Source organism: Catenovulum agarivorans YM01 (assembly GCF_000281085.1).
Lineage (GTDB): Bacteria > Pseudomonadota > Gammaproteobacteria > Enterobacterales > Alteromonadaceae > Catenovulum > Catenovulum agarivorans.
The window spans coordinates 57672-171289 of record NZ_JH767529.1 but is presented as its reverse complement, the minus strand read 5'-3'; the positions used below and the strand labels follow the sequence as shown (position 1 = coordinate 171289).

Below are 113618 nucleotides of genomic sequence, written 5' to 3'. Positions count from 1 at the left end.
CGCCAACGCCAACGCCAACGCCAACGCCAACGCCAACGCCAACGCCAACACCGGCCGACGAGCTAGCTGTTTTTGTTGATGGGCAGGTGAATGCTTTGTGGGATAAAGGTTTACGAGCTTTTGACGAAGCCATAGGTTGGGGTGAATGTCAAAATGATGATGGTGCCGCTTGCCCTAGCATAGCTTGGCAGATAATTGATGAAGTAGACAGAGGACAAGTTTTACAAATTAGCCACGGCAGCACAGGTGATTTTGCTGGATTTTTTATTGGCACAACACAAGCCTTAGACTTATCAGGTTTTGCCAATGGTTTTTTAGAATTTGATATTAAAGTTGTCTCTGGTGATAGCCAATTTACTGGCAAACTAGACTGTATTTACCCTTGTACTTCCGGTGATATTTCTTTTGGTGATTTAGGTGGGGCAGGTTGGCAAAGTGTTAAATTAGCTATGTCTACATTTACTAATACACTAGATTTACGCCAAGTTGATACGGGTATAGTCATTTGGGCGACGTCAACAACTGACACTGTATTTCAGTTAGATAATATTCGTTTCACAGGCTTAGCCGATGGCGAAGATTTACCAACCCAAGGTACAGATCCAACCGCAGCTAAATTTACTCAATACGGTGCTGGTAATATATCAGATAGAATTAATCCGGATAGTTATCGCTGTGTGGTTGACCATGGCAACTGGATATATAACGCAGGTATAGTTGAACCCGGTATTGCAGCGTGCGACGCCTCTACGCAAATACCAACAGGTACGCCAACTAAGTTATATCCACAATTAGCCGATTCATTTACCGCTCCAACGCCAAGCCATCGCTGGTGGGGATCGGTTGCTTTTATGGGCGAAATGCAAATTGGCGATCCAAACCAAGCGGCGTATATCACGCCAGACCCAATAACCGCACGTATTACCAATAAAGGTTTTCGTATGATGGGTATACCGTCTGGTTTCCAGTCGGCCACTACTCAATATTTGTATCCAATTCCAGATCCATTTAGCGAAGTATTTGACGGCATAGCAATAGCCAACAACCAATTCGATAACCTAAATGCGGTATTAAAAGACTACAGCGATGGTTCGGTAACTGTACTGTGGCAATCGGCAGATACAGATGTGATGCAAGCAACTTTTGTATACGGCTCGCCATATGTGTTTATCGAGGTACTTGCGGGTAATGCTCAAGTTAAAACCTTGCGTGAAGACGGTGGTGAAAAAAGTATTTTCCACCAAGCGGCTAATCAACTAGGTGTTAAAACCTCGGTTGCTGGCAATACCAATCACTTTTTAATTGTTGGTGACGACATCACGAGTTTTAGCAACATCAGTTCAAATGTTATTGGCATCAGTGCTGCGACTAATTCATTTACTGTGGCCTATTTACCAGCAAATGGCGCAGAACCAAATGCAGATATGATCAACGCATTTGCAAGCCTAGCGCGTAACAAAGTTGCGGCGTTGCAAATTGATTACCAAGTAGACCCTAGCGACTATTCAGTTACTGTGCAGCATCAGTATTTAGATGCCACAGGTGCGCAAGTGCAAACACTTGCTGGTTTACAGCCATTGCAGTGGAAAAATAACACAAACGTGAGCAGTAATTATCAAACCCGCAGTGCGCGTGGTGTGATTAAATTTATGCCGAGTGCCAGCTTTGACTATCATCTGCCTTATGTTGGAATTTTACCGTATTTACCAACTATGACTGACACTACGGATATTACCCAATTAACCACCTTAGTTAATGATTTTGTTGCAGCAGGGCAAGACACTTGGAATACAGCAAATGACACTTATTGGGCCGGTAAAAATTATGGCAAAGTGGCAGAGCTTATAGCGATTGCAGAGTCGATTAATATGTCGACTGAAGCCGGTATTATGCGCCAGTGGCTTAAAGATGAATTAGCTGATTGGTTTACCGCAGATAGCAGCGGCAGCTTAGATACCAATAAATATTTTGTTTTTGACGAAAAATGGAGCACGTTATTAGGTATAGAAGAATCGTTTGCATCACATCAACAGCTTAACGATCACCACTTTCACTACGGTTATTTTGTCCGTGCCGCAGCAGAGATATGTCGGGTAGAACGCGATTGGTGTAGTGAGCAACAATACGGTCCTATGATTGAATTACTTATTCGTGATTACGCGGCAATGCGTGACGATGATATGTTCCCGTACACACGTAATTTCGACCCTGCCAATGGCTTTTCGTGGGCATCAGGCAAGGTTAATTTCGCCCGTGGTAACAACAACGAATCTACCTCTGAAGCAGCTAATGCATATGGCGCAATTGTTTTATATGGTTTGATAACTGGTAAAAATGATTTAGCTGAACATGGCATATATTTGCATGCATCTACCACAGCAACTTACTGGGAATATTGGAACAACTTAGACGGCTATTATTCACCAGATACAGATGTTGATAATTTCCCAGCAGGTTACGACCAAATCACCACATCTATTATTTGGGGTGATGGCGCCAGTTTCTCTACTTGGTTTAGTGGTGCACCAGCACATATTTTAGGTATTCAAGGTTTACCAACGAACACGTTAAACTTGCATGTTGGTTTGCATGCAGTCTATATGGCGGATTATGTACAAGTTGGTTTAACTGAAGCAACTAACGGCAAACCATCTGGTTTACCTGAAGATAGATGGCGCGATATTTGGTGGAATTTGTCCGCTATGGTGGACGCAGATGATGCAGTTAGCGATTACCTAAGTTATGGAGACTACAACGCCGAAGCGGGCGAGAGTAAAGCACATACTTACCAATGGATACACGCGTTTAAAGCACTTGGTAATATAGCGCCGGAAGTTCATGCTGATTATCCGCTAGCAGTGGTATTTAGCAAAAACGGCACTAAACAATATGTGATTTACAATATGGATGATACCCAGCGCCAAGTCACCTTCTCTGATGGCGTGACAGTACAAGCACCAGCAGGGCAAATGACAGTAAGTACTGGACAGTAATACTTAGTGGTTAATTAAGTGGCAAACGGATTTGCTGCTTAATGGGTAAGCTAACCTAATAAATCGGCAGTGCTGTGTTGTTAACCGGTGACTTTAAGACAAAAGAAGAATGCACACCTGTAACCCCTTCAATTCTTGTCAGTTTATTCAATAAAAAATCCTGAAAATCATCCATATCCTTAACGATAATTTTCACTAGATAGTCAGCACTTTGGCCGGTAATTAAATGGCACTCTAATACTTGCGGCAAATCTGCAATGGTCTTTTCAAATACTTGAAAACGTTCGGGCGTGTGTTTGTCCATGCTAATTTGAATAAACGACATTAAGGTTAACCCCAATTGGCGCGCATTTACCAGTGCGACATAACCGTCTATTAAGCCAGCATCTTCTAGCGCACGAACACGGCGCAAACAAGGAGAGGGCGATAAATTAATTGCATCAGCCAGTTCTTGGTTTGAAATCCTGCCTTGTTTTTGAATTGTTTGTAAAATCAGTTTGTCGTATTTATCTAGTTGCATAATTTGTTACTGTGAAATTTTATTTCAATAAATACATTATATGTGAAATTTTATTGCGCTGCTTAGGCAAATTAACTTGATCTTAGCAATCATTCACTTATTAAAGCCGTTAACATAATAAGCATAAGTAACAAATGCAGTGTGGAGCCGAATATGATTAACAACCCAGCCAGTAAATATCAAAGATTTGTTGGGGTCAGTTTGCCTGATCGCCAATGGCCAAATAACTTTATCGAAAAGCCGCCGATTTGGATGAGTACAGATTTGCGCGATGGCAACCAAGCTTTGATTGATCCTATGTCAATTGAAACCAAATTACGCTTTTTTAAAGAATTGGTTGCTATGGGCTTTAAAGAAATTGAAATTGGTTTTCCGTCGGCATCACAAATCGATTTTGATTTTACCCGCTTGTTAATTGAAGAAAATCATATTCCGGACGACGTAACCATAGAAGTGCTTGTGCAAGCGCGTTTTGACTTAATTGAGCGCACTGTTGAAAGTTTGCGCGGCGCTAAACAAGCTATCTTACATATGTACAACCCGCTTGCGCCCGCATTTCGCGAGATTGTTTATCGCACCGACAAAGCTGGCGTCAAAAATATTGCGATTCAAGGCACACAATGGGTTAAACAGTTAACTGCCAACGCACCCGAAGTGAACTGGACCTATCAATATTCACCAGAGGTTTTTTCCAGTACCGAAATTGAATTTGCTAAAGAAGTGTGTGATGCAGTGAATGATGTTTGGCAACCAACGGCCGACAACAAAATGATCATCAATTTACCAGCAACGGTCGAAATGAATACACCCAATACCTATGCTGATCAAATTGAATGGATGCATAGAAACTTAAATAACCGTGAAGCGATTATTTTAAGTGTGCATCCGCATAATGATAGAGGTACTGCAGTTGCTGCAGCTGAGCTCGCGGTAATGGCTGGCGCAGACCGAGTGGAAGGTTGTTTGTTTGGCAATGGTGAGCGCACAGGTAATGTTGATTTAGTCACGCTTGCACTTAACTTATATTCACAAGGTGTCCACCCAGGTTTAGATTTTTCTGATATCGACAAAGTGCGTAAGTTGGTGGAGGAGTGCAACCAAATTCCAGTACACCCTCGCCACCCATATGCGGGCGAATTGGTATTTACTGCGTTTTCTGGTTCACATCAGGATGCAATTAAAAAAGGTTTGGCGATTCAGAAGCAAGGTGAATTATGGCAAGTGCCTTATTTACCAATAGATCCGGCCGATTTAAATCGCAGTTACGATGCTGTGGTTCGGGTAAACAGCCAATCGGGCAAAGGTGGCGTTAGCTTTTTACTTGAGCAACAAGCAGGTATTCAATTGCCACGTAAGTTGCAAATCGAGTTTAGTAAAATTGTGCAGCAGGTAAACGACAGTCGCGGCAAAGAAATTACTGCCAATGAAATTGTTGAGTTATTCACACAGGAATACTTAGCAAAATCAGCGCCTATTCACTACCAAACAAGCCATGTTACTGGTTACTCTGATAGTCAGCAACAAGTGGAAATTAGCTTTGAATACCAAGGTATAACAGTTGATGTAATAGGTTTAGGCAATGGGCCGATAGATGCCGCTGCACAAGCATTAAGCCAATATTACGATTTACCAATAGAGGTGATTGACTACCACGAACACTCAATTGGCACTGGCTCGAATGTCAAAGCGATTTGTTATATCGAGCTTAAAATTGCTGGGCGCAATACCCACTTCGGTGTTGCACAACACAGCAATATAACGGTTGCGGCGATCCAAGCTTTGATTAATGGCTTAAATCGCACTTTGGTTCAACAAGCTACATCAGCAACCGCTGCAGTTTAAAAATTACCTGGGGATAACTTGAGTGTTATCCCCTTATTTGACATCTCCCACCGCCTAGCATACCATCTAAACCTGTAATCGCTTACACTGGGCGCGCATTTAGAGCGCCATATATGTTAACTAATCCAACAAATATCCATAAAAACTGGCCTGAGCCTAATTTCTGGTTGCTGCAAATCTCCGGTTGGTTGTTTTATATGTTGTTTGTCTATATGGCTTACCATGTGCAGCGCTACGACTCTTGGGTTGATGTACTGGTTTACTACATTTACGAAGTTGTAGCAGTACCGATAAGTGTACAAGGACGTACACAATCTACAGGTATTCTTTTCCATATTGTTAAATAATTATTGACTTTATGAAAATGGTTGAATACTCTAATTTCTAGAAAGCGCTTTCATATGGTTAGTTTGGTTTCATAAAGTTGCGCAGTATCACAATAACAAATGAAACCGCTTACCTTTGCGCGATTATGTTGTGTAAAACTAACACTAAGGGCAAACACATGGGACACAAAACTTTTAAACTAAGTGCGGTATCAACCGCCATGCTAGCAAGCCTTATGGCAGGCCATGCAAGTTATGCAAATGCAGAAGAAACCGTCGACGAAACCATTACAGTGACAGGTATTCGCGGCTCAATTATGCGCGCTATGGATACTAAGCGTGAGAGCAAAGGGGTTGTGGATGCTATTTCGTCGGAAGATATAGGTAAGATGCCTGATTCAAATTTGGCTGAATCATTGCAACGTATTACTGGCGTATCAATAGATCGTTCAAATGGTGAAGGCAGCAAGGTTACTGTTCGTGGTTTTGGACCAGACTTTAACTTAGTAACCTTAAACGGTCGTCAAATGCCCGTTTCTTCATTAGAAGCAACATCAGCTTCATCATCACGCTCTTTTGACTTTGCAAACTTAGCTTCAGAAGGCGTTGCCGGGGTGCAAGTTTATAAAACTGGTCGAGCGTCAATACCTACCGGTGGTATAGGTTCAACTATCAATATTGAAACCCATAAGCCTTTGACTAATCCTGGTTTTAAAGCAAGTGTTGGGGTTAAAGCAGTACACGATACCTCTACAGAAAAAGGTGCTTCGTTAACGCCTGAGTTTTCTGCTTTGATCAGTGATACTTTCTTTGATGACAAAATAGGTGTTTCATTATCTACAAGTTATCAAAACCGAGAAAGTGGTAATAAACGTGCGACAACCGGTGGTTGGCGGACATTTTCTGGTGTAGCTGACCAAGATTGGGGCGCTGGCACTGCAACTTGGGGGGGCATTCCAGATGGCCCTGATTCAGGGCATGACAATCGACCTGGCGATGAAGATGTGTATTCTGTGCCTCAAAGTTTAGGTTATGCGTTTCATGAAGTTCAGCGTACCCGTACCAACGGCCAGTTGACATTACAATTCCAACCTGTTGAATCGTTAACAACGACTGTTGATTACACCTACTCTAAAAATGAAGTTGAAACCCAGTTTAACGATATGTCAGCTTGGTTTAATTTTGGCCCGTCTACTGGTGTTTGGACTGACGGTCCAAACGCATCAGCTCTAATTTATGCAGAGCAAACACCTGATAATAAAGGTGACTTTACTATGGGCGCTGGTGATTACGCGACTATCAGCGAGAATAAGTCAATTGGCTTTAATGCTGATTGGCAAGTAAGCGACAACTTCAACGTTGTGGTTGATTACCACTCATCAACCGCTGAATCTAAACCAAACAGCCCTTACGGCAGCAACAATGTTATAAGTGCTGCTACCTGGGTTCGTGGTGAGACTATTGGTCATTTTGATCAAGATTTTCCAGTATTGGAGTTATTAGATGATGTTGATGGTAATCCAGTAACAATTAATCCAGCGGATATGCGAATTACAGGTAGTTCATTCCGCGATAGCCGCATGAAGATGGAAATCGATCAATTACAAGTTCATACCGAGTATAAATTTGACGATGGTATTGTTGAAAGTATTCAATTTGGTCTAAGTTCAACTGAAACAAATGTTCGTTCGGCTTATTCAAACGTACAGCGAGATACTTGGGGTGGTGTTGGTGAAGCAGGTGATTTTGCTGATGACTTCTGGCCTCTTCACGATTTCGATGGCGAATTTAATATTCCTGGTGCGGATAATCCAAAATTACAAACTCAATTCTTTAAGTGGGATTTTGCGACAGTACGAGCAAGAGCCGCTGAGTTATATTCAACTGGAGAAGGGGATTGTGGTACTGGCTTCTGTACTAAGTCTGAAATGGATGTAGACAGAACAACTGTTGAAGAAGTTAAAAGCGCTTATGCTCAAGCAAACTTAGTGTTTGATATCGGGACTATGCCAGCTAATTTATCGACAGGTTTAAGAATTGAAACGACAGATGTGTTTTCTACTGCTCGTTTCCCTGACTATGAAGCGCTGGTTTGGACTGCAGATAACGAATTTTTTGCGGTTGATAATGGCACTAAAATAGAAACTAGTTTAGAAGGCGATTATTCTCATTGGTTACCTAGTTTAGACTTTGATATCGAATTGACTGATGACTTAGTGTTAAGAGCTTCTTATAGTAAAACCATTACTCGTCCTAAGTTTAACGATATACAAGGTGGTATTACGATTGATCAGCCAGTCCGCGTAAATGGCGGTACAGGTTTTGAAGGTAATCCAGAATTGGTGCCTTTTGAATCGAGCAACTATGACTTATCGGTAGAATGGTATTACGATGAAGGCAGTTATCTTTCTGTTGGTTACTACATGAAAGACGTAGAAAACTTCATTGGTACTAAATTCGAAAACCGTGAGGCATTTAATATTCCGCACCCAGCAAACGGCCCTCGATATCAAGAGGCGTTTGAGGCTGTGGGTAATGACTCGGCTGCAATTCGTCAGTACATATTCGACAACTATGGTGATACAGAGTATGTAGATGTTGATAAAGGTCAGATTAGTGCCATTCCTGGTGAAGATGGAGTATCTAACTTTTTAATTACCATCCCTGTAAACGAGCGTGCCAATAAGGTGTATGGTTGGGAAGTTGCTTTACAGCACGTGTTCGGTGATTCTGGTTTTGGCGGTATCATCAATTTCACAACTGTAGATGGTGACATTGAATACGACAATTTCAGCTTAGATCAGCAGTTCCCGCTAATTGGTGCGAGTGATTCTGCCAACTTAGTGTTGTTCTATGATAAGCACGGAATTCAGGCTCGTATTGCCTACAACTGGCGTGACGATTTCTTATCTTCGACAGCTCAGGATACAGGGGCAAACCCAACTTATGTTCAAGCCTATGGGCAGGTTGATGCCAATGTAAGCTACAACATTAATGACAACTTATCTGTTTTTGTAGAAGCAATTAACTTAACAGATGAGTATTCACGTTCGTATGGCAGAACAACCTACCACTTATTAAATGCGACTCAAACGGGTCCAAGATACAACATAGGTGCACGTTACACTTTCTAAGCTTTCGCGCTTAATCAAAACCAAGGTGTTAAGCCCAAGCTTAACACCTTCTTTTCTTAAACTTATTCGGAACTTATTTTATTAACAGGCAGTTGTGCACTTGAAACAGCATTATAGTTTTTACAAAAAAGCAGCAGATGACTTGTTGTAAATATGTGACTATGAAAACGTTTTAGGTTAGCATGTTGTTATAAATCTATCGCAGTGGTTTGTAGGTACAAGATTAATGAACCAGCAGGTTAAACATATAGTCATTTTAGGTGGTGGTAGTGCCGGTTGGTTAACCGCTGGCGTGTTAGCAGCTGAGCATATGGCGAATGATGCCAATGGTATTCAAGTTACTTTAGTTGAATCACCTGATATTAAAACTGTTGGGGTTGGTGAGGGCACTTGGCCTTCTATGCGCACCACATTACAAAAAATGGGTGTGAGTGAAACCGACTTTATGCGTTGCTGCGACGCAGCTTTTAAACAAGGCTCTAAGTTTGCAGCTTGGCATACAAATAATGTTGAAGATGCATATTATCACCCGTTTTCTCTACCCGCTGAATTCTCTCAGCACAATTTAGCTATGGCGTGGCAGCAGTATCGCGAGCAAGTTAGATTTGACCATGCGGTTTCTTTTCAAAGCCATATTTGTGATCGCGGTTTAGCCCCAAAACAAATCGCCACTCCTGAATATGCTTTTGTTGCCAATTATGGTTACCACTTAGATGCAGGTAAATTTGCACAATTCTTAACTCAGCATTGCACCGAAAAACTTGGAGTTAAGCATGCTCAAGCAAATGTGTTAGAGGTTAAATCACACACAAATGGTGACATCGCCAGTTTAATCACAGATGTTGCTGGTGAAATTGCCGGTGATTTATTTATCGATTGTAGTGGCAGCCGCTCGCGTTTATTGGGTGAACATCTAGGTATTAATAACATTAATTTGCAGCGCTATTTGTTTAACAATACTGCATTGGCTGTGCATGTGCCCTATGCAAGCCAAGATGAAAATTTTGCCTCGCACACCTTATCAACCGGCCAACAAGCTGGTTGGACTTGGGATATTGCACTGCCTAGCCGCCGTGGTTGTGGTTATGTTTTTAGTGACGCGCACACAAGTATAGACGAGGCCGAGCAGGTTATTCGTGATTATGTCGCACAAGCCAGTAGTGCTGAATATGCCAAACAGGCTGAGCTTAAACAGATTAAATTTAATCCTGGCCATAAACAGAAGTTTTGGCATAACAACTGTGTTGCTGTTGGCATGGCCGCTGGTTTTATCGAACCATTAGAAGCATCAGCTTTAGTATTAGTTGAATTATCGGCACAAATGATCAGCGAACAGCTACCGCAAAATCGTCAAGTTATGGATATAGTGGCAGCGCGTTTTAATGCAAAATTTAGTGAACGTTGGCAACAAATCGTCGACTTTTTAAAAGTGCATTATGTATTGAGCAAAAGAGATGATTCAGCCTATTGGTTAGATAACCGTGACGACTCAAGCATTCCACAAAGTTTACAAGACAACCTCAATTTATGGCGCTATCAATCGCCGTGGCATTTTGATGCAACCCATACTGAAAGTTTGTTTTCGTCGGCCAGTTATCAATATGTTTTGTACGGAATGGGGTTCGAAACGCTGAAACGAACGCATAAAACCCAAAGCCAAGCTAAACTCATGCAAGAAGCTGAAAGGCTATTCGCTGAAACAGCGCGTAAGAGCAACCAAGTGGTTAGTCAGTTACCGACTAATCGCGAGCTTAATTTAAAAATCCATCAATATGGATTTCAAAAAATATAAACAATCTATCAAGATAAAAGCACAGATAAACCAATAGAGGCAATACACATGAGCAACCATGCATTATTAAACAATGTGGATCACAAAGACCTAAAAATTAGCCGTAAACGCAATGCCGATATGGGCGACCAAGTTATGTTTTGCATGACCTTTCCGGTTGAGTTTCGCAGTGTTCAGCATGATTACCCAATTTTTTTCCGCAAAGACGCTCAAACAGGCGAGTTTATGCCAGTGGCTATGTTTGGTTTTGAGCAAAAAGAAAACTTGTTTTTAAAAGATGATAAGTGGGATGCGGGTTATATCCCATTAGTGATGGACAGAGACCCGTTTTTAATTGGTTTTCAGCAAGACAGAGAAACAGGTGAAAAGAAACCTGTTATCCACATTAATATGGATAGCCCACGCGTAAGTAACGAAGAAGGCGAAGCGGTATTTTTAGAACACGGCGGGCAAACGCCATATTTAGAAAAAGTCAGTGCTATGCTACAAGCTATTCATGCAGGGCAAGATCACGGCAAAGCTTTTGTGCAAAAGTTAGTTGAATATGAGCTGTTAGAATCGTTCACCTTAGAAGTTGAATTGAACGATGGTTCACAAAATCAGTTAATTGGCTTTTACACCATTCATGAAGAAAAAGTGAACGCGCTAACTGCAGAGGCGCTAGCTGACTTACACAAAGAAGGTTTTTTGCAAAGTATCTATATGGTATTAGCGTCAATGAGTTCTATTCGCGACTTAATTGAACGCAAAAACAAAACTTTGTTAAATAAGTAGAGTGACAGAGTTGCATGCAAGCATTTGGGCAAGCAGTTAAAACAATCGAGGGATGTACAAGTAATGACATCCCTAAACATTTATTAACCGCAACAGAGCCGTTTATTTTAAAAGGCTTGGCGGCCGATTGGCCTTTGGTTAAAGCTGGATTAAATTCAGCCGCTGAGGCGGATAAATATATTCGGCAGTTTTATCAAGGTGAGCAAGTTGGTGCATTTGTTGGTCAGCCTGAAATAAAAGGCCGTTTTGGTTATAACCAAGATATGACGGGCTTTAACTATCAAAATACTCGCGCCAATTTAACTCAAGTATTAGATAAAATTCAGCAGTATTATCCAATGCCAGAATCACCGTCTGTTTATGTTGGTTCAACTTCGGTAGATATGTGTTTACCGGGTTTTCGTCAAACAAACGATTTGCAGCTAGCTACGCCTAATAAACCTTTAGTGAGTGTTTGGATAAGCAACCGCTCACGCATTTCTGCGCATTTTGATTTGCCTGACAATATAGCTGTGAATGCGGTTGGCAAACGTCGTTTTACTTTGTTTCCACCTGATCAGCTAGAAAACTTATATGTTGGCCCGTTGGAGTTTAACCCTGCAGGTCAGGCAATTAGTTTAGTCGATTTTCACCAACCTGATTTTGCCCGTTTCCCAAAATTTAAAACGGCAATGGAAAATGCTTGGGTGGCAGAATTGGAGCCAGGCGATGCGGTATTTGTACCCTCTATGTGGTGGCACCATGTTGAAAGTTTAACTGGCTTTAACGTACTGGTGAATTATTGGTGGCGGCAATCACCAAACTTTATGGAAACACCTGCAGGTGCATTAACCTATGCACAAATGACCATTCGCGATTTACCTGAAGCACAAAAACAAGCTTGGAAGAATATGTTTGATTATTATGTATTTAGCGATAGAGAACGCGCCGCTGCACATATTCCAGAACATTGCCAAGCATCGGTTGGAAAAATGACAGCGGATATTATTCGGCGCTTACGTGGCATAGTGTTAAATAGATTAAATCGTTAGCAGGTTGAAGGGGAGTTGCGCATATCTGATTGAACAGTTTAAATGTATCAGTTTAGACCTTATCAGATAGACAGCCATGAGCGAGAAGCTGATCTTCACTATGTTTATTTTTTGGCTGTCCATTTACATGTTTCTCGTATAATCAGGAAAACAAGCAATTTGGTCGATTTTATCCTCAAGCAACATTAGCTTTTAAAGCTGAAAGCTTTTTGTAGCAATAAGTTATCCACTATGATAAAAATTCATTAAGTAGAAACTCGAGACGGTTCTCGGCACAAAAACGACCCAATCGCTCGATATTAAAGCCTTAGGTTTACAGGAAGTATCGTGCATAAATGGTTAATCTTAATCTCAAGTTTATCTCTGGTTGGGTATTCTCTTTTTTCATTGTATTTACCATCGATGGTAAAAGATACGACAACCATTCCAGTTAATTATTCCAAATTAGCTGAGGTCGAAGCCAGCTTAGACTCAGCTGATAAGGAAACTCTAATAAGCTTAACCAAAATGATGCTTGAGGATATTAAGTCAGAGCAATATAAAAATACCGATGTTTTAGATTCAACAATTGAGTTTTACAGCTCTTACGATTTTATTTTGTTTGGTTTGTTACTAACTCATCTAGCTCTAGTCTTTGGGTTTGTCTATAAAAGTAAACCTAACAAACGCTTAAACTCCGACAATGTTTAGTTGTCATGGTTTTGGCAAACAACGCAAAAAGCCATGCCAACACATTGCGTGTTAAGCGGGAGTTAGCTGGTCAATTGAGCATTTTTACTATGAAATTAATTGAATTATTGGAAGAGCATTCTGGCGAATTAGGTAAAGGGATTTCATTGAATGCTGTTGACGATTTAGAAACTAAATATTGTATTGCCGATAGAGTTTAAAGAGTTTCTTGTAACGTATAATTATGCTGAAATTTACAGTGATCCTTTATACTGTATAGAGCCACAAATTACAGAAATAGACATTTATACTCAGAATATGCACAAAGAGCATTTCAACAATGGTTTTTTAGAGCTGTTTGCAAATGATATCGATGGAACTATTTATATTCAGCTTAAGACTGGAGCGGTATTCAACTCAACGTTTGAAGTTCCGATTGCACCATCTTTTACAAAATTTGTAGAAGCAATACTAAAGTAAGGCTCAGCTCACAAAGCATTCAAAACGGAACTAAAACAGTGGGTTAAGTTTCGCTTCGCTTCAAAATTATAACCCACTATTTTAGTCCGCTTAGCTTGGCGTTGAGATTGTAGAATTACTCATATTTGGCATTTGGAGTATATAAGGAACGTTTTATATGCCAAAAATGGCGTGTTTACGTGAAATCTAGTTAACTATTCATCTCAAGGTTAGCTAAATTTTACGTAGGAGCGCGCAATTTAATTTTATTTTTACAGACTGGAGTAATTCTACAGTCTCGTTATGGCAATAAGTGCTCAACCGTCACAATGATGCGAAAAATTCCACAATGTAGGTAATAACGAGTTACAATATGAAAAAGTTAAAAAAGAGAATGTTTGCATGAGAATTGATAGTATTTTTCATTATGATTCTGATACTAAGATTAAAATTGATAACGTTAAATTTAATCGATTTAATGTTTTAGTCGGAGTTTCAGGAGCAGGTAAAACTTCTATAATAAATTCATTAATGGCAATTGTTGAAATATTAAAGGGACGTTCGGCTGCGGCTGAAGAATGGTTGATCAAATTTACAGATAATTCAGGTAATAGTATTGAATGGTCGGGTAAATATGCAGATGAGTCAGAAATAGACAAAGATGGTGATGAATCAGCAGAGCTTTTGAATGAACAAATAGTATTAAATGGTGATGTTTTATTAAATAAGTCTGATGGTGAAATCTTTTATGATGGTACTAAATTACCTTCATTGGACAAGTATAAAAGTTTAATATATTTGCTTAGAGATGACTCTAAAATCACTGAGATTCATAAAGCTTTAAATTCAATTATTATCGTAGATAGTAACTCAAGAGGTTATTCAGACCCTCATGCAACACCTGTTTTAAATTCAGCTTTAAATAAAAAAATCAAAAGTGAAATTCATAATAAAGAAGCTTCAATAAATAAGTTATCCACTACACATAATGAAATGAATTGTAGGGAGAGGATTTATTATGCGAAAGCTTATGATAAAAAAAGATTTTCTGATTTTGAATTTTGTTTTTCAAATATTTTTCCTGAAGTAAAACATGTAAAACCTACCGTTGTAAAGGCTATAGTTGATCCAGAAAATGGAATCGAAAAAAGTCTAATTGTAATAGATTTAGAGTTGGAAAATGGCACAAAGGTAAATCAGTTCCATATTTCATCTGGAATGTTTAAGTCTATGATGATTATTTCGGAATTGTTTTTTGGCAGTAGCCATGCCCCAATAATTATAGACGAAGTGGAAAATAGTCTTGGTATTAATTGTTTACCAGACGTTTTAGAAGAACTCCAAATGTCTGAAAATCAAGTGATTTTAACAACACATCACCCTCGTATAATAAACAATGTAGAACCTAATAACTGGAAAATAATAACTCGAAATGGAAGTGACATAGTTGCAAAGGAAGCTGAGCAGATAATTAATTCATCTAGTAACCATGACAAGTTCATTCAGTTAATTAATAGTGCAATCTATAGAGGGAAATAGGTTTGAAGTTGTACTTTTTAGTTGAAGGTGTGTCCTCTGAGATGCAAGTATATCCTGAGTGGATTAAATTTTTCATTCCATCACTTAATTATTTTGATTCATTTGAAGATTTTAAAAGCTGTAGCTCGGGGTTTTTTTTAATTTCAGGGGAAGGATACCCTTCGATTTTGAACCACCTTGAAAATTCTTCAAAGGATATTGTTGATATTGGAGATGTTAATCACTTTTTTATTATTCTTGATTGTGATGAATCTACTGTAGAGCATCGAGAAAGAGAGGTAAAAGAAGGCATAGAAGCTCTCAATTTAGAGCTTAACGCTGAAATTACAGTTATTATCCAAAAACGCTGTTTCGAAACATTCTTGCTGGGAAATAACCAAGCGATTCCAAGACAACCAAATGATTATCCTCTGATTGATTATTTCCGATATTTTAATGTAATAACTGATGATCCAGAGGAGATGGGAGCATTCTCAACGGAGTACACTCATTCACAATTTCACGCAAAATATGCTATTCAAGCACTAAGGGAAAAGCGTATTCGCTATTCTAAATCACGCTGTGATAGTGTAGCTACGTCTGAGTACGTTGAAAAAATAGAACAAAGAGTTAATGACACAGAACATTTGAAGTCTTTTACAAAACTAGCTAACAAATTGAAAGAAATCAATCATGAATTGCCATAACAAGCCGTTTAACAAGGACAAAAAACAGTTCGCTCTTGCTCCTTCGTCGCTATTTTAGCCAACAATTTTTTGCCTGTTAACAGGGCGTTATGTGTCACGGAGGCAGAGTGAGAATCAATATATTCATGTCTGTTTTATATCTAAGTTCGTGCTCTGTTATTGAAGGCCATTGTAGTTTTATGCCAGATTCTAGGATCTGGACAAGGACTCAAGATGTACCGAAATCAATTGAGCAAGACTTTAGCTTATGGTTTAAAAGCCATGATGGAAAATATATTGGCTGCACTTCATCTTCTTTTTCAAACAAATGTTCGGTTGCTCACGCTGTCTATGAAATTAATTCAAATGGGCAATATGTTGCGGATAAACATATAATTTGTGTGCAATGACACATAACAAGAGACTATGGTTTAAATTTCGGTTTAGGCTGTAAAGCGGATCGAACTAATGACTGTTACAAGCTTCCGCTTTTGGCACATATGCGACTATAAGATGTATTTTCGCCCTATTAATAAAAATGACAGAACAAGTGAAATTTATTTAATTAAAGGTGTACAAAGGGCATTGTGCCCTTTGTACAACATGCTACTAAATTTAATCAAAAGTTATAACGAACACCCACTTGGATAGTTTCATCTGGCGTGTTCTCTAACTTAGCACCAACAGATAACCAATCTGTGATAGAAACAAACACTTCAGCAAATTCATAGTTGTCATTTTGTGACCAGCCTTCATGAAAATATCTATTGATACCCAGTTTGTAGTGCACTCGACTGATATTACCGGCTATACCATAATTTAAAATATAGGATTTTCCGTGATACGACTCGTCCCATCTATTATCTTCTGTGTGCCCATATCTAAAGTTGGCTTGAACAAAAGGAATGACATATTGCACAACTTCAAACTTAGTACCTATACCAATGTCAGAAATGTAATAATCAAAATCTTCTTCTGTCCAATATTCAAATGCGCCAGCAAGATACAAATTTTCGAGCATACTGTATTGGCCTGCCACACCATGGCCGTATAAATGGCCAAAGTCATAGTCGCTGACAAAACCAGCGCTTAGCTCGACATAATTAAACTGTTTGTGTTCGTTTGCAAATGCACTACCGGTTAATAATAGGCTGACGAGTGGGAGATAGTTGAATTTCATTTTCGTCCTTAACTTTCGAATGAATGATGTATTTAGATGAGCTGAATCCTAGCGGCGAGAAATATAAAGCATATGCTGATTTTTTCAAGTCAGCTCAATTGTTTGTTGCAGTTTGCAGCCAGCTCAAACAAGACGACTAGGTTGAAAAATTTATTAAAATTTAATCAATTCTTCTTGCAGTTTAAATGATTTACTGGGAAATTATCTGCATGGGCATTTGTTGCCAAAAGAGGAATTGATTATGACCATACGGGTTGGGGTAACCCACCACACGGAATATAACTACGACCGCGCTATTCAATTAGAGCCACATATATTTCGTTTACGTCCTGCACCACACAGCCGCACACCTATTGTTAGTTATTCTTTAAAAATTTATCCTGAAAATCATTTTATCAACTGGCAACAAGACCCTTTTGGTAACTATTTAGCCCGCGTCGTCTTCCCTGAAAAAACCGATAAGTTTTATTTCACTGTAGATGTAGTCGCGGATATGACAGTGATTAACCCGTTCGACTTTTTTGTTGAAACTTATGCGCAGCATTATCCATTTTCCTACCCTGAGCAAACTAAAAAAGATTTAGCCCCTTATCTTGAATGTCTAACGGTCAGTGAACAGTTTGCCGAATTAATTACCGAAGTCAAAAGCAAATATACCAAAGGCGATGAAGTCGCAATTGTCGATTTTGTGGTTAACGCCAATCGCCATATATATGAAATGGTTAAATATGGCATTCGCTTAGAGCCGGGTGTGCAAACAGTTGATGAAACCTTAGAGAAAAAATCAGGCTCGTGCCGCGATTCAGCTTGGTTATTGGTGCAACTGCTGCGTAACTTAGGTTTAGCTACACGCTTTGTGTCTGGTTATCTAATTCAGCTAACGCCTGATGAAAAATCACTTGATGGCCCAAGTGGCCCAGAAGAAGACTTTACTGATTTACACGCATGGGCTGAAGTGTATATTCCAGGCGCGGGTTGGATAGGGTTAGATCCAACTTCTGGTTTATTTGCCGGTGAAGGGCATATCCCACTTGCTTGTACCCCAGAGCCAACTTCAGCGGCACCTGTCTCGGGCGCGCTGGAAATGTGTGAAAGTGAATTTAGTTACTCGAATAAGGTAAAACGTTTGGTGGAAATGCCACGCGTTACTAAACCTTATTCAGAAGCGCAATGGGCAGAGATGAATCAGCTTGGGATTAAAGTTGACCAATTGATGCAACAACAGGGTATTGAATTAACCATGGGCGGTGAACCCACTTTTATTTCTGTTGATGATATGGAAAGCGCCCAATGGAATACCGCAGCCGATGGTGTTGAAAAACGTATTTTAGCGCACAAACTCTTTGTCAAAATGCAGCAAACTTTTACCAAAGGGGCATTTAGCCATTTTGGTCAAGGTAAGTGGTATCCGGGTGAACCTTTACCGCGTTGGCAATATGCCAGTTATTGGCGCAAAGACGGCGAGCCAATTTGGCACAAACCTGAATTATTGGCCGATGTGCATAAAGATTATCAAATAACCGAACAACAAGCGCAGCAGTTTAGTTCAGCACTGGCTGAGCAATTAGGTTTACCAGCACAAGCTATCACCACAGCTTATGAAGATGTGCTTTATCACTTGTGGCAAGAAGGCTGTTTACCGCAAGATCCAAGTCCGAAACAACCTGAATTACTAGATGCCATGAGCCGTAAAGGCTTTTTAGCCAAAATGGAAAAAGGTTTAGATAAACCAGCAGGCTATGTGTTGCCTATTCAGTGGGATTTTGGCCAAAAATGTTGGCAGAGCTGTCGATGGACGTTTAAACGCGAACATTGTTTTTTACTGCCGGGTGATTCACCTATTGGTTATCGTTTACCGCTAAATAGTTTAGGCGCAGCTGCCGAGTTTATTGAACGTGATCCAACTAGCATACCAGCGAGTTTTGACCATGAACTCGGTCAATCTTATACACAAAAACAAGCAGGTTATTTAGGCAGTCAATTACTGAAAACTGCTTTGGCAATTGAAGCGCGAGATGGTCAGTTGTGCATATTTATGCCACCACTCAATCATGTGGAACATTATTTAAAACTAGTTAATGCGATAGAAACAGTTGCAGATAAACTGGCGATCCCTGTGGTGTTAGAAGGTTATACACCACCGCATGACAGCCGTATTGAAAAATTTGCGGTTACGCCAGATCCCGGTGTGATAGAAGTCAATATCCATCCATCTACCAGTTGGTTACAGTTGGTAGAGCGTACACAAACCTTGTACAAATTGGCAAAACAAAGTCGATTAGGCACAGATAAGTTTATGGTAGATGGTCGCCATACAGGCACAGGTGGTGGCAACCACGTGACTATGGGCGCATCAACACCACTCAATAGCCCGTTTTTACGCAGGCCAGATGTGCTACGTAGTTTTATAACCTATTGGCAGCATCATCCTGGATTATCTTATTTATTCTCAGGTTTATTTATTGGCCCAACCAGCCAAGCACCAAGGGTAGATGAAGCACGTGATGAATTATTGTACGAACTAGAAATAGCCTTTGCCCACATGCCACAAGGTGAAGTACCGCAGCCTTGGTTGGTGGACCGTTTGTTACGTCATTTATTAGTGGATTTAACCGGTAATACCCACAGAGCCGAATTTTGTATCGACAAACTGTATTCGCCAGAATCAGCAACTGGTCGTTTAGGCATAGTCGAGTTCCGTGGTTTTGAAATGCCGCCGCATGAGCGTATGAGTTTGATGCAAATGTTGTTGCTGCGCACATTATTAGTTTGGTTCTGGCAAACGCCATATCACAAACCTTTAGTGCGCTGGGGCACAGAGTTGCACGATAAGTTTTTATTGCCCGAATATGTAAAACAAGACATAGCGCAAATTTGTCGTGATTTGCAAACCGCTGGTTTTAATATGCATTTGGCTTGGTTTGAGCCTTTCTTAGAATTCCGTTTCCCGGTTTGTGGTAAACGCGAAATTGACCAAGTGCAGTTGGAATTACGCACCGCAATTGAACCTTGGCATGTATTGGGAGAAGAATCGACCTCAACTGGTACAGCGCGCAGTGTTGATTCATCCCTTGAGCGTGTGCAGTTAAAAGTAAAAGGTTTAGTCGGTGATAGATATATAGTGACTTGTAATGGTCGTCGTTTACCTATGAAACAAACGACAGACAAAGGTGCTATGGTTGCCGGAATTCGCTTTAGGGCTTGGCAGCCACCAAATGCATTGCACCCAACTATTGGTGTGCACGCACCTTTGGTATTTGATGTTTATGACAATTGGACAGGTCGTTCAATTGGTGGTTTTACCTACCATGTATCGCATCCGGGTGGCCGCAGTTTTGCAACTTTCCCGGTGAATGCATTCGAGGCGGAAGGGCGCAGGCTGGCGCGCTTCTGGCAGCATGGACATACACCAAATACTTATGTGGAATGGCAAGAAGATGCACCTGTGTGGCATCCAAGCCAAATGCAATATAGAGTGGAAGCACACGAAGCAATTGCAGATTTTATCGTACCTGCGGAAGAGTCTTTTAATAAAGATTATCCGCATACGCTGGATCTGCGCAGACCTGTGCGCTAGCCATAAATGACTAACGTTTATCTAATTTAGCTCGGTTTGGGCAAACTAGGTATATACTAGAGAGACAGCACTTGTACTACAGCGAATCTCACACAATGTTAGAAATGCCTAGCTGGCTCGCCAGCTATTTAAATGGCTCACATATCCATGATGAAGTGGAGCACCACTGCGGTGGTGACACCACGCATTGGGATGTTCTATTTGCGCGCTTAGCCAATTTAACTGAAAAAGACATTCATCTGCGCAGCAACGAAATTAAACGTTTGTTGCAAGACAGCGGCGTGACCCATACAGGCGCCCAATCTAGTTGGCGGCTTGATCCTATGCCGCTGATGTTGTCTGAATGTGATTGGCAGATTATTCAAGATGGGGTTAAACAGCGCACTCAATTATTGATCCGCACAGCGCAAGATATTTATGGCTCACAACAGTTAATGCTTAACGGTATTTTAGATGCTCGAGCCATTCAATCTTCACCTTTATATATTCGTGAAAAAAACAGCTTCGCGGCAAACGCCAACCCAATCTTTATTGCAGCATTCGATATTTACCGTGATGCAGATGGTTTGTTTAAAGTTAAATCAGACCATCTACAAAGCCCACAAGGTCTAGGTTTATTATTAGAAAACCGCATTATTGCTCGTCGAGTCATGGGCGATGAATTTGCCGAATGTAATGTGCAGCGCATCGCCAACTTTTTCGGTAAATTTCAGCAAAATATTAATGATTTAACCACGGGCTTGCGCGATCCGCGTGTGGTTATATTAAGTAAAGGGCCAGACGACCCTTATTATTCAGAACATGCGTTTTTATCTTCATACATGGGTTACACCCTAGTCAACAGTGCCGACTTAACAGTGCGCAAAGGCAAAGTTTGGTTAAAATCACTGAAGGGGTTACGCAAAGTTGATGTAATTGTGCGCTGGTTAGCCGACAATGTGCTCGACTCACTTGAACAAACTGATTATTCAATTGATGGTATCCCTGGGCTATTTCAAGCTATTCGTGAAGGCAGTGTGCATATAGTCAATCCGGTTGGTTGTGGCATACTCGAAACGCCTCAAGTTAAAAGTAAACTAGAACAAATTTCACAGTATTTTAATCGCCAATCACTGATCTTGCCAGAAGCTCAACCTAGCCCACTGACTGCTGCTGACTTAGATAATTTATTACCTAATTTAGCCGATTACCAAATAGGTCGCTTTTCCCAAGCTGAATTTATGCTGGACGGCGAAAGCCAAGCTGAAAAGATTATGTCTTTGTTTGATGGTTTAACCAGCGAACAAATGGCAGATTATTATTATCTTAAAAAAGCTAAATATAGCAGTGCGCCATTTTGGGATGATCACAATTTAGTCGCTCAACCTATTGTTATGCGCTGTTTTACTTTAGTTTCGGGTAACAATATTGAGGTATTACCATCTGCATTATGTTTTTCAGCAACTGGGATTAAATCAACACCAACAGCTGGTTGGATTAAAGATACTTGGATCCGCAGCAATACCCCACAAACCAGTATTCGCACTTTGCCTAAATTAACCAAAGAGATGTCTGATTTAGCTCTGTTAGATGGGGTAATACCATCGCGCACAGCTGAGAATTTATATTGGTTAGGCCGTTATTTAGAGCGTGGTGAAAACACAGTACGTATGCTTAGGGTGCTTATTGACAGATTCACCGAATTTGCCATTTACCCAGACAGCAACAATAAAGCTATTGTCAGCCGATTAGTTGAAGCTGTGGTTAACCAAGCTGTGGTTTTTCCGTACGCGGAACAAAATATCAGCCAAAGTGAGACTCAGTCGTACATTCCACGTGAAATCGCCAGTCAGCTGTTTGCCGATCAAGAATTCAGCGGCAGTTTAATCAATACATTAAAAGCTTTGAAAAACAGTGCCTTGCAGGTGCGCGAATTATTGTCACTGGATAGTTGGCGCATTATTGATGATATTAATGATGAAATTCGTCGCATCGCAAAATCGCCGGCTTCAGCTTCTACACGTGTGATGCAAGCCACCATTGACCGCATCATAGGCTTTTTAATGGCGTTTAATGGTTCAACCTCTGACAGTATGGCCAATAGCAATGGCTGGTTTATGTTGGATATTGGCCGCAGGGTCGAACGCTCAACACAAATTGCCAGTGTCTGCCAACATTTGTTAGGTCAGTCATTATCGGAAATCGAGCAGCTAAGCATGTTAGAAGCTGTGTTGTCGACCCAAGTGAGTTTAATTACACATAAGCGCCGTTATCGCATGTATCAAAGCACAGAAACAGGCTTGGAGCTGTTGATCTTAGATGGTGATTATCCACGTAGTTTACTTTATCAAGTTGAACAGCTAGCACAGTTGTGCAAATTTTTACCCGACAATAGCGCGCGCGGCATGTTACCAGCGCATGCTAAGTTGCTATTAAAAATGCAAACTCAATGTCACCTAGCCGATAGAGAAACTTTAGCGCTGGCAACAGAAGGGCAACGCATTGAGCTAATTGAATTAATGCAGTCGGTCAAAGTGAGTTTAGAACGATTTGGCGATATGCTGTTATTGCAATATTTCTCACACACTAAAACTGCGACTCCGCTCAACTCTATGTTTGGGAGTATAGATAAATCGTGAAATATACAATCAAACACACAACGACATATAGTTACAGTGAGCCGGTAAATTTATGTCAAAACCATGCGCGCTTAACACCCATAAGCAACCAGTATCAGCAGTGTTTAACCACTGAAATAGTCACATCACCTACTGTGGATTATTTGCAAAGTTTTATCGATTATTTTGGCAATCGAGTGTCTGTGTTTGATATTCCAACCCAACACGAAGTGCTACAAGTTACCGCTATTAGTGAAGTGGAAATTTATAATCGTCAGCAAATTAATATGCTCGGCTGGCAAATGCCTTGGGAGTCTGTAGTACAGGCGTTGGCGAATCCTATTACCCCACAAACGTTAAAAGCTGCCGAATTTACTTTGGTCTCGGCTTTTACTCGCTACCAAGCTGAAATGAAAGATTATGCTTTGCAGTCATTCACGCCAAACCGAGCTATTGTCGAAGCGTGCGAAGATCTAATGGCGCGAATTTTTAGCGACTTTCAGTATGAGTCAGGAGCAACTACAATTAGTACACCACTTGCTGAAGTTTTTGCCTCGAAAAAGGGCGTTTGTCAGGACTTTGCACACTTTGCGCTCGCCTGTTTGCGCAGTATTGGTTTGGCGGGTCGATATGTCAGCGGTTATATAGAAACTTTTCCACCAGAAGGTCAAGAAAAGTTAGAAGGCGCAGATGCAACTCACGCTTGGTTTGCATTGTATGTGCCGGACGTTGGTTGGGTAGATTTTGATCCAACCAATAATGTTTTACCTAATGATCAACATATAACATTAGCAGTTGGTCGGGATTTTGCAGATGTTACCCCACTGAAAGGTATAGTTTTTGGTGGCGGTATGCACCAATTAGCAGTTGCAGTAGATATGAAACGACACGAATAGAGTTTTACTATAAAAGCATAGCGGCATAGAAGGAGTTCGCCATGGCAATTGAGTGGCAAAAATATCAAACCAAACCATTTTATGATGAGTTAATTGGTTCTGATGGTAGAGCAAGAAAACAGTGTGAAATATTAGCGGACTATCTAGCCAAGCTAAAAAAAGATGAGTTAAACACAGCTAAAGCTGCAGCAGACTTTGCTATCAAAGAAATGGGCATAAGTTTTACTGTGTATAGCGAAGGTTCGAATATCGACAGGTCTTGGCCTATGGATATAGTACCTAGGGTGATTTGTAAAAAAGAGTGGCAACAAGTTGAAGCTGGCTTAAAACAACGGGTACATGCGCTCAATTTGTTTATCGACGATTTATATCATAAACAACAAATCATCAAAGATGGCATTTTTCCCGCTGAGTTGTTATCCAAATCAGTCAACTTTCGCAAACAATGTGTTGGCATTAATCCACCAAAAGGCATTTGGGCGCACATTTGTGGCTCTGACTTAGTACGTGATGGCAAAGGGCAAATGTACGTGCTTGAAGACAACTTGCGTGTACCTTCAGGTGTGTCTTATATGATTGAAAACCGCTCAGTGATGAAGCGGGTTTTTCCTGAAATATTTGAGCAATTAGAAATTGCCCCTGTGCATGATTACCCATCCCAGTTGTTTGATATGCTAGCCAATATGTCGCCGCGTAGTGAAGACACGCCAGAAGTGGTGGTGTTAACGCCTGGTATCTATAACTCCGCCTATTTTGAACATTGTTATTTAGCGCAAGAAATGGGCTGCGAGTTAGTTGAAGGCCGCGATTTACTGGTAAAAGATGACGATTGCGTATATATGCGCACCATTTATGGCTTGAAGCGTGTCGATGTTATTTACCGCCGCATTGACGATTTATTCTTAGACCCAGAAGCTTTTAACCCTGATTCAATGTTAGGTGTTGCTGGTTTATTGCGCGCATGGAAAAAAGGCAACGTCGCTTTGGTGAATGCGCCAGGTGCTGGGGTTGCTGACGACAAAGTAGTGTATTCGTTTGTACCAGAAATCATCAAATATTATTTGGATGAAGAAATTAAGTTGCCGAACGTGCCAACTTACAAGTGCATGAATAAAGATGAACTGGCTTATGTGATTGAGCATATTGATGAGCTGGTGGTCAAACCTGCCAATGAGTCTGGTGGTTATGGTTTGATGATAGGGCCAAAAGCGACTAAAAAAGAGCATCAAGAGTGTATTAAACGCATTAAAGCTGATCCGCGCAATTATATCGCGCAGCCAACTTTGAGTTTATCGACAGTGCCAACTTTAGTAGATGACCATGTAGAAGGTCGCCATGTTGATTTACGCCCATTTATATTGTCTAGCGGCGATGATATCCAAGTAACGACAGGTGGCTTAACCCGTGTGGCTTTGGTTAAAGGTTCGCTAGTGGTTAATTCATCACAAGGTGGTGGCAGTAAAGATACTTGGATAGTCGATACGGAGGGTCAATAACATGTTATCAAGAGTGGTTGAAACCCTATATTGGACTGCACGTTATGTTGAACGGGCAGAAAACGTTGCGCGTTTGGTCAATGTAAATAACCTATTGTTGATGGATTTACCTAAAGGTATATCAACCGGCTGGGAACCCATTATCGACATTATTGGCGCAAAAGAAGCTTTTTATCAAAACCATAAAGAGTGTAGTGATAGAAGCGCAATTAAGTTCTTATTGGTTGGTGGGCAAAATCCTTCGTCGATTCTTAATTCAATGTGGTTAGCACGCGAAAATGCTCGCACAGTGCGCGATGTTATTCCACGTGCTGTGTGGGAAGGTATTAACTCGTTATATTTGTATGTAAAAGAAAATCAAAACGAAGGTTTAGGTAAACGTGGTCGTTTTAGTTATTTAAAACATGTTATCGAACAAGCGCACCTAATATTTGGGGCGCTAGATGCAACGATAAACCATGATATTGGTTATCGTTTTATCCGCTTTGGTTCAATTTTAGAACGTGCAGATATGACCACGCGTATTTTAGATGTGCGTTCAGCCAGTCTAATTGAGTCAGATGTTAATCGCCCATTTGAGAATATTCAATGGATCAGCGTATTACGCTCTTTCAGCGCCTACCAAATGTATCGCCAACAAATGGGCATACGCGTCAGGCGCGAAGATGTCCTTGAGTTTATGTTGCACAGTGAAGTATTCCCACGTTCGGTTTTATATTGTTTAAATGAGCTTGAACAGCTGATTAACCCTGTACCTAACTCAGAGCAATTAAACAGTATATTTGAGCAAGCAAAAAAACAGCTGACGCATGCAAATGTACGTAAACTGAAAAATGGAGAGCTACACAAATTTATGGATGATATTCAAATAGAGCTTGCACATGTGCACAGCAAACTGGCTAAGCTGTACTTTTTGAAATAAAGTTTGCTCGCGTGAATATAACAGCCTAATTGACAGCGTAATGTAAGTTTGCAGTTAGGCTATTTTATTGATTAGCAGAATTTAATTTTTATTTTGTGAGCTGGTTATAAAATAAACTGTTTTAGTTCCAAAATGATCTAACAAAAGAAATCAACTCTGGCTACACTGTATAAGCAACAAATGGTTTGTTGTTCATATATTCATTGGTAGCGAAGTGGTCTTCGTTGCTTGTACCAAGAGGATAGTAGTTATGATTTTGTTAGTTGGTGGAGAAAAAGGCGGCAGTGGTAAAAGCTGCTTAGCACAAAACATCGCAGTATATTTAGCCAAAGAAAAAGGCGCTAACGTAATGTTAGTAGATTGTGACCCGCAAAAAACCACATCAGATTGGATCCAAACCCGCCATAGCAGCCCTGAACTTGAATGGATCAGTTGTGTGCAATTGTTTGGTAAAGTTCGTTATGAACTGCAAGGATTTGAACGTAATTACGATTGTGTCATTATTGACTGTGGTGGCCGAGACAGTGCAACTTTGCGTTCAGCACTTTCGGTAGCAACTCACGTATTAATCCCAATGCGTCCAAAACGTCGTGATTTAAAAACTGTCCCGCATGTCGAAGAGCTGATTAATACTTGTAAAATGATCAACCCCAACATGCGCGAAGCTGTGGTTATGACGCAATGTCCGTCATTGCCTAATCAAGCCAATCGAATTCTTGAAGCTAAAGACGTCTGTAAAAGTTATGGTTTAAATGTACTCAATTCAGTGACTTTTAGCCGCAATGTTTATGACGATAGCGAAGAACAAGGCTCTTCAGTGATTGAACAAGATCCGCAAGGAAAAGCCGCTGAAGAAATTCGTTCGATTATTCAAGAAGTGATGAACTTGCCAATTGAGGTAGATGATTATGGGCATGGCCGATCTGAAGAAAACTTGCTCAAAGCCGTATAAGTTAGCTGAATTTGACGTAGATGATTTTATTGATGATGTAGATAACTATACCCACGGACGGCAAAGTTTTATCTTTCCACCACAATTAACTGTGGTAGATGGTAAAAATGACAAAGGGATGAGTGAACTATCTGCGCGTAAAAATGCGACATTTTCGTTGAATATTGATTGCATTGCAGAGCTAAACTTATTAGCTGAAACACATCAGACCAATAAGTCTAAGCTCATTCGCGCCCTGATTAGTCAATTTTCTGAACTGAGTGACAGTGAGCAGCGAGCAATATTGGCCCAGCTATAATTTAGCTCTATTTAATTGTTGTAGTTAACGTGGAAATTTCGATTTAGTGTCGCTTTTTCTATGCCGACTGTGGTTAAATTAGGCATCTTAATTTATGTCTTGAGTAACCAGTGTATGTCAGCAAAGCATCCTATTATTGCGATTACTGGCTCGTCGGGCGCAGGCACGTCAACTACAACTAAGGCGTTTCGCCATATATTTCGTAGTTTCGATATTAAAGCCGCAGAGGTGGAAGGTGACAGCTTCCATCGATTTACCCGTGCTGAAATGGAAGTTGAAATCCGTAAAGCTGAAGAGCAAGGTCGTCATATTAGCTATTTTGGCCCTGAAGCAAATGATTTTGCTTTGCTAGAAGAGCTGTTTAAAACTTACGGCGATAGTGGTAGTGGCCGTTTACGCCGTTATCTACACTCGTTTGATGAAGCAGTGCCGTATAATCAAATGCCGGGTACCTTTACTCCTTGGCAGGAACTACCTGAATCTGACTTGCTGTTCTATGAAGGTTTACACGGTGGTGTGGTTAATGATGAGGTAAATGTCGCTGAGCAAGTTGATTTGCTGATAGGCATGGTGCCTATTGTTAACTTGGAATGGATTCAAAAAATTATTCGCGACACAACTGACAGAGGTCATAGCCATGAAGCTGTGATGGCGTCTATTGTACGCAGTATGGACGACTATATAAATTATATTACCCCGCAATTTAGCCGTACCCATATTAACTTTCAGCGTGTACCTACAGTTGATACCTCTAACCCATTCTCGGCGAAAGATATTCCAAGCTTAGATGAAAGTTTTGTTGTGATCCGTTTTCGAGGTACCAAAGGTGTCGACTTCCCATATTATTTAAATATGATTGATGGCGCTTTTATGTCGAGAGTGAATACTATGGTTGTGCCCGGTGGCAAAATGGGCTTGGCTATGGAGTTGATTATTACCCCGCTAATTGAAGATTTAATGAAACGCAAAGGTAAAAAAATCACCCCTACAGATTGGTTATTGCGCTAGCAAAGGGGATGTAACTGGAAAAATGAGGACAGCTGTTTGCTGTCCTCAGTTATGATTCGCGACAAAGGGGCTTATTCACCTTTATCGGCAGAAGCATGGCGTATGGTATTAAACACATCACCATCAATTAAATCGAAGATCACTTCCGCTAGTTGAGCCAATGCAGGCGATGCAATAAAACGTCCTTCTTCTTTAATGACAATCAGCTCTCTGTCTTTTAACTCTCCAACAAATTGAGTCAAGATAGATTTGTCAGTAAATTCTGGCCCTTTAATATCATGCATTTTTGCTAAATATTTAGCTGCTTCTTGCGCTGTGCGCTCAAGCTCAGAGCGGCTTAATCCATTCGGGTGAGCTTCTAAGGTTTGCAGCACAATAGCGTATCTTTGTAGGGTTTCTTGTGCAATCAAACTAAGCAAATGTAGCTGTAAATATGGTGGTTGAGCATGGTCTACAGCAGACACTTTCTCGCCTTGCAGGTCGATCACTTGGTAATTTTGCATTGTTTGCAAACAATGGTCTATGTGCTTGTTTAATGCTGTTTCATCAACACTAAAGAAGTACTCGTTGCCGAGTATAGGTGCTATCTGCTGAACAACTTGGTAGATTTGTTGTTTGTCAACGCTAGCGTTTTCCAGCAAGATAGCCGCAATGATAGAAGGAATAACGTACAAGTGAATAATGTTATTGCGATAATAACTCATTTCTACAACTTGTTCTGTCGCTATGCCAACCGTAATTTGTTCACCTTTTTCTTCAACAAACTTTTCCATTTTTAATGCGTTGTTGACCAGATCAACAACATTATCTTCTGGCGGCAATGTCATATTGTTAAATGGAGAGTCATTTTTGTGTAAATCTATCAGTAAAGCTAATTGCGACTCTAAATCGTCTCTGAAAAGCGTTTGTTTGTTGGCAAGAGCCAATGTCATTGCGGTTAAGGTCACGCCATTTAAAGCCGCCGCATGGTTGATATTGCGCATTATTTTTTCACTTAAGTCAGTGATGTAACCATTTAACCAAGCTGGTTTAGGTGGGTAATAGGGATCACAATCTTTTTTCCAATCAGCTTGATATTCAGTCATATCTTTATTCAGTTGAATTGGCTGACCGAAATTTACATAACCTCTACCGAAGTGACGTAAATTTTTTAAGATAGAAAATAAATGTAACCATGACTCTTTTTTCTTCTTTTCACCTTTTAATTCACGCAAATAAGTTTTTACTTCCATGACGTGCTCGTAACCTATATATACAGGTACTAAGGTGACTGGTCGTTCAAGATTTCTTAGCATGGTTTGCACTGTCATAGCCAACATGCCGGTTTTAGGTTTTAATAAACGCCCTGTGCGCGAACGGCCTGATTCAGGATAAAACTTGATGGCATAACCTTTACTAATGAGCTGTGCTAAATATTCACGAAATGTCTCTGAATAAAGTTTATTGCCGCGGAATGAGCGGCGGATAAAAAACGCACCGGCACGACGGAATATTGGACCCATAGGCCAAAAGTTTAAATTAACCCCAGCTGCGATATGAGGGGGCACTAAACCTTGATAATAAATTACATAAGTGAGCAGTAGGTAATCCATATGGCTGCGATGACAAGGTACATAGATAAGTTCGTGGCCTTCTTGTGCGAGTTTACGTACAGCATCGCCATTTTTAACTTCAAGACCAGAATAGAGTTTGTTCCAAACCCAAGTCATAATACGATCAAGTAGTCTAATGTGGCTTTCACGATAGTCGGCGGACATTTCGTCTAAATACACTTTTGCTGTTTGCCGGGCTTTTTCGATTGAAATATTTTTACTTTTCGCTTCGTCTTCAATTGCTTTTTTAATCACAGGAGAAGCTAACAACGAAGTTATTAAATTATCGCGTTGCCATAAACGGGGTCCTGCCATAGCAAGACGTTGACGTTGGAAATGAAAACGCGCAACACGTAACAATTTATGGCTGATTTCAGCATCTGAACCATAGTTTTCAACAACATGACGAATGGATAGTGGTTCATTTATTGAAATGAAGTTGTCTCGACCGGAAAATAATACGATAAAGAATTTTTTCAACCAACTAGGTTTTCTTTGGTCGTTGAACAAGGTTTTTATGTTGTTGGTTTCAACACCTGGTGAGCGTCCCCATGCGACAAAACAAGGCACAAGTTTAGCATCTAAATCAGTATTGGTTGTGTGCAAATCCAATACGGTTTGTATTTGGGCTTTTGCGTCGGTTTCACCGGACGATTTTTGTAATACAGGTTGTAATTTATCTAAACACACGTAGCGGCGAAACAGCTGTTCACCAATTTTTACCGGTTTAAATGGGCTAGGTAAACCAGCTTTGCTACAGGCTCGTTTTAACACCAATAAATCGGTTATCGAGTCGTGTTTTAATACATAAAAAATTGGCTGTGTACCACAGTCTTGTGCGAGTTTATCAAATTGGCCTAATACCAATTTTGACTTTGTAAACAAGCGTGTGGGGTATTCAATTAAATAGCTGAATAGCTTTTTGTAGTCAGTCATCTAAGAACAAGTAGAAAAAAATTTGCCGTTATTGTAGCACGGCAACTTCACTCTACACATACTTATCTTTCTACGGATATTTGTTCGGGCTGCTCAACTTGGTGTTGGTTTACTTTACCGCTGATTAATTTTTGATACCAAAATGTAGCGAGCAAAATAAATATGCCGATTCCCATAAACAAAATGACTTTTTGCCATAATAAAGCATTAGCCGCATCAACTATTGCCAGTTTAGCAATGCCTAAAGCAATTAACGCAAAACTAAATCGAACCGTGCTAACTTGTTTATCTTGAGTAAAGAGGATTGCTGCGCCATGAATTGCCAATAAAGGCGCAATTAACAAGTCGAGTTTGTAGTTATTTAATTGTGACAATAGCAGAACATATGTGGTCGCCAAGATAGAGTGTAACAATAACTCTGTTTTTGCTTTTAGCCGACTACCAAAAGGAGACTGCATAAATCGACTAGACTTTTTATATAATGCTATTGCAACAAAGATTGCAGGTATGGCGGCGTAACGAGCTTCAAAGAAAATAAGCAGCCAACTGATGCAAATAATGATTAAGTTAGTTACAGCTATCAGCGAAGCATTGTTATGCGCATATCTGGATATAGTGAGTATATTTAACAGCATAGCCCAATAAACTGCAGCAGTGACAAAACCATAAAAAGCCTCATTGGTAAAATTTACAACGAGTTGTGGTAGGACAAAACCTAAGGTTATTAATCCCCAACTACAAATTAATTCTTGTGTCGGATGTTGGGCTCGTTTATTCAGAAAATAAGCTGTGGTGAAGAAGGCTGTGTAACCCGATATCGCAACCATGCTGTTTAGCGCGTTTAGCTGCAGAGTTGCGACTATTAATATTAAACAACTTAATATGGTTAATACTTTTGTTTGTTGGTGAAGATATTGGTGTTTAACTTTTTGTGCTAGCCAAAATGCAAGTGCAGGTGATAGCCAAAGTAGGGTTAATATATCTAGCTCCCAACGTCTATAAGCTGACGCTAACCAACAAACAGGGATTAACAGATAAAATAGAATTCTGGCGTGTTCCGCGTAGTGACTTATTGCACTTGTCGGGTGATAGCGACGATAAAATTCAGACCATAACCACAGTTGTAAGAATGCTGAAATTGTTGCTAGTTTGGCGTAAATAGGCAATTGCATAAAATGGAAACTATCTACTTGTAACTTTCCTTTGACTATATAAGCGAGCGGCACAATGATCAGAGCGGCAGCAAAAATTTCGATAGCAACTTGTTTGCAATGTTTTGCTCTCAATAAGATTAAACCTTGCAGCACAAGTACTAAAGCACCAGTGTAATCACCCAAATAAATAGCGCCAGCACAAATAAGCAAAATTGTTAGCCAAATAATTTCAATTAGCTGTAAGTTAGGTTTGATGGTGTTTTTGCTGAAATTGTTAAAGACACGCCTGTTAGTAATTAAGCGACACCAAATTGCCATACTCAACAAAATAAACAAAGATATGATCCAACCATCTAGTGTAGCCAAAGCAGGTAATGGGAAATATTGGCTGAGTGCCGCCAGCGAATAAATGATAGCGACAACTGTCAGTATTTGTCCCTGATTTATGCTGGAGCGCATCGAATACTGTCGTCCGATAAACAGTAACATGAGTCCTTCTACCACGCCGGCAATCCCCCAATAAGAATTGCTGAACATACTTATTATTAGCATTGCTATCCAGACAGCAGACATCAGCAAAAATATAGCTGCTACCTGGCGATTAAACCGATAAAAAATCCAGGTTGTTGCTGCGGCTAAACAAGCATTGAAACCTAAGCTGACATTTAATACTAATTGTGAATGGGTCGGGATTTGCCAACTTAACAATATAAAAGCGCCTAAGCCGGTGGCGAGGAAAATAAGCGCGGCTTTAGCAGGTTTTTGTCTACTGTATAGTGATGCAACTATGTAGGCAAAATAGACTAAATAAAGGAGTTCAACAGTCCATTGCGGGATCAGCATATTATCGATATTTATTAGCCACTCGATTGACGCGATAGAAAAGGCCAGCGTCAGGTTTGCCAACCATTGACCTAAGTATTTATAGGCTAACAACAAACTGCTAGTTGTAATAAATGTTAGTGATAACAAATAGTATAAAGGGTCTAAGCTTAAGGTATTAGACAAGATTGGCATGATCGCAATACCTATTATACCTAAAGCACTGACTACTTTTGTATTCAACCACAAGGCGAGCGTATGACATAATGAGGCTATCATTAAATATAACAGGAACACCCAAAGCTCAGGCAACAAGTTATATACGCTGCCTGAAAAATATACTGTGGTATAACTTAGAAGTAAGCCTAAAGCGACGATTGCTGAAGCAAATTCATCAAAACGCGTTTTCAGTTTTAAGCCAATTCCGACTGCCATTACGAATAAAGCAGCTATGCACATCAACAAGGCTTTACTGTCAGCACCGAGCTGATCAATAACCAACTGCATTAAATAGGCAAAGCCAGCGAGCGTTAATCCAATACCTGTTACCGTCAAGAGCAAAGTTGCCAATATGCCGCGCTGTTTATAAGAAAGGTAAATATTGTAAACAGGTGCAAACCATTCAAAGATAATATGCAAGAGTGAAGTGATAAATACACTTAGCTTTGTTGGGCGTTTGGTTTTTGTTTGGGTGTTATCAACACTCGCATCGAAAATTGCCTCGGGAGCCTCGTCTACTTTAGCACTATGGCTGACTTCAATATTTGTGGGGGAGTGGTTAGATTGTTTGACGACAAGAGCATTCAACCTAAGTTCAACATCAGCAATTTTTTGGTTAAATTGGCTTTTAAGTTGGGCTAATTCTTTTTGTAGTTGTGTAATTTCTTCTTCCATGAATTCTGCTAGTTATTTATTTGTAGTCACAACATGAGTGTAGCACATCCCTTATTTGACTCTTACATGTTATTTAATGCTAAAAGTTAGCTTGTGTTTTTATCTGGCCTGTATATACTGACAGTACTTTGTACTGTATGGATAAACATTGTTATGCGCCCACTCACGCCAAGACAAAGCGAAATATTACAGCTGATAAAAGACAATATTCAAGAAACTGGCATGCCACCAACGCGTGCTGAAATAGCGAAAATTTTAGGTTTTAAATCACCCAATGCCGCAGAAGAACACTTAAAAGCGTTAGCGAAAAAAGGTGTGATTGAGATTATGGCAGGTACTTCACGTGGTATTCGTTTAGTCGCCCAAGATGGTGACTTAGTTGAAGAAGAAGGTTTACCGCTCATTGGCCGTGTTGCGGCTGGTAGCCCAATTTTGGCTACTGAACATGTTGAACAACACTATAAAGTTGATCCTGCATTGTTTAGACCAAACGCTGACTTTTTACTGCGTGTACACGGCGACAGTATGGTAGATGTCGGTATTCTAGACGGCGACTTGTTGGCTGTGCATAAAACGCAAACAGCTCAAAATGGTCAAGTGGTGGTTGCTCGTGTTGAAGATGATGTAACTGTTAAGCGTTACCAGCAAAAAGGCCATAAAGTGACCTTGATCGCAGAAAATCCTGACTTTGCGCCAATTGAAGTTGATTTAACTACAACACCTTTTGCCATTGAAGGTTTAGCTGTTGGTGTTGTGAGAAGTACAGGTGGTTTTTAGTTAAAATTTTCCCCTAGTCTTTTTTGTGTAATAAAGTCGAGTGTTTAGTGGTTATTTACCTCGCACTCCGCTTTATTGCTATATTCTTGCCTATTTCTACTTTTCCCTTTCAACAAATATTCAATAAATCCCCTCGCTTAATTGTTAAAAAATAAAAATATTTTTGTTTGTTATTGGATCTAATGCAAAACCTTGTCTATTTTTTATTCATAACCTATGTAAACACATGTTTGCATACGCAGTCATAAAATAAAACTAATGCTGTATTAATTGATGTGGGAATTGTTGCGCTAACAATCTAGTTTATTCACGCCAATTGATCAGCAAAAAAACAAGGAGTTTTAGCTGTGGTCAAAAGAGTTGTTGCATCTATCTTCGCTGTTATGGCGTCCAGTTTATCTTTTGTGAGTTTAGCCTCAAGCGAGCGGAGTGATTTAAACTTGCCGGTTGGCGTGACTGACATAAGCCAAAAAGTTTATGACCTGCATATGACGATATTTTATATCTGTATCGCCATTGGTGTTGCTGTATTTGGTGTAATGCTATGGGCTATGGTGTTTCACCGAAAGTCACGTGGGGTAAAAGCGGCTAATTTTCATGAAAGCCTCAAAGTCGAGGTGGCATGGACTATAGTGCCGTTTTTCATTTTGATTGGTATGGCAGTCCCCGCCACTAAAACCTTGTTTGAAATGGAAGATGCTTCCGAATCTGACATTAGCATAGTGGTGACTGGCTCACAGTGGAAATGGCATTACAAATACCTAGATGATGACATTGAGTTTTATAGTTTGATGTCGACGCCAATGGAGCAAATCCAAAATAAATGGGTAAAAGGGGACACCTATTTACTCGAGGTGGATAAACCGCTAGTCATTCCAACCAACCGCAAAGTCCGTTTTTTAATGACTTCAGATGATGTAATTCATAGTTGGTGGGTGCCTGATTTTGCTGTGAAAAAAGATGCAAACCCTGGTTTTATTAATGAAGCTTGGACTCGCGTAAACGAACCCGGCATTTACCGTGGTCAATGTGCTGAATTATGCGGTAAAGATCATGGTTTTATGCCTGTAGTGGTCAAAGCTTTGCCACCAGAAGAGTTTGATGAGTGGATGGCGCAGCAAAAAGCGCTTAAAGCTGCTGCTGCCGCAGAAGAAGCTAGATTATTGGCAATGAACATGAGCTTTGAAGAGTTGATGAAAGAAGGTGAAGCGGCATACATGGGGTACTGTGCGGCTTGTCATCAAGCCAATGGCGCTGGATTGCCAGGGGTATTTCCATCATTAATTAACAGCCCAATAACCTTGGGTGATGTAAACGGCCATATTGATATTGTGGTTAATGGTAAAAAAGGTACGGCCATGCAAGCTTTTGCTAAACAGATGAGTTTAAAACAAATTGCTGCAGTGGTTACCTACGAGCGCAACGCTTGGGGTATAAACTCCGGCGATTTAGTTCAACCAAAAGATGTCCATCAATTTATCAATCAGGGCGAATAAGGGAGATTAATGTATGAATTCAGTGACTAGCACTCAAGACACTGCTGCGCACGAATCTGACCACGGACATGATTCGCACCATGCACACCACGGTCCTGCTAAAGGGATAAAACGTTGGTTATATACAACTAATCACAAAGATATTGGCACCTTATATTTATGGTTTGCCTTTATTATGTTTTTAACCGGTGGCGCTATGGCTATGGTCATTCGTGCCGAATTGTTCCAACCTGGATTACAAATTGTTGAACCACACTTTTTTAATCAAATGACCACAGTGCATGGTTTGATTATGGTGTTTGGTGCAGTTATGCCTGCGTTTACTGGTTTAGCTAACTGGATGATACCTATGATGATAGGTGCACCAGATATGGCTTTACCTCGGATGAATAACTTAAGTTTTTGGATTTTGCCTTTTGCTTTTTTAATTCTACTCGCGAGTTTATTCGTTGAAGGTGGTGGTCCTGCATTTGGTTGGACTTTTTATGCGCCTTTATCCACTACTTATAGTGGCGATAGTACAGCTTTGTTTGTGTTTTCTGTGCATATTATGGGTATTTCGTCGATTATGGGCGCAATTAACGTAATTGTTACCATTTGGAATATGCGTGCTCCGGGCATGACTTGGTTAAAAATGCCATTGTTCGTCTGGACTTGGCTGATCACTGCATTTTTATTAATTGCGGTTATGCCTGTGTTAGCCGGCGCTGTGACTATGGTGTTAACCGATAAGTTTTTTGGTACCTCGTTTTTTGACGCTGCAGGTGGTGGTGACCCTGTAATGTTCCAGCACATCTTTTGGTTTTTTGGTCACCCTGAAGTCTATATTATGATTTTGCCGGCATTTGGTATTATCTCCACCATAGTGCCGACCTTCAGCCGTAAAAAACTTTTTGGTTATACCTCTATGGTGTATGCCACAGTATCTATAGCGGGTTTAAGTTTTGTCGTGTGGGCACACCATATGTTTACTACAGGCATGCCGGTTTACGCTGAACTGTTTTTTATGTATTGCACCATGCTGATATCCGTGCCGACCGGCGTTAAGGTATTTAACTGGGTCGCGACTATGTGGCGCGGCGCAATTTCTTACGAAGTGCCCATGCTGTTTTCTCTGGCCTTTATTGTGTTATTCACTTTTGGTGGCTTCTCTGGCTTGATGTTGGCGATTACCCCGGTTGATTTCCAATATCACGACACTTATTTTGTTGTCGCTCATTTCCATTATGTGTTGGTCACAGGTGCAATTTTCTCGTTAATTGCTGCTGCTTATTATTGGTTGCCTAAGTGGACAGGCGTTATGTATGACGTTGGTTTAGCCAAATTACATTTTTTGGTGTTCACTTATTTCCGTTAATGTGCTGTTTTTCCCAATGCATTTTGTTGGTTTGGCCGGTATGCCAAGACGTATTCCGGACTATTCAATTCAATTTGCTGATTGGAACCAAATTATTAGTTTGGGTGGCTTTGCCTTTGGTTTATCACAACTTATTTTCTTAGCTGTATTGATAAAAGCCAGTAAAAAACAAGGTGAGCCAGTGGACAATCAAGTATGGGATGGTGCGGAAGGTTTGGAGTGGACGGTTGCATCACCAGCGCCTTACCACACCTTTAGCACACCACCGAAGATTCAAGATTAAGCAGGTGGATTAAATGTCAGAGCCAATGTCATCAACAGAGCAGCAAGTGCAACAAGCAAATAGCCGTTTGGTTAAACGCTTGTTGCTGGCGACTGTATTAATGTTTGGTTTTGGTTTTGCTTTGGTGCCTCTGTACGACGTCTTTTGTGATATCACAGGAATTAATGGCCGCATATATCAAAAAAGCCCAGAAAAAGCTCAAGGTATTGAAGGGCAAAATTTGGTGGCACCATTAACACAGGCAGAGCAAAACAACATAGATTTATCCCGCTCAATAAAATTAGAAATGATGACCATCAGCCAAGCTGGTGGTGCCATTTTATTTGAACCTATTGATAAAGTTTTGCGGGTGCATCCGGGGCAAATGGCTGAAGCTAGGTTTCGTATAACTAATGTGTCGAAACAAGCTAAATATGTACAAGCTATTCCTTCGATATCACCCGGGCAAGCTGGTTTGTATTTACATAAAACTGCGTGTTTTTGTTTTGAACAACAGCTTATTGCAGCGAATCAACAAAGCGAATTTGTTATGCAATTTTATTTGGACACAGATATGCCCAAAGATGTATTGCAAATGACTTTAGCTTATACCTTGTATTAGGAGGCTTAACCATGTCACAAACTGAACACACGGAATATTACGTACCAGCACAAAGCCCTTGGCCAATATTAGGGGCAATTGCGTTGTTTTTAATTGCTGTTGGCGCAGGTACTTTAGTTGCGCAGTTGGGCAAAACGGGTGAAGCAGGCTGGGGTAAATGGGTGCTAATTGTTGGCATAATTGCTGTGTTATTCATGATGATAGGCTGGTTTAGAGACCAAGTGATCGAATCGCGAACGGGTCTACATAGCCAGCAGCTTGGCGTTTCTTACCGCCAAGGCATGAGCTGGTTTATTTTCTCTGAAGTGATGTTTTTTGCCGCGTTTTTCGGTGCTTTGTTTTACGCGCGTATGATTTCAGTTCCATGGCTTGGTGGTGCAGGCAACAACGAAATGACTAATGTGGTGTTATGGCCTAACTTTCAAGCTATGTGGCCATTAACAACAACACCAGATGGCACAACGACCCAAGCTATGGGGCCAATGGGTTTACCTCTAATCAACACTATCATACTGGTTGTATCGTCGGTAACAGTGCATTTTGCCCATGTGGGTTTAGAGCAAAATAAGCGCAAACAGTTATCTAATATGTTGCTGCTCACTATAGTGCTAGGTTGCATATTTTTATTCCTGCAAGTTGAGGAATACATTCATGCGTATCGAGATTTAGGGCTAAAGCTCGACTCTGGCGTGTATGGTAATACCTTTTTCTTATTAACCGGCTTTCACGGTATGCATGTAACCTTGGGCACACTGTTTTTAATTGTGATGTATTTTCGGGTGTTGAAAGGGCACTTTACTCCAGACAACCATTTTGCTTTTCAAGCGGCAAGTTGGTATTGGCATTTTGTTGATGTAGTTTGGTTGTGTTTGTTTGTTTTTGTATATGTGCTGTAGGGTTTAGATTCGCCCATGGCGATTGAAGTTTTGCTCCTAATCATTGTTCCAGCACGCTTAGCATAGTTGAACGTGTTTGAAGTTAGCTCAGAGCAAGTGTTGAAGCGATAATTTAGAGCAAAATTTCTTTTTCATGGATGAAAAAGCGAAGCGTATAGGGATATATTTACAGCGGTTTTGCGAAAATTATGCTTCAAGATTTGCGTTGTTTGATACTTAGCGAGTTGCCTGTAAGCAATGCATAAGTTAATAAGGGCGCTGATTTGGTTCAATCCAGCCCATTGACAGTGCTAAAACAATTAAAACTAAGGTGAGGGCTGAAAACATTACACGGCGGCCTAGATTACGAGTCATCTGTTGGTTTTTATCGTCTCTACTCATAGCCATTAACGCGCGGAATAAACTAAAAATAGAAATGAATAATAAAACAACAATAATCACTTTAAGCATACTTTGTCCCTAACGAGGTTTTAATGAAGATAGCGGCAAATTTACATCTTCATATTCGCCCAACTGCGCTGTTAATTTGGTTAGTCTCAACAGGCATTTTAGTCAGCCTAGGTTTATGGCAATTGTCGCGCGCCAATGAAAAGGAGCTTATTTTACAAAACCTCAACAGTCAACCTAGCCTTGAGCTGGTCGATTCAAACTATCTTAATAATCTCACGACACAATCTTTTTATCCGCATCAAGTTAAACTGCGTGGTCGTTTTGAGCCGCAAAATTTATGGGTGCTCGATAACCAAGTTAATAATCATATATTAGGTGGCAATTTAATTATGCCATTTGTTATGGAAGCGCAAGATTTTACAACAAAGCTATTTATTGATTTTGGCTGGATTAGCTATAACGCTCAGCGCCTACCTAATCAGCAAGATTGGCAGAGTTGGCAAGCTAAATTTGCTCAAGTTCAGAGCCAAGCACAGCAAGTTGAACTGACGGTCTTTATCACACCGTTACAGCATAATGTATTTACATCAATCCTAGTTGAACAGCGCGATGGTTGGCAGTTTGTTGGACAAATTTCATCTCAGTTAATTGAAAAACAGGCAAAAACTCAAGTATTGCCTATACTGGGTATATTGGATGAAAAATCACCGTATGCGCTGTTGGTTGAGCGGCCGCTAATCAATATGCCGCCAGAAAAACATACAGCTTATGCAGCACAGTGGTTTTTACTTGCAATCGCGCTAAACCTAATAATATTAATAAAGGCAGTCTCATGGAAAAAACAGCCGATCTTCAGTTAAATCAAGCGAACAACTCAATCAGTAAATGGTTACTAGTGGTGGTATTTATCGCGCCAGCGATATTTGCTTGGTGGGCACTTAAAGCTAATTGGTTTAATTTAGCGGTCACCAATCAAGGTGTGTTATTACAGCCAGCGATTTCGCTTAATAACCAACAACTGCCAGAGCAACTGCAAAACAAATGGATAATTAGTTATTTTGTTGATGAGAATTGTCGCCAATGCGACAACGCTGTGTATTTGCTTAATCAAGTTAGAGCTGCATTGGGTAAAGAACAAGCTCGCAGCGAAATTGCTTTGATTAGCACTGAGTCATTGTCTAAGCAGACTGAGCTTACGCAGATAAAACTTAATTCAACTGGGCTCGCCCAGTTAGTAGTCGGGCATTTTTATATTATCGACCCACTCGGGCAGATTATTTTGCAATATAGTTTAGAGCAAACGCCTTCGTCAGTAACGACAGAACTTGAGCAAGATAAAATTCTTGGCAAAGCCATACTGGCAGACCTTCGAAAATTACTAAAACTTTCTAAAATCGGATAAGGAGTGCTTATGCTCTGGTTAAGCCGTTTTGCAATTGTATTGGCTTTTGTGGTGGTAGTTTTAGGCGCTTTCACGCGTTTAACTGAAGCTGGGTTGGGGTGTCCTGATTGGCCGGGCTGTTATGGTTTTTTAACTGTACCAACGGCAGAACAAATCGACACTGCACATGCGCGATTTCCTGAGCAACCCGTGGAACATCACAAAGCATGGAACGAAATGATCCACAGATATTTTGCCGGCACTTTAGGTTTAGTCATTCTTGCATTGGCAATAGGTGGGGTTCGCACATCACAACAGCGCGAAGAAAAAATATTCAGCCTAGCGGCTATTTCAACCCATACATCTGCGTTGTTATTGCTGGTGATATTTCAAGCTATTTTAGGCATGTTAACCGTTACTATGGACTTAAAGCCGATAATAGTTATGGGGCATTTATTGGGCGGTTTTAGCATATTTGTTTTATTGGTTTTATTAGAAAGACGATTGGTTAAACAAAAAGCCGATAGTGGCGAGCATAGCTGTGGGGTACAGGCTAACAAGTTGATGCTAGCAACTGCCGCCGCAACTGGCTTGCTAATTATTCAAATTGCTTTGGGCGGTTGGACAGCAGCCAACTATGCTGCATTAACCTGTACTCAATTACCTATTTGTGAAGGTGATTGGCAAAATAAACTCGACTTTGCCCAGGCCTTTTCACCGACACCGCATGCTGAAACCTACCAATATGGTGTTTTAGATTATGCTGCACGTATGACCATTCATGTAACCCACAGAGTGGGCGCTATTATCGTGACCTTAGGTTTATTCTTGTACTGCCTGTTGTTGTGGCGGGCAAAAATATTTACTAAGCAGCTTATCAGTATTAATTTGCTGTTATTTATGCAAATTAGTTTAGGCATCAGTAATGTGGTGATGAGTTTGCCGCTGGCTGTGGCGGTAGCACACAATGCTGTTGCGCTCTTGTTGTTGTCGAGTTTAATTATTACTTGGCACAAAGTCAGTTTGATCAGCAAGGTACAAGTACAACAAAAGCAGTCTCCACAAATATTATTGCCGGTTAAGGAGTTATCATGAGTGACAAAGTAATTGGTGGTTTTGACCAAGCGCGAATTCAAGCTAAATTCTGCATCCACCACTGGCGCGATTTTTTTGAATTAACCAAACCTAAAGTGGTCGCACTGATTTTATTAACCACGGTAGTTGGTATGCTAGTTGCCAGTGAACAACTGCCAAGTGTGTCTGTATTATTGTTATCTTTAATCGGCATTGGTTTATTGTCTGGCTCTGCTGCGGCCATTAATCATGTAGTTGATGCTAAAGTCGATGCCATGATGGCACGCACTCACTGCCGCCCAATCGTTAGAGGGCGTGTTAGTCATATACAAGCCTTGGCCTTTGCCGCGCTAATTGGTGTGATTGGTTTTGTAGTTCTCTACGCGGGTATAAACCCGTTAACCGCCTATCTTACGCTTGCGAGTTTAGTTGGGTATGCAGTTGTTTACACACTGTTTTTAAAGCGTGCTACACCACAAAATATTGTGATTGGTGGACTAGCTGGCGCTATGCCGCCGCTACTAGGCTGGACTTCTGTAACCAATAATATTGCACCAGATGCTTTATTGTTGGTACTTATTATATTCACATGGACGCCACCCCATTTTTGGGCTCTGGCCATTCATAGAAAGAACGACTACGCCAAAGCCAAGATTCCAATGTTACCAGTAACTCATGGCGTAGAATTCACCAAAACTATGGTGTTGTTATATACCCTGTTGTTAACAGCAGTATGTATATTGCCTTGGCTGGCTGGTACTTTTAGTTACTTCTATCTGGCTGTTGTTACAGGACTCAATATTAGGTTTATTCAATACGCATATAAACTTAAATACCATGCAACTGCTGATACTGCGTTCGCCATGTTCAAATTCTCGATATGGCACTTATTATGGTTGTTTGTGGCCATGTTGGTTGATCACTTTATCTTTTAGTTTACTTGTTATGTCGGTATATTGCCTGCATTAACAGATACAGAAGAGTTGGAATATAAGTGCGTTATTTAGCATTAATAATGGTGTGTTTTGCTGTTTTGGCTTGCTCACCACAGCAACAATCGGTACAAGAATTTGACAATGTATTGATATATCCAAAAACAAAGCTGTTACCAGAGTTTAAATTGACCGATCAATTTGGCGATGAATTCGGCAACAGCCAACTGCAGGGCAAGTGGACGATATTTTTTATTGGTTACACATATTGCCCTGATATTTGTCCTACTACCTTGATGGATTTAAATCGGATATATCCGCAATTACAGCAACTCAGTCAGCCTGTGCAAGTGGTGTTGGTTAGTGCGGACCCTGCGCGTGATAGCAGTGAACGCCTTAAACAATATATAGAATTTTTTAATGCTGATTTCAAAGCGGTTCGAGCCGAACATGCACAGCTGTTCCCATTTACGCGTGCACTCAATTTGGTTTACGCTGTGTCCGACTCGACTGAACAAGATTATCTAGTGAATCATTCAGCTTCTTTGTCGTTGGTTAATCCAAATGGTGAATTACAGGCGATTATCAAACCAGACTTTAGTGCAAAACCAGCCCAAATCGACTTTCCGAAAATTATCAAAGTGATTGATACTTTAATAAAAAATTAAAAAAAACTCTCCGCAAATTTGTTTTTTCTAAAAGCCCTTCTAATATAAAAAGTACATAGGAAATGTTAAAGGGCTTTTTATGCACAAGGTTTTTCAATTACCCGAGTTATGTACCGTAGTTGAGGTTGAACCTTATTATCAAGAATTAGCTGCCATTGTTACCCAACAGCAAAATGTTGAAATTGATGCGAGTAAAGTAGAACGCATAGACACGGCATTTATTCAGTTATTGATAGCCTTAGAACAAAACCTTCAAAAATCGGGTACTCAATTTCGATACGGTAAACGTAGTGAGATGTTTAATAACGCGTGTCGAATTTTAGGTTATTCGTTTGATCCTCAAAGTTAATTCAGTCACAACAATAACGGAAGCAGTTAAAGGTAATTCAAGATGAAGAAGATTCTCGCAGTTGACGATTCAGCATCCATGCGCCAAATGGTTAGTTTCACCCTTCAAAGAGCAGGTTATAAAGTTACTGAAGCCAAAGATGGTGTAGAGGCTTTAGGAATTGCTCGGTCTGAAACTTTTGATTTAGTTTTATCTGATGTCAATATGCCTAATATGGATGGTATTTCACTTATTCGCGAGCTCAGGACTTTGCCCGAATATAAATTTGTACCTCTGTTGATGTTGACTACAGAGTCAGGTTTAGAGAAAAAAACAGAAGGTAAACAAGCCGGCGCAACTGGGTGGATAGTCAAGCCGTTTAATCCAGACCAATTAATTGCTACTTTAGGAAAAGTATTGAGATAAATTTATGACAGTGGATCTTAGTCAATTCTATCAAGTTTTTTTTGATGAAAGCTTGGAAGGTTTGGATGCAATGGAAGCTGAACTTCTGCGGTACAGCGAAGGCACCCAAGATGATGAATCAATCAACACTATCTTTCGAGCTGCGCACTCGATAAAAGGAGGCAGTGGCACATTTGGTTTTGACAGTATTGCAGGATTCACGCATGTTTTAGAAACGCTACTTGATCAAATTCGTGATGGCCAAAGAGATATCACCAGTCAGCATATAGATTTATTTTTACAATCAATCGATTGTTTGCGCGAGATGATAAATGCTTTGAGTTCAGGTGATGACAGTGTGCCTGAATCAACCGCTCAATTGAAAGCGGCTTTTGAAGCAATTTTAAATGATGAAGTTGCCGATGAAGGTGAACAGAGTGCTTTGGAAGCTGAGCAAATAACTACTGATAGTGCTACACAAGCTGCTGCAATAGCCTCCGAAGCGCATGAAAATACATCTGGGTGGAAAGTCACTTTTATCCCTAGTGAAGACATATTAATGACGGGCAACGAGCCTTTATACCTAATTCAGGAGCTAACTGAATTGGGTGATCATGAGGTTGAGCTTGTTACTGAAAAAATTCCATCATGGTCTGAGTTAAAACCCGAATTTTGTTATTTGCGTTGGATAGTAAAGTTATATTGCGATTGTACCGAACAACAAATAAACGAAGTTTTTGAGTGGGTTGCCGACGAGAGTGAAATTAAAATTGAAGAACTTGCGGCTACAGAGTCAACGAAAGTTGCTGCGGTTCCTGCTCTAAACCAACAAGATACAGCAAGTTCAGAAGCCGCAGCCAATGAAGTGAAATCATCGGCACCAGCTGTAACTAAAAACGCAGATACAAAAGCCGCAACGGCTAAACCAGCCACAAAAGCTAAACAAGCCGATGCGAATTCCATTCGAGTCGGCATAGATAAAGTTGACTCTTTAATCAATATGGTTGGTGAGTTGGTGATAACCCAAGCCATGCTGAGTCAATTGTTTGAAGGTGAAATGACTGCCCAATCGTTAACGCGGATGAAGGAGGGCTTAGCCCAACTTGAGCATAATACTCGTGACCTACAAGAGAGTGTAATGCGTATCCGTATGTTGCCAATTAGTTTTGTCTTTAGTCGTTTTCCGCGCCTGGTTAGAGACACAGGACAAAAACTGGGTAAAAAAATTGAGTTAATTTTGCAAGGTGAAAGCACTGAACTTGATAAAACCGTCATGGAAAAAATTTCAGATCCCCTTGTGCATCTCGTTAGAAACGCAATGGATCATGGGTTGGAATCTCCAGAACAACGCCTTGCCGCCGGTAAACCTGAAATAGGTAAACTAACGCTGAATGCCTACCATCAAGGTGGCAATGTTGTCATTGAAATAATTGATGATGGCAAAGGACTTGACCCTATAAAAATCAAAAATAAAGCCATATCGAATGGTTTAATTGGCGAAAATGATGAATTATCAGAGGAACAAATAAATCTGCTCATATTTGAAGCGGGTTTCTCAACCGCAGAAGCAGTATCTGATCTGTCTGGTCGAGGTGTTGGCATGGATGTCGTTAAAAGCAACATTCAAGCGTTAAACGGCTCGGTAGACGTTGAGTCTGTGGTTGGCAAAGGAGCGACTTTTAGAATTCGATTACCACTAACGCTCGCCATATTAGATGGTCAACTAATTCGCATTGGCCAGCATGTTTACATTATTCCATTGGTAAACATTATAGAGTCGCTGCAAATAAACCAAAACGATGTTAGCCGTATTGGTGGTGAATACGATGTGTTGCACTTACGTGGAGAATATGTACCGATAATCTGCTTAGCAGATGTATTTTTGCACAAATCCGATGCACAAACTTTGACCGATGGTCTGCTTGTGGTTGTTGAGGTTGATGGCGGCAAAGTTGGGATTTTTGTTGACGACCTTTTAGCCCAGCAGCAGGTGGTCATTAAAAGCTTGGAAGCGAATTACAACAAGGTTGAAGGTATTTCCGGTGCGACCATCTTAGGTGATGGCACGGTTTCATTGATTATTGATATTGTTAGTTTGGTACGTATGGCTGGGGTTAAAAATATTTCTAGTCACAATCTAGTCGCCACTGAGACGCATGCACAAGGTGGAACCGCATGACCGAAGAAATAACCGATGTTGAAAAAATCAACCAGAAACTAGGGCTACTAGATGGGGTTGAAAACGCCAATGTAGAACAGTTTTTATCTTTCTTTCTAGATGATGAAGAATATGCGGTAGATATTTTACGTGTTCAGGAAATTAGATGTTGGGAAGGCGCGACGGTTATACCCAATTCACCGATCAGCGTGAAAGGGGTAATGAACTTACGTGGCACTATAGTTCCTGTAATGGACTTACGTCTGAGGTTAGGGTTAGCCGAACAAGCATACAATTCACTGACAGTCGTGATAGTGCTTAAATTTATTACTCAAGACGGAATAGAAAAAATTAGTGGTGTAGTAGTAGATGCTGTTGCAGACGTACATAGCATATCACCTGAAGATATACAGCAAGCACCAGAGCTTAGCTCCAACGTAAATGCCAATTTTGTCAAAGGCTTGGGTAGCAGCAAAAGTGGTGCGTTAATTTTACTTGACCCAGATACGCTATTAGCAATTTAAGCTAACTAAATTTAGCTAGGAGACAAACATGTTATCGACACTTTTTGGACAAGGCAGTAAACAAGAATTAGCAGAAGTAAAACAACAGTTAGCGGAATACCAAGGAAAATTATCTGCTTTGGAACGGTCGCAAGCTGTAATTGAATTTAGTCCAGATGGCACGATACTTGACGCAAATGATAATTTTTTGGCTGCTATGGGATATGCAAGAAATGAGATTGTTGGTCGTCATCACTCCATGTTTGTTGAACCTGATTATGCTAATGGCAGCGAATACCAAAGGTTTTGGCAACGCTTGGCGAACGGCGAATACTTTTCAGACCAATTTTTACGTTTTGGTAAAGGCGGGCGCGAAATTTGGATCCAAGCAACTTATAACCCCATCTTAGATTCTTCAGGTAAACCTTATAAAGTGGTTAAGTTTGCTTCAGACATTACCCAAATTAAAGAAAATGAGAAAAAAAGTAAAAAGTTAGCTGAATTAGCAAATGCATTAAAAATTTGTCAAGCCAATGTGATGATGGCGGACAACGACTTAAACATAGTTTATGTGAACGACGAAAATTTAAGTATGTTGCGGAAACGCCAAGCGCAAATTCGTCAAATATTACCTAATTTTGATGCGGATAAACTAGTTGGTACTTGTGTTGATATTTTTCATAAGCAACCGAGCCACCAACGAGACTTACTTGCGCGCTTAACCGAACCTTATTTTACTCGCCTAACCGTAGGTGAACTCAAATTTGACTTGATAGCGACTCCATGGAAAAACGAAAAAGGCGAACGTTTAGGGACTGTGGTTGAATGGAAAGATGTGACTGAAGAGGTATTACAACAAGAGCGAGATAAAGCTGCTGCTGAAGAAAACTTGCGTGTTCGTCAAGCGTTAGACAGTGTTTCAACCAATGCCATGATAGCTGATAAAGATAATGTCATTGTCTATATGAATGAAGCGATAGTCGGCATGATGGCAAACGCTGAAGCGGATATTAAAACCGCATTACCTAACTTTAATGCCAACAATTTGATGGGACAAAATATTGATGTCTTTCATAAAAATCCGGCCCATCAACAAAATCTATTAGCACGCCTGACCACAACCTATAAAACCGAGATTAAAGTTGGCGGGCGTACTTTTTCACTGGTTGCGAATCCCATTATTAATGATGACAAAGTACGCATTGGTACTGTAGTTGAGTGGCAAGATAGAACTTTAGAAGTCCAAGTGGAGAAAGAAGTGGCAGATCTTGTTAAACAAGCGTCACACGGCAATTTGTCTCCACGTTTAGAAGTTGCAAGCAAAACTGGCTTCTTTAAAAGTTTAGCTGAGGGGTTAAATTCGTTAATAGACTCATGTGACAGTGTCATTACTAGCACTGTGGACGTATTGGATGCTATGGCCCATGGTAATTTAACCAAACGCATAGATGGCAACTATGAAGGGACTTTTGCTAAGTTGCGTGATGATGCCAATACCACGCTGGATAAACTCACCGAAATTATTACTAAGGTTAATCAATCGGCTTCAACGGTTTCGTCAGGTGCAGATGAGATAGCTCAGGGTAATGCTGATTTAAGTCAACGCACTGAAGAGCAAGCGTCCTCTTTAGAAGAAACTGCTGCTAGTATGGAAGAAATGACCAGTACTGTGAAACAAAATGCAGATAACGCAGCCTTAGCGGATGATTTGGCTGAACAAGCGCGCAAAAAAGCAGTTGAAGGTGGCCAAGTGGTTGAAAACGCTGTGACCAGTATGGCGCAGATTAATGAGGCGAGTAAGAAAATCGCTGACATTATTGGTGTGATTGACGAAATTGCTTTCCAAACCAATTTATTGGCATTGAATGCTGCAGTAGAAGCGGCACGTGCCGGTGAACAAGGCCGAGGTTTCGCTGTTGTTGCAGGTGAAGTAAGAAACTTGGCTCAACGCAGTGCTGAAGCAGCCAAAGAAATTAAAAACTTAATTCGTGATAGTGTTGCTAAAGTGGAAGATGGCTCTGCATTGGTCAATCAATCTGGTGCAACATTAAGTGAAATTGTCGAAGCTGTCGAAAAAGTAAGTCGTATGATTGCGGATATCTCTATTGCGTCCAAAGAACAAAGTTCAGGCATAGAACAGGTGAACAAAGCCATCACACAAATGGATGAAATGACGCAACAAAATGCAGCATTAGTTGAGCAAGCATCAGCTGCCGGAGAGTCAATGGCAGAACAAGCTGCAACCATGAGTCAAATTTTGTCTTTTTTCACCTTAGACCAGCTCGGTATGAGTGTTACCCATAAAGTGCGAATGCCAGCTGCGTCGTTAGAATCACGACAACCGACCAAAGCTCGGATTCAGGCAAAACCAACAAAAAATGGTGTTGCTGGTTTGTCGTTTGATGAAAACGAAGATTGGGAAGAGTTCTAAAAAATACTTTTTCAAACTAGCGGAATTGGCTTAACGGGACTATGCTGCAAAATGTAAAAAAACGCAGCATTTTTTACAGTGAAAATGTACAAATACTGCAAGCATTTTGTTCGGTGGAAAGATAAATAAAAATTTCATCAAGAATGTTTTGACAGAAGTGCATTTTACCGTTAAAAGTCAATCCGCATTCAATTGTTTGAATGCCTGAATACTTTTCTTATTTGAGAGGTCCTACATGGCAAGAAATAAGCAGCAATTGTTATCTCGAATCTACGATGATCCAAAAAACTACCCTTATGGTTTCCGTCGCTCAGGTGACTTTTCTATCGGTGAAGCTGATTCACTCGCTAAATATGGGCATTTATTTAATGCTTTGTATAAAGGTGAAATTGAGCCAAGCGATTTAGAAGACCAACACATTATGAGTGTTATGCGTGGTGACGCGCAGCCTGAAAACGTAAACGAAAGGGCTTGGTTGAAGTATCAATCTAGACTGAATCGTCCAAAGCTTGGTAGCCTGTATGGCAACAAGAAGCAAGTTGTAGCGGATGATGACGACTCAGATAACGATATTGAGCTTAATGATGATTTAGGCGATTCAATCGACACTGACGACGATTAAACTGTCCTTTACAGGTTGGCAAAAAGCTTTAATTGTTTCAAAGTTAAACATTCACTTTTGAACAATAAGCTTTTTGCTATACTCAAATAGACCCAAGTTCATTTAAGTCTATTTGGAGGTTTGTTTATGCTTGCAGTTTCAAGTTTTGCCCAATCTGAATTCGAACAACCTGAAATAGCTCAGCACATTATTCAGCTTGTGCGTGATGCGTTGGATTATGCCTATCAACATAATCATCAACGTTTACCTGAACAGCTAATTAATCCACACCCTGTATTAGCCAAATCCTTAGCTTGTTTTGTTAGTTTAAATGACCATAGTGGTTTACGTGGTTGTGTTGGTACAACAGTCGCAAACGGCCGACTTGATAATAATATTGTTTGGTATGCACACGAGGCTGCATTTCACGACCCAAGGTTTGATCCTATACCCGCCAAAGATTTTGCTGATTTAACTTGTGTTGTATCTATTATGTCTATGCCATTGCCACTGCAAGTCGACAGTGAAGAACAATTGCTACAGCAACTTATTCCACAAAGAGACGGCTTGATTATTCAATATGGACAAGCAACAGCGGTATTTTTGCCTTGTATGTGGGCTCAATACCCAAAAGCAGAAGATTTTTTACAAGCGTTAAAATACAAAGCTGGTTGGCCGGAGCATGGTTGGACGCATGCAATGAAAGCGAGTGTATTTCAGACCTACCGCATTAGTGGCGCATTAAGCTAACTTTATTCGCCGAGAAAAGCGCAAATCTAGCCATAAGCCGGATTTATCGGTATGCTTTAGCCATTAATGCGCTAATTCAAATTCCACAATATGCAACATCAACCAAATAACCCACTGCATGGGGTAAAACTTGAAACCATAGTGACAGAACTTGTTGAATATTATGGCTGGCAAACCTTAGGTGAAACCATTCAAATTAATTGTTTCACCAAAGACCCTTCAATTAAATCAAGCTTAAAGTTTTTACGTAAAACTCAATGGGCACGTGATAAAGTTGAAGCCCTCTACCTCGAAATGCTCGAACGGAAAAAGAATAGCCCTTACGCCAATTCGCTAGATTAAATAATCAACTAGGTAATAACTATGAGCGAGAACAAACCATCTTGGTTTATTCGTGCAATTAAATTGTGTGTAAAACTCGTCTTTGTGCTCTTGGTGGTCATTATTGCTTATGGTGTTTATCTTGATGCGCAAATTAAACAAAAATTTAGTGGCAACAAATGGCAGTTACCAGCGCTGGTATATGGCATGGAGCATGAGTATTTTCAAACTGATGCTTTATACAAAGATGATTTAATTCGCCATCTTAATTTATTGGATTACCGCAAAGTTCGAACTTTGTCTTTGCCTGGCGAATACAAAGTATATGCAGATTCTGTTGAGTTAGTACGGCGCGAATATAGCTTGGCAGAAAATCACTACCCAGCCAAACGTTTAAAAATTAGCTTTCAAGGACGACGAATTAAAAGTATCTGGGACGCAGGTTTACAAAAAACAGCATCCACTTTTACTCTAGAACCTTATTTATTGGCTCGATTACAAGCCAATAATTTAGAAGACAGAATTCTGGTGTCGTTAGCCGATGTTCCAGACATAGTTATTCAAACCTTGTTATTGGTAGAAGACCGAAGTTTTTATGAGCACCATGGTGTTTCTCCGTTGGCGATACTACGTGCCTTGTGGGTTAACATTCAAGCTGGTCGTACAGTACAAGGCGGCAGTACGCTAACCCAGCAATTGGTCAAAAATATGTTTCTGACCAATGAACGCAGTTTAGTGCGCAAATTAAAAGAAGCTTATTTAGCTCTATTGTTGGATGCGCGTTACGACAAACATGAAATATTGCAGGCCTATATCAACGAAGTTTATGTTGGGCAAAATCACCAAAGAGGTGTGCATGGTTTAGGTTTAGCCAGCCAGTTTTATTTTGCTAAACCATTAAACGAATTATCGGCGAATGAAATTGCCTTGTTAGTCGGCATGATCAAAGGGGCTTCGTATTACAATCCGCGCAAACATCCTGAACGAGCGAAAGAAAGGCGTGATTTAATTTTACGTTTGATGACAGAGCATGGCTTATTGACTCCAGACGACTATCAAGTGGAAGTGAGCCGTAAGTTAGTTGTGCAAGATTTATCGGTAATAGCGCGTAAAAAATACCCTGCCTATGTTGACCAAGTTCGCGAAGAACTGAAAAAAGTGGTGACGCGCGATGATCAATTATTTAGCGGCTTAAAAATATATACTCATTTTGACCCACTAGCTCAATACAGAGCTCAAACCAGTTTATCCACCAGTGTTGAGTCAATTGAAGGGCGCCGAGCGATTGAAAATTTGCAAGGAGCTATGGTAGTTGTTGATAGCCAACAAGGTGGTGTTAAGGCGCTGGTGGGTGATAAAAAACCTCATTACGCTGGGTTTAATCGCGCGTTAAATGCACAGCGTAATATTGGCTCTCTGGTTAAACCTTTTGTGTATATTAGTGCGTTTGAACAAGAGCCTAGCTTAAACTTAGCCAGTATGGTTAAAGATGAAGCTATTACTTTAACCAGTTCGCTTGGCAATAAATGGTCGCCCAAAAATTACGACAATGAATATGAAGGCGATATACGTTTATTAGACGCATTAGTGCGCTCACGCAATGTACCTGCGGTTAACTTGGGCATGCAAACAGGCTTACACGAAGTGGTCGAGCGAATGCAGGATTTTGGCATCAAACGTGATATCCCTGTTTATCCGTCACTATTGCTCGGCTCAGTTACTTTGTCGCCGTTTGAAGTGGCACAAATGTATCAGGTATTGGCCAATAAAGGCGCTTTTATAGAGTTACATGCAATTCGTTCTGTCTATTCAAACGACAATCAATTGGTGTGGCAGCCAGCTCAAACTAACCAACAAGTGGTGGAAGCTAGCCATAGTTATTTGGTTAATTATGCCTTGCACAAAGTCACTCGTGAGGGCACAGCTATAGCTATAACAAATAAATTGCCTAAACGTAAATTCGCCGGAAAAACCGGCACAACTAATGATGGGCGTGACAGCTGGTTTGTCGGTTATGATCATAATGAGCTGGCCTTGGTCTGGTTAGGCAGAGATGATAATCAAGCTATCTCATTAACTGGCTCTGCTGGCGCTTTGCAAACTTTTATTCAGTATCAACAAGCACATAATGGCGAAAATTTAATTTTGAATATGCCCAGCGGCATTGAACTGAAATATTTTGATAAACAAACAGGTTTACATAGTTTGCCAGGCTGCCAAGACTTAATTTTGCTACCCGCTATTGTCTCGCAATTGCCGCCAGCGCAAGCGTGCGACGGCTCTAAAGATTGGGTTAAACCAAAATCAACTTGGTTGCAGCGCTTGTTCGACTGGTAAGAGTGTTTGCCGATGGACAAAAAATTCTAGGGTAACGGCTTGTTCAATCTCTTTAGCTTGATGGGTTGGACAAAAAACACTGAAGCTATATTGCACATGGCCTAAATCCGTGGTGGATATTTGTACCTTATTTTTTTCTCCGGGTATATTTATCTCTAATTTTCGTTCAATGACACTGCGGTACCTATCAGCTGTTTCCCGAAATTCAGCACAATTTTCATCTAATTTTTGTTGTAAATGTTCTTTCATTTTTAGCGGGTTTTCACCTTTGTCACTGACCAGGTAAAAACTATGATTCACATAGCGGCGCATATAATTTAAGTTGGTAAATGAGCGGGTGATAAATAAATTATTCGGTATGATTAAGGTTCTACCTGTGTACTGATATTTGCCACACTTGATACTCAGCTCGTACAGTGAAGTTGTGATCCAATCTGTATTGGCTACTTCACCTGCTGTGCCATCTACTTCAACCCAGTCGCCAACTCGATATTGTCGGGCAGTTGTTTGATATAACGAAGCCAAAATGCATTGAATATACTCACGAGTAGCCAACACTATAGCAACAATAAATGCAGCAATCGAAATAGCAAAATTTTGAATTTCATCAAACCAGACGGATGCTAAACCAATAATCATCAACAAGCTTGAGATATTTTTTATACCACTATTCCAGCGGCGTTTGCGCTCACTGTCGTTTTTGAAACGTCTATGTGCGCTAGCTGTTAACGAACGACGTACAATTAACAGCATCACTAATACAGCTGCGGATAAAATCAGTTTTGATTGACTGAGTTGATTTAAATATTCAAGCATACTAAAAAATTGCCTCTTAACTGTCAGCGCTATAATTTGCGGTGAACTCACCGCAGAAATCGCACACTTGTGCTAGGCTCTAGTTATATCCAAGCATCTTGGGTAGAAAAGCAACATTATACTAAGATGTGACTACCCAGCAAATGATCGCTCAATTTTAACTTTGCATGTGAGGGAATATGGAGTTCTTTCGTCAATTAATGAATGGCGACTATATGCCACATGGTCACTGTTTGCTCTGGCAACCTGACTTGCTGATTATGAATGTGGCTTCAGATTTGCTCATAACCTTGTCGTATTTCGCCATCCCTGCCGCTCTAGTGGTGTATGGTCGGCAGAAGCCAATGCCGTATCGCAGCACCTTAATTATGTTCTCCATGTTTATTTTTGCTTGTGGCATCACCCACTTCATGGCTGTTATTAATATTTGGAATGGCTACTACTATTTACATGGCTTAATTAAAGTTGTGACAGCTTTGGTTTCTTTTGCCACCGCGGTATTAATTTGGCGGTTATTACCAGAATGGCTCAATGCACCTAGTTTATTGGAGTTGCATACGCTCAAACGCCGAGTTGAAGCGGATGGGTTTAAATTTAGTGACTATGAATTACTTGAGATAAGAGAATATTTAGAAGAAAAAATAAGTGAAAGAACCAAAGAATTAAATAGTGAAATTGCCCGCCGTGAAGAAGCAGAAGAAAACCTCAACCGGATATTGGACTCTGCCGCATATGGACTGCTATTAGTTGATGAAACAGGCAAAATTGTCCGGTACAACGAAAAAGCGGTAGGAATATTTGAGTTGAAAGATGAACTGCTTACAAAAAATGTTTCGGACTTTGTTGATGGTGAGGTTAAATCGCAGCATCATAATTGGGTGCAGTCATTTTTTGAGGCACCGAATGTAAAAGCTATGGCTAAAGGACGCATGGTTAGATACCGCACGCCAACTAAAATGGCCAAAACACTCAATATTGAGTTACAGCCGTACACGCATAGTGGCAAAAATTATTGCCTAGCAACCATTATGGATGTCACTGTCACCAATGACTTATTAACCAAACTCAATCAATCTGAACTTAAATTTAAAACCATAGCCAATTCGGTTGATGCGGTATTGTGGTTAGCGACGCCCAAACTCAACAAAATTTTGTATGTAAATCCGGCCTACGAAAAACTATGGCAAGCGAGCTGCGAGAGTTTATACGAAAATCCGATTTCATATGTGTCACGTGTTCATCCTGAAGATAGAGGCATTCTAAAACAACGAACAGCGCAACAAGATGGTTGGGATGTTCGTTATCGATTGCGTAAACCGACAGGCGAAATATGTCATATAAGAGAGCAAGGTAAACCTGTGCACAACGAAGTTGGTGAACTTTCGTTTGTGGTTGGTATGGCTGTTGATATAACCGATTCTGTCGCGCTAGAAGAAGTACAGAAAAAATACGAGCTGGCGATCAATGCTATCAATGATGGTGTATATGATTGGGATTTAACCACGGATGTGATTACTGTCAGTGGTAAATTAAAACAAATGCATGGCTTGTCAGAGCAACAAGAATGGCTGTACCAAAGTTGGGCCGACAGAATTGAACCTGAACATTTATCAAAAATAGAAAAAGCATTGCAGCAGCATCTTAATGGAGAAGTTGCGTTTTTTTATGCTGAGTATCCGGTAGACGTAGTTGGAAGCAAACGTTGGATGTTGACTCGCGGACGTGTGGTTGAATGGGATGTTAACGGTAAACCTATTCGCTTAGTTGGTATTGAAACTGACATAACTAACCGTAAAAAAATTGAGGAAGAGCTCTGGCTTGTGGGACAAAAACTCAGTGCGTTACAAGCTTCCGCAGTCGATGCGTTAGTTTATACCGACATAGAGTTGACCATTTTAGAGGCCAATCAAACTTTTGCTAACTTGTTGGGTTATGAATGCGCTCAGTTACTGACAAAAAGTTTGTTTGAGTTAACTCCAGCTCATTTGCATGGCATCGACAAAAAAATTCTCGCGGAACAGATCATTCCTGAAGGGTTTTGCCAAGAGTATGAAAAAGTATTTTTAACTAAACAAGGCGACAAAGTCCCGGTATCTGTATGTGCTTGGGCAGTTAAAGATAATGCCGGAGATGTCACCGGAATTATGTGTTTGATTCGGGATATTTCAGCGAGAAAACATGCAGAACAAACTATACACAATGCTTTAGCCGAGCTAAGACGCAAAAATGAAGAATTAGATCAATTCGTCTACGCGGCCTCACACGATTTAAAAGAACCAAGTCGTGGCATTATGCATATAGCGCAATTTTTATATGAGGACTATGCGGCTAAGCTAGATGAAAACGGACAAAAATATATAGTCCATATTCGTTCCGCGGCTGAGAGAATGTTTGGTTTAATAGAGAGTCTGCTCAAGTTTTCACGAACCGGAAGACGCGAAATTAATCGAGAATATATAGATATGAACCAGCTTGTCGATGAACTTTTACAGCAAATGTCCAGTCACAAAAAATTCCAAGTGACACGAAATTTCACAAGCGCCAAGGTGTATGCTGATCGTTTATCTGTGTTTGAAATATTACAAAACCTATTGTCAAACGCGCTTAAGTACAGCCAAAGAGAATTTATTGAAGTGGAAATTGGTGAACACAAGGGGACGCTTTGGGTAAAAGACAATGGCATTGGTATGTCCAAAGAAAGTTGTGAACTTGCCTTTATTATTTTTAAACGTTTAAACAAAGTAGGTGAAGGCGAGGGGATTGGATTAAATATTGTCAAACGCCTGGTTGAATTACACGATGGTAAAGTTTGGATGGAATCAAGTGAAGGGCAAGGAACACAAGTTTATTTTACGTTAAATACACAAGCTTAGTGGTGTGACCGTGAACAAAATAATATTTGTAGAAGACAATGATATCGACTTTTGGTCTGTGCAACGTATCTACCAAAAAGCAGGGCTGACGCAAAAGTATGAAATACACAGATTTGCTTCGGCAGAAGAGTGTTTGGAATACATGCAAGTTGTGGCAACAACAAAGAATATTGGCAAGTGTTTATTTTTTATCGACATTAATTTACCAAATATGTCGGGTCACAAATTAATTGAATGTATTCGCAAGTTTGCCAATACAAATACAATTTTAGTTGCATTATCCTCGTCTACTCATAATACTGATATAGAGAAGTCATATAATGCAGGAGCAAATGCTTACATAGTTAAGCATGAAAGATATGATGAGTTCGCAGAAACTTTGTTAACAACGACAAAGTTTTGGATGGAGGTAGCTCTTTATGCGTAGTACAGTGCTAGTAGTCGATGATTCTGAAACGGACAGGCTGATTTTTGAGCGTTATCTAACCCAAGCGCATCAAAATTTTGAAGTAATTTCTTATGCCGAGCCGAGTACCTTAGCCAGCATACTTAAGATGGTTCAGGTTGATTGTGTTATTCTAGACTTTAATTTAGCTGGCGAAACAAGTATTCAGCATATTGCCACTATCCATGAGGTATCTCCATATACAGGCGTGGTGATGATCACCGGAGTTGGTGATGAAAAAGTTGCAGCAACTGCATTCAAATCTGGCGTCGACGACTACCTTTCAAAAAATGACGTAAGTCAAAGTCGATTGACTGCGGTCGTTAGCAATGTCATAGCAAAAAAGCACATTGAAAAAGAGCATCACAATGCCAATGCTGAGCTAACCTTGCTCAGAGCCGTTATGGACAATACGCCTAACTTAAATATGGTGTGTGATCCAGAAACTAGCTTATTCATTACTTTCAATTTAGCGTTAAATCGTTTTTTAAAACTACCGACTGAACATATTAAAAGTAAATCATACTTTCATATTTCCAAGCAGTTTGATAGTACGGATGATTGGTATGAATTTGTTGAAACGGTCAAAAAAGCAGGCCATTACAAGTACGAAACCGAACTGATTAATTCAGAAGGCAAAGCGGTACCGTTTGAGTTTGATTGCTGTTATGCGCAAGTGGGTGATAAACATTATTTACTCTTTAGTGGTATGGACATTTCTCGTTTAAAAAATGTTCAACAAGAATTAATAGAGCTTGCGACGAAAGATCCATTAACTCAGTTGCGTAATCGACGTGGTTTGGCTGAAGAATATGCTCGTTTATATAAATCAGCCCGGCGTAATCAACAATATTTGTGTATCAGTATTTTTGATATCGACGATTTTAAGCAAATCAATGATAGGTATGGCCATTATGAGGGGGATATTGTACTGGTGCAATTTGCCGATTTACTTAAAGCGACCTTCCAACGACCGTTAGACTATATTGCGCGTGCTGGTGGTGAAGAGTTTGTAGTGATTTTGTCGGATAACAACCAGCAAAATATTCAAAAGTTAATTGATAAGGTAATTGACTGCTGTGCTGATACTTTAGATCATGGAACCACTGTTAGTGCTGGTGCTATTTGCATTAATGCAAAAAGCGCGAGCTTAGCTTACGAGAAGTGTTTTAAACAAGCAGATAACAATCTTTATTATGCTAAAGGGCATGGCAAAAAACAGGCTAAAATATCTTATGAAGAATATATTTCTTAGGAACTGCTAAAGGATAAATAGCCCTAAGAAAGCAAGTTGTTACCCAGAGCTCAGGTTATTTAGTACAATACTCAGCGAAAGATCACTGAATCAAAATTAGAGTAATGAATGAGACTAGATAAATATTTATGTGAAGCAATGGATGTAACCCGAGCCTGGGCAAAAAAAATCATCAAAAGCGGTGAAGTCAGCATAGATGGCGCACCGTGTAAAAATGCAGCCACGCATGTAGCCGACGATTCAGTGGTGAAATATCAAGAGCAAACCTTGTCGGTAATTGGCATTCGCTACATTATGATGAACAAACCAGAAGATACTTTGTGCAGCAACGCTGATAATGAGTTGTATCCGTCGGTTTTATCGTTATTGGAAGTGGACAAAGTTGATCGCTTGCATATCGCTGGTCGGTTAGATGCAGACACCACAGGGTTAATTTTAATTACCGATGATGGTCAATGGTCGCACCGCATCGCTAGCCCTAAACACGTTTGTGAGAAAACCTATTTAGCTGAACTCGCAGAAGAAATGTCGCCAGAGCAACAGCAACAAGCCATAGAAACTTTTGCTCAAGGCATAATGCTTAATGGTGAAGATAAACCAACAGAGCCTGCCAAACTTAAATTTTTAGCCGATGATTATGCTGAACTAATTATTACTGAAGGTCGCTACCATCAGGTTAAACGTATGTTTGCCGCTATTGGCAATAAAGTAACCTTTCTACATAGATGCCAGATAGGTGCATTAGAACTAGATGAATCACTCGAGCCCGGTGAGTGGCGTTATTTAACTGAAGCCGAAGTTAATTTGTTTTAATCGCGATAGAATTTACCCAAGAGAAGTCCCTAATATGTTGAATATTATTGAGAATATCCGTCAAAATTTAGCTGTTGCTTACCAAAAAGCACAAGAGTGTGACCAGTTTATTGAGCAACTACAGCAAAATGGCCAAGGCAAATTTAGCGCAATTTTTGCCGAAGGTTTTACCACTAAAGCAACCCGTTTTATGCCCTATGTAGAAGAAATTGCTGCTGATTTTTACCCCTTTACTCAACTGTCTGAAGCACAGCAACAGCAAATTAATCCACAAGAGTTGGCCAAGATAGTAGTCAAACTGGAAAAAATATTTGCCACTCAGAGCAAATTTCAACAAACAATCGTGTCTGCAGAAGAATAGTTTTGTTTAAAAAATAAACAGATGTTCTATACTTAGGTTAACGGTTAAAACGCGCCGCAAGGTGAAATATGACAGACGTTGGTTTTATTAATTCTGGGCTGCAAAGCCAGTTGCATCAGCAGGGGCAACTGGTCACCCAGCCGTCTGCCAATAATAACAACACAGCTGCAAATTCTGTTGGCAACCGAACCAGTAATACCAGTGTCACCATTTCACCGCAGGCACAACTTATTCAAAAAAGTGGCGAGTTATCGGTAGCGCGTCAGCAGCAAGCAGAATCTACACAAAATAATGAAGCGGCTAATGATTCTGTGCGAGTAACGAGTAGTTTAGGCAAAGCTGCTAGCTCGGTTGGGTTAACCGAGCAAGAAGCAATCAAACTATATGAAGCGGTCAAAGACTTGCTTTAAAATAGCAGTCGGCTGGCTTATAGCTTCTTAGTACCAGCTACACGACACCAATCTTCTTGCTGGGCAACAGCTTCTAGATCAAACCATTGGCTATATATTTGGCAAATTTCTTCCGCTTGACTGTCTAAAATACCAGATAGCGCAAGTTTACCCCCAGGCTTAACATAGTCGCTAATTACTTGTGCAAGTTCACGTAATGGCCCTGCTAGGATATTCGCAACCACTATATCCGCTTGCAGTTGTGGCTGCGCATCAGGCAAATACAGTTCTAGTTTATCTAATACATGGTTACGTTCTGCATTGGCGGTAGAAGCTTCAATCGCTTGTGGATCAATATCAATACCTATGGCTTTTTTCGCACCGAGTTTTAACCCTGCCACAGCCAAAATGCCAGAACCACAACCAAAATCGACTATGGTATGTTGAGGCTGGATATGTTTATCTAACCATTGTAAACACAAAGACGTTGTTGGATGAGTCCCTGTACCAAAAGCTAAACCCGGATCAAGAATGATATTCACCGCAGCGGGATCTGGAATATCACACCAACTTGGACAAACCCATAATCTGTCACCAAACTGAATTGGCTTAAAACTATCCATCCACTCACGGATCCAATCTTTATCTTCTAACTGCTCAATTTTATATGAACCTTTTTGCCCAAACGGAAACTGATGTAAATGCTCAACAATGGCATCCATATCGGCTTCTGCATCGTACAAACCTATTGCTATGGTTTGTTCCCACAATAAAAAGTCACCCGGTTTAGGTTCGTAGATTGGTGTGTCCTGTGCATCCAAAAAAGTAACGGAAAATGCACCGCATTCCATCATTTCATCAGAAATTAAATCGGCACTTTGTTTATCAGTGGTATATCTAAGCTGGAGCCAAGGCATAAAGGTCTCAATAAATTATTCGAAGTAATTGGAAGGTATTCTACCTAACTATTGGCAGAAATAAAAAAGCCGAATCGAAATTCGGCTTAGTGTATTTAGAAATCACATGGCATAAGTTCATTAGAGGTAATAAAGCAATAATTAGGAGCAAAACTTCAATCGCCATGGGCGAATCAGAACCGAAGCGCAGCTTCGCAGTCTGATGAGGTGGAGCCAAGGAAGGCGACAGGAACGTACCTTCATGGAGGAATTCCACCTCTGAATACGCATATTACTCTGAAGAGTTTTTGCGATAATTATGCTTTATTGCCTGTACTAGCTATTTAGCAATACCCAGTTTCTTTTCTAAATAGTGGATATTAGTCCCACCATTTTGGAAATTCTCATCTTCCATAATGGTTTTTTGCAAACTTACATTGGTTTTAATACCTTCAACCACAAGCTCACTCAAAGCATTTTGCATACGCGCAATTGCAATACCACGATTCTCACCATAAGTAATTAGCTTACCTATCATAGAATCATAGTTAGGTGGCACAGCGTAACCCGCGTAAATATGCGAATCCCAACGAACACCTAAACCACCTGGTGAGTGGAAACGGTTAATTTTGCCAGGGCACGGCATAAAGGTATCTGGATCTTCCGCATTGATACGACATTCAACCGCATGGCCGCGAATTTTGATCTCATCTTGCGTGATAGACAAAGGTTGACCAGCAGCAATTTTTAACTGCTCTTTAATCAAATCAACACCTGTGATCATCTCAGTTACTGGATGTTCTACCTGAATACGTGTATTCATTTCGATAAAGTAGAATTCACCGTTTTCGAATAAAAATTCGAAAGTACCTGCACCGCGATAACCAATTTCGATACAAGCGCGACGACAACGATCACCAATGAACTTACGCATTTCTTCAGTAATGCCCGGAGCTGGTGCTTCTTCTACTACTTTTTGGTGGCGACGTTGCATAGAACAGTCACGCTCACCTAAGTGAATCGCATTGCCTTGGCCGTCTGATAATACTTGAACTTCAACGTGACGAGGGTTTTCAAGGAATTTCTCCATGTAAACAACGTCGTTGTTAAATGCCGCGCCCGCTTCAGATTTAGTTAATTCAATAGATTTAATTAACTCTTTTTCGCTACGGACAACACGCATACCACGACCACCACCGCCACCGGCAGCTTTAATGATCACTGGGTAACCAATGCGTTTAGCGATTTGGATATTCTTTTGTTCGTCGTCGCTTAATGGGCCATCAGAACCTGGTACACAAGGTACACCGGCTTTTTTCATAGCACTGATAGCAGCAACTTTATCACCCATAATGCGAATAGAGTCAGCAGTTGGACCGATAAAAATAAAACCACTTTGTTCTACGCGCTCAGCAAAATCAGCGTTTTCAGACAAGAAGCCGTAACCTGGGTGAATTGCTACTGCGCCTGAAGCTTCTGCTGCTGCGATAATACGCGGCACGTTCAAATAACTTTCAGTTGCAGGTGCTTTACCAATACAAATGGTTTCGTCTGCTAACAATACGTGTTTTAGTTCGCGGTCGGCAGTTGAATGCACAGCGACAGTTTTTATACCGAGTTCTTTACACGCGCGTAAAATACGCAATGCAATTTCGCCCCGGTTTGCAATTAGAACCTTATCAATCACAGTGGGAAACTCCTTAACCTATGATGAATAATGGTTGATCAAATTCAATTACGTCGCCATTTTCTGCTAATACAGATTTAATTGTACCTGCTTTATCAGCAGTAATTTCATTCATCATCTTCATTGCTTCGATAATACATAAAGTATCACCAACGTTTACAGTGTCGCCGACTGAAGCAAATACTGGTGCGCCTGGTTTAGGAGATGAATAGAAAGTACCTACCATAGGTGATTTAACTTCGTGGCCAGCAGGTTTTGCTGCTGCGGCAGGCGCTGCTTCAGCTACTGGCGCGGCAGGAGCTGGGGCTGCAGCTTGAGGTGCTGGAGCATACATAGGTTGAGGAGCTGCATAGTTTACTGCAGGCGCTCCACGGCTGATACGTACTGACTCTTCACCTTCGGTGATTTCTAATTCTGAAATGCCAGACTCTTCAACTAATTCAATTAGTTTTTTAACTTTACGAATATCCATAGCCATGGTTGTTACTCTCTTTATTTGGTTGATTCTGAATTTAAAATGCGGTGTGCCGCATCTAGCGCATAAAAATATCCCTGACTGCCTAAACCGCAGATAACTGCATGGGCAACATCAGAGAAATATGAATGGTGTCGAAACTTTTCACGTTTGTGTACATTGGATAAATGTACTTCGATAAAAGGAATGTTAACCGCCAAAATAGCATCGCGCAGTGCCACGCTTGTATGTGTGAATGCAGCTGGGTTGATAATGATAAAATCAACTTGCTCAAAAGCTTGATGAATTTTATCAATTAACTCAAATTCAGCATTTGACTGTAAATGTGTCAATTCTATAGATAACTTGTCGGCTTCTTCGGTTAACTGCTGAACAATTTGTGCCAAAGTGGTACTACCGTAAATTTCAGGCTCGCGTTTGCCTAACATATTTAGGTTTGGCCCATTTAATAGTAATATTTTAAAAGTCTTTTTTGGCATAAATGCGGTCTTTGTTGGTAATTTAGCCACTAATTTCGGTGAAAAGTTAGCGAAATATAAATTGTGCTTAACTATAGAAGATTATTAGCCAATTTAAAACGGTAATTTTCAAAAAAATGGTCGAACCTCTCAAGTTATCGGTTTTTCGGCGAAATTGGCGTGGTTTTTGAATTAATTTGTTCTAGCAGCCATTGTTCGTATGCTGGCTCAATTTCTTGAATCTCCAGCGCGATAATTTCCGCAACTTGATAACTATGAATGCGTTTTACTTGTTGTGATATTTGCTCAAAACAACTCCTAACACTTTTTATAACTAACATACATTCATTAGCTTGTTCAACTTTGCCTTGCCATTTATATATCGAAAGTAGGTTTTCTGTAATCTGGCAGCAGGCTGCAAGATTTTGTTCCAGCAACACCTTGGCTATCTTTTGTGCTTCATCTTTGTCAGCGCAAGCCACGCTAATTTGTATTGGGGTTAAACATTTCATTTATTTTGAACGTATAAACTGTTTAATAGGTCACAACATTGTAGAATAAAACTGTCCATTGTCTGCATATGCCTTGTTTTTAATTAGGTTGATGCCATTTCAATTGTTCAGCGGGTCACAAGACCTTAATGTAAGAGAGTTAAATCATGTTTTTCAAATTATTGTTTTTGTTTGTTGTTATGCCAATAGCTGAGATAGCTTTGTTATTGCATGTCGGTGATCTCATCGGTGGCTGGACAACTTTTTTTATTGTGATTGTAACTGCGGTTGCGGGGGCGCATTTAGTTAGAGCGCAAGGTATGGCTGCGCTGGCAGAAATTCAACAGAAATCACAACAAGGCATTTTGCCTGCAGAGTCAATTACTGAAGGTCTGATGATTTTAGTTGCCGGTGTATTGTTGGTCACACCTGGGTTTATTACCGATGCGATAGGTTTATGTTTAACCATACCGTTAACACGCAAACCGCTGGCAAAATTAATTAATAAAGAATTTGGTCAGCATATAGTTGCGCGCAGTCAAGTGTATGGTGGTCAAACAAACCATCATCAAAATTATCAACAAAATGATGCTGGTGGAACTGTAATTGAGGGTGAATGGCAGCGTAAAGACGATACACATAACCTCAACAAATAATTTAAGGACGTGTTTATGAAATGGTTGCGAGCTATTGTTATTGGTTCAATTGCAGTTCTGTGTCTATTCGTGACTGCAGACTATTTATTTGACCGGACTAATATAGTTAACCAGCAACTGAATAATGCATTGGCCGCCATGCCAATGCAGGTGCGTATCGATAAAGTTAACCATAGGCTAACTCAACTTGGCGAACTACAATTACAAGGTGTGCATTGGCAAGATAAGTTTGGTGACTCTGTTGCCATAGATAATTTTCAGCTGAAATTTAATTGGCGAGCTTTGTTAAACAATACTCTTGATATTAACCAAATAACAATTGAAGGCGTCAGATTTAACGCATCTACACAAGGTTTGCGGCAACTTCAGCACGAATTGCAGGCAAATGCCAGTGAACAGCCTGAGCAAGACGACGTCGAACAAAGCGATATCAGTGAATATTTACCCAATAAACTTATACTAGATGCGTTTGCTTTAACTCAAGTGGAAGTAGCTTTTGCAACTGAACATCAACAAGTTAATTTACAACAAGCTAATGTGAGTTTGCGTAAGCTAGAATTGACTCAATTACTCGAATTTGATCCTGTTAATTTATCTTTTGAGTTAAATCTAGCGCTGGATAACTTTGCTTTTGCCGATAACCAGCAACAGCAAAATGTAAAATTAGACCAGTTAGATTTTGCGCTTGAATTAGCACCTAAATTGCAGATTAATCACACGGACTTAAGCATTGAAAATATTGCTTTTAACCAGCCTAATCTTGAATCGTCAATTAAGCACATAGCTATAAGTGGTGGTTTTGTTGCACAGTGGTTGAATGACACAGCGCGTCTTGAGTTATTTAACTGGCAAACTGCCACGGCGAAGTTAAAAACCGATGTTGAACGCCTTGAGCTGGTGTTACCACAACAAGCACGTAACAATAGCTATGTCGTGGAAAAGCTAGAACTTGTTAGCCAAATGGCAAAAGAACAGCTGCAACTAGAAAACTTAAGTTTTAATGCATTTGGTGGCCAAACTCAATTGCAGGCTCAATCAAACTTAACTCTACCGTTAGATCTGCGATTAAAACAGCTTAATTTAACTAATTTAAATCTACAGCATTACTTGGCTAAACCAGCTGAACAAACTGAAAATGCAACGGATACTGTTGATGATTCTCAGCCACAAACCGGGTCTGAAGAGCAAACTCAGCAAATTGAACAAGTAGCAAACCTTTATCTAGAGCAAATCAATATATCCAACTTAAATGCGCAGTTAATTGACCCCGAAACCCCGCCGCTACAGAGCGAACAATCAGCATGGTTTGCGCTGAATAAATTTAATTTTGAGTTAACAGACGTAGCAGCTGTGCAACAACATAAAATAGTCGATCTTATTACTCTGAACAACGGCGCCAAAGCCAAATTAGCAGCTAGACAATTAAGCTATCTCGATAGCCAATTTAACCAGCTGAGTTTAAATGTTCAACAACAAGAAGAGGGGTTGGTATTAACCGATAGTGGGCTGAGTACCAAAGATGGCCGCGTGCAAACTCAAGGCACTGTTTTTGATAAACGCCGTATTGGTGAAAATTCAGCTTTGGTAAATTTGCAAACGGATATCTACCGATTCGATCTTGCTGCGTTACAACCTTTTATCGGCGATTCCGCATTCAAACCCACAGGAATGTTAGATGCCAACATTGACGCGGACTTGCAATTTAAACCCGAAGAAAACTGGTTGATGCAACAAGGCAATGTGCAGATTAAATCCGGTCCTTTTGCGGTCGAAGGCATTGCTATGGATAAACTAATTAATGGTTTTAAAGCTAGCCAAGAAACCTCGTTATTGGATGTTGGTTCATTTTTAGTTGCTGGTCCCGTGGGTATGATGGCAATGCAATTTGTGGAACTAACTGCAGGCGCAGCTCAATTTAAAGGTCAAAGCCAGATTAAATCGATTGAAGCAAATGCGCATGTGCAAAACAACTTAATCAGATTAGATAAAGCAAAATTGAAAACTGCTGAAAATAATTTGGGTTTTATTGGTAATGTTAATTTAAACAAACAGGCATTTGAGAAGTTTAGGTTTGCAATATTGGATGATAAAGACTGTCCAACCATTCAGCAAACATTAGACGGTAAATTTAGTGAAGTTAAAAAAGTGCTGTTTAATACCACCAGTGGTGCAGTGACTAGCCCACTATCTAACGTATGGCGCAAAGCAAAAGACGCAGCAGGTGGAGGATGTAAATCATTTTTTGCTATGTAATGTAACAAAATTCGCGCGGTCAAGCTCAATTGTTCTACACTGTAATAGATAAAACAAAATGGGAGCTTGGAGCGCTTTGCAGCGAAATTTTGATAAGACTCGACGCCAACATATAAAGTCTATCTTGACTGCCTCTTTGGGACTGTCTTTGGCGAGTGCAGCACCTTATGTATGGAGCAAAAAGAAACTGTCTTTGCGCATCTTAGGTACTCATGTCACCTTGCAAGAAGCCATTCGCCAGCAAGCAATGCAAGACCTTGGCATTGAACTAGAGTTCGAAGCCAAAGGAAGTGCGGCTGTACTACAAAAAGCTTCAACCCAACCGAGCAGCTTTGATTTATACGAGCAGTGGTCTGATAGCATCAACTTATTGTGGGCCGCCAAAGCAATCCAGCCAATTGATATTAAGCGCATCCAATATTGGGACGAAATTAACGGTTTGACCAAAAATGGTCGTTTAACTCCCCAGAGTAAAATTGGCGCAGGAGATGCGCCCTATAAATTATTGTATGCGCAAAAAAATGGTGCTTTATCACAAACTGATTCGAGCCAGATTAGTTTTCTGCCTTACGTCCACAATGTTGATTCTTTTGGTTATAACACGGAGCAAATACCTAAGGGCGTGCCTTACGTAACGGAAAGTTGGGGCTGGTTGTTTGATAAAAAATATAGAGGAAAAGTCGGGATTGTAAATACCCCAACGATAGGCCTGTTTGATATGGCATTAGCTGCTCAGGCTTCTGGTTTAATGCGCTTTGCAGACATTGGCAGCATGACTAAAACCGAGTTAGATCAGCTCTTTGATATATTGCTTGCTCTTAAATTTGATGGACATTTTAATGGCTTCTGGAACTCAGTACCTGAATCGGTTGAATTTATGGCGAATGGTCGAGTTATTATTGAAAGCATGTTTTCACCGGCTGTATCAGCCTTGAATGGGCGCAATATTCCTGTGGTATTTGCCGCGCCAAAAGAAGGTTATAGAGGTTGGCATGGTGTGATGTGTTTGTCGGCTGCGACCCAAGGGCTTACCAAAGATACGGCTTACGAATATATGAATTGGTGGCTGTCAGGCTGGCCCGGGGCTTTTATTGCTAGGCAAGGTTATTATATTTCTAACCCTCAACGTTCCAAACCCTATCTGACCGAAACTGAATGGAATTATTGGTATATGGGACAAGCAGCTAATGCCGAGTTGCAAGGACCTGATGGCAAAATTAGTGTTCATAGAGGTGATACCCGCACCGGAGGTAGCTACCTTAAACGTATGAGTAACGTAGTTGTCTGGAATACGGTAATGCCAACTTATGAATATAGTTTGCAAAAATGGTATGAGTTTATCAGTGCTTGAGGCTTAAATGGATATCATCAATACAGTGTTGCGATATGCTCGAACTTTAACAGTGCAAATAATCATTGTTGGGGTGGTGTTCGCCATATTATTGGTCGGTGTCGCATCTATTTTATTTCGAACTCAAGATGTGCTCTCCACCAGCTTAAAACAAAATCAACTTTCTATTGAAGAAGTAAACGCTGTTAGGTTTATTGAAAGAGATGTTATTGATCTGCAGCGCAATGTATTGATTTATAAGAGAACTGCTAGTCAATCTGCGATTAAACGTTTCGATATGCTGTACCAAGATATTCAGCAAAATTTAGCCAAGTTGTCAGATGAAAGTCGCAACAACAAATTTAGAGAATATAGCCTGCGCATGCAAACACATTTGCGTGACTACAAAAGTAACTTTAATACAGTGATTGAAAATCGCACTTTGCGTAGCAGTTTAGTGCAAAGCGAGCTGACACAGACCAACAATGCATTACATCAGTTGATCGTACAATTTGGCCAACAAAATATTGTGGTTATGCCGCAGCTGCAAAATATAAAAATAGAACTACAAAATAGTGAGATCGCATTGCTCAAATACATAGAGCAACCCGACTCAACGCATATTCAAGAGTTCAGTCGTGCGCATAATCGCATTCAGGATCTGCTGTTAGATATACCAGCAAATATTGCCAAGCCTTTTGATCTGCCACTAAAGCAATTACATGAACATTTTTTCAATGTGGCCAATGTTACTCGAGGTTATAGTTTTCTTGTAAATGTTGTAATGGCAGGAACTGCTAATGAAATACTGTTTTTATCTAAACAGCTAAGTGCGATCGAAAGGGAACAGGTGGAACAAAAACATCAACAAATTATTGAAATAATTGAGTCGCAGCGCCAACAGGCGTTAGTCATTTCTATTTTTGGGTTAATGTTTTCTGTCATTATTGGTGTCTATTTTGTACAGCGTATTTCGCGTCCGATCATTGATATAACAAATGTTTTTCGCGCTCTGTCACAGGACAAACCTGTAGGTGCAATTACCCACAAACAAAGATTAGATGAAGTGGGTGAGTTAGCCCGTGCAGCAGACGTTTTTCAGCAAAAAATAATTCAAACGAAAGAGTTATTATTACAGGCGCAAAGTTTAAATTTAGCTTTATCCGAATCAAAACGTGAAGCACAAGAAGCAACTATGGCTAAAAGTCGCTTTTTGGCTAATATGAGTCATGAAATTAGGACACCTATTAATGGCATATTAGGATTAGTTAAGCTGGTTTTAGAGACGGATTTAGATAAAAAGCAGCGAGATTATTTAGAAAAAGCGGATTATTCAAGCAAGTTGCTGCTCAACATTATCAGTGATGTCTTGGATTTTTCCAAAATCGAAGCGGGTCGATTAGATGTTGAACACTTGCCGTTTTCAACACATGACTTTATTGATGGTTTATTAGTTAATATACATACAATAGAGCGGACGAAAAAAATTCCAGTAATATTGGATGCTGACCCAAACATACCGGATTGTTTAGTTGGAGATTGCACGCGTTTAACCCAAATAGTGATGAACTTGACCCATAATGCGTTGAAATTCACAGAGCACGGCAAAGTATATATTAGGTTTTGGGGTGAACACTTAGCTGGTAGTAATTATAGACTGTATGCTCAAGTCAAAGATTCAGGTATTGGCCTAGGCGAACAACAAATTGACAGTATTTTTGACTCTTTTACTCAAGCAGATTCTTCATTGCGAAGGAAATATGGAGGGACAGGGTTAGGGCTAGCTATCGTAAAAGAGCTGTGTAATTTAATGGGCGGAGATGTTTCTGCGCGTTCAACGTTGGGAGAAGGGGCTGAATTCAACTTAAATGTGATGCTTGAAAATGACGGCGGTAAGGCACTTATAGAAAGTGATTTATCGACAAAATCTTCGTTAATCTTGTTTGGCGAAGATGCGTCGTTTGAACGATATTTACGAGCAAGCAACGCAATCTATCAAAAACGCAAACTAGACAATACCAGCAAGTTTGTGCCACTAAACGACCCTTGTGTACTTGTTTTGACTTTGCAGCCCTATGCAGACAATTACCTCGAAGCTTTAGATGCATCTAAGCACTCTTTTTTACTAATTGCAGACGTCTCGCATAGAACTTGGTTAGAAACATTAGTCACAATACCCAAGCAGAATATTATCTACCGGCCTTATAGTCCAAGGGAGTGGCTAGATAAAATAACTAAGTTACTTGATGATGAAGATTGCCTAGCAACGCAGCAGACTGTTGTTAAGAAAAGTCTTCAACTTCCGAGTTTTGAAAATGCCAAAGTGTTATTAGTTGAAGATAATGAAATTAATCAATTAGTTGCTAAAGCTATGTTAGAAAAATACCAAATCTCGGTAGACCTCGCCGACAACGGCCAAGTAGCATTAGACAAAATTCACGATGACACCAGCTTCGAATTAGTACTTATGGATGTGCAAATGCCCGTTATGGATGGTTATCAAGCGACAATAGGGATAAGGCAGCGAGGATTAGCTAAGTTACCTATAGTTGGATTATCTGCTAATGCGTTACAGCAAGATTTCGAAACTGCAAAAAAAGTCGGGATGGATGATTACCTCACTAAGCCCATCGATGAAGGAAAGCTCGTTGAAATATTGAAGCTGTATTTAACCAAAACATAGCAGCTTGCTCCAAATTGGCGCAATTTTTTTAAATCCAATGTATACCTGCTTTAGCCTAGTTAATTCATTAAATACATAATAATTATAAATTGTGGTGATTGAATTTGATTGGTTTCGGTTTGTTTATTCATCTCTTATGTATGAATTTTTCTTTTAATGTTGCTAATAGTTTTTAATCTTGTTTTAACATTGTGCTTGCTTAGTATGTGTAACGTATATTTATGCTGGTGTAATTTATCCCCTAAGAGCCTATTTTTAACTTGTCATAATTGCGGCATGTTAATTGATTATTATGTTTGGAAAACTAAACATTAATCGCAAATTTGGGGGCATCAAAGCTGATGATAGATCTCGAACTCGGCATTTTAAACCGAAGCGCCTTTTTTTCTGAATTAAAAACTTCATATTTGCATGGACGAAAAAATGACGAACAAGCACTCTTTATCGCACTGGAGTACGATTGTGTTTGTAAACTCAGAAGTGTCATTAGCACAGAGCATGTAAGCTTTTTGTTGGCGCACTTGGTGGATATTTTTAAAGCGCATTTACCCGAACAAGCAATTTTGGGGCGGAGCCTCAAAGAGATCAATGCGTATATTCCACATGTACAATTAGCTGATTTGAATCAGATAATTCAGCGATTGCAAAATGCTTTTGAGATGCCTATATATTTGCCTAACGGACGCATGGTAGAGGTTAAACCCAAACTATTAAGTGCTTTTTTACCAGGGATCTTAGAAGAGCCGGAAAATCCAGACACTGTCATTAATCAACTTGCGATGTTTTTAGGTTATGTCGACCAACTGGAAGATGGTAAGTCACATTTTCATTTGGACGAGCAAACCCTGTCGTATTTGAACAAGCGTATCAAAATAGATAGGTTGATTTTAGGCGCACAAGCAAATGATGAGCTGTATGTGTTATATCAGCCAAAAGTTGATATAAAAAATAATCGGATTATTGGTGCAGAAGCATTGGTGCGATGGTCGTCACCAGAGCTTGGTTTAGTATCCCCTGAGCTGTTTATCGAGCGGGCTGAGTTTACCGGCATGATCCAGTCTTTGTCTTTGTATGTTTTGCAAGATGCGATTGATTTACTTGATAAAGCGCGTGTCCATGATCAGCACTTTTCGGTGAATATCAATTTGACCGCAACTTGTATTGAATCAGGTTATTTTATCGCTGAGTTGGAACACTATGTCAGAAACTCAGGGCATCCGGCTTCGGCATTTGAGTTTGAGATTACTGAAACTGTCGCGATAAAACATTACGAAACTGCGTTAAAAGGTCTACAAAGACTACACTCTTTGGGTTGCAAAATTGCGCTGGATGATTTTGGTACCGGCTATTCCTGTTTATCTCTTCTATCAAAATTGCCATTGGACACTTTGAAAATAGATAAATCTTTTGTCGGTAATATGTTTGATTCTGTTGTAGACATTCAGATAGTGAAAACTGTTGTCGCATTGGCGCAAGCCTGTAACTTAAATGTCATTGCTGAAGGCATAGAAACCGAAGAACAAGCTGATGTCTTGATTCGAGAGCTAGGATGTCGCTATGGGCAAGGTTATTATTTTAAACGGCCAATTCATCCAGTAAAGTTATTGCCATTAATTCAAGCGCAGAGCCATCAAGATGGCAAACGCAAGGTGGCGGTCGCCAAAACCCTGATGCCAAAAATATTTGGTCGAGTCAATTGAGCTGAGTTTAACTAAAATTGCTAAATTCAGCTTGGCTAAACAAGACTCTTTGTTCTGCTGTTCTGACTTCACTTTGTTTTTCTATTAGCTTAAGTCTAGGTTTTAGTCCACAGCCATTGGCTATTTGGATGGAGAGTCCAGGGCGAGCGTTAAGTTCTAACAATAAGGGGCCCCGTTCAACATCTAATACTATGTCAGCACCAAGGTAACCTAAGCCAGTTTTTTCGTAACATTTAGCTGCTAGAACCAGCATTTCTTGCCAATTTGGTACTTTGAGTTCAGCCAGTTGTTGTTGGGTGTCAGGATGATGGCTAATAGGTTTACCAAATTGCACTGCGTTAAGTGCTCGACCTGTGCTTATGTCTAGCCCGACTCCAACCGCTCCTTGATGTAAATTCGCTTTGCCGTCAGATGCTTCGGTCGACAAGCGCATCATCGCCATCACAGGATATCCCTTAAAAATAATGATGCGAATGTCCGGCACACCTTCAAAACTATAATCACTAAATAGCTGATCAAAATTGATAAGCCGCTCAATAATAGCTGTATCTAGTTTGCCCCCTAGGCTGTATAAACCTGCTAAAATGTTGCTGCAATGATGTTGTAATTGTTCAACTTGTAGCTCAGTACCATTGGGTTTAAAGAATGTCGGCGCATTGTTGTGTTGGACAACCAATATGCCTTTGCCACCACTGCCTTTCGCTGGTTTGATGACAAACCCGCCCGACTTAGGGATTAAACCATGCAAATTATTGATTTGTGATTGGTGTTCAATTGTTGCAAGTAATTCAGGTACATGAATATCTGAATTCTCCAATAACTTTTTGGTTTCAAGTTTATTGTCGACCAAAGGGAACAATTTACGCTGGTTGTAACGGGAAATATAACGAATGTTACGCTCATTCATACCCAATATGCCCATTTGGGCCAGTTTAAATGGATTTACCAGCATATTTTTCTACCAAAGATTTAAAGCGAGCCAATTCAAATAAACGATAACCCGTATAATTGCCTAGAGCTAAAATAGCCGCCAATAGAATAAGCTGCACACCTAAAAAGTTGAATGTGAGATGACGAATAAACTCATTAGTCATAGCCAAATAAGCAATAACAGCAGTTAATAGGCTACCACCACCTTGAATAACCACCTCTTTGGCACCTTCTTCTTCCCATAAAACTGACATGCGCTCTATTGTCCAAGATAGAATAATCATAGGGAAGAAAGTCACTTTTAACCCTTCGCTTAAACCTATTTGATAACTTAATAAGCTAAACAAGGTGATGATGGCGATAACACTAATTATCACCGCAGATATTCGTGCGACCAGCAGTAAATTTAAATGTGAGAGATAACTGCGTAACAATAAGCCAGTAAAGACTATCAAGGTAAAACCAACTAGACCGGTTAACAAGGAGGTTTGGATAAATGCGAGTGCAATCAACACTGGCATAAATGTACCTGAGGTGCGCAATCCTACTAATATTCGTAGGATGCAAACCATTAGTGCCCCAACAGGTAGCAACAGAATGGTTTTAAACAGCGCCTGTTCTTCCAAAGGCAAGCTATGAATAGAAAAATTAACTAAACTTTGTTGCACGTTTTGCTGAGCTTTGATTGCTGAGGCAATACTTTCTTGATGGCGAATAATAGAAAAACTAACATTCGAATCATAGCCGCCCATCACTTCTAACATAGGTTGATCATTTTGTTGCCAAAGCAGCATATCTTGTGGTTTTCCACGTTTCCCGCTACTAGGGTTAAAAATAGCTGAACTGTTTTGTTTATCCCAAACCTTGATCAAGGGGATTAACGCTTGGCGTCTTCTACCGTCTTCTAGTTTTACCGCGTGAATGATGCTTGCAGCAATACCTGCATGGTTGAGCAAAGTGACTGCCAGTTTTGCTTGGTTGGATTCTGCATCGCGCAGTAAGGCTAAATTTTGTTGAGTATTTTCTTCGGCGGTTAGCAGTTTAAACAACTGCTGAGCATAGCTGATTGAGTCGGCTGATATAGCTAATAGTTGTTGGTGTATTTGTTCTGCTGCCGTTAGATAAGGTTCAGCAAGACTTGTTGGTTGAATGTGAGCTGCTTCTGTAACCAAGTCATTTTGCATTTGATCATCTAGAAAATCGACTCGATAAAACAGCGTTTGTTCGCCTTGAGCTTGGCGGATAGTCCATTCTAAAACGTTGTCGTCATCTAAATATGCAACACCATAACCGGAAGAGGCGCTCGACTCAGCCAAACGAGCAAAACCTTGTTGGTTATAAGGACGTGTCAGTTTTACTTTGACCGGCCCATTATCGGCAGTAAATTCGACGCGTGCTTCGATAGACCAAGTCGTTAGGGTTTCACCGGGTAAAAAAGGCACTTGGTAAGTAATATGGCGATAAACTGACATAATTAAGCCAGTTAAAAACAAAATGCCAATTAGGGTATAAAAAGGCCAGCGTGCATACTGCATGGTTATTCCTTTATGATTTAACTTTTGGGTGGATAAAAGATTTGCCAACTTCGATTAAGGTGACATCTTGCAAAAACTCCCGACCTAACAACACAGGAAACTCCATATCGGTTCTATCCGCCAAGGTAAATTCAGCTTCTTGTTGTAAGTCACTGCCCAGCTTAACCACTAATTTAATAACGGTTCTACGTTCAAGCTTGTCGGACGATGCTTGGCGAATTCGAGCTGTACGCACGACCTTAGCTTCCATCTCGTAATCAAGTTTAGCTTCTGTATGAGTCAGGGTGAATTTTACCCAGTTTTCGCCATCACGCTCAAAGCGCATAATATTTTTTGCGCTAATTGACGAAGTTGTTGCCCCTGAGTCAATGCGAGCTTGGATATGACGTTGTACTGACGGTACGTATATCCATTCTAATTCACCTATGATTATTTTGCCGTCAAGCTTATTGGCTTTTTCTTCGCATTGAGGCATTGTTTGCTGCGAAGTTTTACTTATCTGCTGATATATTTTACTGAGTGTTTGTTCGTTTTTTTGATGTTGTTTAGTTAGTTGGCTGAGGCTTTGGTTTTGTTGTGCACAAACTTGTTCAAAGCTGTTCTTAAGCTCGGTAAATTGTTTATTTTCAGTTAAAGCTGCTTGATTGGAAGTTAGTGAGCAAGCTGGTAAAAAGGCGCTAGCCAACAACAAAGTTCCGATTGTTTTGCTGTGGTGAGAAAAGTTGATATTTAACATGCGTCCCAGTTATGCGTTAAATAAAATCTATCTTCTCACCACTTAATTGTTTGCTGCAAGGGTTAGAGACTAAAAAATTGCACTAGTGCTGTTTTTTCTCGTTTTTCTGTTGCTTTAACCCAGATATCTTGCTTTTTTATTGGCTTTTAACTTAGTGATATCAACTAAAACTAAACCATCAATACAGTCGGCAAAATCTGGATCGACACCAAAATCGAGAAATTTTACGCCACCGTCTTCACACAATTCACTATATTGTTTGTATAAAGTTGGCACACTTGTGCCCATATTGGCCAACATGGACTTTAATTTAGCAAAGTCTTGTTTATAGTTATCGCCAGTAAATTCGGTTTTGAGCACAGAAATAACATCATTTGGAATTTGATAAGGTTGTTTGGAGCTGGCAATCACTTCTTGATGGTGAAAATACAGCTTGTAAAAATACACCATCAAGTCTTTTGCCGCTTTAGGCATAGTATTACTCATACTGACAGGACCAAATAGGTATTTGATGTCTGGGTGTTTCTTTAGAAACGCACCTATGCCATACCAAAGATAGTCTAAACTGCGCATGCCCCAATATTTAGGTTGGACAAAACTTCGACCCAGCTCTAACCCGTATTCAAAATACTTTTGCATTTGTTGATCATAGGTAAACAGCGAGTCTGTATACAGACCTTTTTGCCCTTGCTTTTGGATAATTTCAAGCGTGCGGCCTAAGCGGTATGCACCAACAATTTCTTGTTCTTGTTTATCCCAAAGAATTAAGTGTTCGTAATAAGCGTCATATTTATCAATATCCCTCTTTTTACCACAACCTTCGCCAACTGCTCTAAAAGCTAGTTCGCGTAGGCGACCTATTTCACGCATAATCGGTGAACTATCTTCAAATTTGTACAGGTAGATATCCTTGTTGTCTGCTGTTTGCCCGAGCAACTCACAAGCTTGGATTGCTTTGTGGAGTTCTTGGCGATTTTCCGGACGTGCAATGGCAGATTCAGTGACAAAACAGCCTTTTTTCTGTTTGCCAATTCGGTAAAGATGACGTTGGAATAAACGGATTTTTTCTTTGTTGGTTAGCTGGCTCCCTTTAAAACTGTCGTAAGGAATAAGCTCACCAACACGAACTGGCATGTTTTTATCTTGCTGTTTAAACATCTCATTGACTAAAAATAAGGTTGAAAGAGGTTTGTACAACATAGACAACAGATAAAAGGAGTTAGAGTTTTTACCTTGTACATGAATAGGCAATATAGGTGATTGTGTCGCTTGTGCCAGTTTTAGGAAACCACCGTTCCAACGATTGTCTCGAATACCCGCTGGTTTGAGCCTCGACACTTCGCCTGCCGGAAAAATAATCACAGCGCCATTATTATTTAAATAAGCTTGAATGCCCCGGATATTTTCTCGGGCTGTACCAGCGCCCATATTGTTAACTGGCAATAACATTGGTCGCAAAGGGTTGATCGCCATTAATAGTTCATTTGCGACAACTTTAAAGTCTTTACGAACTTCACTAACCAACTTTATTAATGCGAGTCCATCTAATGAACCTATAGGATGGTTGGCGATTATTACGCAGCGTCCTTGACTGGGGATACGCTCTAAATCTCGAGCCGAGATGGTATAACTGAAGTCGAAATATTCTAGTGATTGCTCAACAAAATCTAGGCCGCGTAAATGCGGGTAACGCTCAGCGAATTCAAGAAACTCTTGTTCGTGCAATAACTTCTTCAAAACTTTTTTAGTTAACGAACTTAACACTGGGTGTTTTTGTAGTTGAGGTAGGTTTTTTTCTATGACTTCATCAACGGTAAACATGGTTCAACTCCTAATAGAAAACAGCTGAACTCTATCTAGGTAGTGTGAACAATGAATGCAATTTTTATTGCACTTTTATTGCTGATTATTTGAGCGATAGCATAAATCGGCAACAAAAATTGCTAAGGTGAATATGTTACGCAGCCTGGTTTGCTGGTCTAGCTGAGCGTGCTGAATCAAACTGAGTTAAGCTTTGGACTGTTTCAGTCCAGTAAATCAGTTCTAAACGGCCGTCAGAATGTTCAGCCAGCATAGTACAGTTTTCTATCCAGTCACCATCGTTGCAATACAAAATACCATTTTTGTATTCCATATCTGGTTGGTGAATGTGGCCACAAACTATACCATCGACATTTTTGCTTTTTGCATGGGCAATTGCCGCATCTTTGTAACGCTCTATTGCTTCACCTGCACCTTTAACTTTACTTTTGATATAACCTGCAAGTGACCAATAACCCCAGCCCATGTGTTTGCGGAATCCGTTACAGCAGCGATTTAAAAACAATAAGAAGTCGTAAAGTACATCACCTAGTTTAGATTGCCATTCACCTAAACAAACTTGGCCGTCAAACTCATCACCATGGGTGACAATTAATTGCTGACCTGATTGAGTTGTATGAATTATATCGCGGTGAATTTCGATATCAGCGAAAGTCATACCTATATAATTGCGTACTTTTTCGTCGTGGTTGCCAGGTACGTAAACAACACGTGTACCTTTATGAGCTTTGTCGATAAGCGTGTCTATTACTTGGTTATGGCTAGCTGGCCAATGCACTTTTTTTTCTAGTGCCCAAATATCGATAATGTCACCGACAAGGTATATGGTTTGTGTTTCAACTTGATCAAGTAAATCTAATAGAAAGTGGGCTTTGCAATCTTTGCTACCTAAATGTATATCCGACAGCCAAATCGCTTGGTACTGCATCTTCTTGTGTTTCATATATGCTTCCCTTTTGCTCAAAACCTAATTGGCTTGGGTGTAGATGCAAATATGCAGAGCACAAGTTAAATAAAGTTGACTATTTAATGAACATTAGATTACTGATTTAGGTATTTATTTACAGCAGCAAAGAAACCTTGGGTTTCTACTATGTCATATCTGTTGCAATGGCGCTCACCTTGTAATGTATTACACAGATACAACCAGCGGTTCTGGCTGTCTAATTGCACGTCAGCATTGGTATCTAACAGCATAGCTTTACTGCCAAAGCGGCTGGGAACATAAATACTTTCTGCAACTATGCCAAGTTTTTCGTAGGTAATAACTTTAGGGTAAGGTACCAGTGCAGCAACAATCGCGAGCAAAGCCAAAAAATACCATTTAGCTTTGCTTGGTTTTTTAACTACAGGTGCTGAGTCGGCTGCTTGAGCAGCCTGAATTTGCGCCATTTTTTGTTTAATCAGCGCTTGTTGTTTGTCAATTGCTGCTTTTTGTTGCTTGCGTTTTAGTTGCTTCTGAAAGTCTTCGTTATTCAGTAGCTGTTGTTTTTGAGGACTGTTCATGCTCGTTCACTTGATTGCTGAAAATCAGGCCTTGATTGGCGACACTGAATAAAAAGATACTATAAATTGCGACATTTTGCTGAATAGATTCTAAACTAATTTTGTCGAATGTATCATTCGCAGAATGTAAGTATTTAAAATACTGATCAGTTTTTTGTACCCAGTTAAAAATGGGGATATCTTTTGCGACTAAATGTTGCGTGTTGGTCGCACCTGCCGAAGCGTTATGGCCTCTTTCTATACCTAAATCAGCGACCATAGTATGTATTTTGTCTGCAAGTTTTAAGCTATCTTCACTGATATTTGTATCGAGTCTGAATATAGATTCTCCACCCAAATCAGACTCTGCAGCGACAATTATGTTTTTATGCTGCAGGTGGTTAAGGTAGGTTTTTATGCCATTTTGGTTAAATTGACTGGCAGTAACAAATACAACTTCAATATCGTGTTTAAGCAAAGCTTGATGTGGTGCCAGTTGTTTAATTATACCTAAGCCTATACCAACACCAGCGGCATTATCTAACGCACCCGTGCCTAAATCTGATGAGTCGATATGCGCAATAAATACAACTTTGTTGTTATTAATTTTGCTCTGGTCAGAACTTAGGGTAGCGATTAAGTTGTAGGTATCTACCCAACTATCTTCACTGTTTTGAATATTTAGCGATAACTCTACCGGTAAATTACGCGCGAATAATCTATCTAACAAATCCGCATCTGCTGGTGAAATGGCTGCTGCAGGGATAAACGGACTATTTGGGCTATAGCGTACCGCACCTGTATGAGCCGTTCGGCTTTTATCTGTTGTTTGCGAGCGAAGAATTATCGCTTTAGCACCTTTATTAGCAGCTATGGTGGCACCAAGTTGACGAACGCGTTGCGTTTTTAAATAATCTTCAACTGGCGTTTGTTCATCTAATTTTCGCGAGATATAGACTATTTTCCCAACTAATTTGTCTGCTTCTACTGACTTTAGGTGATCAAAATTATTGATTTTTATCACTTCGGCGGTAATGCCATCAATCTCAGTTGAAACACTACCAGCTAAAGATTCAATCACTAATTCATGGGTGTAAGGGGAAACAACCTGTGCGCTGGCCGATTGTCTTTGCCAATTGCGTACTTTTAACGTCTGTTTGCTCAATTGACTAACAGACAGTTCGGTTAGTTGTTGTTCTAGCCAAAGTAGTGCTTTTTGCTCTTTGTCACTGCCTAAGGGGCGAGCACCAATTTCTGTGGTCAGTGCTTCTATTTGATGATATGCGTAATCATCAGTAAGAGCTTGATTTTTAATTTGTTCAAGCGTTGCTATTGGCTGTGCAGCAAAACAAAATTTTACTAACGCATTAGTAAAGATTAAAGTGGACCAAGTTATCTTGGATTTCAATAATTTTTGCATTGAAATAATACTAATTATTTATAATTCAACTAAGCTCAATATTATCGCATTAAAAAGGCTGCATTAAAAAGGCCAATAATCAGCAGACAGCTGAAAATATTCATAATTGGGGTTTTTGCACTGTTTTGTTTAATTTTATCTAGGCTATTGGCATGGAACTAATACATCAAGCTTACTATTTTTCAGTGGGAGTCAGTACCTTAGTTGCCTTGGTGTTATGTGCCCTTGCTACTGTTAGCCGTTATAAAGGTCGCATGTTATCTCTTTGCGTCATATGTATCATGGTGACGGCTTTCCAGTATTTGTCGGCGCAACTGATTGTAGAGCCTGATGTGCTACAACAAGTCGAGTTGCGCAGGCTGCGTAATTTTTATGTCATGCTTTTTCCTGCCGTACTGTTGTGCTTTTTATACAGTTATAAAAAATCTAAATGGGATGTGCAGACACTTTATGGCTTTTTGTTGATAGGTTGTGTTTTTTCTGTCGCCAATTATTTATTGCCTTATACAACTCGATTTGCAAATTTACCTGCTCTTCAACAAGTTGAATTTGATGGTGTCAATTATTATGTCATGGTTGGGGAAGCGAGTTGGTGGAGCCATGCTTGGTTTTTATATTTTTTTATTGGCATGGCCTTGGCGTTATTTATTGCTAAAAGATTATTTCACGCTGGGCATAAACCGGTAGCTCTTGCACTAGGGGTGTATTTTGTCATCCAAACTATCCTTGCCTTTTTCGTTTATTTAGCTAACTGGGGTTTGTACCAGAGCGTTCCTTTGGTTGGGTTCGGCTTTTTAATTTTTATCGGCTTGATGTGTGCCGCGCTTATTTATGAATTTAAACTATCGGATGTTAAATTGCGCCAACGTACTAAAGCTTTACGTGAAGAAGTGTACAAAAGAGGGCAAATAGAAAAAGAGCGGGATAAACTTATTCAGCTCGTAGCTGAAGACCCAATTGCCACACACGTTGTAAACTTGCAAGGTGAAGTAGAACAGGCCAATGCTGCTAGTAAGCGTTTTTGGCACAGTGACTTAGCGGAAAATCGTTTCAACTTGGTTGAATTTTTGCGCCATAGTTTTGAAAGCCATCAATTTGTCTTAAATTTGCATAAAAATAATAGCAAGTTACCAGAAATTCAATTGAATAAAGTTGATTTAACCCATTGGTCTATTGCTAATAAAATTAATGCAAATGCTTGGCTAAAAATTTACATATTTCCGCTTCATGATCGTAATAACCAAGTGACACACTTTTGCATACGTATCAAAGATGTTACACAAGAAAAGTATGTCGAGCAGGCAATTAATAAAATTGCCCAAGGTGTTGTTGGCCGAGGTGATAATTTTTATCTCTCTATGGTCGAGAACTTAAGCCAAATTTTTCCGGTGGACTATGTGTTTATCGCTCAGTTAGAGCAACAGCAAACGACTGCTAAAACTTTGGCTGTGGCGTATAGAGGTAAAATAGTTGACAACTTTACCTACGCGTTAGAGCACACCCCATGTGAACAGGCAAAAGCAACAGGAGTATGCTGGTATCCAAAAGGTGTACAAGATGAGTACCCTAAAGATACGCTGTTAATAGAGATGGATATTCAAGGTTATCTGGGGATTGCATTAACAGATGCCGAAGGCCACACCATAGGGTTATTAACTTTGTTAAGTGTGGAAGAGTTGGATATAGGCTACCAAGGGCAAGAGATCCTGAATATTTTTGCTGCTAGGGCAAGCTCTGAGTTGCAAATGGAGCGCGCGGAGCAAGAAATAAGAAATCTAGCCTATTATGACTACCTAACCCAATTGCCCAACAGAGCGAGCTTGTTGGCTAAATTATCTAGCTACTTGCAGAGAAACAAAGAAAATTTTGCTCTATTGCTGATTGATTTAGACAATTTTAAGTTTGTCAATGACGCTTTAGGCAATGATGTTGCAGACGAAATTTTACGTACGGTTGGTCACAGACTTGCTTCGCTTAATGAGGCGTTAGTCGCACGTTATGGCGGTGATGAATTTGTGATAATTTGTCAGCCTCAATCAGCAGACAATATAACTCTGTATGCACAGAGGTTAGCCCATTCTATTATTCAGTTGATTAGCCAACCTATTCAAGTTGGTGAACGCATAGTTAACATTGCAGCGAGTGCTGGTATTTGTTTATTTCCGCTGCATAGTTTCGATAAATTAGAGATTTTACGTTTTGCGGAAACAGCCTTGATGCAATCGAAAGAATTAGGCCGTGGCCAGTTTTATGTGTTTGACCCCGCTATTCAGCATAAAGTCGAGCAACGCATTTCATTGGAGCAAGATCTGAAAAGAGCCATTGCCCAGCGTGAGTTTTCGCTTTTGTATCAACCTCAGTACAATGCTGAACAACAAATTTATGGTGCGGAAGTGTTAATTCGCTGGATCAGCGATCAAAATGGTTTTGTTTCACCCGCCGAGTTTATTCCACTTGCCGAAGAAACAGGTTTAATTCACGCCATAGGTGATTGGGTATTAGAGACTGCGTTATTACAAATGTCGGTTCTCAATCAATTTGAGTGTTTTCAACGTTTATCCATTAATGTATCGGCATGGCAATTTGCAGATCATAAATTTGCCAAGAAATTAATTGCCCAAGTTGATAAGTTACAAATAGATCCGAATAAAATTACTTTGGAGCTAACAGAAACAGGTTTATTGCAGAATGTTGATGAAGCCAAAAACAAACTGGCTGAATTGCGCAAAGTGGGTTTTAAAATTGCGTTAGATGACTTTGGCACAGGTTATTCTTCTTTGTCTTATTTACGTGAGTTGCCGCTAGATGAATTAAAAATCGACAAAGCCTTTATCGACGAAGTTGATGGGATTAAAGCTGCACCTTTAGTAGAGTCTATGGTATCTATTGCCAAACATTTAAACTTGTGGGTGGTTGCTGAAGGGGTTGAAACGCAGGAACAATATTTAGCGTTAGACAAAATGGGCTGTGACCATTTTCAGGGATACTATTTTTCCAAGCCAATTACGGCTAAGCAGTTAGTTGAAAAACTGACAGTAACAGCAGTAAGCGAAAATTAGCTATAAAAAAACCAGAATCGGTATTCACCGGATTCTGGTTTTTCTGCAATTTAAAAAATTGCGAATTATAAAGCTTTGATCTGAGCAGCTAAACGGCTCTTATGACGTGCAGCTTTATTTTTGTGGATTAAACCACGTGATGCGAAACGATCCAACAATGGTTGAACAGTTTGGAAAGCAGCAGTTGCGCCTTCTTTGTCACCAGCTGCAATAGCGGCAACAACTTTTTTCAAATATGTACGCATCATAGAACGACGGCTTGCATTATGCTGGCGACTTTTCTCAGCTTGAACCGCGCGTTTTTTAGCAGACTTGATGTTAGCCAAAACTAAACTCCTAAAAATCGAAAACAGGGATACCCTTAATAAAGGCGCGGAAATATGCCTGTAAAAAGGGTAAATGTCAATTAATTTCGGACAAAAAATGCACTTTTGTCCATCTCATTTCCATCGCATTATGTCTAGGTGATCCTGCCTGAATAAATCGCAGTCGATTTATTTGAACAATTACTAACAAACATAGGAATGATAAACGCCGTCTAGTATACTCCAGCGCCAGCAAAATATGAAATTGGAAAACACTTTTGGCGAAAGGTTTATTAAGATCTGGCATTATTTTTAGCGCGATGACATTAGTATCACGTGTGTTGGGTTTAGTTCGTGATGTTATTATCGCAAATTTACTCGGTGCAGGTGCCGCTGCTGACGTATTTATCCTAACTAATAAAATTCCTAATTTTCTTCGCCGTTTATTTGCTGAAGGCGCTTTTGCTCAGGCATTTGTCCCTGTATTAACTGAATATAAAGAAAATAAAAGTTTAGATGAAACTAAGTTACTGATTGCGCGAGTTGCCGGTACGCTCGGCACTATAGTGATGATCACCACCATATTGGGGGTAATAGGCTCCCCCGTAGTCATTGCGTTATTTGGTACAGGCTGGTTTCTAGATTATTTAAATGGTGGGCCGGGCACAGAAAACTATTTACTTGCGAGCTTAATGCTCAAAATTACTTTTCCGTATTTAATGTTTATTGCGATAACTGCGCTGGCTGGCGCTGTGCTTAATACTTGGGGCAAGTTTGGCGCGGCAGCTTTTACCCCAGTGTTGCTCAATATCAGTATGATCACTGCAGCGATATTTTTTGCTGACAATTTTGCTCAACCTGCGTTTGCCTTGGCGTGGGGGGTATTTTTCGGCGGTATTATCCAATTTGTTTTCCAACTGCCTTTTTTGCACAAAGCTGGATTGATTTGTCGCCCACAATGGGGTTGGAGCGACCCTGGGGTTAAAAAAATCCGTTTATTAATGTTACCTGCGCTGTTCGGTGTATCTGTAAGTCAAATTAATTTGTTATTAGACACTGTACTTGCAAGCTTTCTTCAATTTGGTTCAATCAGCTGGTTATATTATTCAGACCGTTTGTTGGAATTTCCACTTGGTTTATTTGGTATAGCCATAGCGACAGTGATTCTACCTCAGCTGTCTAAAGAGCATGTCAATGCGGGCAAACAAGACTTTGCTAATACTATGGACTGGGGCATACGTATGGTATGTATTTTAGGTATACCTTCAAGTTTTGGTTTGATGTTACTCGCTGAACCTATGTTAATGGTGTTATTTATGCGCGGTGAATTTAGCGCATTTGATGCCGCACAAAGCCGCTTGAGCTTGATGGCTTATGCCGCCGGACTGATTTGTTTTATGTGGATTAAAGTTTTAGCCAGTGGTTTTTTCTCGCGCCAAGATACTAAAACGCCAGTCAAAGTGGGTATTTATGCCATGGTGTTAAATATGGTGTTCAACTTGATGCTGATTTATCCGTTTAAACATGTTGGTTTAGCCATGGCAACCAGCTTATCAGCCTTGTTTAATGCTGGCTGTTTATATTATTTTTTACACAAACAAGGTGTTTATCATCTAACTAAACAAAGTGTTTTGACACTGGTTCGAGTTATTGCTGCAAGCATGTTTATGTTACTGGCCATTTATTATCTGATGCCAGAGCGTCAATTGTGGCTTGAAATGGATACTTTAATGCGTTCACTCTGGTTGGCTGGTTTAATTGGAGTTGGTGGTGTGGTGTATTTATTGTCATTATTTGCAATTGGTTTAAGACTTTGTCATTTGAAAGCTGCATAGTTTTGTTAGCTAAGTTATAATCGCGCCGAATTTTATAGTTAGTGGGCTGGCATGGAGTTAATCCGAGGTATACATAACATCAAACCGCAGCATAAAGGCTGTGTTTTGACCATAGGTAATTTTGATGGTGTGCATTTGGGCCATATGTCTGTGTTATCGCAGTTAAAGGCTAGCAGCGAAAAACACCACTTACCTTCAGTTGTGATGACATTTGAACCTCAACCAGTTGAAGTATTTAACCCGGCTGCAGCGCCTGCTAGGCTAATTCGCTGGCGCGATAAATACCAATTATTACAACCACATGTTGACCGACTTTTGTGTGTGCGTTTCAACCAAGCGTTTGCCAATTTACCAGCTGAGGAATTTGTCAGTGATTTATTGGTCAACAAGTTAGGGGTAAAACACCTAGTTATTGGTGATGATTTTAAATTTGGTTGTAAGCGCCAAGGTGATTTTGCGCTGTTGCAAGTTTTAGCCAAAAAATACCATTTCAGCGTCGAAGATACCCAAAGTTGTATATTGCAGTCTGAACGTGTGAGCAGTACAGCCATTCGCGAGCGTGTGGCAAATGATGATTTTGTTGGCGCACAAAGGTTATTAGGTCGGCCTTATAGCGTGTGGGGTACTGTGGTACATGGTGCAAAAAATGGTCGCACCATAGGGTTTCCAACCGCTAACATTCTGATGCATCGCAAAGTTTCACCTGTCTCTGGCGTATTTGCAGTACAGGTTAAATTAGACGGACGTTTATACGATGCTGTGGCGAATGTTGGTTACCGACCAACGTTAAATGGTAAACAGAACCAATTAGAAGTACATATTTTTGATTTTGCAGGTGACTTATATCAACAGCGCTTGCAGGTCATATTTAGGCACAAAATTCGTGCTGAACAGAAATTTGAATCTTTAGCGGCATTGCAGCAGCAAATTGTATTAGACTGTCAAACCGCCAAACAATTTTTTGCGCTTGAAAGAGCAGAATAACTATCAGGAATACGGCAAAAAAATGAGTGAATATAAAAGTACCTTAAATCTACCAGAAACTGGTTTCCCTATGCGTGGCGACTTAGCTAAGCGCGAACCAGGTATGTTAAAAGCATGGCAACAAAAAGGTTTATATCAGGCTATTCGTCAAGCTCGCCAAGGTTGTGAGCAATTCGTATTACACGATGGCCCTCCATACGCAAATGGTGATATTCACTTAGGCCATGCAGTAAATAAGGTACTGAAAGATATTATTATCAAATCTAAAACTTTATCTGGATTTGACGCGCCGTATGTACCAGGTTGGGACTGTCATGGTTTACCAATCGAATTACAAGTTGAGAAGAAAGTTGGCAAACCTGGCCATAAAGTTTCAGCTGCAGAATTCCGTGAAAAATGCCGTGCTTATGCTGCCAAACAGGTTGAAGGGCAAAAAGCAGACTTTGTTCGTTTAGGTGTATTAGGTGAGTGGGACAAGCCATACCTAACCATGGATTTCCAATTTGAAGCCAATATTATTCGCTCACTCGGCAAAATTGTTGAAAACGGCCATTTAGAAAAAGGTTTTAAACCTGTTCATTGGTGTACTGACTGTGGTTCTGCGTTAGCTGAAGCTGAAGTTGAATATAAAGATAAAGAGTCACCCGCAATTGATGTACGTTTCAAATTAATTGATGAGTCGATTGCCGATAAGTTTGATCATCCAGATGGGCATAGTGGTCAAGGTGATATTTCCGTGGTTATTTGGACCACTACACCTTGGACTTTACCGGCTAACCGTGCTGTTGCAATTCACCCTGAACTTGACTACACCTTAGTGCAAGTTGAAGGTGAGAATCCTGAGCGTTTAATCCTAGCTTCTGATCTAGTTAAATCAGCCATGGATCGTTTTGGTTTTGATAAATATCATGCACTTGGTTTTTGCAAAGGTGCTGCGTTAGAAAACGCCCAAGCACAACACCCATTCTACGATTTTACTGTGCCTGTGATTTTAGGCGAACACGTTACCACTGAATCAGGTACAGGTTGTGTGCATACAGCTCCGGGCCATGGTCAAGACGACTTCGTAGTTGGTGCAAAATACAATTTAGAAGTTGCTAACCCTGTTGGTGCAAATGGTGTTTATTTACCGGGCACACCTTTGTTTGAAGGCCAGCACGTTAGCAAAGCAAATACACCAATTGTTGATTTGTTAAGTGAAAATGGTGCTTTGGTCCATCATCATGCGTATCCACATAGTTATCCGCATTGTTGGCGTCATAAAACACCAATTATTTTCCGCGCAACACCACAGTGGTTTATCTCTATGGATAAAGCGGGTTTACGTGAAAAATCATTGGCTGAAATTAAAAAGACTAAATGGATCCCTGCTTGGGGTGAAGGCCGTATTTCTAATATGGTTGAAGGCCGTCCAGATTGGTGTATTTCTCGTCAGCGAACTTGGGGCGTGCCAATTGCTTTATTTGTGCATAGTGAAAGCGGCGAATTACACCCAGACACTCCTGCATTAATTGAAACTGTTGCTAAACAAGTTGAAGAAAAAGGCATTCAAGCTTGGTTTGATATAGAACCAACTGACTTATTGTCAGCTGAAGATGCTAAAGTTTATGTAAAAGTACCTGATACCTTAGATGTTTGGTTCGATTCAGGTGTAACTCACGCTTGTGTGGTAGATGCACGTGATACTTATACTAAAAAACAAGCTGATTTATATTTAGAAGGTTCAGACCAACACCGTGGTTGGTTTATGTCGTCATTAATGACAGGCATAGCCTTGAAAGATGCAGCACCGTATCAGCAAGTATTAACTCATGGTTTTACCGTAGATAAAGACGGTCGCAAGATGTCTAAATCAATCGGTAACACAGTGAGCCCACAACAAATTATTGGCAAGTTTGGTGCAGATATTTTGCGTTTGTGGATAGCTTCTGCCAACTATACAGCAGACATCACGGTTTCTGATGAAATATTTAAACGCTCAGCCGATGCCTATCGTCGTATTCGTAATACAGCACGTTTCTTATTATCTAACTTAAATGGTTTTGAGCCAGCAACTGATATGGTTGCGTTAGATGAAATGGTTGAGTTAGACCGTTGGGCTGTCGCTAAAGCTTATGAGGTACAACAAGAGATCACTAAAGCTTACGACGAGTATCAAATTCTTCAGGTAGTGCAAAAATTAATGCACTTCTGTTCAATTGATATGGGTAGTTTCTACTTAGATGTGATTAAAGACAGACAATATACAGCGAAAGCGGATGGCCATGCGCGTCGTTCTTGCCAAACTGCATTGTATTTAATCGCCGAAGCTATGACTCGTTGGATGGCGCCTGTATTAAGTTTTACCGCACAAGAAATTTGGGCTGCTTTACCAGGTCAGCGCGATGAATTTATCTTCACGCAAACTTGGTACGACAAATTAGCGCCGTTACCAGAAAGTGCCAAATTATCTGATGCTGACTGGCAACAAGTTATGGCAGTGAAAGATGAAGTCAACCGTTTAATCGAAGTGGCGCGTCGTGAAGAAGTGATAGGTGCTTCTTTACAAGCGGAAGTTTCAATTTTTGCTGATGAAAATTTATATGCATTATTAGCTAAATTGGAAGATGAACAGCGTTTTGTATTGATTACTTCAAAAGCAGATATTCAGCCGCTTGAACAAGCTGGTGATGCAGCCGCTACTGAAATAGCTGGATTAAAAATTGCCATTCAGCCGAGCCAAGGCAAAAAGTGCGATCGCTGTTGGCATTACCGTGAAGAAGTTGGTCAAATTGCCGAGCACCCAAGCTTATGTGGCCGTTGTGTAACTAATATCGACGGAGCAGGCGAAAGCCGACAATTTGCCTAATGATTGCTCAATACAAACAAACAGGTTTAGCTTGGATTTGGTTAGCACTTTTAGTGCTAATCGTCGACCAAGCAACCAAAATAGCTGTACTACAAAGTTTTCAGCTATACGATAGCGTTAAAATTACTGAATTTTTTAACCTGACTTATGTACGTAACTATGGTGCAGCATTTAGCTTTTTGGCTGATAGTGGCGGCTGGCAACGTTGGTTTTTTACCATTATTGCGATAGTCGCTGTTGGTTTATTGAGTTTTTGGTTAGCAAAAACACCTAAACAACAAATTTGGTTAGTAATTGGTTTTAACCTGATTTTAGGTGGCGCAGCGGGTAACTTATACGACAGGGTTGCTTACGGATATGTGGTTGATTTTTTAGATTTTACCATTCCTCTGTATGGTCGCTGGCCAGCATTTAATGTAGCCGATATGGGCATAGTGATAGGGGCTGCTTGTGTATTGATTGACGCTTTTGTTAATCAGAAAAAACCAAGCTCTGAAGAAAAGAAAATTTAGTAGTATTGATTATGACAGCAATTATTCAACAAAATAGCCAAGTTACCTTTCACTTTGCCATAGTATTAGAAGATGGCTCTGCGGCTGAAAGTACTAAAGTACACAATAAACCTGCGCAATTAACTATAGGTGATGGTTCGTTAACACCAAGTTTTGAACAATGTTTATTGGGTTTAAAAGCGGGTGATAAAAACAAATTTAAATTAGCGCCAGAAGATGCATTTGGTCAACCAAACCCAGATAATATCTATCATTTAGATCGCAATAAATTTTCTGCTGATTCGCCAGCTGAAGTAGGCAATATTATCGCCTTTACTCAGCCGGATGGAAGCGAACTACCAGGTATTATCCGTGAAGTAGAAGGTCAATCTGTTACGGTAGATTTTAATCACCCTTTGGCTGGTTTAACCGTTGAGTTTGATGTTGAAATTATCGACGTAATTAATCCTGAAGCTTAACAACAGGTAAACAGAATTATGCAAATACAATTAGCAAACCCTAGAGGCTTTTGTGCAGGTGTAGACCGAGCTATTAGCATAGTTGAACGTGCGCTCGAGTTATTTGAAAAACCTATCTATGTACGCCATGAAGTGGTGCACAACAAATACGTGGTTGATGGTTTACGCGAACGTGGTGCTGTGTTTGTAGATGAGTTAGATGAAATTCCTGACGACAGCATAGTGATTTTCAGTGCACATGGCGTGTCACAAGCAGTCAGACAACAAGCAAAAGATCGTGGACTAAAAATCTTTGATGCAACTTGCCCGCTTGTGACTAAAGTACATATGGAAGTTACTCGTGCTAGCCGTAAAGGTATTGAATGTATTTTGATTGGTCACCAAGGACACCCTGAAGTAGAAGGGACTATGGGGCAATACTCAAACCCTGAAGGTGGTATTTATTTGGTAGAGTCGGCAGAAGATGTCGCCAAATTAGAAGTTAAAGACCCAACCAACCTTTATTACTGCTCACAAACCACTTTGTCGGTAGATGATACTGCGGATGTGATTGATGCATTACGCGCTAAATTTCCAGAAATAGGTGGCCCACGTAAAGATGATATTTGTTATGCAACACAAAATCGTCAAGACGCAGTACGCCAGTTAGCAACGGATAACGACGTGGTATTTGTAGTGGGCGCTAAGAATAGTTCTAACTCAAATCGTTTACGTGAACTGGCTGAAAAAGTAGGTAGCCAAGCGTTTTTAATTGATACTGCCGACGACATAAATCCACAAATGCTTGAAAATGTGAACTCGGTCGGGGTGACAGCTGGTGCATCTGCGCCTGAAGTTTTAGTTAAGCAAGTTGTTGAAAAGCTTAACCAATTGGGTGGTGTATCGGTTAACGAAAAGCCAGGCATTGAAGAAAATGTAGTGTTTTCTTTACCCGTTGAGCTTAGATAAAAAATTTTTCTATTCGCAATCTCTCGCTTTTGATCTATAGTTTATTCCGATAGATTAAAATTTGTTCTAGCAAAAGGATGAGAGATTGTGTTGTACTCAAGGTTTTTGCTGCTCCAGCAAGCTGGTCTTAGGCCAGTTACATCCCTGATCACTGTTTTTGCCTGTGCACTCAACTGCATAGCCGCAATACCTGCTAAAAGTGTGAGCTTGTTAAATGTTGCGAGCTTGTCTTTTGTGTTAAATTCTTGCATTCTTCTGCGCCATAAAAATCCATTTTTAGGCAGTTATCGATAGGGACATTATGCGTAACGTTAAAAACCAATCTGGTTTCTCCTTAGTTGAATTAATCGTCGCCATGTCAGTAATGGCAATTGGCATAGTCGGCGCTGTCGCAACTCAAGCAACAGCAAAACGCTCAGGGGTGGATGCAAGCCAAAGATCACTCGCGGTATTTTTTGCCCACGATATGTTAGAGCGCATGCGCTTAAACAAAACTCAAATAGACGCTTACCAAGGTACTGCTTATGGAACAGGTAGTTTTTCGGTCAGTAATCAGGTTGACTGCTCAGCCAACAATTATTGCAATCCTGCGCAGTTGGCTTTATACGATACTTTTCAATGGCACCTAAACTTAGCTGGGCGTACTGTTATTAACAGTGAAGGCTCTCGCGTCGGAGGTCTACTCAAACCTACAGGGTGTGTTGCGAATAACAACGGTTACGTGACTATTGTAGTCAGTTGGTTAGGAAGGCAAGCAACCACTGATGCGGCTGATAACGGTTCTACTTTCGAAAAAAATTGTGGAACCGTCAGTGACAAGCGCCGTCAAGTAACCCTTTCTGCGCATGTTTATTAAGGAAGAATAATGAAAATGACGCAGATAAAATCACGACAAAACGGATTTTCACTTGCAGAGCTTTTAGTCGCTATGGCAGTCGGGTTAATTGTTTTTAGTGGTGTAATTGGTTTGTTGATCGCTTCTGATGAGACAGTATCTGACACAGTGCAACGTGGTGAAATGCAGGAGAATGGCCGTTTAGCTATGTCTTTGTTATCTAAAGATGTAATGATGGCTGGCTACTGGGGGAATTTTACCGGTATGGACATACATGAAGCTGCAGGTGCGGACATTAGGGCCATACGTTTGAACCAAGTTAATGGTAACAAGGTTGCAGTGCAAGGCTCGGATTGCCTAGGGGAAGGCGAAAATAATGGTTCGTTTTTTGTTGAAAATAGTGACTTTTTCTTTCGCTATATTTGGGGAACGCACAGTACTTTTAACGAGATTTTTAACGCTTGTATTACCGATGCCATTATTGGCACAGACGTACTACAAATAAAACGAGTGTTGGGTAGCACCAGTGTCGCAGGCACAGAAAAAGATACCCGTTATTATTTAATATCAACGGATAATCAAGGCGTTATTTACGCAGGCTCCGATGCGACTCCTGATATTGACAGTGCAGCCATTAACGAATACATCCATCATATCTATTACATTGCAGAAGAAACACGTGGTGGTTTGTTAGTTCCAGTGCTCAAACGCAAATATTTATACAAAACTGCCAACAGTACTGGTAACCAAGGGCAACTGAAAACTTACAACTTAGTTGAAGGGGTTGAAAGGTTAGGCTTTCTATACGGGATAGATACGGACGAAGATGGTACGGTCAACTATTATGCAAAAGCAGAGCAGTTAACCCGAGAGGATTGGGAACAAGAGCGCGCGACTATATTATCCGTGCGTATGCATGTGTTAGTGCGAGCGTTAGAGCAAGACCTGTCGGTGAATAATACCAATATTTATGATCTTGGAAGTTACACTTATCAGGTAAATGACAATTATCGCCGCACTTTGTTTACAACCACAATTCGTATTGTTAATGCAGGGAAAGAAGTATGGCGCAATTAACTTATGTTAAATCATATCGTAAACAGCAAGGTGCAGCTTTGGCTGTAGCACTTGTGTTGATGTTGGTATTGACCACACTGTCGGTTACTTTGATGTACAACACTTCATTAGATACCAAAATGACTCATGCGACTGTAGTGAAAAAGTCGTCATTGAATGCTTCGTTGGGGGGCAGTGAAGAGTTTATCCAAAAAGCACATACGCAAGACGCGTTATTTTCTGGTACCAATCCATTGACAGGCAATAGTGATGTGTCGAGTGTCAACTTAACCGGGACTGATTTAACCGGCGAAGCAGAAGCGCTAACCGATTTTCCTACAAATTGTCCTCATTTTAGTCGCTCGGAAGCAAGTGATTCATATATTCGCTGTACACGATTCGAAATTAAAGTACTACATGAGTTTGGGCAAAATAACCAAGGTAATACTGAAGTTGTTACCGCTGTCGCAAGTCAAATACCCGGGGAGAGTTAAGGATGAATATTTCACGTTGTGCCGCGTATTTAGTCGCTAGTATTGCTGTATTTAGCAGCTTTAGCTGTAATGCTGAAGATATCGAATTATACGTACGTAATATCGCTGATAGGGTAGGAACAGCCCCGCAAGTGATGATTATTTTTGATAACTCCGGCAGTATGCGAAATAGTGAGAGTGTGCGTTCTAATTATGACCCAACAGCAACTTACGCTGGCCACTACACGAACGGCGCAAACGACCGAGCAGTCTTTTTTACTGTTGGAGCAGCAGGTGTCGCAGAGTTACCCGATCCGATTGACGACACTCGCCGTTTCAACGAGGCTATCAATGCATGTAATCAGTCGTTAATTCCATTATATGGTCTATGGAGAAACATACATAATGGAACTGAAATCAACGGATATGAGTTAGAGCAACAAGGGTTAAATTACGCGGATTACACATTAATTGATGGTGGTCAGGGTTATTATGTTGACCGAGTCGCTGAATATTATTCTTCTGGGCAAAATAAAAATACTTGGCGCAGCTTGCGTGAAAATAATGGGATGAATGCAACAGATGTGATGGATTGTTTGAAAGATATTTTGGAAATTGATCAAAATAACCCCGGTGAGTTTGGTGCACAGAATGGCAATGGCACACCTATTTCTGCTGGTTTGCCTGTCAATGGTATGGTGACAGGTAATGGTAACAACAAAGTAGTTCATACTCATTATTTTGTATCTGATCCCAACAACATTGAAAATGATTCAACTTATCAAAGTGCCAAAGCGACTTTTGCTGATGTGAATGTTGTGACCCTATATACAGGCAACTATTTAAACTGGAAAACGGCTACTGACGAAGAGGTTGGTACAACTAATAGAAGCCGTTTAGACATTGCCAAAGAAGCTATTACCTCAGTTGTTAATGCGACCTCAACTGTAGATTTTGGTTTAACCTTATTCAACATTAACTATCCATACGAAGGTAATAACGACGGTGGCCGAGTTGTGTCGAAAATTACCACTCGCAGCAGTGCAGAAACCCAAGCTTTGTTAGATACAGTGAACAATATTCGAGCACAGACAAACACTCCGCTTTGTGAAACTATGTATGAGGTTTACCGATATTTTGCGAGCCTATCTGTTAGGTATGGCAACGAAAATGGCAGTTATCGACCATATTGGCTTGATCATTCAGATGTATACATTGAGCCTGGAAAAGATACTTCAGCTGAGAGTGGAGGCTATTATATTTCTCCTTATGGTAACAATTGCCGTAACGAAGCATATGTTGTTTTAATTACAGATGGATACCCAACAGTCGACACCGATGCCAACTCGACTGTTGCTAGTTTACCAGGGGCGATCACGACTTCTAAGGTAGATGGGAACTATTTGCCTGTCCTAACAGAGTGGATGTATAACCATGATGTGAATACAAGTTTGGATGGTGTGCAGAATGTGGTTAGTTACACTATCGGGTTTGGTAGTGATGCTGTCAGTGCAGAACCCATTTTACAAGCTGCAGCGCAAAAAGGTGGTGGTGATTATTACGCTGCGACAGATCCAGACGAACTCGCTTCTGCATTACAGCGCGCTTTAATCAGTATTTTAGAGCAAAGTGCATCTTTTACCTCGCCGTCGGTTGCTTCGAACAACTTTGACCGCACCCGTAGTTTAGATAATGTCTATTATTCAATGTTTTTCCCCGAAGATGGCCCACGTTGGCCTGGTAACTTGAAAAAACTGGTGGTGACGGACAATGTCATTGTTGATTCCAACGGATTACCAGCTATTGACTCGAATGGCAATATTGCAAATACCGCTTTTACTTTTTGGGGCGCCACCAGTGATTGTGAAAGTGGTAGTGTTTGTGCTGATGGCAATGATGTTAACCGAGGAGGAGTTGCGGAGTATTTAGCGAGTAAATCCCCGGCAGATAGAACTATTTATTCAAATATTGGGCCGGGTGGTGCATTACAATATTTTACTGCAGCAAATGCCTCAAGTGGGGTAGGCAATTTAGCCAACGTGCTCGCGGTTAATAATGGAGAAGAAGCGGAGTTAATCAATTGGGCTCGTGGGCAAGATGTGCATGACGAAAACAATAATGGTGATAGCGCAGAAATGCGCGTCGATGTATTTGGTGACCCTCTGCACTCTAAACCTTTAGTGATTAACTACGGTGGCAGCGCCGAAAACCAAGATTTAAGAGTTGTGGTTGGCACAAATGCTGGTTTCTTGCATATGTTTGATGACAATGATTCCAACTTAACCGAGTCTTGGTCATTTATACCAACCAGTTTGTACTCTAATTTAGACCCATTGCGTGACAACACCACGAATGGTGCCAAAGTATATGGGATGGACGGTTCACCAGTCGCTTATGTTAAAGATTCCGATGGGACTATTAATGCGGCTGATGGTGACAAAGTGTGGTTATTTGCTGGAATGCGTCGTGGTGGTAATCAGTATTTTGCATTTGATGTTACTTCACCAGACTCACCATCACTAAAATGGACTATTACAGGAGGTAGTAACGACTTCCCAACGTTAGGGCAAACTTGGTCACAGCCTATAGTTGGTTTTATAAAGTCATCCTTGATTGATGTTGCTACGCCAGTGATCATTTTTGGTGCTGGTTATGTCAATGACTCAGACTCGACGGGGGCTTCCAATGAGGGACGAGGTATATATATCGTCAATGCAAACACTGGAGCACGTATTTGGAGTTTTACCCCTGATGCGAATTTATCTAATAATACTCAAGTCAACATTCAAGACGCAATTCCAGCTAAAGTTGCAGCGCTAGATTCAGATTTTGATGGATATATAGATCGCATTTATGCGGGCGACTTAGGTGGTAATATTTGGCGGATGGATTTATTTGGCAGTGATGCGACGAAATGGACAGCATATCAACTAGCGGATTTATCTGGCATAGATGCGGCTGACAAACGTAAATTCTTCAATGAACCCACTATAGTACGCACTTTTATCAATGTTAAAAAACGCGTAAGTATCCAAGGGAACGAAGAATCAACAGTAGTTGTTTCGAAAGAAGTGCCGTATGAAGGTATAGTGATAGGCAGTGGAGACAGAGCGCATCCAAATTCCTCAACAGTTAATGATAAACTCTATGTCATTCAAGATAGAAATATAATTACTGATTCGTTTACCACAGCGCCATCTTGGTCTGGTATTACTGAAGATGATTTATTCGATATGTCGGGCGATCCCATTCAACAGGCAATTGCTAACAATAGTTTAGAGTCAATGTTGGTCGATGGTTTATCGACCAAAAAAGGCTGGTATATAGATTTACCCAGAACGGGTGAAAAGTCTTTGTCTGCGGCGCGAGTCATAGGTGGTGTAGCTTATTTTACCTCATACACTCCGCCAGATTCTGGCGTCTTAGCCAATAGTTGTACCATTAAAGCAGGTACTGGGCGTTTATATGCAATGGACTTAAGTTATGGCACTCAAATATACGACTGGGGTACGGAAATGGTTGTAGGTAACCGTATTCCAGATACACCAGTAACCTTTGCCGGTGAAAATGATTCAGGCAAAAGTTTATTGTCTTTCATCGGTGTTGGCCAAGGTGAAAACAATACAGGCGTGATTGAAGCAAAAGGCTCTACTGGTGAGCCTGGCCAGTCTTGCGCTGACTCAAATAGTTGTGATGTCGACTTTGGCTTAAAAACTTATAAACTTCATACAAAAGTAGAAGAGAAATGATGATTATCAAGTGTAAAAATTCGGGCATGACTCTTATTGAGCTTATGATATCTATTGCTATTGTCGGTATTTTAGCGGCAGTCGCCTATCCAGCTTATGTAGACTACTATGCTCAAAGTTATCGTAGTGACGTTATGCGTGAACTTGTTAAAGCGGTAAATCGACAAGAGGCATATTATTCCGACCAAATGACGTATACAACAAATATGACCAATTTGGGTTATGCAGCTGACCCTTATGTGGTGGAAAATTCCATGTATACAATAGACGTGGTGGAAACAGAGAATATGGATTTAACCCAAGAATTTGAGTTAAAAGCGACCGCAGTTACCACTCAAAAAAATAATGATCCATCCTGTGCCAGTTTAACAATTAATCATTTAGGCGAAAAATCAGCGCTTGATTCAAATGGCAATGACTCAACTTCAACATGTTGGTACTGAGATTATGAAACTTAAATATTTAATGGTTGTACTGTCGTTCGTTGGTTTTAACTATGCGGTAGCTTCAACACAAGACTACAAATGTTATGTGCAGTTAACTAACCAATCATACCAAGTTGCTTTTGTTGATGGTGCTAATGCTAAAACCACCTCTCAGGCTAGTCAAATATTGCTCGATAATGGTTTTTATGCAGAAGACGGTAAACAGCTATTAAAAGTAAAAAAGGTTGTCGAATGTCAAAAAATGCAGACTTCATTTGTTGATAGCAAGGCAAATTTAGCAGACGAAAGGACTCCTAGATGACCCAGATTCAGCTTAGTTACAATTGATATGACTAGAATTCGTATTTAACTCGTCTTTACCATCATCGTCTATATCTTGTGATATCCGAGGGCGACCACCTAAGCTAATAATTAAAGCGCGTGAATAAAACTCACTATCTGGAATATTCGGACAGTATTTAAAAGTACCAGCTAGCCCTTTCAAATGACCATTTTCGCCAAACCTTAAGTAACGACCGCCGGTAAAAACGAAACTGTCAGCTGTATTGATTGCAGCGCGAATACGCAGTGCTTTATCTATGTTGTCATCGTATTGGGCATTATTGTTTTTGTCTAAAAATATTTGGTAGCCGCTGTGCCATAGGTTGGTACAATTGCCTTGATTATCCGTTGGACACAAAACCACGGGGTAATTGTATTGAATTGCATGATTACGTGATAGCAGTACATCTTGGTTGAGTTGATAGAGGTGATTATCTACCCGAGAGGTAATTAATGTTTCTTTGAGGCTAGGTATACCGAGTAACAAAACGATTGCAGCGATAGATATTGATACTAATAATTCGAGCAGAGTAAATCCACGATAGTCCGTGTGCATAATATTATCCCTAATAAACAGTCCTCATTCCGTCATTTGGGCTGCGTTTAATCCATTAGGTTAAATAGTATGCAATTGTTGAATTAGCTGCAACTAATATGATCGTTCGCGTCGTTAATTTCGTCTTTACCATCACCATCTATATCTGCAGAAGCACGCGGTCGACCACTTAAACCAATAATTACCGCGCGAGAATATAGTTGAGGGTTGTCAACGCTAGGGCAGTATCTAAAAATACCTTGCTCGTTATTGGTAAAGTTAGTGACTGGCGTTCCATCAAATTGAAATTGCAAAGAGTTGCCGTCGGAAAAAATTAAACTATCGCCAGAGCTAATGGATTCACGAACAAATAGCTTTTTATCCGTGTTGACGCTAAATATGCCATTGCCATCGTTATCGACAAAAACTGTGTACCCTAAGTGCCAGTTGTTGTCGCACTCGCTGCTTGAATTTAAATGGCATATGGTTATCGTTGTCTCGTAGTTAACCGCATAACTGCGAGCAGAAACAATATCTTTGTTAAGATTCATAACGACAGTATTGATGCGATTTTCGACAATGATTTCTAATAGGCTTGGCACACCCAAAGTTAACGCGACTCCCGCGATAGCCAAAGTAATCATTAACTCTAATAAGGTAAAGCCATATTGAATAGACTGGCGTATGGTTAAAAAGGACATCCGTACTCCTGCTTATATGCACCGATGATAATTTGTTTATTATGGCAAAGATTGGCAGAAAAGCGACTATCAATTACAGAAGTGTGAAACTGTTGGTGAAATATATAAAGGGATTTTTTAACGCGAAATGGCGTCCCATAGGGGATTCGAACCCCTGTTACCGCCGTGAAAGGGCGGTGTCCTAGGCCTCTAGACGAATGGGACGCTTAGGAACTTGCGTGATTTATAAATTGTAAATGGCGTCCCATAGGGGATTCGAACCCCTGTTACCGCCGTGAAAGGGCGGTGTCCTAGGCCTCTAGACGAATGGGACACTTAGGAACTTACAAATCAAAAATGTTGGCGTCCCATAGGGGATTCGAACCCCTGTTACCGCCGTGAAAGGGCGGTGTCCTAGGCCTCTAGACGAATGGGACGCTGAGTATTTCAGAACAACAAAAAGTTGTTAGGCCATTACATTGAAGTTAAGCAAAAACTTGGTGGAGCTAAGCGGGATCGAACCGCTGACCTCAACACTGCCAGTGTTGCGCTCTCCCAGCTGAGCTATAGCCCCTCTTGCTTAGGTAGTCCTTTGTAAGAAAGGCTTTCCCTTCAACGCGGGGCGCATTCTATGCACCCCGACCTATCATGTCAACAAAAAATTATGCATTTTCTCGATTATTTATAAACTCGAGTGCCAAGTCGATTCGATTGATTATTTTTTGTCTATCTATTAACGCTAAAGTAACATCTAACGAAGGTGAGTTACCACCACCTGTTGCTGCAACACGCAGTGGCATACCTACTTTACCCATACCAACAGATAAGTCTTCTGCTGTTTGGTTAATCGCTGCTTGAATTGATTCAGGTGACCAATCTGCTAAGTCTGCTAGTTTTTGTTTAACTAATTGTAGAGGCTCTTTAGCAACAGGGCGTAAATGTTTTTTCGCAGCATTTGCTTCAAACTCAGCAAAATCTTCAAAGAAGTAGCGAGATATTTCGACAAACTCTTTTAAGGTTTTTACTCTGTCGGCTTGAATTTTAATTACGTCAGCTAAAGCTGGGCCGTTCGACACATCTAACTTTTGTTCTTGTAAATGCCACTGTAAATGTTCAATCACTTCTTCAACCGCTGAGGTTTTAATATAGTGTTGGTTTAACCAAATCAATTTTTCAGTGTTAAAAGCAGAAGCGGCTTTATTAATAGCTTCTAATGAGAACAAATTAATCATTTCTTCTAGGCTGAAAATTTCTTGGTCACCATGAGACCAACCTAAACGCACTAGATAGTTTAATAAAGCTTGAGGTAAATAGCCTTCGTCACGGTATTGCATAACACTAACTGCACCATGGCGTTTAGATAGTTTTTTACCGTCGTCACCCAAAATCATAGAAACATGAGCATAAGTAGGCACAGGTGCACCTAAAGCTTGTAAAATATTAATTTGGCGTGGGGTGTTGTTAATATGGTCTTCACCACGAACAACATGGGTAATGCCCATATCCCAGTCGTCTACCACAACACAGAAGTTATAAGTAGGTGCGCCGTCAGAGCGCAAAATAACTAAGTCGTCTAATTCTTTATTGGCAACTTCAATTTTACCGCGAATTTTATCGTCAAATACCACAGAACCTTCAAGTGGATTTTTGAAACGAATAACATATGGTTGATCTGTTGGGTGATCAGTTCTATCACGCCACAAACCGTTGTATCTAGGTTTTTCACCCGCAGCCATTTGTTTTTCACGCATTTCGTCTAATTCCGCTGGTGTGGTGAAACATTTGTATGCTTTGCCTTCTTCCAATAATTGTTGAATTAAAGCTTTATAACGGTCAAAACGTTTAGTTTGGTAATATGGGCCTTCGTTCCACTCTAAGCCTAACCAGTTCATACCATCCATAATGGCATCAATAGCTTGTTGGGTTGAACGTTCTAAATCTGTATCTTCTATACGTAATACAAATTCGCCTTGGTTAGCTTTGGCAAATAACCAAGAATAAAGGGCGGTACGAGCACCACCAACATGCAAATAACCAGTCGGGCTAGGTGCAAAACGTGTTTTAATCGTCATTTTTGTCTTCCACAAAATTGAAGTTAGCAAATATCAAGGTGGGCATTTTAGCAATGCTAAAGGCAGTTGCCTAATCGGATTTTCGGTCGTTGAGCCTTTATTTGTTGATATTTTGCGTTTTTCGCTGAATTTTTGTTCGTTTGAAACAAAAGCGTATTTTTTTTCAGATTTAGTGTTGACAGTTTTGCGCGCATCCCTATAATGCGCACCACACACAGCGACATGGTGTTAACCATGAAGCAAAAGATGGACGCTTAGCTCAGTTGGGAGAGCATCGCCCTTACAAGGCGAGGGTCACTGGTTCAAGTCCAGTAGCGTCCACCATCCTTCTTGTGTGTTGTCTTTTTAGATGGACGCTTAGCTCAGTTGGGAGAGCATCGCCCTTACAAGGCGAGGGTCACTGGTTCAAGTCCAGTAGCGTCCACCACTTATTCAAGTTTATCCAAAATAAATCAACTGATTATCCACAAACTTTTCCACAGTTTTATTTTATACCTGTTTTATCCAGAAGTTATTCAACCCTTTTGCACCCTTTATGCACAGAGTTATTCAGAATGTGGAAAGGCTACATATAACCTTTCCAGTTAACGTGTTTGTTTTGATCTTTGGAAAGCACAACAACTTCGGTTTTGGATGCAATATCGTGCAGTGCACGTTTACCGCTCCAAGGTAAAATAACCCAAAGATTACTTAAACCACCAAGTGAACAAGCCAAACGAATTAAACATTGTGCATGGCTAAGCTGTTTGCCATTTAAACTGCGTAGCTGCAGACGCCAAGTTTTCATTCCTGCGGTTTGACCGCCACGGCGCCAAAACCAAACGTAAAAACCAACAAAACAAACAGCCAAATAAATTTGATAAATAAGGTTGTTACGTGCGTATTCAGAAATATCACCCTCAACGCCAAGAACAATTATCCCAGCGGACTCAAAACCACTTAAAACAGCTAAACCAAGCGAAGATGCTAATAACATAATGGCAATGATAATGAGCCCGTCGTAAACCCAAGCGCCGATACGGCGAATAAGTCCGGCACGTTGTACTTGTGATTGGGCGTTTGCGGGAGTTTGTTCTGACATAATTTATTTATCGGCTAAGAAATTGCGTGAGCATTGTACCTATTAAGCTTGTTTGATGGCTAGTTACTGCTGATAAATTTGTTGTTTTGTTTGTGTTTGCTTGATATTTAAGCATTTAAATCACTAATTATAAAAAAGTACTTGCTTGCAAATGTTGGCTTTGTATAATGCGCGTCACTCTTTAAGAGTTCTCACCTATGCCTGGGTGGCGAAATTGGTAGACGCAGCGGATTCAAAATCCGCCGGGGTTAAACCCGTGACGGTTCGAGTCCGTCCCTAGGCACCATGTATTCTCTTTCTATTTTAAAACTCATTCAACAAAACTTACGTTATATTTTTCTCAGCTTCATAGACTTCGGCTATTCATATTATTTTCGTGTGTTACACAATATAATTTTAATGTCATATCAGCTTGTATATCTAGTCTATACTATTTGGATTTTAGAGGATAAATATGCGCAAACTTTTTGTGATTATTAGTTGGTTGTTCGCTGTTCTGCCGTTTAATTCGTACGCTGCAAGTTCTGAGGTTGTACCCAGTTTGATCAATCATTGGTTGGGGTATACCGCTATAATGGTATTTGTTTGTGCCTATCTTTTTGTCATTCTTGAAGAAAAACTGCACCTTAGAAAATCTAAACCTGTGATGTTATCTGCTGGCATTATTTGGATTTTGATCGCGATTGTTTATGGCAATCAAGGATTTTCACATGAAGTTGAATCAGCTATCCGGCATAACTTTTTAGAATATGCTGAGTTATTCTTCTTCTTATTAGTTGCAATGACCTACATTAATGCCATGTTAGAACGTGGTGTGTTTGAAGATTTACGCAATAGGCTGGTTGCAGCAGGGTTAAGTTACAAAGCTCTATTTTGGCTAACAGGTTGGTTAGCGTTTTGCATTTCACCTGTGGCGGATAATTTAACCACAGCATTAATTATGTGTGCCGTTGTATTAGCTGTCGGTAAAGATAGACCCAAATTTGTTGGTTTAGCTTGCATAAATATAGTAGTTGCTGCTAACGCTGGTGGGGTGTTTAGCCCGTTTGGTGATATCACTACACTAATGGTTTGGCAAAAGGGCATAGTCGAATTCTCAGAGTTTTTTGCATTATTTGCGCCTGCTGTGGTGAATTTTGTTGTTCCTGCGGCAATTATGCAATTTGCCTTACCTGCGGGCACACCAAAAGGCGCTAAACTTAGAGCAGATGTACTTAAACCAGGTGGTTTAACCATAGTCGCTTTGTTTTTATTAACTATTGTTACAGCTGTTAGTTTTCACAGCTTTTTACATATTCCTCCTGTTTTTGGCATGATGTTAGGATTGGGATATTTGAAGTTGTATGCTTATTGTTTAAGCCAAAAATGTAAAAAATGGGAAATACACACAGATAATCCGCCAGCAGGCAACGCCAATCCCTATCAGTTTGACGTATTTAAGAAAATAGCTGGTTCAGAGTGGGATACCTTATTCTTCTTTTATGGGGTCATTTTGTCGGTTGGTGGTTTAGGTTTTATTGGCTATTTGGCGTCTATATCCAATTTTATGTACGGTGAATTAGGCGCGACACAAGCGAACATTTTAGTTGGTGTTTTATCGGCGCTCGTTGACAACATACCAGTGATGTTTGCTGTGTTAACTATGAATCCGGAAATGTCACACATGCAATGGTTACTCGTCACATTAACAACAGGAGTTGGCGGCAGTATGTTATCTATTGGTTCTGCTGCTGGTGTCGCATTAATGGGACAAGCTCGTGGTTATTATACTTTTTTGGGCCACTTAAAGTGGACACCTGTAATTGCATTAGGATACGGTTTAAGCATATGGGTACATTTATTACTACATAGTTATACTTAACTTCATTGTGTGCTCCGTCATAGCATTTACTTGACTATACTGTTTATGACTAAGATAAAAAGGTGGTGTTGCAGCGTATGTTTGAAATAAATCATGCTATTTTGGAAGATGTAAAAAGTAGTTTCATTATACCGCCTCACCCATCTATTTTATTTGAGTTAGAGCGAGAGTTGAATAAACCTGAGCCCGACGTTGGCTAATTAGCGAATACAATCGCGCAAGATATTGGTATTGCGGCGTCGGTATTAAAAATAATTAATAGCCCGGCATTTGGTTTAGCGCGTAGCGTAACTGATATTAAACAAGCGGTAATGTTTATTGGTGCAGATGGCGTTTTGGCGTTAATTCGTGGGTTAAAACTAAAAGAAGCATTTGAGCAAAAATCTTGCTGCATTAGCTTAGAACGCTTTTGGGATACAAGTGCAGAAGTTGCTAATATTGCTTTGTATATTGGGCAGAGGTACAAAGAGCAGATTCCGGTAGAAAACCTACATACTTTGGGTTTATTTGCTGGGGGCGGTATTCCTGCTATGGCGGTCAAATATGATAATTACGTCAAAGTGCTCGCTGCAGCCAATAAAAATTATGATGTTTGTTTAACTCAGTTAGAAGAAAAAGTTTATCAAACCAACCATGTTGTCGTGGGTTATTATTTAGCGACTGCTTGGCATTTGCCCCAGAACATTTGCAATTTAATTTTGCGTCAACATGAATTGAATTTCTTAGCTGCTGGTAATTTTTACGAAGATAAATTGTCATACGCCATCTTAAAAATTGCCGAGAATATTCAGCACACTGAAAAGCGTTATGTTGCAGCTTACGACTGGGTTTATGTGAAAGAGGCTGTGCTAGAAACCTTAAGTTTGTCGGATGATGATTATCAAGAATTAAAAGAAGATATTAGACAAGACCTATATTTATAGACTTGTCTACTATTGACTTGCCTGCCATTGTTTAACTATCTAGCTTAAATCTTTTTACCAATTCATTTAAATCGTATGCAAGCTTAGCTTGTACATTTGACCCTTGCGTGATCTCGTTAGAGTGTTTAACTACGTCATGGCTTTGGCCGTCTATTTCATTGATATGCACTGTAATATCGTTGACAACAGCTACTTGCTCTTCAGCTGCTGTGGCTATTTGTTCTGTCATTTCTGATATTTTGTTAAAGGCTGCATTTATCTTATGTAAAAATTCATCTACTTGTTTAGCACTAGAGGTCACTGTTGACGCTTTTTCTTGACACTGTTTAATCACATCAAATGATTTTTGTGTACCAGTTTGTAGCTGGAAGATAATGCTTTCAATTTCTGAAGTTGATTCTTGGGTACGCATCGCTAATGTTCTGACTTCGTCAGCAACAACTGAAAAGCCTCGGCCGTGCTCGCCGGCTCGAGCGGCTTCAATTGCCGCGTTGAGTGCTAGTAAATTCGTTTGTTCAGAGACATTTTTAATAATATCTACCATTTTGGCTATATCATGGCTTTTTTCATTTAGCGCAGATATTTCCACATTTAAAGTCGCCACTTCATCAATTAAAGCGTAAATAGCCTTATATGACTGGCTCATGGTTTTCTGGCCACTTAAACCAAGTTGATAAGCGTTCTGAGCTTCGTTAGCGGTAATGACTATGTCTTGTGCGACTTGCTGTACTGCGGTCGACATTTCTTCAATTGCTGCTGCAATTTGATTGGTAGATAACTGTTGATTTTGAATGACTTTATGGCTATCTGTTACTGACACTTTAGATTGATTCGCCGATACAGACAGTTCACTCGCTGCTGTTCTAATTTTTCCCAAAGCATCGGCAAAAGTGCCAAGCATTGAATTGATTGAACCTGCGATATGGCCTAGTTCATCGTTTGACAAAACTTTCGTACGTACAAACAGGGTTTGGTTATCTCTGACTTGGCTCATTGTCTGGTCTATATCGTTTACTTGTGCACCTACAATTCGGGTGATCGACCAGGTCAACCAACTCACAAAACCAACAATTACAATACTCCAAATTATTTTTAAGTAGAGTTGATTTTGCGCTTGGTTAAGCGAGCTATGGCTCTGCTGTAAAAGAGTGTCAGCAATTAAATCGTCAATTTTTTTCAATTCATTGATACGAACTGTCGCTTGTCCAAACCAAGTTGCAGCATCTAACCTTTGCAGCATTTCCACTTCGGCTGTCATTGCTTGTTTGCGCATGCTTGCAACTTGTTTGAATGCGTCATTTCGCTGAGCCAACTGAAGAGCTTGTAACAGGCGTGATGGTGCTAATGCAGAAAACTGGCTAAAAAATGCGTCTTGCTCAGCGACTAAACTGATAAATTTTTGGTAATTGCCATTGGCAAATTGTTGGTTGGCAAAGGTATTCGCTAATACTGCACGCTCTATGCCTGCTCGCTCTTTGGCTTGCAAAAAGCTGTAATAAGCAGAGGATATTTGTGTGATGCTGGCGTTATCACTGAATTGAGCCTGCAACGCTGCCGTTGACAATAACAGCGTATTAATGCCTGTGTAGTAGCTTAAAGCGCTGCTTAATGGAATTGATAGCTCATCTACTTCTTGACGTTTTCGAGTTAATTGAGTCAGTTCTCGAGTGGTTTGAGCTAGTACATCATTAGCAGCTGAACTGAATTGATTTTTATCATCAATGTGTTGATTAAAAGTGTTAATTGCCTGATCTGTCAATTTTCTTTGTTGTAGTAACTCGTGGGAAAATTGCTCACCTTTTGCGCCAAAATATGACGCACTTAAACCTCGCTCTTTTTGTAATTCATGCACTAGTTTCGAATTGATATTCGTTAACTCGGTCGTTGTAATTAGTCGTTTGGCATTAGTCATTGTGTCGATGTCAGTTTGAATACTGCTGGCATCCAAGTACAAAAACGCGACAACAGGAATGAAGACTAAGGTCAAAAGTTTTTGTTTAAAGGTTAAGTTTTTAAACATGATGCATATCCTTTGCTAAAGGCTGACGGAACTTTGCGCTGTGTTAATTAAATATTAGTCAGAGAAATGTTTTTTGGTGGGTTATATGTATAGTTATTTAGACTAATTATATGCGACGAAGTTATATGGAAATGTACTTAAACTAATTCAACTATTTTTGTTGGCTAAACTTTGCTTATAGCTGTTTTATCTACCAAGCTGAATATATATGCGGTGATTGGAGTTGTGCAATTGGCAGTGAATCATAAAATTTTTGATCTTGTGATTATCGGCGGAGGCATTAATGGTGTTGGGATTGCGTATGACGCGGCACTGCGAGGGTTGAGCGTTTTATTATGTGAAAGCGGCGATCTTGCTGGCGCAACTTCGTCTGCCAGTAGCAAACTAATTCACGGAGGTTTGCGCTATTTAGAGCAATATGAGTTTTTGTTGGTCCGAAAGGCGTTAAAGGAGCGAGAGGTGTTAAAAACAATCGCTCCACACATTGTTTGGCCAATGCGTTTTTGTTTACCGCAGCAGAAATATTTGCGCAGCCCTTGGTTAATTCGCTTAGGTTTATATCTTTATGATCACTTAGCCAAGAGTAGTTTCGAAAAATCTAAATCAGTTGTTTTTGCGAATGCTTCACCTTTGCAGGACTGTTTTGCTACTGGCTTTGAATATAGCGATGCTTGGGTGGATGATGCCCGGTTAGTGATTATAAATGCAATGGCTGCACGCGCGTGTGGGGCAACTATCTTAACACGCACCCCTTGTATAAGCGGCAAACCAATTCGACTAGCTAACACTTCAAATACTTGTTGGGAATTGAGCTTGCAGCAGCCAGGTGGAACTTCAAAGGTAATTGGTAAAACTGTGATCAATGCGACCGGGCCATGGGTGAACCAAGTATTGGACAATGTATTTACTGCTAGTTCACCATATAGAGTTAGATATATTAAAGGTAGTCATATTGTGGTGCCGCGCATCCATACGCAGGACAAAGCGTATATTTTACAAAACTCAGATAGACGAATTGTTTTTGTATTACCTTTTCAAGATAACTTTAGTTTGATTGGTACAACCGATGTTGAACAAACACAGCTTGACGATATTAAAATTTCTACCGACGAAATTCGTTACCTGTTGGATGTTGTTAATGATCACTTTAAACAACAATTATCATCAGTCGACATAGTGCACAGTTATAGTGGTGTTCGGCCCTTGTTTGAAATGAACAAGGTGGGGTCAAATAGCCGGGCACAAGATATCAGCCGAGATTATCTGATATATACTAATTCAGCAGTTAATACACCTCCTTTGTTGACTATATATGGAGGTAAGGTCACAACTTATCGCAAATTGGCGCAGCAGGCGGTTGATTGTTTAATCAGCCAATTTGAAAATTTACCACCAAGCCAAACAGATAAAAAGCCTTTGCCCGGTGGGGATATATCTTCGCGACAACAATTATGTGGACATCTGTCGACGACTTACCCGTTTTTGCCGACTGACATTGTCACTCGCTATAGCCGCAGTTATGGCTCGCTGGCTTGTAATTTTTTGCAAAATGCACAAGGTTTGAGTGATTTAGGCGAGGATTTTGGTCACGGATTATTGCAAAAAGAAGTCGATTATTTACTGCAACACGAATGGGCCTGTACAGCTGATGATATTTTGTGGCGCCGAACTAAGTTGGGTTTATATTTTACCCAAGAGCAACAAGATAATTTGCAAACTTATATCAGCAATCAGAAAACACTAGGGTAGCTTGCACCGCTTGTTGCCATTTTTGATAAAGTTTGTTTGCTTCTACTCTGGTAACCTTTGGCGTAAAGTGCGCTGAACTTTGATACAGAGCGCTAATTTGCGCAAAGTCACTATGGATATTTTGCTGCAACATCGCCATAAACGCCGCCCCAACCGCGCTGGTTTCGGTATTTGTTGGTTTGACTAAACTCACTTGTAGTATTTCAGCCAAAAACTGCATCGCCCAATGGTTGTTGGCCATACCACCATCGACTTTTATTGAGTCTAGCTGAATGCCATCTTGCTGCATGGCTTCTACTAAATCTCTGGTTTGATAAGCAATTGATTGCAAACTAGCGGCAATTAAATTTGCATTGGTAGAATCACGGGTTAAACCAAATATTGCACCGCGCGCATTTGCTTGCCAATAGGGTGCACCTAATCCAGTAAATGAAGGCACAATAAATACGCCATGATCATATGCTATCGATTGGGCTATTTTTTCGGTTTCTTTGGCAGATGAAATACATTTAATACCATCTCTTAACCACTGCACAGCGGCACCAGCAATAAATGAGCTGCCTTCTAAAGCATAAGCCGTGTGACCATTGAGTTGATAAGCTATGGTTGATAACAGCTTGCCGCTAGATAGGATAGGTTTGCTGCCGGTGTTTAGCATTAAGAAACAACCCGTACCATAGGTACTTTTGGCTTCACCTGATTCAAAACAATTTTGACCAACTAACGCTGCTTGTTGATCTCCGAGGACACCATTAATTGGTATTGGGTAATCAAATAAGTTGCAGATGCCAAAATCATCCGCGCTTTGTTTGACCTCTGGCAATATCGAAGCAGGGATGTCGAACAAACTCAATAACTCTTGATCCCAGTTTAAGCTGTGAATGTTGAATAGCGAAGTGCGGCTGGCATTGGTAACATCTGTGCAATGGTTTTGCCCTTGAGTTAATTGCCAGATTAAATAACTATCTATAGTGCCAAACGCAAGCTTTCCTTGGTCTGCTAATTGTTTTGCTTGTGGAACATGGCTTAATAGCCAATTGATTTTACTTGCTGAAAAATAGGGATCGAGCAATAAACCTGTTTTGTGTTGTATTTGTGCTTCATAACCTTGGCATTTGAGTTCATCGCAGTAACTGGCGGTTCGTCTATCTTGCCAAACAATTGCATTGTAGACAGGCTCTCCAGTTGTTTTATCCCAAACAACAGTAGTTTCTCGTTGATTACATATAGATATAGCAGAAACTTCAACTGTTGCTTGGGCCAAAGCCTTTTGGCAGCAAGTTAGGGTTGTTTGCCATATATCGGTTGGTACATGTTCTACCCAGCCATTTTGTGGGTAAATCTGTTGGAACTCTTGTTGGGTTGAACTAATGACTTGACCGGAACTGTTTACAACCAAAGCTCGAGAGCTGGTGGTTCCTTGATCTAGCGCCAGTATATATTTTTCCATTAAGTGATCCTTGAACGTCGATTTTCACTAAATCTTAGTTCAAATATGCAAATATTACATATTCTCCAAAGCGTGATTTACTTGTATGATGCAATTGAATTCTTCACTTAAACTTTTTATAGGAATTAAAAACATGGCAACTGTTACATTAAAAGGCAACCCGTTTGAAACTGTTGGTACTTTACCTGCTGTTGGCAGCAAAGCAGCAGAATTTTCTTTAGTTAAAGCAGACTTGTCTGAAGTCACTTTAGCGAGTTTGGCGGGTAAAAAAGTTGTGTTAAATATTTTCCCATCAATTGATACACCAACTTGTGCAACTTCTGTACGTAAATTTAACGAACAAGCTGCAAGTTTTTCTGACACTGTTGTTTTGTGTGTATCTTTGGATTTACCTTTTGCAATGGCGCGTTTTTGTGGCGCTGAAGGCATTGAAAATGTATTAGTAGGTTCGGGTTTCCGTTCTACATTTGGCCAAGATTATGGTTTAACTTTTGCTAACGGTCCGCTAGCTGGTTTGTATTCTCGTTGTGTTGTAGTTGTGGATGCTGATGGTACTGTGTTGCACTCAGAGCAAGTTGCTGAAACAGCAGACGAGCCGGACTACCAAGCTGCCATTGCGGTTTTATAACAGGTAATTGCCAACTAAAATTGGCAGAAGTAGTACTGTATAACAAGGTAAATGGGATATTTCTCACAAAATCGCTTCAAGCACATCCGTGTGTCGCTCGCACAAGATATCCCTATCTTGTGAAGTTTTGTTCGAAACATGCCCATCCACCTTGTTGATATAGTGTCGAGGCCTATTGTGAAAATTATGCTTCAACCTAGCTTGTTAGCACAATTTCCAAAGTTCAATCCAATCTATTCCGTGATTCACCATTAAAAAACGCCTGAATATTCAAGGCTATTTCATCTATTAGTTTTTGCCTTGAATCTATGCTTGCCCAAGCCACATGTGGCGTAACTAATAAATTCGGTAAATCGGCATTTAATAAAATATGATTTGCTGCGGGTGGCTCAATTGTTAAACCGTCTAACAAAGCTGCTTGGATTTGTTGTTGCTCAAGCGCATTTAGCAAAGCTTCTTCATCTATCAAACCACCTCGAGCTGTGTTGATTAAAATCGCTGAAGATTTCATTTGTCCAAGCAAATTTTTATCTATCATCTTTTGATTATCTTCCGTCAATGGGCTATGCAAAGATAAAATATCAGCTTGTTGGATAACTTGCTCAAAAGCGCTGCGCCCATCTCTAGCAGAGGTGTTTGGCCTTTCTGCAATCAGTACATTCATAGAAAAAGCTTTGGCTATATTGGCAACAGCTCGGCCTATATTACCATAACCAATAATGCCGAATGTTTTTCCGGCCAAATCGGCAATTGGATAGTCTAACAAACAAAAATGTTTGCTTTGCGCCCAGCTACCGTTGGTTGAAGCTTGATGATATTGCTGAACTTTGTTTAACCAGGTTAACAGCATAGCGAATGTATGTTGTGCAACTGCCATGGTTGAATAATCTTTTACGTTACATACAGCTATTTGTTTTGCCTGACAGGCGGCTAAATCAACATTGTTATAACCCGTTGCCGCAACACAAACTAGTTTTAAATTTTGTGCTTGTTCAAGCAAATTTTGTCCTATTTGCACTTTGTTTGAAATAATTACGTCAGCATCTTTGATGTAATCTTGTACTTGAGCGTTGAAAGATAGTTTGTCGGCTAATAAGGTTGTTCCTTGTTGTTGCAATGAACTAAAGTCAACGGCGCCAACTGAGTCGGCATCGGCAAAAACAATTTTGGCTGATGGCATATCTAAATTTCCTGTAAACTGCTATACCTAGTAATAGAAGTCATTATAAATGGACATTGTATGTATATTATCACTGTTGAATACGTTATCGACCCCGGCCATATGTTAACTTTTATGGATGCTGTGTTGGAAAATGCCGAAACCTCGCTACATAAAGAAGAAGGTTGCGTGCAATTTGATGTGAGCCAAAGTCACGACAACCCAACGCATTTTTTCTTGTACGAACAGTTTGTTGATGAGATGGCATTTCAGCAGCATGTTGAAAGTGAGCACTATTTAACGTTTAGTAAAAAAACTCAATCATCAGTTATAAGCAAAAGTGTTCGACATTGGTATAGTTGTTAA

93 protein-coding genes, 7 tRNA genes and 2 pseudogenes are annotated in these 113618 nt (G+C 40.2%); 71 read left to right on the top strand and 31 right to left on the bottom strand.

Features of this window, described 5'->3' with window-relative positions; translation table 11 throughout:
• Positions 1 to 2993: glycosyl hydrolase (locus tag WSC_RS22735; protein WP_016956378.1), on the top strand; the 2993-nt coding region annotated here is incomplete at its 5' end.
• 55 nt (positions 2994 to 3048) lie between these two features.
• Here WSC_RS22735 and WSC_RS0113035 read toward each other — a convergent pair.
• Positions 3049 to 3513, bottom strand: coding sequence for an Lrp/AsnC family transcriptional regulator (locus WSC_RS0113035; protein ID WP_016956377.1), 465 nt, complete (start codon positions 3511 to 3513; stop codon positions 3049 to 3051).
• A 153-nt stretch (positions 3514 to 3666) separates the two neighbouring features.
• Between WSC_RS0113035 and leuA the strand changes: the two genes are divergently transcribed.
• The 11 genes from leuA (at position 3667) to WSC_RS0112980 (ending at position 15765) form a co-directional block, all read left to right on the top strand.
• Positions 3667 to 5355 carry a 2-isopropylmalate synthase gene (leuA, locus tag WSC_RS0113030; protein WP_016956376.1) on the top strand — a complete coding sequence of 563 codons (1689 nt, stop codon included), beginning with the start codon at positions 3667 to 3669 and terminating at the stop codon, positions 5353 to 5355.
• Between the two features lie 113 nt (positions 5356 to 5468).
• Positions 5469 to 5702 (top strand): hypothetical protein, encoded by a 234-nt coding sequence (locus tag WSC_RS0113025; RefSeq protein ID WP_016956375.1) that lies wholly within the window; start codon positions 5469 to 5471, stop codon positions 5700 to 5702.
• Between the two features lie 158 nt (positions 5703 to 5860).
• Positions 5861 to 8815, top strand: coding sequence for a TonB-dependent receptor (locus WSC_RS0113020; RefSeq protein WP_016956374.1), 2955 nt, complete (start codon positions 5861 to 5863; stop codon positions 8813 to 8815).
• Positions 8816 to 9041: 226 nt separating this feature from the next.
• Positions 9042 to 10607: a tryptophan halogenase family protein gene (locus WSC_RS0113015; protein WP_016956373.1), complete on the top strand. Its 1566-nt coding sequence runs from the start codon at positions 9042 to 9044 to the stop codon at positions 10605 to 10607.
• A gap of 48 nt (positions 10608 to 10655) precedes the next feature.
• Complete coding sequence (locus WSC_RS0113010) at positions 10656 to 11381, top strand: SapC family protein (protein ID WP_016956372.1); 726 nt, start codon at positions 10656 to 10658, stop codon at positions 11379 to 11381.
• A 14-nt stretch (positions 11382 to 11395) separates the two neighbouring features.
• Positions 11396 to 12412, top strand: coding sequence for a cupin-like domain-containing protein (locus WSC_RS0113005; RefSeq protein WP_016956371.1), 1017 nt, complete (start codon positions 11396 to 11398; stop codon positions 12410 to 12412).
• A 327-nt stretch (positions 12413 to 12739) separates the two neighbouring features.
• Positions 12740 to 13102 carry a hypothetical protein gene (locus tag WSC_RS0113000; RefSeq protein WP_157447283.1) on the top strand — a complete coding sequence of 121 codons (363 nt, stop codon included), beginning with the start codon at positions 12740 to 12742 and terminating at the stop codon, positions 13100 to 13102.
• A gap of 11 nt (positions 13103 to 13113) precedes the next feature.
• Positions 13114 to 13302: a hypothetical protein gene (locus WSC_RS0112995; RefSeq protein WP_157447282.1), complete on the top strand. Its 189-nt coding sequence runs from the start codon at positions 13114 to 13116 to the stop codon at positions 13300 to 13302.
• Positions 13286 to 13561, top strand: a complete 276-nt coding sequence (locus WSC_RS25045; protein ID WP_016956368.1) for a hypothetical protein — start codon at positions 13286 to 13288, stop codon at positions 13559 to 13561. The genes WSC_RS0112995 and WSC_RS25045 overlap by 17 nt, the downstream gene beginning before the upstream one ends.
• 381 nt (positions 13562 to 13942) lie before the next feature.
• Positions 13943 to 15079: an AAA family ATPase gene (locus tag WSC_RS0112985; RefSeq protein WP_016956367.1), complete on the top strand. Its 1137-nt coding sequence runs from the start codon at positions 13943 to 13945 to the stop codon at positions 15077 to 15079.
• A gap of 2 nt (positions 15080 to 15081) precedes the next feature.
• Positions 15082 to 15765 (top strand): hypothetical protein, encoded by a 684-nt coding sequence (locus WSC_RS0112980; RefSeq protein ID WP_026016839.1) that lies wholly within the window; start codon positions 15082 to 15084, stop codon positions 15763 to 15765.
• A 598-nt stretch (positions 15766 to 16363) separates the two neighbouring features.
• Here WSC_RS0112980 and WSC_RS0112970 read toward each other — a convergent pair.
• The gene (locus tag WSC_RS0112970) at positions 16364 to 16924 is read right to left on the bottom strand and encodes a hypothetical protein (protein ID WP_016956364.1); all 561 of its coding nucleotides are present in this window, start codon (positions 16922 to 16924) and stop codon (positions 16364 to 16366) included.
• 241 nt (positions 16925 to 17165) lie between these two features.
• Here WSC_RS0112970 and WSC_RS0112960 point away from each other — a divergent pair, with 241 nt between their 5' ends.
• From WSC_RS0112960 to WSC_RS0112925, 8 genes are all read left to right on the top strand, one after another.
• Positions 17166 to 20501, top strand: coding sequence for a transglutaminase family protein (locus tag WSC_RS0112960; protein WP_016956362.1), 3336 nt, complete (start codon positions 17166 to 17168; stop codon positions 20499 to 20501).
• 104 nt (positions 20502 to 20605) lie between these two features.
• Positions 20606 to 23119: a circularly permuted type 2 ATP-grasp protein gene (locus WSC_RS0112955; protein ID WP_237716309.1), complete on the top strand. Its 2514-nt coding sequence runs from the start codon at positions 20606 to 20608 to the stop codon at positions 23117 to 23119.
• Positions 23116 to 23994 (top strand): transglutaminase family protein, encoded by an 879-nt coding sequence (locus WSC_RS0112950; protein ID WP_016956360.1) that lies wholly within the window; start codon positions 23116 to 23118, stop codon positions 23992 to 23994. The genes WSC_RS0112955 and WSC_RS0112950 overlap by 4 nt, the downstream gene beginning before the upstream one ends.
• Before the next feature lie 41 nt (positions 23995 to 24035).
• Positions 24036 to 25490: a circularly permuted type 2 ATP-grasp protein gene (locus WSC_RS0112945; RefSeq protein ID WP_016956359.1), complete on the top strand. Its 1455-nt coding sequence runs from the start codon at positions 24036 to 24038 to the stop codon at positions 25488 to 25490.
• Between the two features lies 1 nt (position 25491).
• Positions 25492 to 26412: an alpha-E domain-containing protein gene (locus tag WSC_RS0112940; protein WP_016956358.1), complete on the top strand. Its 921-nt coding sequence runs from the start codon at positions 25492 to 25494 to the stop codon at positions 26410 to 26412.
• A 250-nt stretch (positions 26413 to 26662) separates the two neighbouring features.
• On the top strand, positions 26663 to 27364 hold the full coding sequence (locus WSC_RS0112935) for an AAA family ATPase (RefSeq protein WP_016956357.1): 702 nt from the start codon (positions 26663 to 26665) through the stop codon (positions 27362 to 27364).
• Positions 27327 to 27662, top strand: coding sequence for a hypothetical protein (locus WSC_RS0112930; RefSeq protein ID WP_169315476.1), 336 nt, complete (start codon positions 27327 to 27329; stop codon positions 27660 to 27662). The genes WSC_RS0112935 and WSC_RS0112930 overlap by 38 nt, the downstream gene beginning before the upstream one ends.
• 114 nt (positions 27663 to 27776) lie before the next feature.
• A complete protein-coding gene (locus WSC_RS0112925) occupies positions 27777 to 28670 on the top strand; it encodes a phosphoribulokinase (protein ID WP_026016838.1) in 894 nt (297 codons plus the stop codon).
• A 71-nt stretch (positions 28671 to 28741) separates the two neighbouring features.
• Here the strand turns inward: WSC_RS0112925 and plsB are convergent, their stop codons facing one another.
• Positions 28742 to 31198, bottom strand: coding sequence for a glycerol-3-phosphate 1-O-acyltransferase PlsB (gene plsB, locus WSC_RS0112920; RefSeq protein WP_016956354.1), 2457 nt, complete (start codon positions 31196 to 31198; stop codon positions 28742 to 28744).
• Positions 31199 to 31260: 62 nt separating this feature from the next.
• Positions 31261 to 34068 (bottom strand): DUF2339 domain-containing protein, encoded by a 2808-nt coding sequence (locus tag WSC_RS0112915; protein WP_016956353.1) that lies wholly within the window; start codon positions 34066 to 34068, stop codon positions 31261 to 31263.
• Between the two features lie 153 nt (positions 34069 to 34221).
• On the opposite strand from WSC_RS0112915, the gene lexA reads away from it, so the two are divergent.
• The 5 genes and pseudogenes from lexA to WSC_RS0112890 all read left to right on the top strand — a co-directional run bounded on the left by lexA (position 34222) and on the right by WSC_RS0112890 (position 39478).
• Positions 34222 to 34845, top strand: coding sequence for a transcriptional repressor LexA (lexA, locus tag WSC_RS0112910; RefSeq protein WP_026016837.1), 624 nt, complete (start codon positions 34222 to 34224; stop codon positions 34843 to 34845).
• A 383-nt stretch (positions 34846 to 35228) separates the two neighbouring features.
• A complete protein-coding gene (gene coxB / locus WSC_RS0112905) occupies positions 35229 to 36341 on the top strand; it encodes a cytochrome c oxidase subunit II (protein ID WP_050996186.1) in 1113 nt (370 codons plus the stop codon).
• 13 nt (positions 36342 to 36354) lie between these two features.
• A pseudogene (gene ctaD, locus WSC_RS22730) lies at positions 36355 to 37981 on the top strand (cytochrome c oxidase subunit I).
• Between the two features lie 13 nt (positions 37982 to 37994).
• Positions 37995 to 38582, top strand: a complete 588-nt coding sequence (locus tag WSC_RS0112895; RefSeq protein ID WP_016956351.1) for a cytochrome c oxidase assembly protein — start codon at positions 37995 to 37997, stop codon at positions 38580 to 38582.
• Positions 38583 to 38593: 11 nt separating this feature from the next.
• Positions 38594 to 39478, top strand: coding sequence for a cytochrome c oxidase subunit 3 (locus tag WSC_RS0112890; protein WP_016956350.1), 885 nt, complete (start codon positions 38594 to 38596; stop codon positions 39476 to 39478).
• A gap of 246 nt (positions 39479 to 39724) precedes the next feature.
• Here WSC_RS0112890 and WSC_RS0112885 read toward each other — a convergent pair whose 3' ends face one another.
• A complete protein-coding gene (locus WSC_RS0112885) occupies positions 39725 to 39928 on the bottom strand; it encodes a DUF2909 domain-containing protein (RefSeq protein WP_016956349.1) in 204 nt (67 codons plus the stop codon).
• A gap of 23 nt (positions 39929 to 39951) precedes the next feature.
• Here WSC_RS0112885 and WSC_RS0112880 point away from each other — a divergent pair, with 23 nt between their 5' ends.
• The 14 genes and pseudogenes from WSC_RS0112880 to mrcB all read left to right on the top strand — a co-directional run bounded on the left by WSC_RS0112880 (position 39952) and on the right by mrcB (position 53757).
• Positions 39952 to 40728, top strand: a complete 777-nt coding sequence (locus tag WSC_RS0112880; RefSeq protein WP_016956348.1) for an SURF1 family protein — start codon at positions 39952 to 39954, stop codon at positions 40726 to 40728.
• Positions 40701 to 41270: a hypothetical protein gene (locus WSC_RS0112875; RefSeq protein ID WP_016956347.1), complete on the top strand. Its 570-nt coding sequence runs from the start codon at positions 40701 to 40703 to the stop codon at positions 41268 to 41270. Before WSC_RS0112880 ends, WSC_RS0112875 begins: the two co-directional genes overlap by 28 nt.
• 9 nt (positions 41271 to 41279) lie before the next feature.
• Positions 41280 to 42344, top strand: coding sequence for a COX15/CtaA family protein (locus WSC_RS0112870; RefSeq protein ID WP_016956346.1), 1065 nt, complete (start codon positions 41280 to 41282; stop codon positions 42342 to 42344).
• Positions 42341 to 43258, top strand: coding sequence for a heme o synthase (cyoE, locus tag WSC_RS0112865; protein WP_016956345.1), 918 nt, complete (start codon positions 42341 to 42343; stop codon positions 43256 to 43258). Before WSC_RS0112870 ends, cyoE begins: the two co-directional genes overlap by 4 nt.
• A 59-nt stretch (positions 43259 to 43317) precedes the next feature.
• A complete protein-coding gene (locus tag WSC_RS0112860) occupies positions 43318 to 43923 on the top strand; it encodes an SCO family protein (RefSeq protein ID WP_016956344.1) in 606 nt (201 codons plus the stop codon).
• 79 nt (positions 43924 to 44002) lie between these two features.
• Entirely contained in the window at positions 44003 to 44272 is a 270-nt protein-coding gene (locus WSC_RS22725; protein WP_016956343.1) for an STAS domain-containing protein, read from the top strand.
• 42 nt (positions 44273 to 44314) lie between these two features.
• Positions 44315 to 44677: a response regulator gene (locus WSC_RS0112850; RefSeq protein WP_016956342.1), complete on the top strand. Its 363-nt coding sequence runs from the start codon at positions 44315 to 44317 to the stop codon at positions 44675 to 44677.
• Positions 44678 to 44681: 4 nt separating this feature from the next.
• Positions 44682 to 46835 carry a chemotaxis protein CheA gene (locus WSC_RS0112845; protein ID WP_016956341.1) on the top strand — a complete coding sequence of 718 codons (2154 nt, stop codon included), beginning with the start codon at positions 44682 to 44684 and terminating at the stop codon, positions 46833 to 46835.
• On the top strand, positions 46832 to 47338 hold the full coding sequence (locus tag WSC_RS0112840) for a chemotaxis protein CheW (RefSeq protein WP_016956340.1): 507 nt from the start codon (positions 46832 to 46834) through the stop codon (positions 47336 to 47338). Before WSC_RS0112845 ends, WSC_RS0112840 begins: the two co-directional genes overlap by 4 nt.
• 28 nt (positions 47339 to 47366) lie before the next feature.
• Complete coding sequence (locus WSC_RS0112835; RefSeq protein WP_016956339.1) at positions 47367 to 49748, top strand: methyl-accepting chemotaxis protein; 2382 nt, start codon at positions 47367 to 47369, stop codon at positions 49746 to 49748.
• A gap of 235 nt (positions 49749 to 49983) precedes the next feature.
• The gene (locus WSC_RS0112830) at positions 49984 to 50370 is read left to right on the top strand and encodes a MaoP family protein (protein ID WP_016956338.1); all 387 of its coding nucleotides are present in this window, start codon (positions 49984 to 49986) and stop codon (positions 50368 to 50370) included.
• Between the two features lie 126 nt (positions 50371 to 50496).
• The gene (amrA, locus tag WSC_RS22720; RefSeq protein WP_016956337.1) at positions 50497 to 51099 is read left to right on the top strand and encodes an AmmeMemoRadiSam system protein A; all 603 of its coding nucleotides are present in this window, start codon (positions 50497 to 50499) and stop codon (positions 51097 to 51099) included.
• Between the two features lie 90 nt (positions 51100 to 51189).
• Positions 51190 to 51390, top strand: a pseudogene (locus WSC_RS0112820) (VF530 family protein); the annotation flags it as partial.
• A 72-nt stretch (positions 51391 to 51462) separates the two neighbouring features.
• A complete protein-coding gene (mrcB, locus tag WSC_RS0112815; protein ID WP_016956335.1) occupies positions 51463 to 53757 on the top strand; it encodes a penicillin-binding protein 1B in 2295 nt (764 codons plus the stop codon).
• Here mrcB and WSC_RS22715 read toward each other — a convergent pair.
• Complete coding sequence (locus tag WSC_RS22715) at positions 53725 to 54573, bottom strand: mechanosensitive ion channel family protein (protein WP_016956334.1); 849 nt, start codon at positions 54571 to 54573, stop codon at positions 53725 to 53727. The two genes, mrcB and WSC_RS22715, sit on opposite strands and share 33 nt — an antisense overlap.
• A gap of 179 nt (positions 54574 to 54752) precedes the next feature.
• Between WSC_RS22715 and WSC_RS0112805 the strand changes: the two genes are divergently transcribed.
• From WSC_RS0112805 to WSC_RS0112780, 6 genes are all read left to right on the top strand, one after another.
• Positions 54753 to 57446: a PAS domain S-box protein gene (locus tag WSC_RS0112805; protein WP_016956333.1), complete on the top strand. Its 2694-nt coding sequence runs from the start codon at positions 54753 to 54755 to the stop codon at positions 57444 to 57446.
• A gap of 10 nt (positions 57447 to 57456) precedes the next feature.
• Positions 57457 to 57873 (top strand): response regulator, encoded by a 417-nt coding sequence (locus WSC_RS0112800; protein ID WP_016956332.1) that lies wholly within the window; start codon positions 57457 to 57459, stop codon positions 57871 to 57873.
• Positions 57866 to 59146: a GGDEF domain-containing response regulator gene (locus WSC_RS0112795; protein WP_016956331.1), complete on the top strand. Its 1281-nt coding sequence runs from the start codon at positions 57866 to 57868 to the stop codon at positions 59144 to 59146. Before WSC_RS0112800 ends, WSC_RS0112795 begins: the two co-directional genes overlap by 8 nt.
• A gap of 108 nt (positions 59147 to 59254) precedes the next feature.
• Positions 59255 to 59959, top strand: a complete 705-nt coding sequence (locus tag WSC_RS0112790; RefSeq protein WP_016956330.1) for a pseudouridine synthase — start codon at positions 59255 to 59257, stop codon at positions 59957 to 59959.
• Positions 59960 to 59993: 34 nt separating this feature from the next.
• The gene (locus WSC_RS0112785) at positions 59994 to 60320 is read left to right on the top strand and encodes a hypothetical protein (protein WP_016956329.1); all 327 of its coding nucleotides are present in this window, start codon (positions 59994 to 59996) and stop codon (positions 60318 to 60320) included.
• A 68-nt stretch (positions 60321 to 60388) separates the two neighbouring features.
• Positions 60389 to 60730 carry a hypothetical protein gene (locus WSC_RS0112780; RefSeq protein WP_016956328.1) on the top strand — a complete coding sequence of 114 codons (342 nt, stop codon included), beginning with the start codon at positions 60389 to 60391 and terminating at the stop codon, positions 60728 to 60730.
• A 17-nt stretch (positions 60731 to 60747) separates the two neighbouring features.
• Here the strand turns inward: WSC_RS0112780 and prmA are convergent, their stop codons facing one another.
• From prmA to cutA, 5 genes are all read right to left on the bottom strand, one after another.
• Entirely contained in the window at positions 60748 to 61626 is an 879-nt protein-coding gene (gene prmA, locus WSC_RS0112775; RefSeq protein WP_016956327.1) for a 50S ribosomal protein L11 methyltransferase, read from the bottom strand.
• A gap of 319 nt (positions 61627 to 61945) precedes the next feature.
• On the bottom strand, positions 61946 to 63292 hold the full coding sequence (accC, locus tag WSC_RS0112770; RefSeq protein WP_016956326.1) for an acetyl-CoA carboxylase biotin carboxylase subunit: 1347 nt from the start codon (positions 63290 to 63292) through the stop codon (positions 61946 to 61948).
• 13 nt (positions 63293 to 63305) lie between these two features.
• Complete coding sequence (accB, locus tag WSC_RS0112765) at positions 63306 to 63764, bottom strand: acetyl-CoA carboxylase biotin carboxyl carrier protein (RefSeq protein ID WP_026016834.1); 459 nt, start codon at positions 63762 to 63764, stop codon at positions 63306 to 63308.
• Between the two features lie 20 nt (positions 63765 to 63784).
• A complete protein-coding gene (gene aroQ / locus WSC_RS0112760; protein ID WP_026016833.1) occupies positions 63785 to 64246 on the bottom strand; it encodes a type II 3-dehydroquinate dehydratase in 462 nt (153 codons plus the stop codon).
• Between the two features lie 134 nt (positions 64247 to 64380).
• Positions 64381 to 64737 (bottom strand): divalent-cation tolerance protein CutA, encoded by a 357-nt coding sequence (gene cutA / locus WSC_RS0112755; protein WP_016956323.1) that lies wholly within the window; start codon positions 64735 to 64737, stop codon positions 64381 to 64383.
• Between the two features lie 146 nt (positions 64738 to 64883).
• On the opposite strand from cutA, the gene WSC_RS0112750 reads away from it, so the two are divergent.
• From WSC_RS0112750 to WSC_RS24200, 5 genes are all read left to right on the top strand, one after another.
• Complete coding sequence (locus tag WSC_RS0112750; RefSeq protein ID WP_016956322.1) at positions 64884 to 65372, top strand: FxsA family protein; 489 nt, start codon at positions 64884 to 64886, stop codon at positions 65370 to 65372.
• Between the two features lie 15 nt (positions 65373 to 65387).
• On the top strand, positions 65388 to 67625 hold the full coding sequence (locus WSC_RS0112745; protein WP_016956321.1) for an AsmA family protein: 2238 nt from the start codon (positions 65388 to 65390) through the stop codon (positions 67623 to 67625).
• Between the two features lie 76 nt (positions 67626 to 67701).
• Positions 67702 to 68976 carry an ABC transporter substrate-binding protein gene (locus WSC_RS0112740; protein WP_026016831.1) on the top strand — a complete coding sequence of 425 codons (1275 nt, stop codon included), beginning with the start codon at positions 67702 to 67704 and terminating at the stop codon, positions 68974 to 68976.
• A 7-nt stretch (positions 68977 to 68983) separates the two neighbouring features.
• The gene (locus WSC_RS0112735; RefSeq protein ID WP_016956319.1) at positions 68984 to 71638 is read left to right on the top strand and encodes a response regulator; all 2655 of its coding nucleotides are present in this window, start codon (positions 68984 to 68986) and stop codon (positions 71636 to 71638) included.
• 341 nt (positions 71639 to 71979) lie between these two features.
• Complete coding sequence (locus WSC_RS24200) at positions 71980 to 73338, top strand: EAL domain-containing protein (RefSeq protein ID WP_016956318.1); 1359 nt, start codon at positions 71980 to 71982, stop codon at positions 73336 to 73338.
• 7 nt (positions 73339 to 73345) lie between these two features.
• Here WSC_RS24200 and WSC_RS0112725 read toward each other — a convergent pair whose 3' ends face one another.
• The 7 genes from WSC_RS0112725 to WSC_RS0112695 all read right to left on the bottom strand — a co-directional run bounded on the left by WSC_RS0112725 (position 73346) and on the right by WSC_RS0112695 (position 81265).
• Positions 73346 to 74290 carry an alpha-L-glutamate ligase-like protein gene (locus WSC_RS0112725; RefSeq protein ID WP_016956317.1) on the bottom strand — a complete coding sequence of 315 codons (945 nt, stop codon included), beginning with the start codon at positions 74288 to 74290 and terminating at the stop codon, positions 73346 to 73348.
• Positions 74271 to 75803, bottom strand: a complete 1533-nt coding sequence (locus WSC_RS0112720) for an inactive transglutaminase family protein (protein ID WP_016956316.1) — start codon at positions 75801 to 75803, stop codon at positions 74271 to 74273. The genes WSC_RS0112725 and WSC_RS0112720 overlap by 20 nt, the downstream gene beginning before the upstream one ends.
• A 10-nt stretch (positions 75804 to 75813) precedes the next feature.
• Entirely contained in the window at positions 75814 to 76539 is a 726-nt protein-coding gene (locus WSC_RS0112715) for an ATP-dependent zinc protease family protein (protein ID WP_016956315.1), read from the bottom strand.
• Positions 76540 to 76653: 114 nt separating this feature from the next.
• Positions 76654 to 78360 (bottom strand): bifunctional ornithine lipid synthase OlsF, encoded by a 1707-nt coding sequence (gene olsF, locus WSC_RS0112710; protein WP_016956314.1) that lies wholly within the window; start codon positions 78358 to 78360, stop codon positions 76654 to 76656.
• A gap of 136 nt (positions 78361 to 78496) precedes the next feature.
• Entirely contained in the window at positions 78497 to 79303 is an 807-nt protein-coding gene (locus WSC_RS0112705; protein WP_026016829.1) for a UDP-2,3-diacylglucosamine diphosphatase, read from the bottom strand.
• Positions 79304 to 79401: 98 nt separating this feature from the next.
• Complete coding sequence (locus WSC_RS22705) at positions 79402 to 79866, bottom strand: hypothetical protein (RefSeq protein ID WP_016956312.1); 465 nt, start codon at positions 79864 to 79866, stop codon at positions 79402 to 79404.
• Positions 79832 to 81265, bottom strand: coding sequence for a M28 family peptidase (locus WSC_RS0112695; RefSeq protein ID WP_016956311.1), 1434 nt, complete (start codon positions 81263 to 81265; stop codon positions 79832 to 79834). Before WSC_RS0112695 ends, WSC_RS22705 begins: the two co-directional genes overlap by 35 nt.
• Positions 81266 to 81417: 152 nt before the next feature.
• On the opposite strand from WSC_RS0112695, the gene WSC_RS0112690 reads away from it, so the two are divergent.
• Positions 81418 to 84324, top strand: coding sequence for an EAL domain-containing protein (locus WSC_RS0112690; RefSeq protein WP_016956310.1), 2907 nt, complete (start codon positions 81418 to 81420; stop codon positions 84322 to 84324).
• A gap of 65 nt (positions 84325 to 84389) precedes the next feature.
• Here WSC_RS0112690 and rpsT read toward each other — a convergent pair whose 3' ends face one another.
• The gene (gene rpsT, locus WSC_RS0112685; protein ID WP_016956309.1) at positions 84390 to 84650 is read right to left on the bottom strand and encodes a 30S ribosomal protein S20; all 261 of its coding nucleotides are present in this window, start codon (positions 84648 to 84650) and stop codon (positions 84390 to 84392) included.
• A gap of 257 nt (positions 84651 to 84907) precedes the next feature.
• Here rpsT and murJ point away from each other — a divergent pair, with 257 nt between their 5' ends.
• The 6 genes from murJ to ispH are packed head-to-tail and all read left to right on the top strand — an operon-like array spanning position 84908 to position 92214.
• Positions 84908 to 86464, top strand: a complete 1557-nt coding sequence (murJ, locus tag WSC_RS0112680) for a murein biosynthesis integral membrane protein MurJ (protein ID WP_016956308.1) — start codon at positions 84908 to 84910, stop codon at positions 86462 to 86464.
• A gap of 51 nt (positions 86465 to 86515) precedes the next feature.
• Positions 86516 to 87448 (top strand): bifunctional riboflavin kinase/FAD synthetase, encoded by a 933-nt coding sequence (ribF, locus tag WSC_RS0112675; protein WP_016956307.1) that lies wholly within the window; start codon positions 86516 to 86518, stop codon positions 87446 to 87448.
• 22 nt (positions 87449 to 87470) lie between these two features.
• Entirely contained in the window at positions 87471 to 90296 is a 2826-nt protein-coding gene (gene ileS / locus WSC_RS0112670; protein ID WP_016956306.1) for an isoleucine--tRNA ligase, read from the top strand.
• Positions 90296 to 90808 (top strand): signal peptidase II, encoded by a 513-nt coding sequence (gene lspA / locus WSC_RS0112665; RefSeq protein ID WP_016956305.1) that lies wholly within the window; start codon positions 90296 to 90298, stop codon positions 90806 to 90808. Before ileS ends, lspA begins: the two co-directional genes overlap by 1 nt.
• An 11-nt stretch (positions 90809 to 90819) precedes the next feature.
• Entirely contained in the window at positions 90820 to 91266 is a 447-nt protein-coding gene (gene fkpB, locus WSC_RS0112660; protein WP_016956304.1) for an FKBP-type peptidyl-prolyl cis-trans isomerase, read from the top strand.
• Positions 91267 to 91284: 18 nt separating this feature from the next.
• Positions 91285 to 92214 carry a 4-hydroxy-3-methylbut-2-enyl diphosphate reductase gene (ispH, locus tag WSC_RS0112655; protein ID WP_016956303.1) on the top strand — a complete coding sequence of 310 codons (930 nt, stop codon included), beginning with the start codon at positions 91285 to 91287 and terminating at the stop codon, positions 92212 to 92214.
• Positions 92215 to 92255: 41 nt separating this feature from the next.
• Here ispH and WSC_RS0112650 read toward each other — a convergent pair whose 3' ends face one another.
• On the bottom strand, positions 92256 to 92465 hold the full coding sequence (locus WSC_RS0112650; protein ID WP_016956302.1) for a hypothetical protein: 210 nt from the start codon (positions 92463 to 92465) through the stop codon (positions 92256 to 92258).
• 50 nt (positions 92466 to 92515) lie between these two features.
• Between WSC_RS0112650 and pilV the strand changes: the two genes are divergently transcribed.
• Genes pilV through WSC_RS0112620 form a run of 6 tightly spaced genes read left to right on the top strand, consistent with a single transcriptional unit; the run spans position 92516 to position 99074 of the window.
• Complete coding sequence (gene pilV, locus WSC_RS0112645) at positions 92516 to 93070, top strand: type IV pilus modification protein PilV (protein ID WP_016956301.1); 555 nt, start codon at positions 92516 to 92518, stop codon at positions 93068 to 93070.
• Positions 93071 to 93079: 9 nt separating this feature from the next.
• Positions 93080 to 94126 carry a PilW family protein gene (locus WSC_RS0112640; RefSeq protein WP_016956300.1) on the top strand — a complete coding sequence of 349 codons (1047 nt, stop codon included), beginning with the start codon at positions 93080 to 93082 and terminating at the stop codon, positions 94124 to 94126.
• Complete coding sequence (locus tag WSC_RS0112635; protein WP_016956299.1) at positions 94114 to 94599, top strand: PilX N-terminal domain-containing pilus assembly protein; 486 nt, start codon at positions 94114 to 94116, stop codon at positions 94597 to 94599. The genes WSC_RS0112640 and WSC_RS0112635 overlap by 13 nt, the downstream gene beginning before the upstream one ends.
• Before the next feature lie 2 nt (positions 94600 to 94601).
• Entirely contained in the window at positions 94602 to 98327 is a 3726-nt protein-coding gene (locus WSC_RS0112630; protein ID WP_016956298.1) for a pilus assembly protein, read from the top strand.
• Entirely contained in the window at positions 98324 to 98770 is a 447-nt protein-coding gene (locus WSC_RS0112625) for a type IV pilin protein (protein WP_026016828.1), read from the top strand. Before WSC_RS0112630 ends, WSC_RS0112625 begins: the two co-directional genes overlap by 4 nt.
• 4 nt (positions 98771 to 98774) lie before the next feature.
• Positions 98775 to 99074: a TapY2 family type IVa secretion system protein gene (locus WSC_RS0112620; RefSeq protein ID WP_157447281.1), complete on the top strand. Its 300-nt coding sequence runs from the start codon at positions 98775 to 98777 to the stop codon at positions 99072 to 99074.
• 12 nt (positions 99075 to 99086) lie between these two features.
• On the opposite strand, the gene WSC_RS0112615 is transcribed toward WSC_RS0112620, so the two are convergent.
• From WSC_RS0112615 to gltX, 7 genes are all read right to left on the bottom strand, one after another.
• Positions 99087 to 99650, bottom strand: coding sequence for a GspH/FimT family pseudopilin (locus WSC_RS0112615; protein WP_016956295.1), 564 nt, complete (start codon positions 99648 to 99650; stop codon positions 99087 to 99089).
• 83 nt (positions 99651 to 99733) lie between these two features.
• Positions 99734 to 100330: a GspH/FimT family pseudopilin gene (locus WSC_RS0112610; protein WP_016956294.1), complete on the bottom strand. Its 597-nt coding sequence runs from the start codon at positions 100328 to 100330 to the stop codon at positions 99734 to 99736.
• 128 nt (positions 100331 to 100458) lie between these two features.
• A tRNA-Glu gene (locus tag WSC_RS0112605) sits at positions 100459 to 100534 on the bottom strand.
• 33 nt (positions 100535 to 100567) lie between these two features.
• A tRNA-Glu gene (locus tag WSC_RS0112600) sits at positions 100568 to 100643 on the bottom strand.
• A 27-nt stretch (positions 100644 to 100670) separates the two neighbouring features.
• Positions 100671 to 100746, bottom strand: a tRNA-Glu gene (locus WSC_RS0112595).
• A gap of 61 nt (positions 100747 to 100807) precedes the next feature.
• Positions 100808 to 100883 (bottom strand) — tRNA-Ala (locus tag WSC_RS0112590).
• An 88-nt stretch (positions 100884 to 100971) separates the two neighbouring features.
• Positions 100972 to 102381 (bottom strand): glutamate--tRNA ligase, encoded by a 1410-nt coding sequence (gene gltX / locus WSC_RS0112585; protein WP_016956293.1) that lies wholly within the window; start codon positions 102379 to 102381, stop codon positions 100972 to 100974.
• A gap of 248 nt (positions 102382 to 102629) precedes the next feature.
• Between gltX and WSC_RS0112575 the strand changes: the two genes are divergently transcribed.
• Positions 102630 to 102705: transfer RNA gene (locus WSC_RS0112575), tRNA-Val, on the top strand.
• A 27-nt stretch (positions 102706 to 102732) separates the two neighbouring features.
• A tRNA-Val gene (locus tag WSC_RS0112570) sits at positions 102733 to 102808 on the top strand.
• A gap of 138 nt (positions 102809 to 102946) precedes the next feature.
• Here the strand turns inward: WSC_RS0112570 and WSC_RS0112565 are convergent.
• Positions 102947 to 103462: an RDD family protein gene (locus WSC_RS0112565; RefSeq protein WP_016956291.1), complete on the bottom strand. Its 516-nt coding sequence runs from the start codon at positions 103460 to 103462 to the stop codon at positions 102947 to 102949.
• A gap of 199 nt (positions 103463 to 103661) precedes the next feature.
• Here WSC_RS0112565 and WSC_RS0112560 point away from each other — a divergent pair.
• The 3 genes from WSC_RS0112560 to WSC_RS22700 all read left to right on the top strand — a co-directional run bounded on the left by WSC_RS0112560 (position 103662) and on the right by WSC_RS22700 (position 106246).
• Positions 103662 to 103748: transfer RNA gene (locus tag WSC_RS0112560), tRNA-Leu, on the top strand.
• A 168-nt stretch (positions 103749 to 103916) separates the two neighbouring features.
• Positions 103917 to 105323: a sodium:proton antiporter NhaD gene (gene nhaD / locus WSC_RS0112555; protein WP_016956290.1), complete on the top strand. Its 1407-nt coding sequence runs from the start codon at positions 103917 to 103919 to the stop codon at positions 105321 to 105323.
• A gap of 212 nt (positions 105324 to 105535) precedes the next feature.
• Positions 105536 to 106246: an HDOD domain-containing protein gene (locus tag WSC_RS22700; RefSeq protein ID WP_272942546.1), complete on the top strand. Its 711-nt coding sequence runs from the start codon at positions 105536 to 105538 to the stop codon at positions 106244 to 106246.
• Positions 106247 to 106277: 31 nt separating this feature from the next.
• Here WSC_RS22700 and WSC_RS0112545 read toward each other — a convergent pair whose 3' ends face one another.
• Positions 106278 to 108266 (bottom strand): methyl-accepting chemotaxis protein, encoded by a 1989-nt coding sequence (locus WSC_RS0112545; protein WP_016956287.1) that lies wholly within the window; start codon positions 108264 to 108266, stop codon positions 106278 to 106280.
• Between the two features lie 231 nt (positions 108267 to 108497).
• Here WSC_RS0112545 and glpD point away from each other — a divergent pair, with 231 nt between their 5' ends.
• Positions 108498 to 110015, top strand: a complete 1518-nt coding sequence (gene glpD, locus WSC_RS0112540; protein ID WP_026016827.1) for a glycerol-3-phosphate dehydrogenase — start codon at positions 108498 to 108500, stop codon at positions 110013 to 110015.
• Here glpD and glpK read toward each other — a convergent pair.
• Positions 109990 to 111465 carry a glycerol kinase GlpK gene (gene glpK / locus WSC_RS0112535; protein WP_016956285.1) on the bottom strand — a complete coding sequence of 492 codons (1476 nt, stop codon included), beginning with the start codon at positions 111463 to 111465 and terminating at the stop codon, positions 109990 to 109992. The genes glpD and glpK overlap by 26 nt on opposite strands.
• Positions 111466 to 111598: 133 nt before the next feature.
• On the opposite strand from glpK, the gene tpx reads away from it, so the two are divergent.
• On the top strand, positions 111599 to 112093 hold the full coding sequence (tpx, locus tag WSC_RS0112530; RefSeq protein ID WP_016956284.1) for a thiol peroxidase: 495 nt from the start codon (positions 111599 to 111601) through the stop codon (positions 112091 to 112093).
• Between the two features lie 223 nt (positions 112094 to 112316).
• On the opposite strand, the gene WSC_RS0112525 is transcribed toward tpx, so the two are convergent.
• A complete protein-coding gene (locus tag WSC_RS0112525; RefSeq protein ID WP_016956283.1) occupies positions 112317 to 113273 on the bottom strand; it encodes a D-2-hydroxyacid dehydrogenase in 957 nt (318 codons plus the stop codon).
• Between the two features lie 60 nt (positions 113274 to 113333).
• Between WSC_RS0112525 and WSC_RS0112520 the strand changes: the two genes are divergently transcribed.
• Positions 113334 to 113618, top strand: coding sequence for a putative quinol monooxygenase (locus WSC_RS0112520; protein ID WP_016956282.1), 285 nt, complete (start codon positions 113334 to 113336; stop codon positions 113616 to 113618).

Excerpts from the sequence above, each read along its gene's own strand:
- lexA (WP_026016837.1), top strand. The coding sequence starts at position 34,222 with ATGCGCCCACTCACGCCAAGACAAAGCGAAATATTACAGCTGATAAAA.
- ispH (WP_016956303.1), top strand. The coding sequence starts at position 91,285 with ATGCAAATACAATTAGCAAACCCTAGAGGCTTTTGTGCAGGTGTAGAC.
- ribF (WP_016956307.1), top strand. The coding sequence starts at position 86,516 with ATGGAGTTAATCCGAGGTATACATAACATCAAACCGCAGCATAAAGGC.
- WSC_RS0112715 (WP_016956315.1), bottom strand. The coding sequence starts at position 76,539 with ATGTTAAATATCAACTTTTCTCACCACAGCAAAACAATCGGAACTTTG.
- cutA (WP_016956323.1), bottom strand. The coding sequence starts at position 64,737 with ATGAAATGTTTAACCCCAATACAAATTAGCGTGGCTTGCGCTGACAAA.
- WSC_RS0113005 (WP_016956371.1), top strand. The coding sequence starts at position 11,396 with ATGCAAGCATTTGGGCAAGCAGTTAAAACAATCGAGGGATGTACAAGT.
- gltX (WP_016956293.1), bottom strand. The coding sequence starts at position 102,381 with ATGACGATTAAAACACGTTTTGCACCTAGCCCGACTGGTTATTTGCAT.
- WSC_RS0112835 (WP_016956339.1), top strand. The coding sequence starts at position 47,367 with ATGTTATCGACACTTTTTGGACAAGGCAGTAAACAAGAATTAGCAGAA.
- WSC_RS0112565 (WP_016956291.1), bottom strand. The coding sequence starts at position 103,462 with ATGTCAGAACAAACTCCCGCAAACGCCCAATCACAAGTACAACGTGCC.
- WSC_RS22725 (WP_016956343.1), top strand. The coding sequence starts at position 44,003 with ATGCACAAGGTTTTTCAATTACCCGAGTTATGTACCGTAGTTGAGGTT.
- WSC_RS0112780 (WP_016956328.1), top strand. The coding sequence starts at position 60,389 with ATGACAGACGTTGGTTTTATTAATTCTGGGCTGCAAAGCCAGTTGCAT.
- WSC_RS0112880 (WP_016956348.1), top strand. The coding sequence starts at position 39,952 with ATGAAGATAGCGGCAAATTTACATCTTCATATTCGCCCAACTGCGCTG.
- WSC_RS0112940 (WP_016956358.1), top strand. The coding sequence starts at position 25,492 with ATGTTATCAAGAGTGGTTGAAACCCTATATTGGACTGCACGTTATGTT.
- WSC_RS0112725 (WP_016956317.1), bottom strand. The coding sequence starts at position 74,290 with ATGCTGGTAAATCCATTTAAACTGGCCCAAATGGGCATATTGGGTATG.
- coxB (WP_050996186.1), top strand. The coding sequence starts at position 35,229 with ATGGCGTCCAGTTTATCTTTTGTGAGTTTAGCCTCAAGCGAGCGGAGT.
- WSC_RS0112690 (WP_016956310.1), top strand. The coding sequence starts at position 81,418 with ATGGAACTAATACATCAAGCTTACTATTTTTCAGTGGGAGTCAGTACC.
- WSC_RS0113010 (WP_016956372.1), top strand. The coding sequence starts at position 10,656 with ATGAGCAACCATGCATTATTAAACAATGTGGATCACAAAGACCTAAAA.
- aroQ (WP_026016833.1), bottom strand. The coding sequence starts at position 64,246 with ATGCCAAAAAAGACTTTTAAAATATTACTATTAAATGGGCCAAACCTA.
- WSC_RS0113020 (WP_016956374.1), top strand. The coding sequence starts at position 5,861 with ATGGGACACAAAACTTTTAAACTAAGTGCGGTATCAACCGCCATGCTA.
- WSC_RS0112615 (WP_016956295.1), bottom strand. The coding sequence starts at position 99,650 with ATGCACACGGACTATCGTGGATTTACTCTGCTCGAATTATTAGTATCA.
- WSC_RS0112935 (WP_016956357.1), top strand. The coding sequence starts at position 26,663 with ATGATTTTGTTAGTTGGTGGAGAAAAAGGCGGCAGTGGTAAAAGCTGC.
- WSC_RS0112705 (WP_026016829.1), bottom strand. The coding sequence starts at position 79,303 with ATGAAACACAAGAAGATGCAGTACCAAGCGATTTGGCTGTCGGATATA.
- WSC_RS0112805 (WP_016956333.1), top strand. The coding sequence starts at position 54,753 with ATGGAGTTCTTTCGTCAATTAATGAATGGCGACTATATGCCACATGGT.
- olsF (WP_016956314.1), bottom strand. The coding sequence starts at position 78,360 with ATGTTTACCGTTGATGAAGTCATAGAAAAAAACCTACCTCAACTACAA.
- WSC_RS0112735 (WP_016956319.1), top strand. The coding sequence starts at position 68,984 with ATGGATATCATCAATACAGTGTTGCGATATGCTCGAACTTTAACAGTG.
- lspA (WP_016956305.1), top strand. The coding sequence starts at position 90,296 with ATGATTGCTCAATACAAACAAACAGGTTTAGCTTGGATTTGGTTAGCA.
- WSC_RS0112640 (WP_016956300.1), top strand. The coding sequence starts at position 93,080 with ATGAAAATGACGCAGATAAAATCACGACAAAACGGATTTTCACTTGCA.
- WSC_RS0112695 (WP_016956311.1), bottom strand. The coding sequence starts at position 81,265 with ATGCAAAAATTATTGAAATCCAAGATAACTTGGTCCACTTTAATCTTT.
- WSC_RS0112745 (WP_016956321.1), top strand. The coding sequence starts at position 65,388 with ATGAAATGGTTGCGAGCTATTGTTATTGGTTCAATTGCAGTTCTGTGT.
- WSC_RS0112625 (WP_026016828.1), top strand. The coding sequence starts at position 98,324 with ATGATGATTATCAAGTGTAAAAATTCGGGCATGACTCTTATTGAGCTT.
- WSC_RS0112545 (WP_016956287.1), bottom strand. The coding sequence starts at position 108,266 with ATGTTTAAAAACTTAACCTTTAAACAAAAACTTTTGACCTTAGTCTTC.
- WSC_RS0112915 (WP_016956353.1), bottom strand. The coding sequence starts at position 34,068 with ATGGAAGAAGAAATTACACAACTACAAAAAGAATTAGCCCAACTTAAA.
- WSC_RS0112885 (WP_016956349.1), bottom strand. The coding sequence starts at position 39,928 with ATGCTTAAAGTGATTATTGTTGTTTTATTATTCATTTCTATTTTTAGT.
- WSC_RS0112890 (WP_016956350.1), top strand. The coding sequence starts at position 38,594 with ATGTCACAAACTGAACACACGGAATATTACGTACCAGCACAAAGCCCT.
- mrcB (WP_016956335.1), top strand. The coding sequence starts at position 51,463 with ATGAGCGAGAACAAACCATCTTGGTTTATTCGTGCAATTAAATTGTGT.
- WSC_RS0112520 (WP_016956282.1), top strand. The coding sequence starts at position 113,334 with ATGTATATTATCACTGTTGAATACGTTATCGACCCCGGCCATATGTTA.
- WSC_RS0112790 (WP_016956330.1), top strand. The coding sequence starts at position 59,255 with ATGAGACTAGATAAATATTTATGTGAAGCAATGGATGTAACCCGAGCC.
- pilV (WP_016956301.1), top strand. The coding sequence starts at position 92,516 with ATGCGTAACGTTAAAAACCAATCTGGTTTCTCCTTAGTTGAATTAATC.
- WSC_RS0112870 (WP_016956346.1), top strand. The coding sequence starts at position 41,280 with ATGCTCTGGTTAAGCCGTTTTGCAATTGTATTGGCTTTTGTGGTGGTA.
- WSC_RS0112785 (WP_016956329.1), top strand. The coding sequence starts at position 59,994 with ATGTTGAATATTATTGAGAATATCCGTCAAAATTTAGCTGTTGCTTAC.
- WSC_RS0112955 (WP_237716309.1), top strand. The coding sequence starts at position 20,606 with ATGCCTAGCTGGCTCGCCAGCTATTTAAATGGCTCACATATCCATGAT.
- WSC_RS0112525 (WP_016956283.1), bottom strand. The coding sequence starts at position 113,273 with ATGCCATCAGCCAAAATTGTTTTTGCCGATGCCGACTCAGTTGGCGCC.
- WSC_RS0112750 (WP_016956322.1), top strand. The coding sequence starts at position 64,884 with ATGTTTTTCAAATTATTGTTTTTGTTTGTTGTTATGCCAATAGCTGAG.
- WSC_RS0113015 (WP_016956373.1), top strand. The coding sequence starts at position 9,042 with ATGAACCAGCAGGTTAAACATATAGTCATTTTAGGTGGTGGTAGTGCC.
- WSC_RS0112960 (WP_016956362.1), top strand. The coding sequence starts at position 17,166 with ATGACCATACGGGTTGGGGTAACCCACCACACGGAATATAACTACGAC.
- leuA (WP_016956376.1), top strand. The coding sequence starts at position 3,667 with ATGATTAACAACCCAGCCAGTAAATATCAAAGATTTGTTGGGGTCAGT.
- ileS (WP_016956306.1), top strand. The coding sequence starts at position 87,471 with ATGAGTGAATATAAAAGTACCTTAAATCTACCAGAAACTGGTTTCCCT.
- WSC_RS0112985 (WP_016956367.1), top strand. The coding sequence starts at position 13,943 with ATGAGAATTGATAGTATTTTTCATTATGATTCTGATACTAAGATTAAA.
- amrA (WP_016956337.1), top strand. The coding sequence starts at position 50,497 with ATGCTTGCAGTTTCAAGTTTTGCCCAATCTGAATTCGAACAACCTGAA.
- WSC_RS22705 (WP_016956312.1), bottom strand. The coding sequence starts at position 79,866 with ATGAACAGTCCTCAAAAACAACAGCTACTGAATAACGAAGACTTTCAG.
- WSC_RS0112840 (WP_016956340.1), top strand. The coding sequence starts at position 46,832 with ATGACCGAAGAAATAACCGATGTTGAAAAAATCAACCAGAAACTAGGG.
- WSC_RS0112635 (WP_016956299.1), top strand. The coding sequence starts at position 94,114 with ATGGCGCAATTAACTTATGTTAAATCATATCGTAAACAGCAAGGTGCA.
- WSC_RS0112610 (WP_016956294.1), bottom strand. The coding sequence starts at position 100,330 with ATGTCCTTTTTAACCATACGCCAGTCTATTCAATATGGCTTTACCTTA.
- plsB (WP_016956354.1), bottom strand. The coding sequence starts at position 31,198 with ATGACTGACTACAAAAAGCTATTCAGCTATTTAATTGAATACCCCACA.
- cyoE (WP_016956345.1), top strand. The coding sequence starts at position 42,341 with ATGAGTGACAAAGTAATTGGTGGTTTTGACCAAGCGCGAATTCAAGCT.
- WSC_RS0112795 (WP_016956331.1), top strand. The coding sequence starts at position 57,866 with ATGCGTAGTACAGTGCTAGTAGTCGATGATTCTGAAACGGACAGGCTG.
- WSC_RS0112650 (WP_016956302.1), bottom strand. The coding sequence starts at position 92,465 with ATGCAAGAATTTAACACAAAAGACAAGCTCGCAACATTTAACAAGCTC.
- WSC_RS0112970 (WP_016956364.1), bottom strand. The coding sequence starts at position 16,924 with ATGAAATTCAACTATCTCCCACTCGTCAGCCTATTATTAACCGGTAGT.
- WSC_RS0112850 (WP_016956342.1), top strand. The coding sequence starts at position 44,315 with ATGAAGAAGATTCTCGCAGTTGACGATTCAGCATCCATGCGCCAAATG.
- WSC_RS0112945 (WP_016956359.1), top strand. The coding sequence starts at position 24,036 with ATGGCAATTGAGTGGCAAAAATATCAAACCAAACCATTTTATGATGAG.
- WSC_RS0112630 (WP_016956298.1), top strand. The coding sequence starts at position 94,602 with ATGAATATTTCACGTTGTGCCGCGTATTTAGTCGCTAGTATTGCTGTA.
- glpK (WP_016956285.1), bottom strand. The coding sequence starts at position 111,465 with ATGGAAAAATATATACTGGCGCTAGATCAAGGAACCACCAGCTCTCGA.
- prmA (WP_016956327.1), bottom strand. The coding sequence starts at position 61,626 with ATGCCTTGGCTCCAGCTTAGATATACCACTGATAAACAAAGTGCCGAT.
- WSC_RS0112875 (WP_016956347.1), top strand. The coding sequence starts at position 40,701 with ATGGAAAAAACAGCCGATCTTCAGTTAAATCAAGCGAACAACTCAATC.
- accB (WP_026016834.1), bottom strand. The coding sequence starts at position 63,764 with ATGGATATTCGTAAAGTTAAAAAACTAATTGAATTAGTTGAAGAGTCT.
- WSC_RS0112930 (WP_169315476.1), top strand. The coding sequence starts at position 27,327 with ATGGCCGATCTGAAGAAAACTTGCTCAAAGCCGTATAAGTTAGCTGAA.
- WSC_RS0112830 (WP_016956338.1), top strand. The coding sequence starts at position 49,984 with ATGGCAAGAAATAAGCAGCAATTGTTATCTCGAATCTACGATGATCCA.
- WSC_RS0113025 (WP_016956375.1), top strand. The coding sequence starts at position 5,469 with ATGTTAACTAATCCAACAAATATCCATAAAAACTGGCCTGAGCCTAAT.
- WSC_RS24200 (WP_016956318.1), top strand. The coding sequence starts at position 71,980 with ATGATAGATCTCGAACTCGGCATTTTAAACCGAAGCGCCTTTTTTTCT.
- nhaD (WP_016956290.1), top strand. The coding sequence starts at position 103,917 with ATGCGCAAACTTTTTGTGATTATTAGTTGGTTGTTCGCTGTTCTGCCG.
- WSC_RS0112925 (WP_026016838.1), top strand. The coding sequence starts at position 27,777 with ATGTCAGCAAAGCATCCTATTATTGCGATTACTGGCTCGTCGGGCGCA.
- WSC_RS0112720 (WP_016956316.1), bottom strand. The coding sequence starts at position 75,803 with ATGCAGTATGCACGCTGGCCTTTTTATACCCTAATTGGCATTTTGTTT.
- WSC_RS0112895 (WP_016956351.1), top strand. The coding sequence starts at position 37,995 with ATGTCAGAGCCAATGTCATCAACAGAGCAGCAAGTGCAACAAGCAAAT.
- fkpB (WP_016956304.1), top strand. The coding sequence starts at position 90,820 with ATGACAGCAATTATTCAACAAAATAGCCAAGTTACCTTTCACTTTGCC.
- WSC_RS0113035 (WP_016956377.1), bottom strand. The coding sequence starts at position 3,513 with ATGCAACTAGATAAATACGACAAACTGATTTTACAAACAATTCAAAAA.
- tpx (WP_016956284.1), top strand. The coding sequence starts at position 111,599 with ATGGCAACTGTTACATTAAAAGGCAACCCGTTTGAAACTGTTGGTACT.
- WSC_RS0112845 (WP_016956341.1), top strand. The coding sequence starts at position 44,682 with ATGACAGTGGATCTTAGTCAATTCTATCAAGTTTTTTTTGATGAAAGC.
- WSC_RS22715 (WP_016956334.1), bottom strand. The coding sequence starts at position 54,573 with ATGCTTGAATATTTAAATCAACTCAGTCAATCAAAACTGATTTTATCC.
- WSC_RS0112620 (WP_157447281.1), top strand. The coding sequence starts at position 98,775 with ATGAAACTTAAATATTTAATGGTTGTACTGTCGTTCGTTGGTTTTAAC.